We start from the raw sequence: 112,882 nt of genomic DNA on the forward strand, positions 1-112,882 counted from the left end.
GAATCTGGCCGCGCTGCGCTTTCCCGCCCGGTTCGCGCGCGCCGTGCGCGAGGTCCGAGCGCTCATCCGCGAGCGCGGCGTCGACGTGGTGGTCGGCTTCGGCGGGTACGCGTCCGCGCCCGCCTATCGCGCCGGGGCGAAGGAGGGCGTGCCCGTCGTGATCCACGAGGCGAACGCGAAGCCGGGCATGGCGAACAAGCTCGGCGCGCGCAGCACCCCCTACGTGGGAGTGACCTTCGCAGACACGCCGATCCGCAATGCGCGGCTCACCGGGATGCCTCTGCGCCCCGAGATCACCGGGCTGGATCGGGCGGGCCTGCGCGCTCGCGCTCGCGCGCACTTCGGTCTCGACCCCTCGCGGCGCACCCTGCTCGTCACCGGGGGCTCGCTCGGCGCGCGCGCCATCAACCGCGGCATCTCCGCGGCGGCGCCGGAGGTCACCGCGGCCGGGATCCAGGTGCTCCACATCTGGGGCGGTCTCACCGAGCTCGAGGATCCCGAGGTCGACGGTTACGCGGTGATCCCGTACTGCGACCGCATGGACCTGGCCCTTGCGGCGTGCGACCTCGCGGTCTCGCGCGCCGGATCGACCACCGTGAGCGAGCTCGCCGGGCTCGGGATCCCCGCGGTGTTCGTGCCCTACAGCCACGGTAACGGCGAGCAGCGCTTCAACGCCGCCGGGGTGGTCGCCGCCGGCGGCGCGCTGCTGGTGGAGGACGAGGAGCTCACGCCCGAGTGGGTGCGCGGCACGCTGATCCCGCTCGTGGGCGACGACGAGCGCCTCGCGACGATGGCAGAGCGCGCTCGCGGCGCCGGAGCGCTCGACGGCACCGAGCGGCTGCTGGAGCTGGTGCGCGAGGCGCTCGCCGGCTGACCGCGCGCCCGGCGCTGGAGCGGATGCGGGGCGACGGGCGACGTCTCCCTGCCGGCACCCCGGTGCGGGAGCGATACCCTTGAGAGTCGATGAGGAGGACACATGATCTACCCCGATCTCGAGATGGAGATCCCCGAGGACCTCGGCCGCGTGCACTTCGCAGGCATCGGCGGATCGGGCATGAGCGGAATCGCGCGCATGATGCACCAGGCCGGCGTGCCGGTCACCGGATCCGACCGCAGCGCGAACTACTCGACGGCGGCGCTCGAGGAGATCGGGATCCCCGTCGCCATCGGTCATGATGCCGCGAATGTGGGGGACGCCGACACGCTCGTGGTGACCGGCGCCCTCTGGCAGGACAATCCGGAGTATCAGGCCGCGTTGCAGCGCGGCCTTCCGGTGCTGCACCGCTCGCAGGGTCTCGCCTGGTTGGCGCGCGGCAAGCGGGTCGTATCGGTGGCCGGCGCACACGGCAAGACCACCTCGACGGGCATGATCGTCACCGGGCTGCTCGGCCTCGGCGCCGACCCGTCGTTCGTCAACGGCGGGATCATCGAGTCGCTCGGCGTGAGCTCCGGCGCGGGCGACGACGACCTCTTCGTGATCGAGGCCGACGAGAGCGACAAGTCGTTCCTGCTCTACGACACCGCGGTCGCGCTCATCACGAACGTCGATCCGGAGCATCTCGACTTCTACGGCTCGCGCGAGGCGTTCATGCGGGCCTTCGTCGACTTCGCGGGCGGTGCGCGCGAGCGCATCGTGATCTCCGCGGATGATCCCGGCGCGCTCGAGGTGCTCGCCGCACTCCGGGAGCGGGGCGGATCGGCCCCGATCCGCACCTTCGGCGAGGCTGACGGCGCCGACGTGCGCATCGTGTCGATCGACGATTCCGGTCCGGTGCGCTTCACGGTCGAGCTGATGGGCGCCGATGGAGCACCGGAGCGTCACGAGGCGCAGCTCGCGGTCTACGGGCGCCACAATGCCGTCAACGCGGTGGGAGCGCTCGCCGTGCTCACCGGGCTCGGATTCGCGGCGGGCCCCGCTCTCGCCGCGATCGCCGAGTTCGCGGGCACGAAGCGCCGTTTCGAGTTCCACGCCGAGGTGGGCGGCGTGCGCGTCTACGACGACTACGCGCACCACCACACCGAGGTGGCGGCCCTGCTCGACTCGGCGCGCGCCGTGGTCGGGGAGGGGCGGCTCATCGCGATCCACCAGCCTCATCTCTACAGCCGCACGCGCCTGTTCCACCGCGAGTTCGCGGAGGTGCTCGAGGCGGGCGCCGATCACACGGTCGTGCTGGCGGTCGACGGTGCGCGCGAGGACCCGGTCGAGGGCGTCACCGGCGCCCTCGTCGCCGACGACTTCGCCGACCCGGACCGGGTCGCCTACGTGCCCGAGTGGCAGGACGCGGCCGACTACCTGGCGCGGATCGCCCGCCCGGGCGACGTGATGGTGACGATGAGCTGCGGCACGGTGTATCGCATCATCCCGCAGGTGATCGAGGCGCTGCGGGCCCGCTTCGATCGGGACGCCGGCGACGCGGCAGCGACCCGCTGACCGGGCCGCGGCGATGAAACGACCGAGCGGGTTCGATCGGGCGCCCGAGCCGGAGCGTCGGGCGCGCGAGCCGGAGCGTCGGGTGCCCGAGCCCGAGCGTCCGGTGCCCGCGGCGCCCGAGTCGATCGTCGAGCCGGTCGTGCCGCAGGCTCCGGATCCCGAACCGCACGCCGATGCGTCCCCGACGGTCGACCTCGGTGAGCTGCGCGAGGCCCGCTCCGAAGGGCTCACCGAGGCGGAGCCCCACGACGCACGATCCTCCCCGCTCGCGCGGCTGCGCGCCAGGCGCGGCACCGACCCGGTGCGGGCCGCCGAGCGGCGGGTGCGGGCGGCCGGGCGGCAGCACCGCGCGCGCCTCCGACGCGAACGCCGCCGCTTTGCGGCCGACGCCCGTCGCCGTCGGCGCAACGCGTGGATCGCCGTCGCCGCGGTGGTCGCCCTCGGCCTCTTCGTCGTGGTCGGTGCATTCACGCCCCTCATGGCGGTGCGCGAGGTGCAGGTGATCGGCGCGAGCGCGGTGAACCAGAGCGAGGTGGAGCAGGCGCTCGTGCCGTTCGACGGACGACCGCTCGCGCTGGTCGACGATGCGGACGTGCATCGTGCGCTCGAGCCGTTCCCGCTGATCCAGCGCTACGCGGTGGAGCGCGTGCCGCCGCACACGCTCGTCGTGCGCATCGAGGAGCGGGTGCCGGTGGTCTCCGTCTCGGGCGACGCGGGATACTCGTTCTACGACGCCGCGGGTGTGCTGCTGGGGCGGGGTGAAGAGCCGCCGGCGGGGGTGCCGGTCGCGAGCGGCTCGGTGGCCGATCTGTCGTCGGCCGCGTTCCAGTCCGCCGCGCGCACGCTGCGGGACATGCCGAGCGGGCTGCGAGAGCAGATCGTCGGAGTCGAGGCGACGAGCGCACAGGATGTCGCGTTCACTCTGGGGAGCGGGGTGCGCGTGCTGTGGGGCGATTCCGATCGCACGCAGTCGAAGGCCGCGGTGCTGCAGACGATGGTGACGGCGCTGGGTGACCGACCGCTGGAAGTGATCGACGTATCGTCTCCCGACGCGCCGGTCTTTCGCTGACCGTGCCTGGTGATCTGCCGAAGTTCTGCGGCGTGTCTGCGTCCCGAGTCTCGCGCCGGCCCGTACCGTTGTGCTCAGCAAACGTATACGGCAATACTAACTTTTAACTTCAGCTAGAGGTTGAAGGTTAGGGGCGGAGGATCCAGGTGTCAGGGAACCAGAACTACCTCGCGGTGATCAAGGTCGTCGGCGTGGGGGGCGGCGGAGTCAACGCCGTCAACCGGATGATCGAGCTCGGCCTGCGCGGCGTCGAGTTCATCGCGGTCAACACCGATGCCCAGGCTCTGCTGCTGAGCGATGCCGATGTGAAGCTCGACGTCGGTCGAGAGCTCACCCGGGGCCTCGGCGCCGGCGCGGATCCCGAGGTGGGTCGGCGTGCGGCAGAGGATCACGCGGAGGAGATCGAGGAGGCTCTCGCGGGCGCGGACATGGTGTTCGTCACGGCCGGCGAGGGCGGCGGCACCGGCACCGGCGCGGCCCCCGTCGTCGCACGCATCGCCAAGTCGATCGGTGCGCTGACCATCGGCGTCGTCACCCGGCCGTTCAGCTTCGAGGGGAAGCGCCGCGCTGCGCAGGCCGACGTCGGCGTGCACACGCTGCGCGAGGCCGTCGACACCCTGATCGTCGTGCCCAACGACCGCCTGCTCGACATCAGCGAGCCCGGTATCAGCATGATCGAGGCGTTCGCCGCCGCCGACCAGGTGCTGCTCGCCGGCGTCTCGGGCATCACCGACCTGATCACCACTCCCGGTCTCATCAACCTCGACTTCGCCGACGTGAAATCGGTGATGCAGGGCGCCGGTGCGGCGCTCATGGGCATCGGCTCGGCCCGGGGTGCGGATCGCGCGATCAAGGCGGCCGAGCTCGCGGTGGCTTCGCCGCTGCTCGAGGCCTCTGTGGAGGGCGCACACGGCGTGCTGCTGTCCATCCAGGGGTCGTCCAACCTCGCATTGAGCGAGATCTACGAGGCCTCGACGCTCGTGCAGGACGTCGTGCACCCCGAAGCCAACATCATCTTCGGCACCGTCATCGATGACACGCTCGGCGATGAGGTGCGTGTCACGGTGATCGCCGCGGGCTTCGACACCGAGCCGTCGCCGCAGAGCGCCGCTCCCGAGCGCGGTCGACGCGGCAGCCACGTGGAGGGTCTCGAGGAGGTGGCGGCTGCGCCCGCCGGCCGCGCCTCGTCGACGAGCGATGCGACCGGCCTCGGCTTTCCCGGCTTCTCCGCCGCTCAGGAGCGGGAACCCGAGACCCGCAATCCCGCGACGGGTCAGTTCGGCGAGGTGCTGAACCCCCCGGTGGAGGCGCAGCTCTCCGATCCCGCGTTCGACGGCGACGACGATGACGATCTCGACATCCCCGAGTTCCTGAGGTAGCAGCCGTGGAGTCTCCCGAGATCCGCGACTTCCCCGGTCTCGACGCGCGGCTCGCCGAAGTGCGATCGGGGATCGCAGATGCCTGCCGTGCCGCCGCGCGGGATCCTGAGGACGTCACGCTGATCGTCGTCACCAAGTTCCATCCCGCGGCTCTCGTCGCTGCGCTGGCAGCCCTCGGCGTGCGCGATGTCGGCGAGAATCGGCACCAGGAGGCGCAGGCCAAGGCCGAGGAGCTCGAGCACCTCGGTCTCGACTGGCACTTCATCGGCCAGCTGCAGACCAAGAAGGCGAGGCAGGCGGCACGCTACGCCAGTGCCATCCACTCGATCGATCGAGAGCGCCTCGTCGCCGCGCTCGCCGATGTCGATCGCGAGATCGACGCGTTCGTGCAGATCAACCTCACGGACGACCCCGGCCGTGGAGGCGTCTCGCCCGACGGCATCGAGGCGCTCGCCGAGCAGGTGCTCGCCGCGCCAGGGCTGCGGTTGCGCGGCGTGATGTCCGTGGCTCCGCTCGAGGAGGAGCCGGCCCGCGCCTTCGAGCGCCTCGCTGGATACTCGGAGCGCGTGCGCGCGCTCGATCCGGCCGCCTCGGCCATCTCGGCCGGCATGACCCACGACTATCGCGAGGCGATCGCCCACGGTGCGACACACCTGCGGATCGGCAGCGCAATAACGGGGAAACGCCCGGAGCACAGATAGTCTCGAAGCACCGCACCGTTGGGAGAGAAGATGAGCAATCCGCTGAAGAAGACCATGGTGTTCCTGGGTCTCGCAGAAGAGGACCTCGAGGAGCAGAACGCGGCGCAGCAGCAGCAGCCCGCCCAGCGCACGGCACCCGCGGCCCCGGCCGCGGCGACGAAGCCCGAACCCGCCCGCGCTGCGGCACCGCAGCGCGCCTCGGTGACCCCGCTGCGGCGGGTCACCCCGACGAAGCCGTCGGTGCAACAGCCTATGAATGAGATCCTCACAGTCCACCCGACCGAGTACAAGGACGCGAAGGTGATCGCCGAGAGCTTCCGCGAGGGCGTCCCGGTGATCATCAACCTCTCCCGCATGGAGGAGGAGGAGGCGAAGCGTCTCATCGACTTCGCCAGCGGGCTCACGATGGGGCTGCACGGCCGCATCGAGCGCGTCACGAGCAAGGTGTTCCTGCTGTCTCCCGAGCACATCGAGGTCGGCGGCGACGACTCGCGGCAGAACGACAGCGGCTCGTTCTTCGTGCCTCCGTCTGCCTAGCCCGTGGAGATCCTCCTCGTATTCACCAGCCTGGTGCGGGTGGTGCTGCGGATCTACATCGTTCTGCTGTGGGTGCGCCTCGTGATCGACTGGATTCTGGTGCTGAACAGACGGTTCCGGCCACGTGGCCTGGTCGCCGTGCTGGTGGAGTTCGTCTTCTCGATCACCGATCCGCCCATCAAGATGTTCCGAAAAGTGCTGCCGCCGATCCGCCTCGGCCAGATCATGCTCGACCTCGGCTGGATGCTGACGCTGATCACGTGCTGGATCCTGCTGGCGATCATCCCCGGATGGTGGTGAGCGGGGATCCGCGATCTGCGCGAACCCGGTTTTGTTTGCTAGCGTTGACCCACGACCACGTCAGTGGTCCCGAAGCGAAAGAGACGTAACGATGGCCCTGACTCCTGAAGATGTCGTGAATCAGAAGTTCACGATCACCAAGTTCCGCGACGGCTACGATCTCGACCAGGTCGACGACTTCCTGGACACGATCGTCGAGGAGCTGCGCCGGCAAGAGCAGGAGAAGGACGAGCTGCGTGCGCGGATCGCGGAGCTCGAGGCCGAGCTCGAGGCGGCGAAGAGCGAGCAGGGCGAACAGGCCTCGCAGTCCGCCTCGCAGGAGCAGGCCGCTTCCGAGCAGACCATCGTCGTCGACGCACCGGCGCCGGCAGCGGCTCCCGCTCCCGCGGCAGTGCCCGCAGAGACCGGCGCCCCGCAGGCCGACGCCGTCAAATCGAGCGCCATGCTGCAGCTCGCGCTCGAGCTGCACGACAAGCACGTGCACGAGGGCGAGACGACCCGTGACAAGCTCATCTCCGAGGCCGAGGCCAAGCGCGATCAGATGATCGAGGACGCCGAGCGGACCGCCAAGCAGCTCGTGGAGGATGCGCAGCAGCAGCGCGCCGAAGAGCTCCGCGTGCTCGGCGAAGAGCGCAGCGACCTGCAGTTCAAGATCAAGGATCTCCGGCAGTTCGAGAGCGAGTACCGCTCGACGCTCCGGTCGTACATCCAGTCGCAGCTGCGCAGCCTGGACGGCTCGCCCGAGCCCGCCGGCGCGCCCGACGGCCTGCAGTAGCCGGGAGCGTGAACGACGCCTCCGAGGCGGTCGACGCCTCCGTCACATCGCGACGCCGGCTGGTGCCGCTGCTCCTGATCGGCGTCGCGGCGGTCGTGTTCTCGGCCGACCAGCTGGTGAAGAACTGGGTGGTGGCCACGCTCCCCGAGGGGCGTACCGTGCCCGTGCTCGGAGAGTTCCTGCAGTGGCACTTCGTGCGCAATCCCGGCGCCGCGTTCTCGATGGCGAGCGGAGCGACCTGGATCTTCACGATCCTCGCAGCCGCGGTGGTCGTCGTGATCCTGTGGCAGATCCGACGCCTGCGCTCGGTCTCCTGGGCGCTGTTCCTCGGGCTGCTGCTCGGGGGTGTGCTCGGCAATCTCACCGACCGCCTGACTCGGGAACCGGGGTTTCCCGAGGGACACGTCATCGACTTCATCCTCACGCCGTGGATGTGGCTCGGGTTCACCCCCGCGATCTACAACATCGCCGACATGGGCATCGTCGTCGGCATGCTGCTGTTCATCGTCATCAGTCTGATCGGCCTTCCGATCGACGGGTCCCCCCGGGCCCGACGCGGTGACGTGGATGTCGACGGCGAGCCGACCCCGACCCCGACCCCGACCGGGGCCGCGGAGTCGGCGGAGGTCGAGGAGACGGCGGAGCCGTCGGAACGGAAGCAGGACAGGGATCGCGACGATGGAGCGGCGTAGCCTTCCCGTCCCCGACGGGCTCGCGGGGGAGCGGGTCGACTCCGCGCTCGCCAAGCTCCTGGGCTTCTCGCGCAGCTTTTCGGCCGAGGTCGCGCAGGCGGGCGGGGTGAGCGTCGACGGCCGCGTGCTCGGTAAATCGGATCGTCTCGCCGCCGGCGGCTGGCTGGAGGTTGAATGGCACGAGAAGCGGGGGCCCGAGGTGGTTCCCGTGCACCTGCCCGAACTCGGGATCGTGCACGACGACGACGACATCGTGGTGGTCGACAAGCCGGCGGGGGTCGCGGCACACCCCTCGCTCGGCTGGGAGGGCCCGACCGTGCTCGGAGCGCTCGCCGGGGCGGGCTACCGCATCGCCACTTCCGGTCCCGCCGAGCGCCAGGGCATCGTGCACCGCCTCGACGCGGGAACGAGCGGCCTGATGGTCGTCGCGAAGAGCGAGCGGGCCTACAGCGAGCTCAAGCGCGCCTTCAAGGAGCGCGAGGTCGACAAGATCTACCACGCCGTGGTGCAGGGGCATCCGGATCCGTTCTCGGGGACGATCGAGGGGCCGATCGGACGCCACCCGTCGCACGAGTGGAAGTTCGCGGTGACGCGCGACGGCAAGCCCTCGGTCACGCACTATCGGACGCTCGAGGCGTTCCCGTACGCCACCCTGCTCGAGATCGAGCTCGAGACCGGCCGCACCCATCAGATCCGCGTGCACATGTCTGCGCAGCGGCATCCCTGCGTCGGCGACGGCATGTACGGTGCCGACCCCACGCTCTCGGAGCGTCTCGGGCTCACACGGCAATGGCTGCACGCGATGCGACTGGGATTCAGGCACCCGGCCGGCGGTGCGTATGCGCAGTTCGAGAGCGTCTATCCCGCCGATCTGCAGCACGCGCTAGACGTGCTCGACGCCGAGTAGCGAGGGCCGGCGCTCCCGGTCGCGTGCGATCTGTCAGCGGCCGACGGTACCCTTGAGAGGTCGTCGAGAGGGGTCCATCGGTGTCTGACAAAGACGGTTTCGTCCATCTGCACGTGCACAGCGAGTACTCGATGCTCGACGGTGCGGCACGCGTCGGTCCCCTCATGGACGCGGCCGCCGCGCAGGGCATGCCCGCGATCGCGGTCACCGACCACGGCAACACGTTCGGCGCCTTCGACTTCTGGAAGCAGGCGAAGGATCGCGGCCTCAACCCGATCATCGGCATCGAGGCGTACGTCACGCCCGGCACGCATCGCGGAGACAAGACGCGCGTGCGCTGGGGCGACGGCGGCGGCGACGACGTGTCGGGCGCTGGGGCCTACACCCACATGACCATGCTCTCCGAGACCACGGCGGGAATGCACAACCTGTTCCGGCTCTCGAGCTACGCCTCTATGGAGGGCTACTACTTCAAGCCCAGGATGGACCGCGAGCTGCTGCAGACCTATGGCACGGGGCTCATCACCACCACGGGGTGCCCGTCGGGCGAGATCCAGACCCGCCTGCGCCTCGGCCAGTACGCCGAGGCGCGCCAGGCGGCCGCCGAGTTCCAGGACATCTTCGGCAAGGAGAACTTCTTCTGCGAGCTCATGGACCACGGTCTGGAGATCGAGCGCCGCGTGCAGAACGACCTCATCAAGATCGCGCGGGACCTGTCCATTCCGCTCGTCGCCACCAACGATCTGCACTACGTGCACGAGGCCGATGCCGAGGCGCACTCCGCGCTGCTGTGCGTGCAGTCGGGGTCCCGGCTCGACGATCCGAACCGTTTCAAGTTCGACGGCTCCGGCTACTACCTGAAGACCGCGGCCGAAATGCGGCACATCTTCCGCGATTTCCCCGAGGCGTGCGACAACACGCTCCTCATCGCCGAGCGCTGCAACGTCGAGTTCAACACCAGCGCCAACTACATGCCGGTCTATCCGGTGCCCGACGGCGAGACCGAGGACAGCTGGTTCATCAAGGAAGTCGAGAAGGGGCTCCACTACCGCTATCCGAACGGCATCTCGGACGAGGTGCGCAAGCAGGCGGAGTACGAGATCGGCGTCATCACGCAGATGGGGTTCCCCGGCTACTTCCTCGTCGTCGCCGACTTCATCAACTGGTCGAAGGACAACGGCATCCGCGTGGGTCCCGGCCGCGGTTCGGGCGCGGGTTCGATGGTGGCCTATGCCATGCGCATCACCGACCTCGACCCGCTGCAGCACGGGCTCATCTTCGAGCGCTTCCTCAACCCCGACCGCGTCTCGATGCCCGACTTCGACGTCGACTTCGATGATCGCCGTCGCGGCGAGGTCATCAAGTACGTGACCGAGAAGTACGGCGACGAGAGGGTGGCGCAGATCGTCACCTACGGCACCATCAAGTCGAAGCAGGCCCTCAAGGACGCATCGCGGGTGCTCGGCTTCCCCTTCGGCATGGGTGAGAAGCTCACAAAGGCGATGCCCCCCGCCGTGATGGCGAAGGACATCCCGCTCTCCGGCATCACCGATCCGGATCACCCCCGCTACAAGGAGGCGGCCGAGTTCCGTGCCGTACTGCAGGAGGACCCCGACGCCAAGCAGGTGTACGACACCGCCCTTGGCCTCGAGGGGCTGAAGCGGCAGTGGGGGGTGCACGCCGCGGGCGTGATCATGTCGAGCGATCCGCTCATCGACATCATCCCGCTGCAGAAGCGCGAGCAGGACGGCCAGATCGTCACGCAGTTCGACTACCCGACCTGCGAGGGCCTCGGCCTCATCAAGATGGACTTCCTGGGGCTGCGCAACCTCACCATCATCTCCGACGCGCTCGAGAACATCCGCCTCAACCGGGGTGAGGAGCTTGATCTCGAGCGTCTCGAGCTCGACGACGCACCCTCCTACGAACTGCTGGCGCGCGGCGACACGCTGGGGGTGTTCCAGCTCGACGGCGGGCCCATGCGCGGTCTGCTGCGGCTCATGAAGCCCGACAACTTCGAGGACATCTCGGCGGTGCTGGCGCTCTACCGGCCGGGCCCGATGGGCGCCGACTCGCACACCAATTACGCGCTGCGCAAGAACGGCCTGCAGGAGATCACACCGATCCATCCCGAGCTCGAGGAGCCGTTGAAAGACATCCTCGACACCACCTACGGACTCATCATCTACCAGGAGCAGGTGATGTCGATCGCGCAGCGCGTAGCCGGCTTCACCCTCGGTCAGGCCGACATCCTGCGCCGCGCCATGGGCAAGAAGAAGAAGTCCGAGCTCGACAAGCAGTACGCGGGCTTCTCCGGCGGCATGCAGGAGCGCGGGTTCTCCGAGGCCGCGATCAAGGCGCTCTGGGACATTCTGCTGCCCTTCTCGGACTACGCGTTCAACAAGGCGCACTCCGCCGCCTACGGCGTGGTGAGCTACTGGACCGCCTACCTCAAGGAGCACTACCCCGCAGAGTACATGGCCGCCTTGCTCACCAGCGTGGGCGACTCGAAGGACAAGCTCGCGATCTATCTCAACGAGTGTCGGCGCATGGGGATCAAGGTGCTGCCCCCGGCGGTCAACGACTCGTTCGCGAACTTCTCGGCGGTCGGCGACGACATCCGATTCGGTCTCGGGGCGATCCGCAACGTCGGCACCAACGTCGTCGAGGCGATCCGCGAGGCGCGCGAGCACAAGGGAGCCTTCGAGACCTTCCACGACTTCCTGAAGAAGGTTCCTCTGGTCGCACTCAACAAGCGCACTGTGGAGTCGCTCATCAAGGCCGGCGCCTTCGACGGCTTGGGCGGCACGCGCCGTGCGCTGGTGGAGATCCACGAGCCCGCCATCGAGAGCGCGGTGAAGGAGAAGCGCGACGCCGAGAACGGCAATGTCGGCTTCGACTTCGACAGCCTGTTCGCCGAGGCCGCCGAGGCCTCGGGGGATTCCGCCGAGGCGGTCTCGCAGATCCCGGATCGGCCGGAGTGGACGAAGAAGGACAAGCTGTCGTTCGAGCGCGAGATGCTCGGCCTCTACGTGTCGGACCACCCGCTGCGCGGTCTCGACGCGGCACTCGCGAAGGAGGCGAACATCACCGTCGCGCAGGCAACGAACCCGGAGACGGGCGCGGGGTTCGACGGCGAGATCGTCACGGTGGCCGGTCTGCTGACGAGCGTGCAGCACCGCACGGCGAAGTCGGGCAACCTCTACGGCATGGTGACCCTCGAGGACTTCACCGGCGAGATCCAGGCGCTCTTCATGGGCAAGTCGTATCAGGAGTTCGGCAGTCTGCTGCAGCCCGACAGCATCGTGGCGCTGCGCGGCAAGCTGAACTCGCGCGACGACGGCATGTCGATGCACGCCTACGGGGTGAAGCCCATCGATGCGGCGGTGCAGGAGGACGCGTCCACGCTCGAGCTGACGCTGACCGAGTCGCGGGCCACCGAGCCGCTGATGGAGGAGCTGAAGTCGACGCTGCGGCGGCACCCGGGCGAGAGCGAGGTGCGCCTCAGCCTCATCACCCCGACGGCCGTGCGCATCTTCGAGCTGCGGGAGCAGGTGCGCATCACCTCGGATCTGTTCGGGGAGCTGAAGGGCATGCTCGGGCCGAGGTGCCTGCTGCCGGTGGAGGACGTGCTGGGGTGACGTCCGCGCTCGGCGGGTGTAACCCGGGGGAAATCGCCCCGGAGTAGGGTGGAGCGCATGAGCGAGTTGCAGCAGCGGATCATCGGGGAGCTCGGCTCCGCCCCTGAAATCGATCCTGGGCAGGAGACGGAGCGACGCATCGCCTTCCTGGTGGAGTACGCGATGTCGATTCCGGCCTGCGCGGGCTTCGTGCTCGGCATCTCGGGCGGGCAGGACTCCTCGCTCGCCGGCCGGCTGAGCCAGATCGCGGTCGAGCGCATGCGCGCCCGCGGCCGGAATGCGGAGTTCATCGCCGTGCGTCTGCCCTACGGCGTGCAGCGGGACGAGGAGGACGCGCAGCTCGCCCTCTCGTTCATCCGCCCCGATCGTTCGATCGCCGTGAACATCGACGCGGGGGTCGACGGGATCGTTGCGGCGGTCGCCGAGGCCACCGGCGAGCCTGTGTCCGACCTCACCAAGGGCAATGCCAAGGCGCGGATGCGCATGATCGCGCAGTACGCCATCGGAGGGGATCGGGATCTGCTCGTGGTGGGCACCGACCACGGCGCAGAGGCGATCACCGGGTTCTTCACCAAGTTCGGCGACGGCGGGGCTGACGTTCTGCCGCTCTCGGGCCTGACGAAGAGCCAGGGCGCGCAGATGCTGCAGCACCTCGACGCGCCGAGCCGGCTCTGGCAGAAGGAGCCGACGGCGGATCTGCTCGACGGCGATCCTGGGCAGTCCGACGAGGACAACCTCGGCATCGACTACGGGAGGATCGATGCGTATCTGCGGGGTGAAGAGGTCGCCGCTGCGGACGCGGCTCATCTGGAGCGGCGCTACCGCACCACCGAGCACAAGCGCAGGCTTCCCGTGACCCCGTTCGACACGTGGTGGAGAGAGGACTGATCATGTCGGGTTCGACGACGACGTTCGTGCTTGCGGGAGGCTGCTTCTGGTGCCTCGACGCCGCCTACCGGCAGCTGCGAGGGGTCGCCGAGGTGCTCTCGTGCTATACCGGTGGGGAGACTCCTCAGCCGAACTACGAGCAGGTGTGCACCGGCGCGACGGGCCATGCGGAGGCGGTCGCGGTCACGTTCGACGAGAGCGTCATCCCGGCCGGCGTGATCCTCGACGCCTTCTTCACTATGCACGACCCCACGCAGCTGAACCGTCAGGGGAACGACGTCGGAACCCAGTACCGGTCGGCCATGTTCTTCGCGAGCGAGGAGCAGCGCGAGCTGTTCGAGGCGGCTCGCGATCGAGCCGCCGAGTACTGGGCGGGCTCGGGGGAGGTTGTCACGTCGATCGAGCCGCTCGGGGAGGTCTTCCCCGCAGAGGAGTATCACCAGGACTTCTTCGCGAAGAACCCGACGCAGGGCTACTGCCTTGCGGTCGCCGTGCCCAAGGTGAACAAGGTGCGCGCCTCCTTCGCCGAATACCTGCGCTGAGCGGCTCTACGCCGCGGCAGGAACGAAGCCGTCACCCGCGCGCGAATCCTCGTCGCGGGCATCTGGTGCAGTCTCGCCCGTCACGTCGCCCGTCACTCGCCACTCGCGCTGCTCGCCCGGCTCGAGCGCCCGGCTCGACGCATCGGATGCGACTTCCGTGTCGACACGGCCCTCCGCGGCACCGTTCGTGGCGGACGCGGCGGCCGAGCCGTGGCGCTTGGCGAACGTGGTGACTCCCCAGCGCAGGTCGTGCCCGAGCGCCTCGGCCTCGATCTCGACGGCGGTGCCCGACTTCTCGCCCGACTCCCAGCGGCGCATGCGCACTCTGCCGCTGACCACCACCCGATCGCCCTTCGCGAACGACTCGCTCGCGTGCTCGGCCAAACCGCGGAAGGCGTTGACGGTGAACCAGTTCGTCTCGCCGTCGACCCACTGCCCCTGTTCGCGGTCGTACCGACGCTCGTTGCTCGCGACTCTGAACGTGCAGAACGCGACGCCGGAGCGTGTGAGCGCGAGTTTGGGTGCGGTAGCAACGGTGCCGACGATGCAGATGGGAATGGTCATGGTGCTCTCCTTCGATGCGGCGCGGGAAGCCCGGGCGCCGGTGTACGGGGGCGAGCGGACGGGTCGTGCCGTGCGAGAGACGAACCGTCCGCTCACTCACAGCCTGACCGACGTCGGAGAGAGACCGGCGCAGATCGGACAATCTGTGGAGGAGTAGTGCGGAACACCTGGTGTCCCATGCCTGTGAGCGATAGTTGCGCGAGGCGTCCCCACCCCTCGCTCGCCGCTCAGGCTTCGCGGTGCCTCGACTGCGTACACTGGCCTGGTGCGTCCGAACCCGTCGAAACCTCGCCGATCCGCCGCTGCGCTGCTCGCGATCGGTGTCGCGATCCCGCTCCTCGCGGGATGCGCGCTGATCGAGGGGCCGACGCCCGATACCCCCGCCCGTGAGACGCCGGCCGCTCCGGAGACCCCGCCCGAGCTCGTGCCCGGCGGTACCGCTGAGCAGAACCTGCCCTACTTCACCGAGGTGCTGCGATCGTTCTCCGAAGGCCAGCAGCCGGTGCAGGGCGTTCCCGTCGTCGATGCGCTCGCAGAGGCGGGCTTCGACCGGTCTGCCATGCAGGTCACCTTCGATCAGAGCATGACCGGTCTCGAGGCCGACAGCATCTTCGCCTCCGTGCGCATCGGCGCAGACTGCCTCATCGGCCAGGTCGTGACCTCGGACCGCAGCTTCGTGGCGCAGAACGAACCCGCCGTCGGCCCGAACGGCGACATCTGCCTCATCGGGAGCACTCGCCCGATCGACTGGTAGAGAACGGGCGCTAGAGTGGTGGGGATCCGTTTCCCATCCTGTCCAAGCAAGGAGTTCGGGGCGCCAGCGCGCCCGAGAGTGCATATGGCTGAGTACATTTACCAGATGGTCCGCGCGCGCAAGGCGCACGGCGACAAGGTGATCCTCGACGACGTGACCATGGCATTCCTGCCCGGCGCGAAGATCGGTGTGGTCGGGCCGAACGGCGCCGGCAAGTCCACGATCCTCAAGATCATGGCCGGGCTCGACACGCCCTCGAACGGCGAGGCGATCCTCACCCCGGGGTACTCCGTCGGCATTCTCATGCAGGAGCCGGAGCTCGATGAGGAGAAGACCGTCCTCGAGAACGTGCAGCAGGGCGTCGCCGAGATCAAGAGCAAGCTCGACCGCTTCAACGAGATCTCGGCGGAGATGGCGAATCCCGACGCCGACTACGACACGCTGCTCCCCGAGATGGGCGAGCTGCAGGAGGCGATCGACCACGTCGACGGCTGGGACCTCGACAATCAGCTCGAGCAGGCGATGGATGCGCTGCGCTGCCCGCCGTCCGAGGCGATTGTGAAGCACCTCTCGGGCGGCGAGAAGCGCCGAGTGGCGCTCTGCAAGCTGCTGCTCGAGAAGCCCGACCTGCTGCTGCTCGACGAGCCCACCAACCACCTCGACGCCGAGAGCGTGCTGTGGCTCGAGCAGCACCTCGCCAAGTACCCGGGCGCCGTGATGGCCGTGACCCACGACCGGTACTTCCTCGACCACGTCGCCACCTGGATCTGCGAGGTCGACCGTGGCCGTCTCTACCCCTACGAGGGCAATTACTCGACCTATCTCGAGCAGAAGGCCGCCCGACTCGAGGTGCAGGGCAAGAAGGACCAGAAGCTCCAGAAGCGCCTCAAGGAGGAGCTCGAGTGGGTGCGGTCGAACGCGAAGGGCCGCCAGGCCAAGTCGAAGGCGCGCCTCGCCCGGTACGAGGAGATGGCCGCAGAGGCGGAGCGTACCCGCAAGCTCGATTTCGAAGAGATCCAGATCCCGGCCGGACCGCGCCTGGGCAACCTCGTGCTCGAAGCCAAGGACCTGCAGAAGGGCTTCGACGGCCGCACGCTGATCGACGGCCTGAGCTTCTCGCTGCCGCGCAACGGTATCGTCGGCATCATCGGTCCCAACGGTGTCGGCAAGACGACGCTCTTCAAGACGATCGTGGGCATCGAGCCGCTCGACGGCGGCGAGCTGAAGATCGGCGAGACTGTGCAGCTGAGCTACGTCGATCAGACCCGCGGCGGTATCGATCCGAAGAAGACCGTGTGGGAAGTCGTCTCCGAAGGGCTCGACTACATCCAGGTCGGCAAGACCGAGATCCCTTCGCGCGCCTACGTCTCGACCTTCGGCTTCAAGGGGCCGGATCAGCAGAAGCCCGCCGGTGTGCTCTCGGGCGGTGAGCGCAACCGTCTGAACCTCGCGCTCACGCTGAAGCAGGGCGGCAATCTGCTGCTGCTCGACGAGCCGACCAACGACCTCGACGTGGAGACCCTGACGAGCCTCGAGAACGCGCTGCTCGAGTTCCCCGGCTGCGCCGTCGTCATCACGCACGACCGGTGGTTCCTCGACCGCATCGCGACCCACATCCTCGCGTACGAGGGCACGGAGGAGAACCCGGCGAGCTGGTACTGGTTCGAGGGCAACTTCGAGGCGTACGAGGCGAACAAGATCGAGCGCCTCGGCCCCGACGCGGCAAAGCCATCGCGCGTGACCTACCGCAAGCTCACGCGCGGTTAGGCCAGAGGGGTCGCGCATGGCACGCGTGCACATCGACATGGAGCTCCGCTGGGGCGACCAGGACGCGTACGGCCACGTCAACAACGTGGCCTACGCCCGCTTCCTCGAAGAGGCGCGCGTGCGCACGTTCTGGCTCGGATCCGGTCGCGAGGAGACCGGCATGGAGCGCCACTTCCGCGGCGACGACCCCGCGGGCCCGAAGATGCTGGTCGCGAGCCAGCAGATCGAGTTCCTGCGGGTGCTCGAGTACGGCGAGCGCCCGATCACCGTGGAACTGTGGATCGGGCGCCTCGGCGGATCGAGTCTCGAGGTGCACTACGAGATCGTCGACGGCGCAGAGGCGGAGCGCTCGGTCGTCGCCAGAGCGATCTCGCACATCGTGATCGTCGACGGGACGACGATGCGGCCGATGCGCCTCTCCGACGCGGGACGCGCATCGGTCGAGCCCTGGACCGACGCGCCGCTGCAGCTGCGCCGCGGCTGATCCTCCCGGGCTCGACGACGGGGCTACCGACCCCGGGCTCGCGCTACTCGTGCTCGGGCAGCCGGATGGTCGTCTCCTGGGAGACGCTCGCGACGAGTGCGCCGTCGCGGTCGTAGAAGCGCCCGTGCGCGAGCCCGCGGCCGCCCTGCGCGGTGGGGGACTCGAGCTCGTACAGCAGCCACTCGTCGACCCGGAAGGGCCGATGGAACCACATCGCGTGGTCGAGGCTCGCGCCGCGCATCCCGGGCGTGGCCCAGGGCACCCCGTGCCGGCGCAGCACCGGCTCGAGCAGCAGGTAGTCGCTCGCGAAGGCGAGCGCCGCGGCATGGAGCAGCGGCGTCGTCTCGAAGGTGTCGCGGCTGCGCAGCCACACCCGCTGGCGGTTGCTCGGCTCGGCGACGTCGAGGATGATGTCGGACTCGACGTAGCGGAAGTCGAACGGCCGATTGAGCACCCACGATGCCCGCCCGCCGCCGCCCGGGCTCGCCAGATGGCCGTAGGTCTCCCACACGCTCGGCAGCGACTCCGGATCCGGAACCGCGCCGAGGTCCGCGGTCTCCTGGTGCTCGAGACCCTCGTCCTGTTCCTGGTACGACGAGATCATCGACATCAGCACCTGTCCGCTCTGATAGGCCTGCACCCGTCGGGTGGAGAACGAACGGCCGTCGTGCAGGCGATCCACCTCGAAGGTCATGCGGTCCTCGCTGTCGCCGGGGCGCAGGAAGTAGCCGTGCATCGAGTGGATGATGCGGTCCTCGGGCACCGTCGTCCCCGCGGCCGCGATCGCCTGTCCGAGCACCTGCCCGCCGAAGGAGCGCCCGTGCGGCGTGGGGAACGCGGGGCCCGTGAGGATGTCGTCCCGGGTGCGGGCGCCCGAGTCGAGCACGGAGAGCATCGCGAGGAGATCGGGGGAAGCGGTCATGGGTCCTCCTGGGTCGGCTCCACTGCATGGACGGTGCCCCCAGTCTACGACCGGGCGCCGTCGCTGCCGCGCGCCTCCCGTTCGCTAGGCTGGCGGACATGACTGCCACGGTGTCGCTCGCGGATCACGCGACCAGGGACGACCTGCGCATCTTCCTCGAGCGCCTTCAGCGTGCGGGGCAGGAGGACGTGCGCCTCGTCACCCGAGGGGCGGTGCTCGCCGTGTACGGCTGCACGCAGGCGCCGAGGGGTATCACGGACACGTCGCCCGTGGTGCTCGTGATGCGCGCGTTCGCCCTCGGAGTCGCGCCCGTCGATGCGGTCGACGAGACGGTTCCGTCGCGCTCCCTGCTCGACCGGATCGCACGGCTCGGCATCGTCGGCCTGGCGCTCGACATCCCGGACACGAGCGGACTCGCGGCCTGGGCGGGAGTACTGCCCCCGGTCTCCGGGTGGACCGCCGCGGGGCGCATCGACGCGCGGTCGCTCGCGACCGTCGCCGCCGAGGGCATCGAGCGGGTCTCCGCCGCGCTGCCCGAGAACCCCGGCGAGGCCGTGGTGCAGCGGGTGCGCGCCTCGGTGTGGGGCGCCGAGATCGCGCCGGGCGTGCCGGCGGCGGCGGCGTTCGCCGCGGAGACGATGGGACTGCTGCGCGACGAGGATCCCGTGAGCGTCGCGCGGTCCCTCACCTGGACCCGGCTGAGCACCGCTCGCGGGCACGTGCTGGTGCGCTCGCTGCTGGGGGAGGGCGCGCTCCCAGCGGGATCCGAGATCCTCGGCTAGGATGGTGTGGTCAACAAGAGGAGTGTGTACATGGCCAACCCCAACGGCATCATCGACCCGCCCATCGACGATCTGCTCGAGAAGGTCGATTCGAAGTACGCCCTGGTGATCTTCGCCTCGCAGCGCGCGCGTCAGATCAACGATTACTACACGGACCTGCACGACGGCAATCTGTTCGACAACGTCGGGCCGCTGGTCGACTCGTCGGTCGACGACAAGCCGCTGTCGATCGCGCTGCATGAGATCGTCGAGGGCAAGCTGACCATGAACCGGCGCGCCGAGGTCGCGGGCGACGTGGAGGACGCCGCTGCGGTCGGCGCGTAACGTTCTGCTGCACTCGCAGCGCTGTCGGTGGCGTCGGATACCCTGAATGGGATCCGGCGCCACCGGCGTTTTCCGCCATCAGCGTTCTTCGCCCGAGTCGCGCCCACACCGCCCGCCCGCCTCCCACTGCAAGGAGCACCCCGTGCCGCTGCGCCAGTTCACCTCGGAATCCGTCACCGAGGGCCACCCGGACAAGATCTGCGATCGCATCTCGGATTCGATCCTCGATGCCATGCTCGAGCAGGATCCCGGCGCGCGCGTCGCGGTCGAGACGCTCGTCACGACAGGCCTCGTGCATGTGGCCGGCGAGGTCTCCACGACCGGATACGTCGAGATCCCGCAGATCGTGCGCGACGCGGTGCGGGACATCGGGTACACGAGTTCCGAGATGGGCTTCGACGCCGCCTCGTGCGGGGTCTCGGTCTCGATCGGACAGCAGTCGCCCGATATCGCCGGGGGCGTGGACGCCTCGCTCGAGGTGCGCAGCGGCGAACTCCGGGCGCACGGGGACGACGACGGGCTGAGCCGCCAGGGCGCGGGCGACCAGGGCATCATGTTCGGCTATGCGACCGATGAGACCCCCGAGCTGCACCCGTTGCCGAGCTGGATCGCGCACCGTCTCGCCGAGCGCCTGACCGATGTGCGCAAGAGCGGGCTGCTGCCCGAGCTGCGACCCGACGGCAAGACCCAGGTCACCATCGGGTACGACGGCGATCGTGCGGCGAGTGTCGAGGCGGTCGTGGTCTCCACGCAGCATCGCGGCGATCTGTCGCAGCGGGCTCTGCGCGACGCCGTCGAGCGCGAGGTGATCCGGCCGGTGCTCGATCGCGTCGACCTGCACAGCGCCGATGCGCAGCTCTTCATCAACCCGGCCGGGCCGTTCGTGATCGGCGGCCCCATGGGCGATGCCGGCCTCACCGGCCGGAAGATCATCATCGACACCTACGGCGGCGCCAGCCGGCACGGGGGCGGGGCGTTCAGCGGAAAGGACCCGTCGAAGGTCGACCGCTCCGCCGCGTACGCGATGCGCTGGGTCGCGAAGCACGTCGTGCGCGCCGGTCTGGCGCGTCGCGCCGAGTTGCAGGTCGCCTACGCGATCGGTCGCGCCCACCCGGTCGGCCTCTACGTCGAGACCTTCGGCACCGAGACGGTGCCGCTCGACCGGATCGAGCGCGCCGTTCGCGAGGTCTTCGATCTGCGACCGCTCGCGATCATCCGCGATCTCGAACTGCTGCGGCCCGTCTACGCGCAGACGAGCGCCTACGGCCACTTCGGTCGCGAGCTGCCCGACTTCACCTGGGAGGCCACCCCGCGCACCGCCGAGTTGCGGTCCGCAGCCGGTCTGTAGGCACGCGGTGTCGACGGGCGGTGCGAGCGTCGGGGCGGGCCTCGACCCGTTCGCGCGGGCAGAGGCCGCGAACGGCCGGGCGGTGGCCCGCGTGCTCCTCGACTCCGCGCTTCCCCAGCTCGATCACCTCTTCGACTACGCGATTCCAGCCGAGCTCGCCGACGATGTGCGGGTCGGTCAGCGCGTTCGCGTGCCGTTCCGCTCGCAGGAGCGAAAGAGCTTCGGCTACATCATTGCGTTCGCCGATCGCAGCGATTTCGGGGGAGAGCTCTCGGCGATCGCCGATCTCGTCACCCGTGTTCCGCTGCTGTCGCCCGAGGTGTGGCGTCTCGCCAGAACCGTGGCCGACCGTGCCGGCGGATCCGCGGGAGACATCCTCCGGCTCGCGATCCCCACGCGGCAGGTCCGGGTCGAGAAGCAGCACCTCGCGGCCCGGGCAGAGGCGCGCGCGCTCGAGGCGGAGGCCGAGGCCGAGGCCGACGCGCCCGAGACGCCCGGAACCGAGGCCGGCCCAGAGCGCTTCCCGGAGGAGGCTGCGATCGCCGGGCAGCTGGTCTCGGGCGCGCGCCTCGCCCTCACGGCCTCGCACGGACCGGAGCGGCTGCACACCGGGGAGTGGGTCGGCGGCTGGGCGGCGCGCCTGGCGAGGCTCGCGATCGCGGTGCACGCGCTCGGACGCAGCGCGATCCTCATCGCTCCCGACTACCGGGATCTCGATCAGCTGCGCGACGCGCTGGCCGCGCTCGGGCATCCGGACATCGTGCGCGTCGACTCCCGGCAGTCGAACGCCGAGCGCTACGCCGGATTCCTGCGCGCGCTCGATGCCGAGCCGCGGATCGTGCTCGGCAACCGCTCGGCGGTCTACGCGCCGGCCCATCGGCTCGGCGCGATCATCATGTGGGACGACGGCGATCCGGTGCTCGCCGAACCTCGTTCGCCCTACGTGCACGCGCGCGACGCCGCACTCGTGCGGGCGGCGCTGAGCGCGGAGGCCGCGCCGGGGGAGTCCGCCGGTCTCTTCTTCGCCGGGCATGCGCGCAGCGCAGAGGTGCAGCGCCTCGTCGACATCGGTTACGTGGGCGCGCAGCAGCACCCGCCGAGGCGCGCCCGCATCATCCACGCCGACGCCGCCATGACGCCCGATGCGTTCGCCGGCCGGGTGCCCGAGTTCGCCGCCCGAACGATCCGCGAGGGCCTGCGGAGCGGTCCGGTGCTGGTGCAGGTGGCGACGCCCGGCTATGCGCCGGTGGCGGTGTGCACTGAGTGCGGCGACCTCGCTCGGTGCCGGGCCTGCAGTGGGCCGGTCGGGTTCCGCACCGTGGGGCGCGCCTCGTGCCGCTGGTGCGGGGAGTACGCGACGGAGTGGCGTTGCGGCACCTGCGAGGGCACCCGGCTCGAGGAGCGCGGAATGGGCTCGGCGCGCACCGTCGAGCAGTTCGAGCGCCAGTTCGAGGGCGCGCGAGTGATTCTGAGCGACGGCGAGCATCCGCGGGAGCGGGTCGATGCCCGCCCCGCTCTCGTGGTGGCCACTCGCGGTGCCGAACCGCTCGCCGCCGGCGGTTATCGCGCCGTCGTGCTGCTCGATGCCGAGCGCTTGCTCGGGCTCGAGACGCTGCGAGCCGGAGAGGACTGCCTGCGCTGGTGGGAGAACGCCGCCGCACTCAGCGCGCCCGACGGCGTCTGCCTGATGGCCTCTGGCGGAGGGCCTGTCGTGCGCTCCTTCGTGACCGGGCGCGAGGAGGAGTGGCTGCGCGGTGAGCTTCGGGATCGCCACGCCCTCCGCTATCCACCGGCGGTTCGGGTGGCGAGCGTGAGCGGCGGCCCCGACGAGGTGGCTCGTGCGCTGCGACAGCTCTCCGAACTGCCCGGCGTCGATCATCTGGGGCCGACTCCCGTTCCGCCGGGCGGCCCGGCGAAGACGCCGGCCGGCCTGGTGCGCGCGATCGTGCGCTTCGACTACGCCCAGGGCGATGAGGTCGCGAGTCGCCTGCGCGGCGCACTCGTGGCGGATGCCGCGGGGTCGTCGTCGCGCACCCGCGGCCGCGCCCCGGGCCGGGCGAGACCCGAGGCGCTCAGGCTCCGATTCGACGACCGCGGGGTCTTCGACGGCTAGGCGCCCGGGCTGCCGATCAGCCCTTCTGCAGGCGCTCCGCGACGAAGTCGACGTCCTTGTCGCCGCGGCCGGAGAGATTCGCGATCACGATCGCGTCCTCCGACAGCGTCGGCGCGAGCCGCACGACGTGCGCGATCGCGTGCGAGGATTCGAGCGCCGGAATGATCCCCTCGGTGCGGGTGAGCAGCTGGAACGCGCGCAGCGCCTCCTCGTCGGTGACCGAGACGTACTCGGCGCGCCCGATCTGCTCGAGGTGGGCGTGCTGCGGGCCGACGCCGGGGTAGTCGATTCCCGAGCCGATCGAGTGCACCGGCGCCGGCTCGCCGTCGGCCGTCAGCAGCACCTTGGTGCGCATGCCGTGGATCTCGCCGGTCACGCCGCGGGTCATGGTGGCCGCGTGCCGATCGGTGTCGAGGCCCTCGCCGGCGGGTTCCACGCCGATGATGCGCACCGACTCGTCCTCGAGGAACGCGTCGAAGAGGCCCATCGCGTTCGAACCGCCGCCCACGCACGCCACGAGCGCGTCGGGGAGGCGCCCCTCTGCTTCGAGGATCTGCGCACGGGCCTCGCGGCCGACGACGGATTGGAAGTCGCGCACCATCGTGGGGAAGGGATGCGGGCCGACCACCGAGCCGATCGCGAAGAGGTACTCGTCGGGGGCGCCCGCATACACCTCGAAGGCGGAGTCCACGGCCTCCTTGAGGGACCGCCCACCGCGCTCGACCGGCACGACCGTCGCACCGAGGAGCTCCATGCGCACGACGTTCGGGTGCTGCTTCTCGACGTCGATGGCGCCCATGTGGATCTCGCACTCGAGCCCGACGAGCGCGGCTGCCGTGGCGAGCGCGACGCCGTGCTGCCCGGCTCCCGTCTCGGCGATCACCTTGGTCTTGCCCATTCGCTTCGCGAGCAGCGCTTCGCCGAGCGTGTGATTGATCTTGTGGGCGCCCGTGTGATTGAGATCTTCGCGCTTCAGATAGACCTTCGCTCCTCCGAGCTCGCGGGTGAGGTTCTCGGCGGCATAGAGCAGCGAGGGGCGGCCCACGTACTTCGCGAGCAGCGTCTGCAGCTCGTCGGCGAATGCGGGATCCCGTCGCGCCTCCTCATAGGCGGCGGCGACCTCGGCCATCGGCTCGACGAGGAAGGGCGGCAGCACCGCGCCGCCGAACTCGCCGAAGTAGCCGCGCTCGTCGGCTCGGTAGATGGAGCCCGATCGGGCCTGGGCGTCGTTCATGGTGTGGTTCCTTTGCTTCATCGCGCCACTCGAAGACGAAAAGACACCGCCTGCGAGAGGCGGTGTCGGATATGCAAACGCTGACGGGCCGCCCTCAGGCGGTCCACCACGAATTCACGGAATGCATGCCGCGAGCATAGCAGGCGCCACGCGCTCCAGGCCGCCCGGGGCGCCTCCGCACCCGCGGGTGAGAGAATGGGACGATGCGGATCGTCTTTGCCGGAACCCCCGAGTTCGCCGTCCCCAGCCTGCGCGCCCTCGTCCGTGCGGGGCATGACGTCGTGGGGGTGATCACTCGAGCGGATGCGCCGCTCGGGCGCAAGCGCGTGCTCACTCCCTCTCCCGTCGCGAGCGCAGCCGAGGAGCTGGGGATCCCGGTGCACCGGGCCAACAGGCTCGACGACGCGGCGACCGAGTGGGTGCGTGCGCTCGCCCCCGAGCTCGGCGTCATCGTCGCTTACGGCGGGCTCGTGCGGGAGCCGCTGCTCGGCCTGCCCGAGCACGGATGGGTCAACCTCCACTTCTCCGAGCTGCCGCGGTGGCGCGGCGCTGCGCCCGTGCAGCGCGCGCTCCAGGCGGGCGAGCAGCGGCTGGGGGTCACGGTGTTCCGGTTGGTCGAGGCCCTCGACGCCGGCGACGTCCTCAGCCGGGATGCGCGCGACGTCCCCCCGGGCACCTCTGCCGGCGCGGCGCTGACGGACCTCGCGGCGTTCGGGACTGGCGCGCTGCTCGCAGCGATCGAAGCGCTCTGCGCCGACCCGGCGGCGGGGAAACCGCAGCAGGGCGAGGCGACCTACGCGCACAAGCTGTCCCGGGAGGACGGGCGGCTCGACCTCGACCGGTCGGCATCGGAGGTGCTCGCGCACTGGGCGGGCGTCACCCCCGAGCCCGGTGCGTTCGTGCTGCACGATGAACAGCCGCTGAAGCTGGGAGAGGTGCGGCCCGTGACGTCGCACGCGGTGTCGGACGAGGGGGGCGGGGATCGCGGAACCGTGATCCTGCACGGCGGCGCGGCGATCCTGCGGCTCGCCGGAGGAGCCCTCGAGCTCGTGCGCGTGCAGCCTGCCGGGAAGCCGGCGATGGACGGCGCCGCTTGGCTGCGCGGGCGCGGTGGGGAAGCGGTGCTGCGATGAGCGGCGGGGACCGGAACGACGGCCGCGGACGGCCCCGGCGCCGACCGGCGGAGCGGAGCGGGCGGGGTCCGCGCGCACCGCGGGTGGAGATCTCGCCCGCTCGACTCGTCGCCTACGACGTGCTGCGCGACGTCGAAGACCGCGATGCCTACGCCAATCTGGCGCTTCCCTCTCGGATCCGCGAGGCGCGTCTCGATGGCCGTGACGCGGGCCTCGCCACCGAGCTCGCCGCAGGAGCCCTGCGGGGTCGCGGCCGCTACGACCGCATCATCGAACTCGCGGCCGGGCGCAGCTCGGAGCAGATCGATTCCCGCACGCTGAACGTGCTGCGGCTCGGTGCCCACCAGCTGCTGGGGATGCGCACGGCGGCGCACGCGGCAGTGAACGAGAGCGTCGAACTGCAGCGTCGGGTGGCGAACGCGAATGCCGCCGGCTTCGTGAACGGGGTGCTGCGGGCGATCGGCCGCTCCTCGAACGAGGAGTGGGACCGGCGGATCGGCGAGGAGGCGCGCACGCCGGACGAGGCGCTCGCGGCGCGCTCCTCGCACCCGGCCTGGGTGCTGCGCGCCCTGCGGGACGCGCTGCGCTCCGAGGGGAGGGAGCACGAACTCGAGGCGCTGCTCGAGGCCGACAACGCGCCGCCGCGCGTGAGTCTCGCGGTGCTCCCCGGTGCGGGTGTCGACGCCGAGGGAGCCGCCGCGACGGCCCGCGAGGCGGGGCTCTCGGCCGACGGCGCGTCCCCGCTCGGCGTCGAGCTCGCGGGAGGGGATCCCGTGCGCGCGGTCGCGGCGATCGACGCGCGCGAGGGCCTGGTGCGCGTCCAGGATCAGGGTTCCCAGCTCGCCGCGCTCGCGCTGACTCGGAGCCGTCCCGTGGTGCCCGGGGAGCGGTGGCTCGACCTCTGCGCCGGCCCGGGCGGCAAGACCGCGGTGCTCGGCGCCGAGGCGCTGCTCGGGGGCGCCTCACTGCGCGCCAACGAGGTGTCCGAGCATCGTGCCGAGCTGGTGCGGCGTGCCGTCGCGGGCGTGGCCGGGGCGGTCGAGGTGGTCTCGCACGACGGCCGCGAGGCGTCCGCCTACGGCGACCGGAGCTCGGTGTACGACCGGATCCTGGTCGACGCACCGTGCTCGGGGCTCGGGGCGCTGCGCCGTCGGCCGGAGGCGCGCTGGCGCAAGCAGCCCTCCGACCTGCCGGTACTGACGGCGCTGCAGGGCGAGTTGCTCGACGCCGCGGTCGAGCGGCTCGCGCCGGGCGGAATGCTCGCCTATGTCACCTGCTCGCCGCACCTCGCCGAGACCCGCGTCGTCGTCGATCGACTGCTCCAGCGCCACTCCGGCCTGCGGGAGCTCGATGCGCGGCGCGTGCTCCGCGGCATCGCGCGCGCCGAGCTCGACCTGGCGGGGGATTCCCCGAGCGCGCAGCTCTGGCCGCACCGGCACGGCACCGATGCGATGTTCATCGCGCTCCTCGAGCGCGGCAGCTGAGCGACTGCCCCTGGCGCGAGGTCGGCAGTGCGCTCTACGATGCTCGCATGAGCACCGACGCGACGGGCGGCCCCGAGAACGGCGACGGGGCACCCCCACCCGCGCGTCCCGTTGCGCCCGACGGCGGTATGCGCACCTTCCTGCATGTGCTCGTGAACACGGCGGTCGCGAATCTGACGACCAACTTCCTGTGGTTCGCGGTCGTGTTCTGGGTGTACCTGGAGACGCGGAGCATTCTCGCGACCGGGGTGCTCGGCGGCGTCTACATGCTGCTGATCGCACTCAGCTCGATGTGGTTCGGGTCTCTCGTCGACCGGCTGCGCAAGCGGCAGGTGATGCTGATCTCGGCCTGGTCGTCGCTCGTCGCGTTCGTCATCGGCTGTCTGATGTTCTTCACGATCCCCGAGCAGACGCTGCTCGACATCGGCGCACCCGGATTCTGGATCTTCACGCTCGTGCTCCTCGCCGGCTGCGTCGTCGAGATCATGCGCAATCTCGCGCTGTCCACCACGGTGACGCTGCTGGTGCCCGTGGAGCGGCACGCGAACGCGAACGGCCTCGTGGGGACGGTGCAGGGGCTCGCGTTCATCGCGACGAGCGTGTTCAGCGGTCTCGCGGTCGGACTGCTCGGCATGGGGCCGACGATGCTCATCGCGACCGTCTTCGTCGCGATCCCGATCGTGCACCTGCACCTGTTGCGGATCCCCGAACCGGAGATCGTGCAGGATCCGGGACGCAGCGCGGTCGACTTCGCGGGCGGCATGGCGGCGATGCTGGCCGTTCCCGGCCTGCTCGCCCTCGTCATCTTCACGATGCTGAACAACCTCTCGAGCGGCGTCTTCATGGCCCTGCTCGATCCGTACGGGCTGAACATGTTCCCCGTCGAGATCTGGGGGCTCGTGTTCGGCCTCGCCTCGACGGGATTCATCGTGGGCGGCGCCGTCGTCGCGAAGTGGGGGCTCGGTGCCAATCCGATCCGCACGATGCTGCTGCTCGTCGGCCTGCTCGGCGTGTTCGGCGCGCTCTTCACCGTGAGGGAGTGGCCGTGGCTGTTCGTGACCGGCATCTGGTTGTTCATGGCGGTGATGCCCGCGGTCGAGGCCGCTGAGCAGACCGTGATCCAGCGCGTGGTGCCCTACGAGAAGCAGGGACGGGTCTTCGGGCTCGCCATGACCTTCGAGGCCGCCGCGGCGCCGATCACGTCGTTCCTGATCGCCCCGATCGCCGAGTTCTGGGTGGTGCCGTACATGGACCGGCCGCAGGGACAGGACACCTGGGGATGGCTGCTGGGATCGGGAGAGAGCCGCGGGATCGCGCTCATCTTCCTCTGGTCCGGCGTGGCGATGGTCCTGCTCGCCGCGGGCGCCATGTGCACACGGTCCTATCGTCGCCTCTCCCGCACATTCGCACGAAGCTCAGGGTCGGCGCCGGCGGCGTCAGCGGCTGCGGAGGCCTGAGCCCGAAGGAGCGGTGCCGCTCGCTACTCCCAGACGACTACGGGCTGCTCGTCGGCGAAGTCGACGTAGGGGCGTCGCAGGTCTCCGCCGAAGAGCAGTTCGCCGCTCAAACGCTCCCCGTTCAGGTCCGCCTCGATGCTGGTCGCGATGCGGATGAAGTCGTGCGTGCTGACGAGTGAGGGCGTGTCGTAGCTCGAGGTCGGCTCGAGAGTCTTGAGGGTCGCGTCCCCCTCGGCGGTCAGCGTGCGCTGCGCGGTGTCGGGCACCGGGACCGAGCCATCGCTCAGTTCCTCCGAGACGTCGAGCCCGCACGGCGTGGTGAGCGCCGTCATCGCGAGGCACTCTTCGAGCGACGCGCGCACGAGGGAGCGGAACGTCTCCGTGGCGTCTTCCGTGAGCGCGGGACGCAGCTCGTACATCGTCATGAGGTCGTCGTCGCTGGCGAGCACGAAGACGTCGTCGTCGCTGTCCAATCGGAACGCGTCCTCCCCGAGCTCGAGTCGGTAGGCGCCCGGGAAGATCGTGGCGTGGTCCTCGTCCGGGTCGACGCCGTTCACGGTCAGGCCGAGGCCGTCGAAGCCGGAGAGGGAGAGGTACATCAGCCCGTCGGAGAGCTCCCAGCCGTCCTCGTAGGTCTCCCACACCCGGAAGTCCCGCTGCACGGTCTGTTCGCCGACGTCGAACGTGGCGCTCACGAGCACATCGTAGTCGCCCCGGGGGTCGGCATCGGCGGTCACCTCGATGTTGGAGATCGGGGCGAGCGCGTTGGACTCGGCGAGCACCTCGGCGGAGAGCAGACGGTCGGACGAGGTGCCTCCGGCGAGTGCGCTCGCGGTCGCCGCGTCTCCGTCGGCGAGTGCGTGGAGGAACTCCTCGACGGCAGCCGACGGCGTCGCGGCGCCGCTGCCCGTCTGGGGCGATAGGGGTTCGCTCGCACCGCGGCTGATGAGCGAGCCGATCCCGAAGACGCCGCCCACGAGCAGCAGGAGCAGCACGACCGCTCCCGCGACGATGCCGATGATCGCGCCGGTCGGCAGGCCGCCCCTCCGCTGCGGCGCCTGCGGGCCGGGCGGCGCGTACCCCTGGGGCGGTGCTTCGTACCCCTGGGGCGGTGCGTCGTACCCCTGGGGCGGTGCTTCGTACCCCTGGGGTGGTGCTTGGTATCCCTGGGGCGGCGCGTAGCCCTGGGGTGGTGCGTAGCCCTGCGGCGGCGCGTAGCCCTGCGGCGGCGGGAGATCGGCCGGCGGCTGGATACCGGTGGGCGGTTCGAGGCCCGGCGACGGGGCGAGACCCGCGGGCGCCTCGGACGACGGCTCCGGCTCGACGAGCTGCGGCTCGGCCGGTTCCGAGAACGGCTCCGCGTTCGGATCCGCCGCGGGCCGCGGCGGTGCGCTCGGCGGGCTCCGGTCCGGGTCGGGCTGCTGCGAGTTCTCGGGCGCATCGCTCATGCCTCTAGCCTATGCGCTCCCGAGCCGCGCAGGAGCGGCTCGGGAGCAGCTGCGGAACCCCTAGGCTTGAGGGGTGACCGCGCAGCGCATCAACCCGAGCATCCTGTCCGCCGACTTCGTGAACCTGCAGGCCGAACTCGAGGCCATCGCCACGGCCGATCTCGTGCACGTCGACGTGATGGACAACCACTTCGTGCCCAACCTCACCATGGGCCCGCCCATCGTCGAGCGCATCCAAGCCGTCTCGCCGGTGCCGCTCGACGTGCACCTCATGATCTCCGACGCCGACCGATGGGCCCCCGGCTACGCCGAGCTGGGCGCATACTCGGTCACCTTCCACGCGGAGGCCGCGGCCGATCCCGTGGCACTCGCGCGTCGCCTGCGCGCGATCGGCGCCCGCGCCGGCATCGCGCTCAAGCCGGGAACCGACCCCGATCCCTACCTCGAGCTGCTTCCGGAGTTCGATCAGGTGCTCGTGATGACCGTCGAGCCGGGATTCGGCGGGCAGTCGTTCATGGCCGACATGATGCCGAAGCTGCGCCGCTTCGCCGAGGCGAAGGCGCGTCTGGGCCTCGACGTCTGGTTGCAGGTCGACGGGGGCATCTCGAAGGACACGATCGGGATCGCCGCCGAGGCCGGCGCCGACACCTTCGTCGCGGGATCCGCGGTCTACGGGGGCGTGCCCGAGCATCGGATCGCCGAACTCCGTGCGGCGGCAGCAGCGCACCGGCACTGAGCCGGGTCGAGAACGCGGTAGTGTAGTCACGTGAAATCGTTCGATGAGCTGTTCGCCGAGCTCGGTGAGAAGGCAGCGTCGCGCCCCGAGGGGAGCGACACGGTCGCGCGCCTCGACGCGGGTGTGCACGCGATCGGCAAGAAGATCGTCGAGGAGGCCGCCGAGGTGTGGATGGCCGCCGAGCACGAGAGCGATGAGGCGTGCGCCGAGGAGATCAGCCAGCTGCTCTACCACCTGCAGGTGCTCATGCTCGCGAAGGGCCTGTCGCTCCGAGACGTCTACGCGCATCTGTAGCGTCGGCCGGTGATCCGATCCCGGATCGCGCCCGCCGACGCTTCTTCGCTGACCGCATCACCCTGGCCGGCGCACCGTCGGCCGTCACGGAAGGATTCCCCCACCATCATGCTGCGCATCGCCGTTCCCAATAAGGGATCGCTCTCCGAAGTCGCCGCCGAGATGCTCGCGGAGGCGGGCTACTCGGGGCGTCGGGACAGCCGCAAGCTCGTGCACACCGACTCCCGCAACGGCGTCGAGTTCTTCTATCTCCGTCCTCGGGATATCGCGACCTACGTCGGCTCCGGTGCGCTCCACGTCGGGATCACGGGCCGGGACCTCCTGCTCGACTCGGGATCCGACGCCGTCGAGATCGCGGCACTCGACTTCGCCGACTCGACGTTCCGCTTCGCGGCGCCCGCCGGCGGAGACATCTCGGACATCGCCCATCTGGCGGGGAAGCGCGTCGCCACCAGCTATCCGAAGCTGGTCGACGACTTCCTCCGCGAGCGCGGGGTCGAGGCGACGCTCGTGAAGCTCGACGGCGCGGTGGAGTCTGCCGTGCAGCTCGGTGTGGCGGACGCGGTAGCCGACGTGGTCTCCACCGGTGCGACGCTGCGGGCCGCCGGTCTCGACATCTTCGGGCCGGTGATCCTCGACTCGACCGCGCTGCTCATCGGAGGGCCCACCGCCCACGCGGGAACGGATCGGCTTCTGCGCCGCCTGCGAGGCGTGCTCGTGGCGCGCAAGTACGCCATTCTCGAGTACGATCTGCCGATCGCCCGGCTCGAGGCCGCCACCGAGATCGCGAGCGGGATCGAGTCGCCCACGGTTTCCCCCCTCAAAGAGGACGGCTGGGTCGCCGTGCGGGTCATGGTGCTGCGCGACGACGCGAACGATGTGATGGACCGCCTGTACGACGTCGGCGCGAAGGGCATCTTCGTGACCCAGGTGCACGCGGCGCGCTTCTAGGGAGGCCGACATGGCAATCGCAACCCGTGTGATCCCGTGCCTCGACGTCGCTGCGGGGCGGGTGGTCAAGGGGGTCAACTTCCTCAACCTGCGCGACGCGGGGGATCCCGTCGAGCTCGCGGCCCGCTACGCCGAGCAGGGAGCGGATGAGCTGACGTTCCTCGACGTCACGGCGACCGTCGACGACCGGTCGACGACGTACGAGGTGGTGCAGCGCACCGCGGAGCAGGTGTTCATCCCGCTCACCGTCGGCGGCGGCGTGCGCGGCGTCGAGGACGTGGCCCGCTTGCTCGAGGTCGGCGCCGACAAGGTGGGGATCAACAGCGGCGCCATCGCGCGGCCGGAGGTGATCGGCGAGATCGCCGACCGCTTCGGTTCTCAAGTGCTGGTGCTCTCGCTCGACGTGAAGCGCTCGCCGCGCACGCCGTCGGGCTTCGTCGTTACCACCCACGGCGGCAAGCGCGAGACCGATCTCGACGCTCTCGAGTGGTGCCGCGAGGCGGTCGAGCGCGGCGCGGGGGAGCTGCTCGTCAATTCGATGGACGCCGACGGGACGCTCGCCGGCTTCGATCTCGAACTCACTCGTGCGGTGCGCGAGCTCGCCGACGTGCCGGTGATCGCCTCCGGCGGGGCCGGCCGACTGGAGCACTTCGCGCCCGCGGTGGAGGCCGGAGCCGATGCGGTGCTCGCCGCGTCCGTGTTCCACGACGGCACCTTCACGGTCGGGCAGGTGAAGCGCGCGCTCGCCGAGGCCGGCCACACCGTGCGTCTGGCACCCGCAGGTTGAGCGGCCTGCGAGCCGAAACCCGGTGCGCCGCGACCATCACGAAAGCGACGGAGAGGCCATGACGAACATCGATCCCGTGCCCGAGGAACTGGTCTTCGGCTCCGACGGCCTGCTGCCCGCCATCATCCAGGACGACGAGTCCGGCGAGGTGCTCATGCTCGCATGGATGGACCGCGAGGCGATCCGTCGCACGCTCACGTCAGGCCGGGTCACGTTCTGGTCTCGCTCGCGGCGCGAGTACTGGCGCAAGGGAGACACCTCCGGTCATCGGCAGTACGTGCGCTCGGTGGCGGCGGACTGCGATGCCGACACCCTGCTCGTGCGCGTCGTGCAGGTGGGGGCCGCCTGTCACACGGGTACCCGCACCTGTTTCACCGGTCGCGAGATCGCGGCACTCGTCGGGGATCCGAGCGCTCCGGAGGAGTAGGGCGCCGGGCGCCACCGATACACTGAGACGGTGACACTGACGACCTCGCGCGCCGCGTTCGACGCCGCGCGCGCCTCCCACGCCGTGCTCCCCGTCTGCCGCGAGATCTTCGCCGACGCGGACACCCCCGTCGGCATCTACCGCAAGGTCGCTGCGTCCCGTCCGGGGACCTTCCTGCTCGAGTCGGCCGAGCAGGGCGGCGTCTGGACCCGCTTCAGCTTCGTAGGAGCGGGGAGCTTCGGAGTGCTGGGCGAGCGCGACGGCCGGGCGCGGTGGACGCCGAGTGCGGCGGGCGCCGCCGTCACTGAGGAGCGACTGCTGCCGGGCGGGGTCGGCCCGCTCGCGCCGGTGGAGGCGCTGCGCGCCGTCTACGAGCGCTGGCGCGCCCCGCAGGTCGAGGGCCTGCCCCCGCTTGCGAGCGGCTTCGTCGGCTATCTCGGGTGGGAGACGGTGCGGCAGTTCGAGCGGCTCGAGAACGGTCCGGCGGATGGGCCGGGGCTGCCCACGCAGGGACTGAGCTTCGTTTCCGAGCTCGTGGTGATCGATCACCGCGAGGGCAGCGTCGTACTGCTCGCGAACGTGTTGAACGACGGGGTGCTGGAGGGCGGTGCGGCGTCCGACGCCGCCGACGCGCAGTGGGCCGATGCCCAGGCGAGACTCGATGCGCTGCAGGCGGCGCTCGCCTCGCCCTCGCCGTCGCCGCTCGGCGCGCTGGACCGCGAGGCGCTGCCCGATCCCGAACGGCTTACAAGCACACCCGAGTTCCTGGCGGCGGTCGAGCGCGCCAAGCGCCACATCGTCGACGGCGACATCTTCCAGGTCGTGCCGTCGCAGCGCTTCGACCAGCAGTGCTCGGCCGATCCGCTCGACGTCTATCGCGTGCTGCGCCACCTCAACCCCAGCCCCTACCTGTACCTCCTGCAGCTCGAGGATCACAACGGAGCACCCTTCGCGGTCGTGGGATCGAGCCCCGAGGCCCTCGTCACCGTGCAGGAGAACGGGCACGTGATGACGCACCCGATCGCGGGATCCCGGCCGCGCGGAGCGACCACCGAGGAGGACCAGCAGCACGAGCGCGATCTGCTCGCCGACGAGAAGGAGCGAGCCGAGCACCTCATGCTCGTCGATCTCGCGCGCAACGACCTGCTGCGGGTCTGCGAGCCGTCGTCGGTCGAGGTGACCGAGTTCATGCGGATCGAGCGCTTCAGCCACATCATGCACATCGTCTCGACGGTCGAGGGGCGAACTCGCGCGGGGCAGAACCCCATCGACGTGTTCCGGGCCACATTCCCCGCGGGCACCCTCTCCGGGGCGCCGAAGCCCCGGGCGCTCGAGATCATCGACGAACTCGAGACGGTGCAGCGCGGCGTCTACGGCGGGGTGGTGGGCTACTTCGGTCTGGGCGGGGCGGCTGACCTCGCGATCGCGATCCGCACCGCCACGATCGCGGGCGGCGTCGCGATGGTGCAGGCCGGTGCCGGGATCGTCGCGGACTCCGTACCGGAGGCCGAGGACGCGGAGTGCCGCAGCAAGGCGGCCGCACCCCTGCGGGCGATCGCCATCGCGAACACTCTGCATCGGCTCGGCGCAGATGCGGCGACTGCTGCGGTCGCGGTGCAGGGAGGCGGACATGCGCGCTAAGCCACTCGCCCTCGGCGGCGTCGCGCTCGCCGGGGCCGCGGCGTTGATCGCGGGATCCCAGACCTGGGTCTCGTTCATGCTCGACGGCACCCACAGCGTGGAGACCGTGACCGGCCACGCGGCGAATGCGGCGTTGACTCCCGTCGCCGTGGCGCTCATCGCCGCCGCGCTGGCGCTCACGATCGCCGGGCGGGTGTTCAGACGGGTGCTGGGGGCGCTCGTCGCCCTGCTCGGCGCAGGGCTCGTCGCGCTGTCGAGCGGGGTGATCGCCGACCCGCTCGGCGCAGCGGGGGCGCGGATCACCGAGCTCACCGGCATCGCAGGTGGAGCGGCAGGGTCGGAGGTGCTCTGGAGCGATGTCTCCGCCTGGGGGTGGGTGAGCGCGTTCGCCGGTGCGCTCGCCGTGCTCCTCGGTATGGTCGTCCTGCTGCTCAGCGGCCGCTGGGGAGCCGCAGGTCGCAAGTACGATGCTGCGCCGAAGGCTCGAGAGGCGTCGACCGGCGCCCCGGATCGGATCTCGGATTGGGACTCTCTGAGCGAGGGCACCGACCCCAGCGACGATTTCCGGTAGGCTTGAGCCGTTCAAATCTGTTCAGAGGAGATTCATGAGTACCCAGCACGGAGACCCCGGTCACGGTGATTCGCCCGCCGCATGGACGGCGGTCGTGGTGATGCTGCTCGGCATCGCAGCCGGCACCGTCTTCTTCTTCCTGCACAACGCGACGATGGTGTGGGTGTGCGCCGGCATCGTCGCCGTCGGTGCCCTGCTGGGGTGGATCCTCGCGAAGGCCGGCTTCGGCGTGAACGGCCCGAAGTTCAGCCCCAAGTCGCACGACTGACGTGCTCGAGCAACTGCTTGCGGGCTCCCTCGAAGACGCGGCGGAGCGCAGGGAGCTCATGCCCTACGCGCGGCTCGAGGCGGAGGCGCTCAGCCGTCCCGCCGCCCTTGACGCGCTCGCGGCCCTGGCGCCCGCCGATCACATGAAGGTGATCGCCGAGGTCAAGCGCGCGAGTCCGTCCCGCGGTGATCTGGCCGACATCCCCGAGCCGCAGGCGCTTGCGGCCCAGTACGAAGCCGGCGGGGCGAGCGCGGTGAGCGTGCTCACCGAGCAGCGCCGCTTCAAGGGTTCGCTCGCCGACCTCGAAGCGGTGCGCAAGGCCGTCAGCATTCCGGTGCTGCGCAAGGACTTCATCGGGGACGAGTATCAGGTGCTCGAGGCCCGCGCGGCGGGCGCCGATCTCGTACTGCTGATCGTGGCCGCGCTGCCGCAGCCCCGCCTCGAGCGGCTCCACACCATGATCCGCGAACTCGGAATGACCCCGCTCGTCGAGGCCCACACGGCCGACGAGGTGGCCCGCGCCGTCGACCTCGGCGCGCAGCTGATCGGCGTCAACGCGCGCGACCTGCGCACCTTCGAACTCGATCGCGAGCTCTTCGGCCGCGTGGCGGATCAGATTCCGGCCGGAGTCGTCCGCGTGGCCGAGTCCGCCGTGCTCGACGTCGCGGATGTGCAGCGCTATCGCGAGGCCGGGGCCGACGCGGTGCTGGTGGGGGAGGCGCTCGTCACCAACGATCCCATCGCGACGCTCTCGGCATACCTGAGCGTCTGAATCCGGCCCTCAGCGCATTCGGCGCCGCGATCCCGAGCCGTGAGCCGATCCGCACGGCACCCGAACCACGTTAGGCAGAGATGACAGACTCGCTCCGCGACCAGCACGGCCCGTTCTTCGGGGACTACGGCGGCCGGTACATGCCCGAATCGCTCATCGCAGCAATCGACGAGTTGACGGCCGCCTACGACGCGGCGCAGGCCGATCCCGCATTCCGCGCCGAACTCGTCGAACTGCTCGGCTCGTACGCCGGACGGCCGTCGCCGATCACCGAGGTGCCTCGCTTCGCCGAGCACGCGGGAGGGGCGCGGATCTTCCTGAAGCGCGAGGACCTCAACCACACGGGATCCCACAAGATCAACAACGTGCTCGGACAGGCGCTGCTCACGCGGCGGCTCGGCAAGCACCGCGTGATCGCCGAGACCGGCGCCGGTCAGCACGGCGTGGCGACGGCGACCGCCGCGGCGCTCTTCGGCCTCGAGTGCACCATCTACATGGGCGAGGTCGATACCGAACGGCAGGCACTCAACGTCGCACGCATGCGCCTGCTCGGTGCCGAGGTGGTGCCGGTGACCACCGGCTCGCGCACGCTGAAGGACGCGATCAACGAGGCGTATCGCGACTGGGTCGCGACCGTCGAGCACACCAACTACATCTTCGGAACGGCTGCGGGGCCGCACCCGTTCCCGGCGATGGTGCGCGACTTCCAGAAGGTCATCTCCGAGGAGGCGCGCGCCCAGCTGCTGGAGCGCACGGGGCGTCTGCCCGACGCGGTCGTCGCCTGCGTGGGCGGCGGATCCAACGCGATCGGCATGTTCGACGCCTTCCTCGATGATCCCGGCGTGCGCCTCTACGGCGTCGAGGCGGCCGGCGACGGCGTCGACACCCTGCGGCAGGCGGCGTCGATCGAGCGGGGCCGCCCCGGCATCCTGCACGGGTCGAAGACCTACGTGCTGCAGGACGAGGACGGGCAGACCATCGAATCGCACTCGATCTCGGCGGGACTCGACTACCCGGGCGTCGGTCCCGAGCACGCGTGGCTGTCCGACATCGGACGCGCCGAGTACATTCCGGCGACCGACGACGAGGCCATGCAGGCCCTCAGACTGCTCAGCCGCACGGAGGGCATCATCCCCGCGATCGAGTCGGCGCACGCCCTGGCGGGCGCGCTCCGGATCGGTCGCGAGCTCGGCCCGGAGGGCCTCATCGCCGTGAACCTCTCGGGGCGCGGGGACAAGGACATGGCGACGGCGGGCCGATACTTCGGTCTGCTCGACGAGCGGGAAGCGGGGGCCGGCGAATGAGCGGGCAGGAGTCTCGGGTCGCAGCGGCGATCCGCGCGGCGAAGCAGCACCGGCGCGGTGCGCTCGTGGGCTATCTGCCCGTGGGTTTCCCCGACCTCGACACGAGCATCGAGGCGGCCATCGCGATGGCGCGCAGCGGCGTCGACGTGCTGGAGCTCGGGCTGCCCTACTCCGATCCGGTCATGGACGGCGAGGTGATCCAGGAGGCGACTCAGACGGCGCTCGCGGGGGGCTTCCGTGTGTCCCAGGTGTTCGAGGCGGTGCGCCGCGTGCGGGAGGCCGTCGACGTGCCCGTGCTCATCATGACCTACTGGAATCCCGTGCTGCAGTACGGCGTGGAGCGCTTCGCGCACCGACTCGCAGAGGCGGGCGGGGCCGGTCTGATCACCCCGGACATCACCCCGGACGCGGCTGCGGACTGGATCGAGGTGAGCGAGCGCGCCGGCCTCGACCGCATCTTCCTCGCCGCACCCAGTTCGAGCGACGAACGACTGCGGCTCGTCGCCGAGTCGACGACCGGGTTCGTCTACACGGTCTCGACCATGGGCATCACGGGGGAGCGGGCCCAGCTCGACGCCGCGGCGCGCGGGCTCACGCGCCGATTGCGGGAGCAGGGCGCCGACCTGGCGTGCGTGGGCATCGGGATCTCGACCGCCGAACAGGTCGCGGCGGCACTCGAGTACGCCGATGGGGCGATCGTGGGCACCGCATTCGTCCGCGCCCTGCGCGACGGCGGCGTCTCGCGCCTCGCCGAGGTCGTGCGTGCGATCGCGGCCGGCACCCGGCGAGCCGACGGCGCAGCCGCCGTCGGTGCCGCGCTGTAGGATTGACCCGATCGCGGGCCCGCCCCGCGCCACACCCGAGTACGCACCCCGCGGCAGAGCGTCGCAGGCGAAAGAGGAGTGAATGATTCTCCCGTTGAGCATCCCGAGCCCCGATCTGCAGTTCCTCCAGATCGGGCCGCTGCGCATCTACTTCTACGCGCTCTGCATCATCACCGGCATCATCATCGCCGCCATCTGGACGGGCCGGCGGCTGTCGCGGCGCGGAGGCGAGCGCGGGGCCGTGTTCGACTTCGTGGTCTGGGCGCTCGTGCTCGGCATCCTGGGGGCGCGTCTCTACCACGTGGTGACGCACTGGGGCGACTACTTCGGGCCGGGCACGAACCCGCTCGACATCTTCGCGTTCTGGAAGGGCGGCATCGCCATCTTCGGCGCGCTGCTGGGCGGTGCGATCGGCGTGCTGATCGCCTCGCGGATCACCGGCATCCGGTTCTGGTCCTTCGCCGACGCCCTGGTACCGGGCCTCCTGATCGCGCAGGCGGTCGGTCGCCTCGGCAACTGGTTCAACCACGAACTCTTCGGCGGCCCCACCGCGCTTCCATGGGGCCTCGAGATCGAATCGAGCAATCCCGCCTTCCCGATCGGCCTTCCCGAGGGCACGCTCTTCCACCCCACCTTCCTCTACGAGGCGCTCTGGAACATCCTCGGCGTGATCGTGCTCCTCGCGATCGAGCGCAGGTGGCGTCCGCGCTGGGGCACGTTCTTCGCGATGTACCTGGTCTGGTACGGCGTCGGTCGCACCTTCACGGAATCGCTGCGCGTCGATCCGAGCCTGCTCTTCCTCGGGATCCGCACCAATGTGCTCGCGGCCTTCCTCGCGGTGATCGCGGGCGTCGTGATCTTCATCGTGCAGCGCCGTCGCCACGTCGGGATCGAGACCTCCGTGTATCTGCCCGGTCGGCACAACCCGAACGACGCCGTGCTCGTCGAGACCGCCGATCCCGAGCGGTACTTCCACGTGATCGACCGGGGCGGCTCGGGCGGCGACGAGGCGGAGCGGGCCGAGCAGGCCGCACCCGATCGCGCCGGATCCGCTCCGGCCAACTAGCCGAACGAAGGAGCCGACACCGATATGCGCCACGCCAAGATCGTCGCAACGTGGGGGCCCGCGGTCTCCAGCTACGACCACACCCTCGACCTCATCCGCGCCGGCGTGAACGTGGCCCGGCTCAACATGTCCCACGGCACCTACAACGTGCACGAGGGCATCTATCGCAACATCCGCCGTGCAGAGGCGGAGGTGGGGCGGCCCATCGCGGTGCTCGCCGATCTGCAGGGCCCGAAGATCCGTCTCGGCAAGTTCGAGGGCGGCCCCTACGAGCTCGAGGTGGGTGATGAGTTCGCGATCACGACGCGCGACGTGATGGGCGATCGGCATCTCGCGGGCACCACGCACCGGGGGCTGCCGGGGGACGTGAACCCCGGGGATCCGCTGCTCATCGATGACGGCAAGGTCGCGCTGCGCGCGGTGCGCGTCACCGAGGACACCGTGCACGCCGTGGTGGAGGTGCCCGGGGCCGTCTCCAACAACAAGGGCATCAACCTGCCGGGCGTGGCGGTGAACGTGCCCGCGCTGTCGGAGAAGGACGAGCAGGATCTGCGCTGGGCGCTGCAGCTGGGCGTCGACTACATCGCGCTGTCGTTCGTGCGCGACGCCGCCGACATCACGCGCGTGCACGAGATCATGGACGAGGAGGGGATCCGCCTTCCGGTCATCGCCAAGATCGAGAAGCCGCAGGCGGTCGACCACCTCGAGGAGATCGTCGCGGCATTCGACGGGATCATGGTCGCACGCGGAGATCTCGGCGTCGAGCTGCCGCTCGAGCGGGTGCCGCTCGTGCAGACCGAGGCCATCGCGATCGCGCGTCAGAACGCGAAGCCGGTCATCGTGGCGACGCAGGTGTTCGAGTCGATGATCGAGAACCCGCGCCCCACGCGCGCCGAAGCCTCCGACTGCGCGAACGCCGTGCTCGACGGCGCCGACGCGGTCATGCTCTCGGGTGAGACCAGCGTCGGGGCCTACCCGGTCGAGGCCGTCACCACCATGGCGCGCATCATCGAGGCGACGGAGGAGCACGCGCTCGATCGCATCGAGCCCCTGGGCACGGCGCCGCGCACTCAGGGCGGCGCGCTCACCCTCGCAGCGTCCGAGGTCGCCGACTTCATCGGCGCCAGGTACATCTGCGTGTTCACAGAGTCGGGCGATACGGTGCGGCGCATGTCCCGTCTGCGGCGCCCCATCCCGATCATCGGCTTCACACCCGACGCCGACACGCGTCGGCGCATGGAGCTCACCTGGGGCGCCCGCAGCTACGAGGTGTCGCGCGTCGGATCGACCGACGAGATGTTCGCGCAGGTCGACGAGGTGCTGCTCGACCACTCGCGCGTCGAGATCGGCGACAAAGTGCTCATCATCGCCGGGTCCCCTCCGGGCGTCGTCGGAACGACCAACACGCTGCGGATCCACCGCATCGGCGAGGCCACGGGGCAGCTTCCCGAAGCCGGTCCCCGCAAGCACACCGTCGGGCGCGGCAAGGTCTTCGTCTGATCGCCCTCGATGCCGAGTGAGGTGACGAGGAGTCCGCGCCGCACCGTTCGCAGCATTCAGTTCCTGCGTGCGCTGGCGGCGCTCGGCGTCGTGTACTACCACGCGGTAGATGCCGGGGGCGTGTTCGCGCTCCCCAGCACGGGGGCGTGGGGCGTCGACGTGTTCTTCGTCATCAGCGGCTTCATCATCGGCACGGTCACTGTGCAGAACAGCGCGCACTTCTTCAGACGACGGGTGTTCCGCGTGGTGCCCCTCTACTGGATCGCGACGCTCGCGTGGGCAGCCGCGGTGCTGCTCGTCCCGTGGCGGGAGGGCTCCACCGAGGTCGACCTGCCCGGTCTGCTGAAGTCGTTCTTCTTCATCCCCTATCAGATGCCGTTGCGCGAGGGGCCGATCCTGCAACTCGGGTGGACGCTCAACTACGAGATGTTCTTCTACCTCGTGGTCGCCGTGATGCTGGTGCTGCTTCGGACCGCTCGACCCGCGCTGTGGGGTGCGGTCCTGCTGCTCGGGGCGCTCGTGGTCAGCGGCTTCATCTGGCCCGCGTCCGAGCCCTCGCTCGCCTTCTATCAGAGCACCCTGCTGCTCGAGTTCCTCTCGGGTGTGCTGCTCTCCTTCGTCTACCGGAGGTTCGGGCAGGCCGGACGGCAGAGTGCCGGTGCCGCGGTCCGCGCGATCGGCTCCGGCGCCGGAGCCGCTGCAGCGCTCGCCGCTCTCGTCGTGCTGGTGCTGCAGGACCTGGGGGTGATCCCGCGTCTCGGGGAGCTGCGCGCCGTGTACTACGGGCTGCCCGCGGTGGTGCTGGTCGCCGCGGCGCTGTGGCTCGAGCCCCTCATCCGCGACGGCCGTCTCACCCGCGCGCTGCTCGCGATCGGCGACGCCAGTTACGCGATGTACCTCTTCCATCCGTTCGTCACGGTGGCCCTGTCCCAGGTGATCCTCGGAGGCGTGATCGCGACGGCGGGCGTGCCGCTGCGCATCGTGCTGTTGATCATGACGCTGGCCGCCGTGATCCTGAGCAGCATCGCGATCGACCGCTGGGTGGATCGTCCCATTCAGCGCGGGCTGAAACGCGGGTTCCTCCCGCAGCGGCGGCGTGATGAGCCGATCGGCCGGCGCGACTACGAATCGTCATCGTCCTCGATGTAGACCTCGGTGGATCCATCGAGGATCGGATGATCGAGCCTGTCGCCCCAGGGCACTCGTCGCACCGTGCCGTGCCCGTTGGCCGCCTCCGAGTCGCTCGCGTCGTGAATCGTGTGCGAGTTGTGCTGGGTGTTCGGCATCGTCGCCTCCTCGCGTCGCTGGCTTCCATTCTACCCCTGGATCTGGTATATGGAACCCACGATGCTGTCGGTGCCGGATGCGGGACTCGAACCCGCACACCTTTCGGCAGCGCATTTTGAGTGCGCCGTGTCTGCCAATTCCACCAATCCGGCGTGTGCTGCGCGACGACCTCCGGTGAGGAGGACAGAGAACAGACTAGCGCAGCTTCGACCCGCTCCCGTGTCGGAGCGCAGGCGATTCTGAGTCGTCGTGCGGCACGGATGTCGTAAGCTGGTGGAGTGAATGACCAGAGCACTGCACCGAGCGCCCCGCGACGCGTCGTCGTCGCGGAAGACGAGTCCCTGATCCGCCTCGACATCGTAGAGACCCTGCGCGACAGCGGCTACGACGTGGTGGGCGAAGCCGGTGACGGCGAGGAGGCGGTGCGCCTCGTGGAGGAGCTGCGCCCCGATCTCGTCGTGATGGACGTCAAGATGCCGAAGCTCGACGGGATCTCCGCGGCGGAGCGCATCAACAAGGACCACATCGCACCCGTGGTCCTGCTCACCGCCTTCAGCCAGCGCGAGCTCGTCGAGCGAGCGAGCGAGGCCGGCGCCCTCGCCTACGTCGTCAAGCCGTTCACCCCGGCGGACCTGATCCCCGCGATCGAGATCGCGCTGTCGCGCTTCCAGCAGATCGTCGCGCTCGAGAGCGAGGTCGCCGATCTCGCCGAGCGGTTCGAGACCCGCAAGCTCGTCGACCGCGCGAAGGGGATCCTCAACGACAAGATGGGGCTCAGCGAGCCCGAGGCGTTCCGTTGGATCCAGAAGGCGTCGATGGATCGTCGCCTCACCATGCAGGACGTGGCGAAGACGATCATCGATCAGCTCGGCCCGAAGAAGTCGTAGCCGCCTCGGCAGAATGCACGAGTGCCCCCGGCCGATGGCCGGGGGCACTCGTGCATTCACGAGATGCGCTTGTAGAAGTTCGTGATGCGCACCGTCGAGCAGCGGCGGCCCTGCTCGTCGCTGACGATGATCTCGTGGACCGCGACCGATCTCCCCAGTTTGATCGGGGTGCACACCCCGGTCACGATGCCCGATGTGGCGGAGCCCGTGTGCGTCGCGTTGATGTCGACGCCCACCCCGACGTGCCCTTCAGGGGCGACGAAGTTGGCGTGCATCGATCCGAGCGTCTCACCGAGCACCACGTAGGCGCCGCCGTGCAGCAGGCCGATCGGCTGGGTGTTGCCTTCGACCGGCATCATGGCGACCGCGCGCTCTCGCGTGAACTCGGTCATCTCGATCCCCATCCGGTCGGCGAGTGCGCCGAGGCCGCGCTCGCGGACGTACGCCAGTCCGGGGTCGGTCGGGTCGGTGTGCGGAGGGGTGGGGGCCGTCATGTCGTCTGCTGGTTCCTTGTCCGGGGCGGCTTGTAGGCTGGGCATGTGTCGAATCCTCAGCCTACCCTCATGATCATCGACGGCCACTCGCTGGCCTTCCGGGCGTTCTACGCGTTGCCCGTCGACAGCTTCCAGACCCAGAGTGGCCAGCACACGAACGCGATCCACGGCTTCATCGCCATGCTCATCAACCTGCTGGGCAATGAGCGCCCGGATGCGCTGGCCGTCGCCTTCGACATCTCCCGCCATTCCTTCCGCACGGAGGAGTACCCCGAGTACAAGGGCACTCGCGGCGAGACGCCGCCCGAGTTCAAGGGCCAGGTGCCGCTGCTGCAGGAGGCGCTGCACGCGATGGGGATCCGCACGCTCGAGAAGGAGAACTTCGAGGCCGACGATATCCTCGCCACGCTCGCGACCCGCGGCGCCGACGCCGGATATCGGGTGCTCGTGGTCAGCGGCGACCGCGACACGATCCAGCTGGTCGACGACCGGATCACGCTGCTCTATCCGTCGAAGCAGGGGGTGAGCGAGCTCACTCGATACGATGCCGAGAAGGTGATGGAGCGCTACGGGATCCGGCCGGAGCAGTACCCCGAGATCGCCGCGCTCGTGGGGGAGACGAGCGACAATCTGCCGGGCATTCCCCGCGTGGGCGAGAAGACCGCCGTCAAGTGGATCACCCAGTTCGGATCGCTGGAGGAGATTCTCCGCCGGCAGGACGAGATCGGCGGCAAGGTGGGGGAGAGCCTGCGCGAGCACGCGCACCTTGCGGAGCGCAACCGCCGGCTCAACCGGCTCGTGCGCGATGTCGAGCTCGACGTGACGCTCGACGAGCTGAAGCGGGGCGAGATCGACATGGGCGCGGTGCAGCAGGTCTTCGCCAGGCTCGAGTTCCGCACACTGCTGCAGCGCGTCGGCAAGCTCGCCGGCGCTGAGGTGCCGGCTGGCGGTGCGGCCTCGGCGACGGCGTCGCTCGTGCCGCAACGGCCAGAGGCGAAGAACCTGATCGACGAGGAGCTGGGCGACTGGCTCGACAAGGCGGATCACCCCGCCGTGCTGATCCGCGAGGCCGACTCGGGTTACGAAGTGGGGATCGCGACGCCCGATTCCTCCGTGCTGTTCCACTGGATTCCGGGCGGGCGGGACTACGCGCTCTTCGAGCAGTGGCTGGCCTCGGACGCCTCGAAGCTGTTCTTCGATGCGAAGCAGCAGATCGCGACCGCGCGTCGCGCGGGCGCGCAGATCGGAGGCATCGGGGGAGACCTGCTGCTCGCCGCCTGGCTGCTGCGCCCTGCGACGGCGGAGAAGAGCATCGCTGAGGCGGTGTTCCGCTTCCTCGGCGAGCAGGTGCCCGAGGGCGACCCGAATCAGCTCGTGCCCGACGAGGGCAGCGTGGCCGACGCCGCCGCGCTCGCCTGGTACGTGGCGCGCGCGCACGCCGCCGCCACCGAGCGCTTCCAGTCGCGCACGATCGAGATCTACCGCGATATCGAGTTGCCGCTCGTGCCGGTGCTCGCGGCGCTCGAGGAGCGCGGCGTCGAAATCGACCTGCCGCTCTTCGAAGCCCACCACGCCGAGCTCACGGCGCGGGTCGCGGACCTCGCGCAGCAGGCGTTCGCGGCGATCGGGCGCGAGGTCAACCTGTCGTCGCCGAAGCAGCTGCAGGAAGTGCTCTTCGACGAGCTCGACATGCCGAAGACGCGCAAGACGAAGAGCGGGTACACGACCGACGCGGCCGCGCTGGCAGAGCTGCAGGCGAAGAAGCCGCACCCCTTCCTCGATGCGCTGCTCGCGCACCGCGATGCGAACAAGCTGCGTCAGATGGTCGAGACGCTCATCAAGGCGGTGCAGCAGGACGGCCGGATCCACACGACGTTCGTGCAGACGGGAGCCAGCACCGGTCGACTGGCATCGACCGACCCGAATCTGCAGAACATCCCGGTGCGCTCGGAGGAGGGGCGCCGCATCCGCGAAGGGTTCATCCATGCACCCGACTACGAGACGCTCATGACTGCGGACTACTCGCAGATCGAGATGCGCATCATGGCTCACCTGTCGGGCGATGCGGGGCTCATCGAGGCCTTCAACGAGGGGGAAGATCTCCACCGCTTCGTCGGAGCGCGTATCTTCGGGGTCACCCCTGAGGAGGTGACGAGCGAGATGCGCTCGAAGGTCAAGGCGATGTCGTACGGGCTCGCGTACGGCTTGTCGGCCTTCGGCCTCTCCAAGCAGCTCGGTATCAGCGGTGCCGAGGCGAAGCAGCTCATGGTCGACTACTTCGAGCGTTTCGGGGGCGTCCGCGACTACCTGCGCTCCGTTGTCGACCAGGCCAAGCGCGACACCTTCACCGAGACGATCTTCGGCCGCCGCCGCCCGTTCCCCGATCTGGCGAGCCCGAACCGAGTCCTGCGGGAGAACGCCGAGCGGGCGGCCCTCAACTCGCCGATTCAGGGATCGGCGGCCGACATCATCAAGCGCGCCATGATCCAGGTCGAGCGCCGCATGCGCGAGGCCGATCTGCGCTCGCGCATGCTGCTGCAGATCCACGACGAGCTCATGTTCGAGGTCGCCGAGGGGGAGTGGGACGCGCTCGAGGCGATCGTGCGCGAGGAGATGGCGGGCGCCGCCGAGCTCTCCGTGCCGCTCGAGGTGCAGGTGGGGCACGGGAGCAACTGGAACGCCGCCGCGCACTGACGCTCGCGCTCCTTCAGGCAGGAGGGCGACTTCGCGTTTCCCGACCTCCTGGGGATCGGTCGCCTGCGTCGAGCGGCTCGCCCGGCTGCGGTGCCGCGGATGCGTCGGTGATCGACGAGGACGGAGCGGCAGGCGAGGCGGCGGTCCGCCCCGGGCGTGTCGTCACTTGTCGGGGCGTCCGTCTCGCGGTACGCTTGAGTGTCACATCTGTGGCGACTCAACCATGTCCAAATGTGGGTGAGCCTCGCGGATCATCGCATCCGCCCGGTCGCTCGGGCGCTCTCCCACCTGATTCCTGTCCATTCTGGAGACCAATTTCATGACGAACGCAACGACCGAGAGCAAGCAGGTCGCGATCAACGACATCGGCTCGGCCGACGACTTCCTTGCAGCGGTCGAATCGACCCTGAAGTTCTTCAACGACGGAGACCTCATCGAGGGCACCGTGGTGAAGATCGACCGCGACGAGGTGCTCCTCGACGTCGGGTACAAGACCGAGGGCGTCATTCCCTCGCGCGAGCTGTCCATCAAGCACGACGTGAACCCCGATGAGGTTGTTCAGGTCGGCGATCCCGTCGAGGCGCTCGTGCTCCAGAAGGAGGACAAGGAAGGTCGCCTCATCCTGTCCAAGAAGCGCGCTCAGTACGAGCGGGCCTGGGGCGATGTGGAGCGCATCAAGGAGAACGAGGGCGTCGTCACCGGAACGGTGATCGAGGTCGTCAAGGGCGGCCTGATCGTCGACATCGGGCTTCGCGGCTTCCTCCCCGCCTCGCTCATCGAGCTGCGCCGCGTGCGCGACCTGACCCCGTACCTGGGTCAGGAGATCGAGGCGAAGATCCTCGAGCTCGACAAGAACCGCAACAACGTCGTGCTGTCGCGCCGCGCGCTCCTCGAGGAGACGCAGTCGGCGACCCGCTCCTCGTTCCTCGCCGAGCTCAAGCCGGGCCAGGTGCGCAAGGGCGTCATCTCGTCGATCGTCAACTTCGGCGCGTTCGTCGATCTGGGCGGCGTGGACGGCCTCGTGCACGTCTCCGAGCTGTCGTGGAAGCACATCGAGCACGCCTCCGACGTCGTCGAGGTCGGCCAGGAGGTCACGGTCGAGGTGCTCTCGGTCGAGCTCGATCGTGAGCGCGTCTCGCTCTCGCTCAAGGCGACCCAGGAGGACCCGTGGCAGGTCTTCGCCCGCACCCACGCGATCGGCGAGATCGCTCCGGGCGTCGTCACCAAGCTCGTTCCGTTCGGCGCGTTCGTGCGCGTGGCGGACGGCATCGAGGGCCTCGTGCACATCTCAGAGCTGTCGGGTCAGCACGTCGAGCTCGCCGAGCAGGTCGTGCAGGCCGGCCAGGAGGTCTTCGTCAAGATCATCGACATCGATCTGGATCGCCGCCGCATCTCGCTCAGCCTCAAGCAGGCCAACGAGGGCGTCGATCCCGAGGGCACCGAGTTCGATCCCGCGCTCTACGGCATGACCACCGAGTACGACGAGAACGGCGAGTACAAGTACCCCGAGGGCTTCGATCCTGAGACTCAGGAGTGGAAGGAAGGCTTCGAGGCCCAGCGCGAGAAGTGGGAGCAGGAGTACGCTGCCGCCCAGGATCGCTGGGAGGCGCACAAGAAGCAGGTCGCCGCTTCGCTCACCGAGGTCGTTGCCGCTCCCGCCGCTGACAACGCCTCGCCGAGCTTCTCGAGCGACTCGGCTTCGACCGGTGCGCTCGCCGACGACGCCGCGCTTGCGGCGCTGAAGGCGCAGCTCGAGGGCAACTGAGCCCCTCCGCCCGTCCGTCGGGCGGGTGATCGACCGGAGGCCCGGAACCGCTGCCGCGGGGCCGGGCCTTCGGCGTACCGAAGCCCGGCATCGACGCGTCGATCACCGATCCCGTGTCAGCCGGCGAGACCGCCGGCGCGTCGGGCGGCGCGCTCGGCGAGCGCTCGGCGCAGCCGCCGGATGAGCACGACGAGCACCGCGACGAGCAGCGCGAGCGCGAGCACCGGGACCACGATCGCGAGCACGGTCAGGACGAGTGCGCCCAGGTCTTCGAGGGTGCTCGACACTGCGGCACCGGCCCCCGCCGTGAGGGTGTTGATCACCGGTCGCGCCACGGCCTTCAGCACGTGCGGTACGAGTGCGATGAGCACGCCGATCAGGAACGGCCAGACGTCGGCCGAGGCGATGAACTCGGCGGGGTCGGTGACGGCGAAGGTATCGCTGGACGATCCGGCGGAGAACACGATGCCGCCCGAGGCCGGGCGCACCACCGTCTGGAGCACGTCGTTGACGCTGTCGAGTGCGGGGAATTTGTCGACCAGCACCTCTACGAGCAGCAGCACGCCGAGCACGCCGAGCGCCCACTCGTTCTCGAGCCATGCCCACGCCGCCGGGAGCTGGACGAGCTCGGTGAAGCGCGACAGGAGGCCGAGGCCGAGCAGCGGGATGTAGGCGTTGAGGCCCGCCGATGCCGCGAGCGTCATACCGGTGATGAATTCGAGCACGAGCGCCTCCTGCCACAAGCCTATGACGCCTGGGTAGGGTATCTCCTATGGATTCGGCCGGAAGCCACGGTTCGTGGTGCGGCAGGTACGGGGAGGACGGGACTGGTGAAACTGATCGGGTTGACGGGGGGCATCGCGTCGGGGAAGTCGACCATCGGTCGGCGACTCGAGCAGCTCGGAGCCGTACGCATCGACGCGGATGAGCTGGCGAGAGAAGCCGTGGCGCCCGGAACTCCCGGTCTGGCGCGGGTGCTCGCGCGGTTCGGGGGCGAGCTCAGGCGCGCTGACGGGACGCTCGATCGAGCCGGACTCGGGGCGATCGTGTTCGCCGATGCAGAGGCGCTCGCCGCGCTGAACGCGATCGTGCACCCGGAGGTGCGACGTCTGTTCGACGCGCGGGCCGAAGCGGCGAGAGCTCAGGATCCCGACGCGGTGCTCGTCTACGAGGTACCGCTGCTGGTGGAGGCGGCGAGAGATCAGGGCTGGGATCTCGTGGTCACGGCCGAAGCACCCCCGGAGCAGCGGATCGAACGGATGGTCGAGCTGCGTGGTATGGCCGAGGCCGAGGCGCGCCGCAGGATCGGGAATCAGGCGAACAGCGCGGAGCGCACGTCCGTCGCGGACGCGGTGATCGACACCTCGGGTACGCGGGCCGAGACGCTGGCGCAGGTGGATGAGCTCTGGCGCAGGATCACATCCGGCTGAACTCGGAGAGCCAGTCGAGCTGGAGCTGGGCGACGAACGCAATCACGAGGTAGCAGATCAGGACGATCACCCAGGTCCACGAGAGGAGCGTCTGGAACACGGCGCGCGCGGAGTCGCTCAGCGGAATGTCGCCGTTGGCGTACGGGCGGAAGAACGAGACCCACCAGAGCGGGATCATGACGCTCCAGACCACCATGCACCACGGGCACAGCGTGCCGAGCACGAACACGCTCTGCGAGAACAGCCACCAGATGAATACGAAGCCGCCCAGAAGGCCGAGCTGATAGAGCGTCCAGAACCAGCGGGAGAACCGGGCTCCCGCGAGCAGGGCAACGCCGACCGCGATCGGTGCCACGAACGCGGAGACGCCGATGATGGTGTTGCTGAAGCCGAACAGGGAGCCCTGCCACGACCCCATGTTGGGGCCGCAGGTGACGAGGATGCTGACGTTGCAGTTCGGCACGTAGTCGCTCGCGGCGAGCGTCTTGATGTACTCCGTGAGCAGCTCGAACGAGGCGAACCAGCCGATCGATCCCGCGAGGATGGAGAAGACGGCGAAGGCGGTCGGTCGCCGGGTCGAACGAGGTGCAGAAGTCATGGCCCGATCCTACTCACGGCGTCTTCGAGCAACCCGTGACATAATGAAGTGCGGCGCGAGCGGCCGAGAGGGCATCTCACGCGCACAGTCTTTTGGCGGCCGGAAGGGCGCCACCGGTCGAGGACCGACCGAGCGCGGATGATCGCATCCGCGGAGAACAGGATTCGCGGATCATTCCGCATACATACGAGGCTCCCCGGCCGAACTCGCTTCGCTCGGGGCAAGAGGAGACACCAGGAATGGTGAAGAGCACAACAGAAGACCATCACGAAGACGCAGCCGGCGCGGTCGACGCCGTCGGCGCAGAGCAGGCCGTCGCCACGGCACCCGCCGGCGATGTCCGTGACGAATCACCCGAGTCGGGGGCGGCTGCGGAGTCGCCCGCAGCCGTCCCCTTCGCGGAGATGAGCCCGGAGGAGCGCTTCCGAGCGACCACCCGCTTGATCTTCCTCGCGCCCGACGTGCCGCCGGTGCAGCCTCGGCCCCGCCGCGGCGACTGGCGGTTCGGCGACGGCCGCCCGGGCGATGCGCGCCAGGGTGATCCCCGCCAGGCCGAGCCGCGGCGCGACGCGCGAGGCGGCGAGCTGCGTCACCTCGACGATCTGCTCGACCAGCAGTTCGCGCGCGACGAGGACACGGGCGAACGCGATTCGGGATCGCGGCGCACCCGGCGCCGCTCGGGCGGTGGTGAGGGATCCTCCGAGGACGACGCCCCGCGCCGGCAGCAGCGCCAGGCGCCCGTGATCACCGAGCCGCAGAAGGTGAAGGGTTCGACCCGGCTGGAGGCCAAGAAGCAGCGGCGCCGCGACGGCCGCGACTCGGGCCGCCGCCGCATGGTGATCACGGAGTCCGAGTTCCTGGCACGCCGTGAGGCGGTCGACCGCGAGATGATCGTGCGGACGACGGCGGATCGCGTGCAGATCGGCGTGCTCGAGGACAAGGTGCTCGTCGAGCACTACGTGGCACGATCGAGCGAATCGTCGCTCATCGGCAACGTCTATCTCGGGCGCGTGCAGAACGTGCTGCCCAGCATGGAGGCGGCGTTCGTGGACATCGGGCGCGGTCGCAACGCCGTGCTCTACTCGGGCGAAGTCGACTGGTCCGAGTTCGAGGGCGGCAATGCCGCGCGCAAGATCGAGAACGCGTTGAAACCGGGCGACCAGGTGCTGGTGCAGGTGACCAAGGATCCGGTCGGCCACAAGGGTGCCCGTCTCACGAGTCAGATCTCTCTTCCGGGGCGATTCCTCGTGTACGTGCCGGGGGGCGCGATGAACGGCATCTCCCGCAAGCTCCCCGATACCGAGCGCGCGCGCTTGAAGAAGATCCTCAAGGAGGTGCTGCCGAGCGGCGCCGGAGTGATCGTGCGCACCGCCGCGGAAGGCGCGAGCGAGGAGCAGCTCACCCACGATGTGCAGCGGCTGACCCGGCAGTGGGAGTCGATCCAGAAGCGGGTGGCGAAGGGCGGCGGTCCCGTCCTGCTGCACTCGGAGCCCGACATGCTCATCAAGATCGTGCGGGACGTCTTCAATGAGGACTTCCACCGTCTGCTGATCTCGGGTGACGACACCTACGCGACGATCGAGAACTACCTCTCGCAGGTGGCGCCCGACCTGCTGCAGCGGGTGGAGCGCCACGAAGGTGAGCGCGACGTCTTCGACGAGTACCGCATCACCGAGCAGATCGCCAAGGCGTTGGATCGCAAGGTGTGGCTGCCCTCCGGCGGCTCCCTGGTCATCGATCGGACCGAGGCGATGACCGTGATCGACGTGAACACGGGCAAGTTCGTCGGATCCGGTGGCAACCTCGAGGAGACCGTCACCAAGAACAACCTCGAGGCGGCCGAGGAGATCGTGCGCCAGCTGCGCCTGCGCGACATCGGCGGCATCATCGTGGTCGACTTCATCGACATGGTGCTCGAGTCGAACCGCGACCTGGTGCTGCGCCGGCTGGTCGAGTGCCTCAGCCGCGACCGCACGAAGCATCAGGTGGCCGAGGTCACCTCTCTCGGCCTCGTGCAGATGACTCGCAAGAAGCTCGGTCTGGGGCTGCTCGAGTCGTTCAGCGAGCCGTGCGAGGTGTGCGCGGGGCGCGGGATCATCGTGCACCACGAACCGGTGACGAAGCACCGGAGCGAGGGGTCGTCGCGCAGCTCGAAGCGAGGCAAAGGCGCACCGGCGCAGCAGGAGTCCAAGGCTCAGACGCACTCCATCACCGACGGAGCGAAGAACATGCTTGCGCAGGTGGCGGCCTCGACGATCCAGAGCGCGAAGGGCGCTGATGGGGGCGGGGCATCCGGAGCCGGCGGAGCGAGAGCGTCCTACGGGGATGACGAGGCCGCCCGCACGGGAGCACCGGTCAGCGGTAGGGTGCGGTCGCGCGGATCGGACGAGCGAGCGGAGACCCCCGAGTCGACTCAGGCCGTATCGGGATCGCTGCTCGAGTCGGTGCTCGAAGCCCTGCCGGAGGCGCCCGCGACGGGCGCGGGCCGCAGCCGCAGTCGCCGGGTCTCCACCGCCCCGATCCGCGGCGGCGAAGATCAGCCGCACCGCGGGTCGGCACGCGCCGCTGACGGCGGCGCAGGTGACGACGGAGCGGCTGAGGGCGAAGCGGCCGAGGGCGGCGCGGCGGATGCGGCGCAGCAGGCTCAGCTCGCACTCGCGCAGGCGCTCGAGGAGACGGTGCGCCGTCGCGAGGCGGAGCGGGAGTGACACGCGGGAGCGCCTATTTGACCATATTCGGTGGTTCACGATATTATTGAGCGTTGGTGCCGCTCTTGGGTGGCGAACACCTCAGACTTCGAAGGCGGCGGGGCTGCGCTTCGACACGGAAGACGATCCTCAAGAAAAGGGTGACAAGTGGTTTACGCAGTAGTGCGCGCAAGCGGCCGGCAGGAGAAGGTCGAGGTCGGTTCGATCCTCACCGTCAATCGTGTGGCGGGTGACGCCTCGGGCAAGCTCGAGCTTCCCGCTGTGCTCCTCGTCGACGGAGATCAGGTGACCACCGACGCCGCGGCCCTCGCCAAGGTGAAGGTGACCGCCGAGGTGCTCGACGATCTCCGCGGCCCGAAGATCGTGATCCAGCGCTACAAGAACAAGACCGGGTACAAGAGCCGCCAGGGTCACCGTCAGGACCTGACCCGCATCAAGGTCACCGGCATCAAGTAACCTTTTCGGATCACTGAAGGAGTAGAGACTCATGGCACATAAGAAGGGCGCCAGCTCCACCCGCAACGGTCGCGACTCGAACGCGCAGCGCCTCGGCGTGAAGCGCTTCGGCGGCCAGCAGGTCAACGCAGGCGAGATCATCGTGCGTCAGCGCGGAACCCACTTCCACCCCGGCGCCAATGTCGGCCGCGGCGGCGACGACACGCTGTTCGCGCTGTCGGCGGGTGCGGTCGAGTTCGGCGTGAAGGGCGGCCGCAAGGTCGTCAACATCGTAGCTGCCGCGTAACACGCGGCATCACCGGCGAGGCGGGCTTCGGCTCGCCTTTTGCCGTATTCGGACGAACACTTCGAGGAGACGCACCGCATGGTGACATTCGTGGATCAGGTGCAGGTGCATCTGCAGGCGGGGCGGGGCGGCAACGGCTGCGTCTCGATCCGGCGCGAGAAGTTCAAGCCGCTCGCGGGCCCCGACGGCGGTGCCGGCGGACACGGCGGCGATATCGTGATCCTCGCCGATCCGCAGGTCACCACCCTGCTCGAGTTCCACCGGCGCCCGCACCGCAGCGCTGAGAACGGCGGCTACGGCGCCGGAGACTACCGCGCCGGCACCCACGGCGCCGAACTGGTGCTCTCGGTGCCCGTCGGCACGGTCGTGAAAGACGCCGCGGGGGAGACCCTGATCGATCTCACCGAAGCCGGAACGCGCTTCCTCGCCGCAAAGGGCGGCCTCGGCGGGCTGGGCAACCATGCGCTCGCGAGCTCCAAGCGCAAGGCCCCGGGTTTCGCCCTGCTCGGCACCGAGGGATGGAGCGGCACGCTCACCCTCGAGCTGAAGACCATCGCCGACGTGGCGCTCGTCGGCTATCCGTCTGCGGGCAAGTCCAGCCTCATCGCGGCGATGAGCGCCGCGAAGCCCAAGATCGCCGACTATCCGTTCACCACGCTGCATCCCAATCTCGGGGTGGTGCAGGTGGCGGATCACCGCTTCACCGTCGCCGATGTCCCCGGGCTCATCGAGGGTGCGAGTGAGGGCAAGGGCCTCGGCCTCGACTTCCTGCGGCACGTCGAGCGATGCAGCGCGCTGCTGCACGTGCTCGACTGCGCCACGCTTGAGCCCGGGCGGGATCCGCTCTCCGATCTCGAGGTGATCCGCGGCGAGCTCGCCGCCTACCCCGTCCCGGACGGCCAGACCCCGCTGCTCGAACGGCCGCAGCTCGTCGCGCTCAACAAGATCGATGTTCCCGAGGCTCGTGAGCTCGCCGACTTCGTGCGCCCCGAGCTCGAGGCGCAGGGGTACCGGGTGTTCGAGATCTCGACCGTGTCGCACGAGGGCCTGCGCGAGCTCGGCTTCGCGCTCGCCGAGCTGGTGGAACAGGCCAGGGCCCGCGAACTCGCTGCGACGGTCGATCAGCCGCGCATCGTGCTGCAGCCCAGGGCGGTCGACGACAGCGGCTTCCGCGTGGTGCCCGAGGGCGGCAGCTACGGCACCCTCTACCGCGTGCTCGGCGCGAAGCCCGAGCGATGGGTGGAGCAGACGGACTTCACGAACGACGAAGCGGTGGGATATCTGGCCGATCGTCTGCAGAAGCTCGGCATCGAGGACGCGCTCGTGAAGGCGGGGGCGACGGCAGGATCCACCGTGGTGATCGGCCCCGGCTCGGGCGTCGTCTTCGACTGGGAACCGACGGTGACGAGCGCGGCCGAGGTGCAGATGGGCGCGCGCGGCACCGACCTGCGGGTCGAGCAGAACGAGCGCCGCACGAACAAGGAGCGGCGCTCCGAGTATCACGAGCGGATGGACGCCAAGGCCGAGGCTCGGGCCGAACTGGAGCGCGAGCGGAAGGCGGGGCTCTGGGAGGAGCGGTCGTGAACGCTCCCGGTGCCGGCGTCGGGGCAGAGCTGCTCGGCTCGCGCCGCATCGTCGTGAAGGTGGGCTCGTCGTCGGTGAGCGGCGACAACGCGGGGCAGATCCCGACGCTGGTCTCGTGTCTCGCCCGTTTCGTGGAGGCGGGCTCCGAGGTGATCCTCGTCTCGAGCGGCGCGATCGCGACCGGCGTGCCCTTCCTGCGTCTCGACGAGCGGCCCGAGGATCTCGCGACCCAGCAGGCGGCTGCTGCCGTGGGGCAGAACATCCTGGTCAACCGCTACCAGCGTGCACTGAGCAGCCACGAGATCATCGCGGGGCAGGTGCTGCTCACCGCGCACGACATCGAGAACCCGACGCACCGCGGCAACGCGCGGCGAGCGATCGAGCGGCTGCTGCAGCTCGGGATCCTGCCGATCATCAATGAGAACGACACGGTGGCGACCCACGAGATCCGGTTCGGCGACAACGATCGGCTCGCCGCGCTCGTCGCGCGCCTGATCGGAGCCGATCGCCTGGTGCTGCTCTCGGACGTGGACGCGCTGTACACGGCTCCGCCGATGATCGCGGGCGCCGAGCGCATCGCGCATGTGCCCTACGGCGACCCGCTCGATGGCATCGAGATCGGCGAGGCGCAGTCCGGCTGGGGCACCGGCGGTGCCGCGACGAAGGTGCAGGCGGCCCGATTGGCCGCCGACGCGGGCGCGGCGGTGCTGCTGACCGAGACGCGGCTGCTCCCGGCGGTGCTCGACGGGGCCGATCACGGCACCCGCTTCGATGCGCGCTCCGGCGAATCGGTAGGCTAGGGATCATGTCGCAGCTCGATCCCTTCCTCTCCCGTCTCGACCGTGCGCGGCGCGCATCCAAGCGCCTCGCGACCGTCACCACCACCCAGAAGAACGCTGCGCTCGAGGCCATCGCGTCGGCCCTGGAGCACGGCGTCGACGAGGTCGTCGAGGCCAATGCGAAGGATCTGGCCCGCGGTGCCGAGAACGCCATCGGCGAGGGGCTGCTGGATCGCCTGAGGCTCGATGCGGATCGGCTGCGCGGGCTCGCGGCCGCAGTGCGCGAGGTCATCGCGCTGCCCGACCCGGTGGGTCAGGTGGTGCGCGGCTCGACGCTCGCCAACGGGATCTCGATCAGCCAGGTGCGGGTGCCCTTCGGCGTGGTCGGGGCGATATACGAGGCGCGGCCGAACGTGACCGTCGACATCGCGGCGCTGGCGCTCAAGAGCGGCAACGGCGCGGTGCTGCGCGGCGGCAGCGCGGCCGAGCACTCGAATCGGGTGCTGGTGTCGTTGATTCAGCGTGCGATCACCAGCACCGGACTCGACGGCGATGCGGTTCAGACCATCGACGAGTTCGGGCGGGAGGGTGCTTCGCGCCTGATGCGCGCCCGCGGGTACATCGACGTGCTCATCCCGCGCGGCAGCGCCGGCCTCATCTCCACCGTCGTTCAAGAGTCCACGGTTCCCGTGATCGAGACGGGATCGGGGATCGTGCACGTCTTCGTCGACGCATCCGCCGACGAGGAGATGGCGGTCTCGGTGGTGAAGAACGCCAAGACCCATCGCCCGAGCGTGTGCAACGCGGCCGAGACGCTGCTGGTGCACCGGGATGCCGCCGAGCGGATGCTGCCGCGCCTGGCGGGCGAGCTCATCGGCGCCGGCGTCGAACTGAGCGGAGACGATGCGACACGGTCGGCCGTCGAGGGTGTGATCTCGGCCGACGAGCAGACGTGGGCGACCGAGCACCACGCGCTGGAGATGGGCGTGCGTGTGGTCGACTCGCTCGACGAGGCGCTTGCGCACATCGAGCGGTACTCGACGCGTCACACCGACGCGATCGTCACGCAGGACTATGCCAACGCCGAGCGATTCCTCGCCGAGGTGGACTCCGCGGTCGTGATGGTGAACGCCTCCACGCGATTCACCGATGGCGGTGAGTTCGGCTTCGGCGCCGAGGTGGGCATCTCGACGCAGAAGCTGCACGCCCGCGGACCCATGGGCCTGCCCGAGCTCACCAGCACCAAGTGGCTCGTGCGCGGGGCTGGACAGATCCGCTGACCAGACCCAGTACACTGGTACTGTCTTTTCATCCGTCACGAACGCAGGGGATTTTATGTCACTTCTCGCAACGATCGCCGTCGCCGCCGAAGAAGGGCATCACGTCGTCAACGAGCTGCCCTTCCCGGCGCCGCTCTTCGGCGTGATCACCTTCGTCGCCTTCACGGCGCTCGCGATCGTCACCTTCTCGTTCCGCGACGTCTCCAATCGCCATGCGGCGAAGGCAGAGGCCTACGCTCGCGAGCACGGCGCCGACGCGCGCCACTAGGATCCGACCGGACGGTGACAGCACAGCGTCGCATCGGGGTGATGGGCGGCACCTTCGATCCCATCCATCATGGCCACCTGGTGGCGGCGAGCGAGGTCGCGCAGAGCTTCGGCCTCGATGAGGTGGTCTTCGTGCCCACCGGAAGGCCGTGGCAGAAGCAGAACGTCTCACGGAGCGAGCATCGCTATCTCATGACGGTCATCGCGACCGCGTCGAATCCTCGGTTCACGGTGAGCCGGGTCGACGTGGACCGTGAGGGGCCGACCTACACGGTCGATACGCTCCGAGACCTGCACGAGCAGATGCCGGAGGCGGAGCTCTTCTTCATCTCCGGTGCGGATGCGGTGGAGCAGATCGTGAGCTGGAAGGACGCTGATCGGCTCTGGGAATTCGCCCACTTCATCGCTGTGACCCGCCCCGGGCATGAGCTGTCGCTTTCTGGATTATCTGACGAACACGTAAGCTTATTGGAAGTTCCCGCCCTGGCGATCTCGTCGACGGACTGTCGTGAGCGGGTGGCCCGTGGGTATCCGGTGTGGTATCTCGTGCCTGACGGTGTGGTGCAGTACATTGCGAAGCACGGGTTGTACACCGAGGAAGCGACAGAGTAGATGAGTGAGCAGGACGAACAACGACCGCTGACCCGGCGCGAGCGCCGGCTGCGGGAGATGGCCGAGACCGGCGCGCTGGATCTCTCGGAGGCAACGGAGCCGCCGGTCGATCCGGATCCCGAGTCACGGCCGGTGGAGGGGGAGATCGAGATCTCTCCCGTCAACGAGGACGGTACCCCGCGTAGTCGCCGGGAGATGCGGCAGTTGCGCGAACAGGCGCTGGCCGAGCGCGCGGCGCAGGCCGGCCCGCCAACCGAACCCGAGCCGCACACCGAGGTCGAGCGTGAGGCTGAGGTTGAAACGCCGGCTGAGGCTGAGGTTGAGGCAGAGACGCCGGCTGAGGCTGAGGCTGAGGTTGAGGCTGAGACGCCGGCTGAAGCTGAGGCTGAGGCTGAATCGCCGGTTGAGGTTGAGGTTGAGGTTGAAACGCCGGCTGAGGCTGAGGCTCAGGCTGAGGCTGAGGTTCCCACTGAGCCCGAGCCTGAGGTCGAGGTTCCAGCAGAGGCCGAAGCTCCGGACGAGGCCGAGCATGATGCGCCGACAGATGGAGCGGCCGAGCCCGAACTCGACTTCGACTCGCTCATCACCCCTCCGACCGAACCGTTCTCGGTTGAGGAGCTGCGCGAGGCCGAGCAGCCGAGCGCGGAAGCCCAGTCCTCGGGTGCGGACGCCGAACTCGATGCGGACGAATCGGAAGAGACCTCATCGAAGCCGAAGCGCCGTTTTTGGCAGCGCAACAAGGGGGCCGCGCCCGCAGAATCCGCTCCGGCAGGCGTCTCGCCCGCAGCCGAGCAGCAACTCGACCCGAGCGCGGAAGCGGGCCCGACACCGTCGCCTGAGGTGAACGACGGGGTGCACGATGACGCTGATGAGCCGGCGACGGCGGTCGTCGACCCCGCGGTGTCCGACGAGGATCAGGTCGACGACGCGCAACCGCCGGCAACGGCGGTGCTCTCCGAGGTCTCCGAAGCCGCGCAGAGTCCCGAGCCTTCGGCGCAGAGCCCGGAGCCTTCGGCGCAGAGCCCGGATCAGAAGACGAGCTACTCGTTCCCGGATATCGCTCCTCCCGAGGAGTGGCGCTCGGTGTTCGACGATCCCAGCGCCCGCATCGTCCCTGACCAGGGCGCGGGCAACGCCAACGCCAACGGCGACGGCGATTTTGACGACCTCATCTCGCGAGCCGTCGCGCAGGAGGGCTCCACCGGCAGCACGGGCGGCGCCGCGCTGATCCTCCCGTCCATGCCGGAAGACACCGGCGGGCTCACCGGGCCGCTCGGCGGCACTGGCGATCTCTACGTGACGGGGTCGCTCAAGCTGCCCAAGTCGCTCGGCGAGACCGGCGGACACGCCGCCATGCACGACTCCATCGAGGTCGACCCGATCACCGGAGCCGAGCCCGACGAGGCCCAGACCACCGGGCAGGGGCCGGCACCCGTGTCCGCGCGGCACGCGGTGAGCGCGCGCGCCGCGTCGGGGATGCCGGTGGTCGCGAAGCCGGCCAAGGAGCGCAGCAAGCTGCCGCTGGTGCTTTCACTCACGGGCGGCGGATTGCTCATCGCGGTGATCGCGCTCGGCGCCTGGGGCGCGAGCAACGGTCTGTTCGGATAGCGCCCGCGCGGTACCCGCACCAACGAGGGCCTCGGCCCGATGAACGGAAGAACGGAACTGGAACACGAAGTGACTCAGAATCGCGATGTGCTGGCGGACCTCGGGATCGCGGTGCGCGCGGCCGAGGAGAAGGGTGCGACCGCTCCGGTCGCGCTGCAGGTGTCGGCGCAGTTCGGCCTCGCCGACGTGTTCCTCATCGTCAGCGGCAGCGTCGAACGCAACGTCCAGGCGATCTCCGACGGGATCGAGGATGCGCTCAACGCCGAGGGGGTGCGCACCGTACGGCGAGAGGGACGCGAGAGCGGTCGGTGGGTGCTGCTCGACTTCGGCGACCTCATCGTGCACGTCTTCCACCACGAGGAGCGCGACTTCTACCAGCTCGAGAAGCTGTGGCAGGACTGCCCGCTCATCGACGTGGCTCCGCTCCTCGCCGCCGACGGGGAGGCCCCGGCGGCGTCAGCGCTCGGCTGAGCCCCGGCCTGGCGACGCTCCGGCCCCGCGTCTCGCGCCCCGGCGCCGAGCGGGCGTAGGCTGAGCCCCATGGATGCAGCAGCCGGATCGCCCTCGCTCGAACCGCTCGACGACGCCGGATTCCGGCGCGTACTCGTCGTGGTCGCCCACCCCGACGACCCCGAGTACGGCACCTCCGCAGCCGTGGCGGAGTGGACAGGCCGCGGCGTCGAGGTGGGCTACCTGCTGCTCACCTCGGGGGAGGCGGGGATGCAGCGCCCGCCGGAGGAGGCGGCTCCGTTGCGGGCCGAGGAGCAGCGGCGCGCGTGCGACGAGGTGGGGGTGCAGCGGCTCACGATCCTCGATTTTCCCGACGGCATGCTCGAGTACGGTCTCGAGCTGCGTCGCGCCATCGCGCGCGAGATTCGGCGCTTCCGTCCGGACGTCGTGGTCACCGGCTCCGGCGAGCTTCTGGTGCCGTGGGGCATCGACCACGCCGACCACCGCGCGGCGGGCCTCGCAACCATCGACGCGGTGCGCGATGCCGACAACCGCTGGGTGTTTCCCGAGCTGCTCCGCGACGAGGATCTGGGCCCGTGGGGCGCGACGTGGATGCTGCTGACCGGTGCCCGGCCCACGAGCTACGTCGAGATCGGCGACGACGCCGAACGCCGCGCGATCGCCTCGCTCGCGGCGCACGAGGCCTACCTCGCCGACCTGCCGTGGCATCCCGCTCCCGCCGATGCGATACCCGAGATGCTGCGCGCTCAAGGCGGGGCGGCGGGGGTGCCGCGAGCGGTGGGATTCTCCGCTCATCGCCTGCGCGGCGCGGAGTGAGGCCGCTCGCGGGGTGCCGCACCTAGTCCCAAGCGTGGGCCGTGGGCACCAGGGCGAGCTCGTCGATGGCGACGTCGGCGGGCTGCTGCAGCAGGAACGAGACGAGCTGCGCGAGGTCTTCGGGGTCGAAGGATGCTCGGGGGAGTGGCGCGGCTTCGGCCGCGATACCTGATCTCCAGTGCCCCGCTGCGAGGTGCACGGTGCGGATCCCCCGGGGCCCGAGTTCGGCGCGCAGCTGCGCGGTGCACGCCCGTGCCGCTGCCGCCCACGCCGCCGTCGCGCGGGCGCCGGACACGAGCGTGCTCGGCTCCTCGTGCGGCGCCGCGCCGAGCACGATCACATCGGCGACTCCGGACGCGGACACCTCGCGCAGCAGCGCGGGCACCAGGCCGCGGACGAGCCCGAACACGGGATCGGCGGCCCGCCCGAGTTCGCCCGTTGTGATGATGCCCGAGATCCGGGGGTGATCGGCGAGCAGACGCGCGATGATGCGTTCCGCGGCCCCGGCATCGGCGGGGTCCGCGCGCACCAGGGTCGCTCGGCGATCGGGCAGGTCATCGGGTATCGCCGCGCGGTCGACGAGCACGAGTTCGGCGCCCAGATCGAGGAGCCGGCGCGCCGCAGCGAGTCCGAGACCCACGGCACCCCCGAGTACCACGTAGGTGCTCCCGATGAGCATCAGACCGTCTCCTCGATGCGCGACGGCGACTCGACGGCGTCCGAGACCCGGCCATCGCTCCGTGCCCGGCCGGATCGTGCGGACTGCGGCGCCGTCCGCTCGAGTTCGGCGATGATCGCGGCCGCGTCGAGCGGCCCGGTGTAAACGAGCCCGTTCACGAAGAAGGTCGGCCGTCGGTCGAGGCCGAGGGTCTCCGCGTCGAGATAGTCCTCCGCGGCCCGGCTGCGCCAGGCACGGCGGCGCAGATCCTCCTCGACGCGCGAGAGGTTCGCTCCGACGTTGATCGCGGCACGCAGGATCTGGCGCTCGTCGAGGGCCAGGTGCTCGCTCATCCGGTTCAACTCGCTCCGCAGGCTCCAGAACAGCCCGGGGGACTGTGCCGCGACCGCTTCGAGCGCCTCCGGGGTGTGCTCCGGAGCGCCCTCGCCCTCGGGGCGGAGGTGGCGGAATACGAAGACGAGACTCTCCTCGTAGTGCTGGCGCACCTGGGTGACCACGTCTTCGGCGGCGAGGTCGTCGAACGCTCCGAAGGTCCCGTACTCCACGAGGCAGTGCCGGGCGCCCGGCGATCCGAGCAGATGATCGCGTCTCGGATCGACGGGACGGGACAGCTCGATCCGAGCGGGGGCGTGCGCCCGATCGTATCGGGCGGCGAGCAGCAGGGCCCCCGAGCCCAGCAGGGCGGCGAGGAGCGAGGCGGAGATCACCCCGATCCTCGCGTCCGACTGCGCGACGGGATCGTCGATCGCCAGATCGACGATGAAGAGCGAGATCGTGAAGCCGATCCCGGTGAGCAGGGCTCCCGCCGCGATGTGCCGGGTCTTCAGGCTCGTGTTCGCATCGCCCAGTCGCAGGAGGCGGCAGATGGACGGCGCGAGCATCACGCCGAAGAACTTGCCCGCGAGCAGGCTGACGATGATCCCCCAGGTGAGTGAGGAGGTGAACGCGTGATGCAGGGACGCTCCCGTGATGACCACGCCCGCGTTGGCCAGCGCGAAGACCGGAACCACCCCGAAGGTGACGACGCGTGCGAGCGAGAGCTGGAAGCGATCGTTCACCGAGATGGAGCGGAGGATGCCCGCGGCGGCGGCCTTCCCCTTCGCGGCGTTCGGAGCGCGGCGGAAGCGCTGGGCGAGCGCCTCGGTGCGGCTCACGCTCTCCCTGCGGGGAGGGAATACGGGCAGGAGCAGCGCGAGCACCACGCCGGCGATCGTCGCGTGCACGCCCGACTGGAGCACGGCGATCCAGAGCAGGATCCCGAGCGCGACGTAGACGCCGCTGCGCCAGACGTTGCCGCGCCGCGCGGCGAACACGATCGTGCCGATCCCGAGCGCGATGGCGGTCCAGGTGAGATCGAGCGAGTCCGTGTAGACGAAGGCGATCACGAGCAGCGCACCGATGTCGTCGACCACGGCGAGCGCGAGGAGGAACGCTCGGAGCTGCGCCGGAACCCGGGAGCCGAAGACGGCGACGAGACCGACGACGAACGCCGTATCGGTGGAGATGACGACGCCCCATGCGCCGACGTGGTCGCCGCCGAGCGTGATGAGCGCGAAGAGCACCGCCGGCAGCACCAGTCCGAGTGCGGCCGCGATGAGCGGCAGACTCGCCTGGCGCCAGTGGCGCAGCTCCCCGAGCGCGACGTCCTTGCGCACCTCGAGCGTCACGAGGAAGAAGAAGAGAGTCATGAGGCCGTCGTTGACCCAGTGCTGCAGCGTCATGCCGAACCGCAGCTCGCCGGCCTCGACCCCGATCTCGGTGTGCCAGAACGCGGCATAGCCCTTTTGCGCCAGGTTCGCCCAGACGAGCGCCGCTCCGGTCGCGAGCAGCAGTGCGATCGCTCCCGACGAGGGGGCCGCCAGAAAGCGCCGCAGGCGATCGCCGAACTCCTGCATCGCTCAGCCGTCCCCGATGCGGAGGACCGCCTCGGCCAGGTTGGCGCGATGCGGCAGGGAGATCGCGAAGCGCACGAGCTCGGCAGTGCGCTGGGGTCCCGGCGAGCGGCGATCCCAGACCCGCGGCTCGGATGACGCGGGCTCGGACGAAGCGGGCTCGGCGCGCTCGCGGGACGAGGGGGAGTCCGACTCGATGAACTGGGGCGCCAGGTGGTGCACGCGCACCCCGCGCGGCCCCAGTTCGGTGCGCAGGTGGCGCGACAGCTGTTCGATCGCCGCCGCCAGCGAGGAGAACACGGCGTAGGTCTGCGACCGCTGACGTGCGTGTGCCGCGCCGATCAGCACGAGATCTGCGGGTCGCGCGGAGGCGGCTGCGGAGACGAGGCCCTCGGTGAAGGTCTGCACCGTGTGGAGGGCGCCCTGCAGATTCGTGCGGATCATCGCGTTCCAATCCGCCGGGGCGGCCGCGCGGAACGGTGCGGTCCGCAGGATTCCTGCCGCGACGACGAGCAGATCCGGATCGCTGCCGAAGCGGTCGCGGATCGCATCCCGGCTCTCGAGGAGGTCGAAGGGCTCCGCGACGTCTGCGCGGAGGCGCAGCGTGAGATGCGGGGCGTCGAGCGAGTGCTCGAGTCGCTCGAGGTGCCGGGCGTTGCGGGCGATCAGCGCGGTGCGGATTCCGTCGGCCACGAGGCCGCGAACGATGGCGGAGCCGATCACCCCGGTCGCCCCGGTGACGAGCGCCGTCCGCTCCGCGGTGATCGTCTGGGACATCGCCTCTCCCGCCCTCGTCGCATCGACTCGTGGGGTTCAGTGTAGAAGCGCGGTGTTACGGCGGGACGTCACCGTCGTTTCCGCATCGCGGCGAGGGGACTCCTGCAGACGAGCACGGCACCACCCATCGGGCGCGGCTCAGTACCCAACTGCTGCCGAAAGCGCCTCCCACGACAGTGGACCCGCCCAGACTGGGAGAGCAACCTCCTGATGTGCCTGAGTCGCTTTCGGTCGCGCGGTCCGCGCGTCGGCGTGCCACGTCTTCGCGGGTACGGCCATTGCGGCGTACCCATCGAACGTATCCGATCCTCGCACGCGTTGAATTTCTCAGGCAAAAACAGTCATGAATCCGAGAATATACATGATGCTATGAATCTCTAAGCAGTGTTTTTGTGTGCATTCTATTTATATATGCTGTGGATGAGGTCGCGAATAAAAGGAGATGGTGTGGGCGAAGAGGTTTCTGCCGGGTCGGTGCTTTCATTCGCGGCGGGGTTCGAGCGCCCTGGACGAAGAACTCTGCCGTGCGCAATTGCGCGGCCCCGTTTGAACTTGCTGATGCGTGTGAAAGCGGAGGTGTTGATGTCGCTCGACCGATGGCGATCGGTGCCGTTCGAGCATCTTCCTGAGCAACTGAGTGCTGAGCCCGGGCATTCCAGCCGCCTCATGTACCGGTTGGTGACCATGGCAGCGTCTCCCGAGAAGTGTTAGAACTCCAGGGCAGAGCCGTCGTGCCCGTGCTGATGATGAGGGGGCTGGAGTATTCGATCTCTGGCATTCGAGGCGCGTACCCTGCTGCCGATGTGACTTCCGCGCGAGCCCGCGACCGCGTGCGAGGTGCAACGGCTCTTCGTGGCGAGCTTCGTCGTGGCTCGGCGGAGCATGACGCGGCGAAGGCACTGTGAACCGCAACGCGCGCAACGGGCAGGCCTTGCTGCGGATTGCCGCAGCCGGCGCTTCCGGGATTCTGCTGGCCTGGTCATATGGGCTGCACCCCTGGTGGGGTGCGGCTTGGTTGGCACCGATCCCGTTGCTCGTCGCTGTAGCACCTGTCAGGTGGTGGGTCGCAGTAGTGCTGGGAGCACTTGCGGGTGCCATCGGGTCGGTATCACTGCTCAGATATCTCATCGAGCTCGGTGGCGTGCTCGATGCGCTCTCGATGTCGATGGTCCGATCCGCGCAGTGGGCAGGAATGGCTTTGGTCGCTCGGCTCGCTATGACACGACTGCCGGCGTGGCTCGGCATCTTCGTCATGCCTGCAATGATCGCGGGGTTCGAGGTTGTGGCCGCCCTGCTCTCGCCGCACGGTTCGGGGGGCTCGCTCGCGTACAGTCAGATGGACGCGCTTCCCGTGATCCAGGTTGCCTCGATCGGCGGCACAGCAGCGGTCGCGTTCCTGCCAATGCTGTTCGCGAACACCGTTGCGTCGGTTATCTTACGGCGCGCGTGGGTGTGGCGAGCCGCTATCGCTCCAGCGCTGGTGCTTCTCCTCGCCCTCGGGTTCGGGGGGTGGCGAACGAGCGTTCCGGTGGCCGGGGAGGATGCCCGCGTCGCGCTCATCGCGATCGACCGGTTCAAGGGGATTCCCCGTGGATGGGAGGAAACCTGGGCGGTCTACGGGCCCGAGATCGCCGATGCCGTCGAATCCGGTGCGAAGATCGTCGTGCTTCCCGAGAAGCTCTTCACTATCACGACTGAGGAGCGAGACGCGTTCTTGGATGAGGCGCATGCGCTGGCGCGCAAGCACGGAATTGATCTCGTGATCGGCGTCGATGAGCGTGGTGAATCAGCCCGGAACCGTGCGTACCTGATATCGCACACCGGGGTGGCGAGGCACTATGACAAACGGCATCTGGTTCCCGGCTTCGAGTCCCACTTTGCTCCCGGTTCAGGCTCCCTCGTCGCTCAAAGCGCAGGTTTGGGTGTTGGGGTGGCAATCTGCAAGGACATGGACTTCCCCGGCACGATCCGTGGTCATGATGTGGCCGTGATGCTCGTGCCCGCCTGGGACTTCGGCGAGGACGCCTGGTTCCACTCCCGGATCGCGATGCTCCGGGGTGTCGAGAACGGCGTGGTCGTCGCACGGAGCGCGCGAGACGGACTGCTTACCGTGAGCGACGCAAATGGCCGAGTGCTCGCAGAGACTTCGTCGGCCGCAGAGCCGCGCACGATCGTCGAGGGACTCCCTAACCGTCCGGGAGAGGCAACCCTCTATTCCACCATCGGGGAAGCGTTCGGCTGGGCATGTTTCGTGTTCGCGTTCGGCGCAGTCGGAGTGCCGGTGATCCGGCGACGTCCTTCACCTCCAGCGTCATCCGACGACATGGTGCTGTAGATTCAAGGGAATGGCGAGACACCGTGACACGCGGCTCGTTTCACCTATCATCGCCGCCTTATGTCGTCTCGTTCGTGTCCACAAGGCGAGGAGGTCGCACGGCCGCGACCTTGTGGGCGTTCGCGATTCGCGCTGCGCTTCTTGAGCGTAACATCGGAGAGAACCAGGTACCTGCCGACTGCACTGGGAATTAGACGTTGTCCTCTGGGTTCGACTGTGCCGACGGCGAGTGCCTCCACTCAGTGCTCGTTGAGCCGTTCGCCATCATCTTCTGCGAAGCACACGATACCGGCTGCGAAGGGAAAAGACGAAACGGGAACACTCCACATCTCACAATGTCGCCTGTTCCCGTAACGATACTTGGGTGGATCTGAGGGGACTCGAACCCCTGACCCCCTGCATGCCATGCAGGTGCGCTACCAGCTGCGCCACAGACCCGTGGAAGTCGGACAAATGCTCACCCGACAACTCTTCTACTTTACACCACGGGCCGGTGACGAATGCAAATCAGCGCATCTCGGGCGTGCCGGTGCTCTGCGGCCGACGGCGGGGACAGCGGACTGCGGGGGAGTAGAGTGGTCGCGCGCGCAGTCCCGGGGAGGTGGCATGAGAGTTCCAGCGGTGCTCCCGGATCTGGGGATCGTCGCCGTGGGCGGAGCGGCGGGCTCGCTCGCTCGGGCCCTCATCGCGCTGGCGGTGGGCGATACGGGCGACGTCCCCCTCGCGACCTTCGGGACCAACGTGCTGGGCGCGTTCCTGCTCGGGGCGCTGGTCGAGTCGCTCACCCGGCTCGGCAGCGACGACGGCCGCTGGCGCACGGTCCGATTGCTGCTGGGGACCGGGGTGCTCGGGGGCTTCACGACGTACAGCCTGCTGGCGGTGGACGCCGCGCAGCTGCTGCTCGAGGGGCGGGTGTGGATCGCACTCGGCTACGGGGCCGCAACCCTCGTGCTCGGCGGCGCGGCCAGCTGGCTCGGGGTGCTGAGCGGTCGAGCGCTCGTGCCCGGCGCCGACCGAGGGGGCGCGCGGTGAACGGGGTGTGGGTGGCGCTCGGGATCGCCGCGGCAGGGGGCGTGGGGGCCGCCGCGCGGCATCTCGTCGACAACAGCCTCCCGGACCGGGTGCGCGAGCGCTTCCCGTGGGGGATCATGGTCATCAACCTGACCGGGTCGTTCGTGCTCGGGATCCTGGTCGGTCTGTCCCTCGAGCATCCGATCGCGAGTGTGCTCTCGGGCGGCCTGCTCGGCGGCTACACGACGTTCAGCACCGCGAGTCTCGACACCGTCCGTCTCCTCGCAGCACGGCGTCCGGTCGCCGCGCTGTTCAACGGGCCCGGGATGCTGGTCTTGGCGATCGCGCTCGCGGGGGCGGGGATCCTGCTCGCGCGCGCCTGAGGGCGGCGCTCAGCGCACGCGTCGCGCTTCGAACCGCAGATCCGGGTGCGCGTAGTCCTCCTGCGCCTCGACCAGCCGCAGCTCGCGCGAACCCGACGCGACGGTGCGTTCGAGCAGCGAGAAGACGCTCGCGGCCGTGCGGGCGAGCGCCGCGGCCGCGTCGCCGGTGCGCCGGAAGTGGGCGGTGAACAGGGCGGCGGTGACGTCGCCCGAGCCGTTGACGGTGGCCGGCAGGTGCGGCGTCGCGATGAGCCACGCGCCGGTGCCGGTCACGGCGAGCATCTCGATGGTGCCCGTCGGGCGATCAGGGCGCTCGACGCTCGTGACGAGCACCGTTGACGGTCCTGTTCGGCGCACCCGGTCGACCGCGTCGAGCGTCGAGGCGAGCGTGTCGGGCGAGGTGCCGGTGAGGAAGCCGAGCTCGAACTGATTGGGCGTGATGAGGTCGGCGTGCGGCACGACGCGATCCCGGATCAGCTCCTGCACCTCCGGCGAGACGCGGCACCCCGAGGTCGCGTTCCCGAGCACCGGATCGCAGGCGTAGATGGCGTCGGGGCTGTGGTGCTTCACGCGCGCGACGGCATCGAGGATCGCGTCGCCGATGCTGTCGCCGCCCTGGTAGCCGGAGAGCACGGCGTCCACGCCGGCGAGGCCGCCGCGCTCCTCGATGCCCGTGACGATCTCGCGCACATCGTCGCCAGACAGCATGGGCCCTCGCCACGCGCCGTATCCGGTGTGGTTCGAGAAGCACACGGTGGCGACGGGCATGACCTCCACTCCGATGCGCTGCAGGGGGAACACTGCGGCCGAGTTGCCGACGTGACCATAGGAGACGGAGGACTGGATCGAGAGGAACCGCATGCTCACGATCCTGCCAGTGGTCCGCGGGGTGGACCACTCGTCTCTCATCCGCGTAGACCACGTGTGCCGGGCCCTGACGGCCGGCCCGGCCGGCCCGGCTCGTTCTGACCGTCCTGCCCGCTCCGCCTGCTCCGCCGGGACCGCCCGCTCTCCCCGCCGACGCTCAGATCGCGCGGCCGGGGGTGAGGATCCCGCGCGGATCCAGCGCGTCCTTGATGGCCTGCTGCACCGCCAGCGCCGTATCGTCGAGCTGCCACGGGAGTTCGTGCCGCTTCACGGAACCGATGCCGTGCTCGCCCGAGATCGTGCCGTCGAGGGAGAGCGCGAGACGAGTGATGTCGTCGATGACGGCGTCGGCCGCGCGGATGCCCGGGGCGTCATCGGGGGACTCGACGGTGCTGTGCAGATTGCCATCTCCGGCGTGCGCCACGGTCGAGACGCGGAGACCGTGCCTGGCGGAGATCTCCGCGACGCCGTGGAACATCTCGGCGAGCCGGGCGACCGGCACCCCCACATCGCAGGAGATCTTGAGCCCCCGCGCGTTGAGCGCCGGATTGGAGAGGCGCCGCGCCTCGAGGAGCGCGTCGGACTCCGAGATCTCGGTGTCGGTCGCCCCGTGCGCAGCGCAGATGGCGGTGACGATCCCGGCTGCCGTCTCGGCGTCGGCGCCGACCGTCTGACCGACCAGCATCGCGCCCGCGGGCACCACGAGCCCGCTCGGACGGAACGACTCGATGATCTCGACGCTGAGCGCGTCCATGAGTTCGAGCACCTCGACCTGTGCGGGGCCGCCCACGATCGCGGTGACGGCGCGGCCCGCATCCTCGAGGCGATCGAAGCTCGCCCGGAAGGTGCGGGGGAGCCCCTCGCGAACCGGCTTCAGGCGCACCGTCGCTTCGGTGACGACCCCGAGCGTGCCTTCCGAGCCCACGAAGAGGCTGGTGAGATCGTACCCGACCGCGTTCTTCCGGGTGCGCGCGCCGGTGCGCATCACCCGGCCGTCGGCCAGCACGACCTCGAGACCCGCGACCGAGTCGGAGGTCACGCCGTGAGCGACGCAGCGCAGCCCGCCCGCGTTCGTCGCGATGTTGCCGCCCACGGTGCACAGACGCGCGCTCGCGGGATCGGGCGGGAAGAAGAGGCCCTGCTCTCGGCAGGCGTCGTCGAGTTCGCCGGTGATGACCCCCGGCTGCACCACGGCGATGCGATTCGCGGAGTCGATCTCGAGGATCCGACTCATGCGCTCGAGCGAGACGATGATGCCGCCCGCATAGGCCATGGCGCCGCCGGTGAGACCCGTGCCAGCGCCGCGCACGCTGACGGGCACGCGCGCGGCGTGCGCCCAGGCGAGCGCCGCCGAGACGTCGGCGGTCGTCTCGGCGAGCACCAGGGCGCGCGGCGCTCCATCGGCCACCGCTCGCGAGCTATCGCGCGCATAGGGCGCTATCAACTCGGGATCGATCACGAGTCGTTCGCCCAGCGCGTCGCGCAACGCGCCGAGTCCGTCCGCACCGAGTCCGTCCGCGCCGCCGTCCATGCCGCCTCCTTCGCGCCCGGTCAGCCGGGTTCTTCTCAGGCTATCGTGCGGCCCCGGGCCGCGCCGGGTTCGCGGGCGCCCCGGGCACGCGGGCGCTCAGGCGTGCGGAGCCCCGTGAGAGGATGGCCGAGTGCACGCGGGGAGAGACGAGCAGGGCGACGCGCCGGGGAGTGCCCGTGCCGTCGCCCGCGAGACGCGCGCAGCGGGCGGGGCGGGGCGCTACGCCCCGAGCCCCTCGGGAGACCTCCACCTCGGCAATCTGCGCACGGCGCTCTTGGCCTGGCTCTTCGCGCGCGCGAGCGACCGACGCTTCCTCATGCGGATCGAGGATCTCGACCGCGCGCGCGACGCGGGCGCCGCCGCACGACAACTGCGCGATCTCGAACGCATCGGGCTCGACTGGGACGGGGACCCCGTGCTGCAGAGCGAGCGCGGCGCGGCGCACGACGCCGCCATCGCCGCACTGGACGCCGCAGGGCTCGTGTACGAGTGCACCTGCACCCGCCGCGACATCCTCTCGGCGCCGAGCGCCCCGCACGCGCCGCCCGGCGCCTATCCCGGAACCTGCCGCGACCTGAGCGCCGCCGAGCGCAGTGCCGCCCGGGCGAGGATCGCGCCGCGCCTGCCGGCGCTGCGCCTGCGCACCGACGTTTCCGAGCTGGTTTTCGACGACCTGCTCCTCGGGCCGACGCGCGGCGACATCGACGACTTCGTGCTGCGCCGGGGCGACGGAACGGCGGCCTACAACCTCGCGGTCGTGGTGGACGACGCGGCCATGGGGGTCGATCAGATCGTGCGCGGCGACGATCTCGCGTCGTCGACGCCGCGCCAGATCCTCCTGCAGCACCTGCTGCGTCTTCCCGCGCCCCCGGCTGTCGAGTACGCGCACGTGCCGCTGGTCCTGGGGCCGAGCGGCGCTCGACTCGCGAAGCGCGACGGCGCGGTGACCCTGGCCGAGCTGCGCGAGCGCGGCGTCGAGCCCCAGCGGGTCCTCGCCGCGCTCGCCGCATCGCTCGGGCTCGCGTCGGCGGGGGAGCGCGTCACGAGCGCCCGACTGCTCGACCGCTTCGACCCGGCGGCCCTCCCGCGGCAACCGTGGGTGTGGTCGGGGCGCGTCTAACGCTTGAGCGCGCGGATCACCCGCGCGAGCGCGCGACCCGCGACGCACACGAAGGGCACGCCCACGACGAGCAGCGCGATCACGTTGGGCTCGAACCGGGTCACCCCGTCACGGGAGACGTAGGCGCCGACCGGCATGGCCATGCCGCCTCCGCCGCCTCCCGAGCCCTCGCCCTGGGCGTCTTCGACGCCTCCGCCGCCCTCTCCGGCGCCGAAGCCGTACGAGGCGCAGGCGACCGGGATGATGGTCGTGCCGTCGACCTCGATCGGGTCGCCGTAGGCCGTATGCACGCCGACCTGGGTGAGCGTGTCCGCGAGCTGCTTCGTGAGATGTGCCATGCCCTCACCCTACTCGCTCAGGGGCCGACGCGGCAGCCCCCTACCAGCCCTCTCCGACGCCGTCGCGGCCGCGGCGCGCCGGCTCGGCGAGCGGCCGCTTCGCCACGACGTCGTCGCCGGAGGAGACGTGCTTGATCCGCCGGATCACCCACGGCACGAGGTGCTCGCGCGCCCACACGACATCCTCCTTGCGCGCGCGCCGCCAGTTCTGCACGGGCACGGGCGGGGGATCGAGCGGCGCGAGGTCGTGCGGCACGTTCAGCGCGTCGAGCGCGGCGCGCGCGATCGTGTGGTGGCCGAGCGCGTTGAGGTGCAGGCGATCGCCGGCCCAGAAGCGGCTGTCCTGCAGCTCTTCGAGCGCCCACTGGTCCACCACCACGCAATCGTGTCTGAGCGCGACCTTGCGGACGTTCTCATTGAAGATCGCGACCTTGCCCCGGATCGTGCGGAACACCGGCTGGAACGCGGTGTCGACGCCGGTGAAGACCAGGACCGTCGCCCCGCCGGCCCCGAGTCGCTCGACGACCCGGTCGAGCTTCGCGGCCACCTCGTCGGGGTCGCTCCCGGGACGGATCACGTCGTTGCCGCCCGCGCAGATGCTGACGAGGTCCGGGCGCAGATCCAGCGCCGCATCGACCTGCTCGTCGGCGATCTGCTGGATCAGCTTGCCCCGCACCGCGAGGTTCGCGTACGCGAACTCCTCGTCGCGGTCGCTCAGCACCTCGGCGAAACGATCCGCCCAGCCGCGCAACCCGCCCGGGCTGTCGGCGTCCGGGTCGCCGACGCCCTCGGTGAAGGAATCGCCGATCGCGACGAACCGCGACCAGGGAAGTTCGATCCGATCCTCTGCCACTTCTTCATCCCCATTTCCGGGCGGAGCGCCCGCGTCGAGCATGTGAGCATTCGTTACCGATTATCCTAGAGCGCTGTGACAGATGCGGATCCCGAACTTCACCTTCCGGGGACCAGTGCAGCTGAGCACCTGCCTCCCGCTTATCCCGAGCGCGCCGCGCACGGCACCGCCGGCACGCTGCGCGCCTGGCAGGAGGAGGCGATCCGGCTGTACCTCGAGAAGGAGCCCCGAGACTTCCTGGCCTCGGCGACCCCCGGCGCCGGAAAGACCACGTTCGCGCTGCGGCTCGCCGCGATCCTGCGCTCCAACCACACCGTGAGCCAGATCGTGGTCGTCGCCCCGACGGAGCACCTGAAGTCGCAGTGGGCCGACGCCGCGGCGCGCGCGGGCATCCGGCTCAACCCCAGGTACACGAACAACGACGGACTGGGCTACGGTCGGCACTTCCACGGCGTCGCGGTGACGTACGCCCAGGTGGCGATGAAGCCGGTGCAGCACCGGCTGCTCACCGAGAGCGCCGACACGCTCGTGATCATGGACGAGGTGCACCACGGGGGCGACGCCCTCAGCTGGGGCGACGCGATCCGCGAGGCCTACGGATCGGCGAAGCGCCGCCTCTCGCTCACCGGCACCCCCTTCCGCTCGGACGACGCCCCGATCCCGTTCGTCGGCTACGCCCCGCAGGGCGACGGGTCCAGGATCTCGCTCACCGACTACGACTACGGGTACGGGCGCGCGCTCGCCGACGGGATCGTTCGGCCCGTGATCTTCATGGTCTACGCGGGCAAGATGCGCTGGCAGACCTCCGCGGGCGAGGAGATGGAGGCCTCGCTCGGCGAGGGGAACACGAAGGACATCACGTCGCAGGCCTGGCGCACCGCGCTCGATCCGAACGGCGACTGGATCGCGAAGGTGCTGAGCGCCGCCGATCGCAGGCTGACCGAGGTGCGGCAGCAGATCCACGACGCGGGCGGGCTCGTCATCGCCACGGATCACGCCTCGGCCAAGGCCTATGCGCGGCAACTGCAGCAGATCACGGGCGAGGAGGTCGCCCTCATCCTCTCGGACGACGACGGCGCCTCCGAGAAGATCGACGAGTTCTCGATGGGCAAGAACAAGATGCAGCGCTGGATGGTGGCGGTGCGCATGGTGTCCGAGGGCGTCGATGTGCCGCGTCTCGCCGTGGGCGTGTACGCCACGAGCTCGTCGACGCCGCTCTTCTTCGCCCAGGCGATCGGCCGCTTCGTGCGATCCCGGCGCCGCGGCGAGGTCGCCTCGGTGTTCATCCCCAACGTGCCCGCGCTCATGCAGCTCGCCGCCGAGCTCGAGAAGGAGCGCAACCACGTGCTCGAGGGGCCGAAGAGCGCCGAGGAGATGTGGGACGCGGAGGCGGCGCTCATGGCCGAAGCCGAGCGGGAGGACCGCGCCTCCTCGGAGCTCGAGGAAGCGGAGTTCGCGTACCAGGCGCTCGGATCCGACGCGTACTTCGACCGTGCGGTCTTCGACGGCGCCGAGTTCGGCGGCTACGCCGAGGTGGAGAGCGACGAGGAGCTCGACTTCCTCGGCTTCCCGGGACTGCTCGAGCCGCAGGAGGTGCGTGCGCTCCTGCAGCAGCGCCAGGCGAAGCAGGCGCGGCGCTCGGCGACGCGGCAGGGGCTGCTCGAACATCCGCCCGAGCGCGCCGAGGCGCCCGAGGCGCTGCACCGCACCCTGGGCGAGCAGCGCAAGCTGCTCAACTCGCTCGTGGGGATGTACTCGAAGGTGTCGGGCGAACCGCACAAGGACATCCACAACGAGCTGCGCCGCGTGTGCGGCGGTCCGCCCGTGGCGCAGTCGTCCGTGACGCAGCTGCAGAAGCGCATCGAGCTGCTGCGCCGGCGACTGCGCCCGTAGGGGTGCTGCGCGCCCGCGAGCGGCGCGCCCGCCTGCTGCGCGTGCGCCTGCTGCGCGTGCGGTCGCATCACGTAGCATGTGGCGGGTGGCGAAGCAGAAGCGATCGAGTGAGGGTGCGGGAGCTGGAGCCGGCGCTGGAGCCGGCGCGACCCCGGCGACGGTGGCGCTCGTGCGCGCCGGGATCCCGTTCGAGGTGCGCGGATACGCGCACGCCGCCGCCGTGACCGACTTCGGGGGCGAGGCCGCCGCCGCGCTGGGGGTCGCTCCGGAGCGCGTGTTCAAGACGCTGCTCGCCGAGGTGGACGGCGTGCTCGCGGTCGGGATCGTGCCCGTCTCCGGCACGCTCGATCTCAAGGCGCTCGCCGCCGCCCTCGGGGGCAAACGGGCCGCGATGGCGGATCCCGCGCTGGCCGAGCGCAGGACGGGCTACGTGGTCGGCGGGATCAGCCCCATCGGGCAGCGCACGTCCCTGCGCACCGTGCTCGACGTCTCGGCCCGCGAGCACGGCACGGTGCTGGTCTCGGGAGGCCGCCGCGGCCTCGATCTCGAGCTGCGCCCCGACGATCTCGCGCGCGCCACCGCCGCGATCTGGGCGCGGATCGGCCGCGCGTCGTAGTCCGCTTCCGGGAGCGGGCGCTGCGACGCGCCCGGCGAGACGAGCCGGATTCGTGCCGGGGGAGCATCCGTGCTAAGTTATTCTCTGTTCGGCCGATGACGGTCCGGATCGTTCGCGCGGGTGGCGGAATTGGCAGACGCGCTAGCTTGAGGTGCTAGTGCCCGTATTAGGGCGTGGGGGTTCAAGTCCCCCCTCGCGCACGCGAATGAAATGGCCCCTGACCTGGGATTTAGTTCTCCGGGTTGGGGGTCTTTCGCGTCGGAAGTGCTAGAAAAAGTGCTAAGCCTTGCCGAGGTGGGCGGCGAAGCGGGTCACGGCCGCCCGCTGCATGGTCGGGGTGACGTGGGAGTAGATGTTCATTGTCGTGGTGATCGTTGAGTGACCCAAACGCTCTTGCACGACCTTGGGGTGCTCGCCGAGTTCGAGCAGGAGGGTCGCGTGGGTGTGACGCAGCCCCTTGATCGTGACCCGGTGCATGGTGTCGTTCTTCTGGGTGAGCCACTTCATGCGGCGATCCCATCGGCTCGTCATCGCGTCGGGTGAGCGCAGCTTCCCGTCGTCGTCGCCGAAGATGTAGGCGTCGGCCTTAGCAAGCACGAATGCCAGTTCCGCGCGGGCGACCTTGTAGGAGGCGAGCACTTTGAGGGTGTCCTCGTCCACGTCGATCACGCGCGCGTTGCCGGTTTTCGGGGGCTTGGTCTTTGTCCAGTCGTCGGTATCGACCGCGCGGCGGATGCTGACGCGCATCGCCTTGGTGTTGAGGTCGTTCCACTTCAGGGCGAGGGCTTCGCTGCGTCTCATGCCGGTGTAGGCGATGAGCCGCCATAGCGGGAACAGTTCGTCTTCCAGCTCGTCGCGGTTCCAGGTGAGGAACGTCTGCAACTGCTCCGCTGTCCAGGTGACGATTTCGGGTTTCTGCGCCCGTACCTCGCTCGTGGTCGGTGGCTTGACGGTGCGCTTCTTCTTCGACGGGTTCACGGTCAAGTGCCCATCGTCTATCGCGGCGTCGAGGATCGCGCCCAGGACGACATGCACCTTGTGGACGCTGTTGGCAGAGAGCGGCTTGCCCTTGCCGTAGGTGTCCTTGCGACCCGATTTCTCCAAGTCGCGGTAGTGGCGGGCGATTCTCGTGGCGGTGAGCTTGTCGAGCCGGATCATGCCGAGCTGGGGCCGGATATGGTTGCGGATGATCTTCTTGTACCCCGTGATCGTGGAGGCCGCGAGCTTCAACCCTGCCGCCCACTCGTCGGCGTAGACGCCGAGGGTGGGTACCTTGTTGCCGAACTTCTCGTTCTGCTTGCGCTGCTTCAAGGCCTCCTGCAAGGCGTCGTTGGCCTCGTCGGTGCTGGTGAACCCGGAGCGGGTGAGCCTGCGCGATCCCATCTCGGGGTACTCGGGGTCTTTCAGGACGTAGATCTGAAACCGCCACCGCCTGCCCTTACCGGTGTCGTAGGCCTGGATCGAGCCGGGCTGCCGGGAGCGTGAGCGCCGCTGCTGCTTCTCACCCCCGCCGCCCGCCTCGGCGGGCTGCTTGGTCGTGGTCAGGACAGGGTGCTCCTTGCGGTGGTCTGTCCGGGCTGGTGGGTGTCGGCGTAGTTCTCGGTGTAGTCCTTGGCGTTGAACACGCGCCCGGTCGGGTCGATCTGCACGCCCCGCTCGCGGATGACCTGCTCGCGCGCTCTGGCGGTCTGTAGTCGCTCGGTATAGGCGGCGATGGTCTTGGGGTTCGCTCGCGGCTTCTCGGGGTCGTCCGGGTCGGGGGCGGTCATGCCCGCGAGCGTGGTTTCGAGGTAGTGGATGCGGTCGGTGCAGATCACCCATTCCTGCTGCCAGTAGTTGAACAGCCCCTCATCGGTGAGCACGAGTTCCCCGCGCATCCACCTGTCGATCTCTTCCGGCTCGTACCCCTCGGGCACGCCCGTGAGCGTCGTCTGCTCGCCTGGGGGCGTCAGGAGCGCGGCCGGGGTCGTGCGCAGCAGGTAGGCGATCACGGTCAGGTCGTCCACGTCCACGCGACGATCCCCGGCCTCCAACTTGCTGATGCCCGAGGTGGAGAGCTTGCGCCCGGCCGCTTTCAGACCCTCGGACATGGTGCGCAACTCCATGCCGATCGCTTGGCGTGCCGCGCGGATGTTCTGCGCGACGTGCGTGTTCGTGATTCCTGCGGGGTTGCCCCGCACCCTCTCTGTTTCCATAGTAGAAATCTACAACGCTATACTTGACAACGCAAGTGCGATTCTCTACGGTGGAGGAATCACTCTCACGCGCGCGACGGGAACGGATGGTGTGACGATGCGGCAGAGCACCCTCGACATAGACGACCTCCGCAAGCGGCGCAGCCTGGTCATCACCCGCAAGGAAGCCGCCGAAGCACTCGGCGTCGATCCCCGCACGATCACCACGAGCATCAACGAGGGCACGATCCCGCATGTCAAGCTCGGGCGGCGCATCGTGATCCCACGCGAAAAGTTCCTCGCCCTCTTCGCCAACATCCCGAACGACAACAGCGAGTCCTGACGCCGACCGTCGTGCCGAATCGGCACCCTCGTGCCCGGCCTCCATGTGAATGTCGGCCAAGCGCCGTAAACTAGCCCAAGAACGCCGACCACAAGGAGGCACCCCGCATGGCTACGAAGACTCGCGTATCCGAGGCGCACGTTCAGCGCGTCCTCGCGGAAGTGCAGGCCGGGCAGCAGACCGCAGGCGAGGAAATGACCCCCGAGGGCCTGGAACTTCTGGCCCGCCAGGTGCGGGGCGAAATCAGCGTAGACGAAGCCGTCGAAGTGATCGCCGCTCGCACCCGCGCACGCCTGGCCGCTCGCACGGCCTGAACCGTTCGGCGTCGCGATGCCTGATCGGTACACCTATCCGGGCAGCGACGTTCTCATCAACAAGTTCGGCGTCACCGACTACGACGACTGGAAAGACGCCGAGGCCGACTTCATCGGCGCCCGCATGGGTGCCTTGCGGGAGCATCCCATCGTCGGTGCCTACGATCTTGCGCACCTGCAAGCGATCCACGCCTATCTGACCCAAGACATGTACTCCTGGGGCGGTGAGATACGCGAAACCGACACCCATCCCGGTGGTACCGGGATCGCGCACTGCCGTCCGCCGTTCATCGTGCCCGAGGCCGAGCGCGTCTTCGGCATCCTTGCTGAGCGTGACTACCTGCGCTGTTTGGATGCGGACGAGTTCTCTGAGGGGCTGGCGTGGGTGTGGGGCGAGACGACCGCGATCCATCCATTCCGCGACGTGAACACGAGAAGCCAGCATGTTTTCTTCACCCAGCTCGCCCGCGATGCCGGATGGGTGATCGACTGGTCGCAGATTCCCGGCGACGTGTTCGCCCACGCCCGCACCCTCGCCATCGTGGAAGACCACTCCGGCCTTGACGCGCTGATCCGCCCGAACCTCGTCGCCGTCGAGGACGCCGAACAACACGACCGGCTGATGGGTCTGCTGCACGAGCACACCGAGGGCTTCGCCACGCGCAAGGTCACCCGCGATCCTGCCGTGCTCGACCGAGAGCTGGACGCGGCACGAGAACACCGTCGCACCCTGCCTCCGCTGGATGCGTTCGGACACCACGACCCGCCCAGCGGTGAGCGCGGCGGCCCGAGCCTCGGACGGTAGCCGAGGGCAAGGGCGCGACGCGTCCGCGGCAGCCCGACCGTGCCGCGTCACAGTTCGCGAGCCGGGCCGTCGTGCCGGGGTGCGCTTCGGTGGTGCTGCTCGTAGTCGTGTGACAGGGCGCACTCTCGCTCGGCTCGTTGGGCCTCGCGTGCAGCCTGCGCTGCGCGGGTCTGCTCGATCCTCTCTACGGCCTCGGCGGGGGTGAGCGACCGCAGCAAGGCGGCTTCCTCTCGCGCCTGCTTCGCGGTCTTCGCGGCTCGTGCGGCCTGATGTACGGGGTTGGCGGTGAGGTACGCCTGCTGATTGCGGACCACGGTTTCCGGGCCGAACGCTCGGGCGAACGCGGCGAGTCGTGCGGTCTGTGCTCGCTCGGGCCGGTGCAGCAGCGCGTCGCGTGCTGCCTGGTGTTCCTGCTCGGCGTCGATCACGCGCGGGTCGCCGTCGATCCGGGGCCGGGTGACTCGCTCCAACCACGCATCGGCGCGTTCGTTCCATCTCGGCGGCTCACCCCACTTGCTCGTCAACTGTTGGTGCACTTCGGAGGCGTGCGATTGGGCGTTCTCGTGCTCGTCGCGGGCGCGGCGCTTCCCGAACCACGACACCGCCCGCACCTGCTCGCCCGCCGCGTGCTCGGCGGCGTTGGCCTGCTCCCACTCGGTGAGTGCCGTTCTCGCGGCCGAGACGACGGGAGCGGCGACCTCGGCACGCACCTGCTCGGCCCGCTGTCGCGCAGTCTGCTCGGTAGCGCGTGCGTTCTCGCGTAGCGCCGTCTCACGGTCGCCAATGGCAGCAAGGGCGGCGCTGACCTGTTGCCAGCGTGCCGCCTGCGCCTCGGCCGTTTCCGCACGCTGCACGAGGGCCGCTATCTCGTCGCTCACGAATCGCACGGGGCCGTGCTCGGTCAGCCCGGTGACTTGCTCGACTGCACGCTGGGTGGCGGCGGCAAGGCCTCGGTCGGCGCGGTCGCGTTCCATCGCCTCGATGAACTGCGCCCTGGCCTCGGCCAGGTTTCCGGCGACGATGTGCAGCAGGTTCTCGTTCCGGCCTCGCGTCATGCCGACGTACACGCTGGCGGCGCTGGTCGTGTTGGTGAGGATCGTGTGCGACCCGGCGACGGTCGCGCCCTGCACCCCGTAGGCGGTCGCCGCGTACGACAGGTGCGTATATTCGGCCACATAGTCGGCGGGGAGGCGCACTGTGCGCTGGCGCTTCCGCCCGCTGTCTGCCTCGCGCACGGAGAGCGCGCCGTCGTCTTCGACGCGCTGCACGACCCATTGCTGCCGGTTCGCCACGCCTACATCGGCGTTGTTCTTTCGCGTCTGAATCACATCCCCGGCCCCGATCGGGAGACCGTCGTTTCCGTATACGCTCGCCGTGTCGTCGACGAGGCCTTGCGAGACTCGTTCCTCGCGGATGCGGGCGTTGACGGTGCGGGCCTCGTCGTTCGTGCTGACGGTGACGGCTTCACCCTCGCGTGCGGATTGTGCGATGTGCTCGCGCGCATCCTCGCCGCTCGCGTGCAGGCGCACCAGCCCCAACGCTGTGAGCCGGTCGAACACCTGACCGGGGTTTCTGCCGTCGCGCATTTGTATCGTGACTTCGGCGTAGGTGAGGTCGGTGAAGCGATGCACCTCGGCCATGTCGAACGTGCCGCCTCGAATGTGCGCGGCCATGTCGAGCACTCCACCGCGACCGACTGCGGCGAGTTGCGCACGATCCCCGACAAGCGCGACCGTCGCGCCCGCCTCATCGCATACGGTCAGGAGGGCGATTGCGGTGTCTTGGTCGAGCATTCCGGCCTCGTCAACGATCACCCGCTCACCCGGCACGAGTCGCACGTCCTCGGTCGGGCCGCGATAGGTGCGCCCGGTCTCGGGGTCGGTGTTGCCGGGTGCGAGGCGCGTCCATACGCCGTCACTGTTCCAGCGCCAGCCGTGCGCGTGCACCAGCGCCGCAACACTGGTCGCGGGCACGCCAAGTTCCTGCTGTGCGACCTGCGCGGCGCGCAACGTCGGCGCAACCACCCGCGATGCCCGCCCGTGCTGCGCTGCGACCTCGATTGCGACGCCGAGCATGGTGGTCTTGCCCGCGCCCGCTGCGCCCTCCACGATCACGAGTGGATCGGCGGAGGCGACTGCAGCGGCGGCGCGCTCCTGCCCCGCATCCAGGCCCTGCCCCCTTGCCGCGCCGTGCACGTCGGGGTGCTTCGGTACTCGTGCGGTCAGGAGGTCGCGCAGTTCCGTCTCGGCCTGCACGACGCGCAGGCTCGTGAGGTGCGCCACATGCTCCGGGGTGGGAGCGCCGGGCGGGAGGATCGAGAAGCAGTCCTCCATTGCCAGGGCGGTGGCGATGCTGACGAACTCGCGTATCTCGGCGGGTGCTGATTGCACTCCGTACTCGGTCATGATCCGGGTCGCGTGCTCCTGCACCGTGTGGCGCGTCCACGCCGAACCGCTTGCAGCGCAGCGATCCAGCGCGCGGCTTGCGACGGTCTGCACGGAGAGGTCATCCAGCGACGCCGGCGCACGACGCGCAGGCCGGCGCAACGTCGCGGGGTCGTAGCCGGCGTCGCGTAGCTCGGTCACCCAGGCGTGTTCTTCGCGCAGGGTGGTGGGCTTCTTCGCTGGCCGTTCATACGCCCACGCTTTCGCCGCGAGTCGGGCGGAGACGACCGGCCCCATCGCCTCGCCCGGATGCGCCGCCTCCCACTCGGCTTCGAGCCGTTCGAGATGCGTGCGTACTTGTTCGCCGCGCTTGCTCATCACACCGTTGAACCGCTCGAGCTCCACCACCTCACCCGATACCGGATCGAGAGTCAGGCCGTGCCGATCCAGCACCTCGGCAAGCTCCGGGTGCGCGGCGATGACGGCGGTGCCAAGGGCGCGGATTGCGCCCTGCTGCCGGAACAACGCCGCCGTATCCAAGGCTCGCCAGTTCCCGGCCGCCCACACGCGGGTGCCGATCTGAGAATGGATATGGCGATGCGGGTCACCCGCGCGTGACGTGCGGTGCGACACCGCCACGGTCTGCAACTGCTGGACGGGCATTACCTCCTGCTTGCCGCGCGGCCCGACGCGGGTTACGGAGTGCTCGGCGAGCCACTGCTGAATCTCCGCCACGGCGTCCTGCTGCGCCCGGTCGAGAGCGTCGGAGACTTCCGGGTGGAGAGCTGCCGCGATGGAGAGCGACTTCGGGGCGTTCACGACCATCTCCGCGAACCGGGGCGCTCCTCGCCGCCCCTCACCCGGCAGACGCGGCCTGCCCATCGACTCGCCCGTGAGCGGGTTCACCCAATCTACCCACGCCGCATACGCCTCCGGGTCGAGCCCCAGCGCAGCGGTCACGTTTCCCTCACCGTCGAGGGCGGTGAACGCCGCCACGGACGCATCCGCGCCGAGGTAGTAGTCGTCCGCGCGGGAACGGTCGGCCTCGACATAACGGCGTGCATCGGCTCCGGTTCCTCGGAACAGGATCACACCGCCATGCATGTCATCACCGTCTGATGTTTCTTGTATAGAAACTGATGTACCTACCACGGTAGCATACGTCCATTCGGAAGGGAAGGTGTCAGAAGAATCGGGCGAAAAGTCGCGTTCTCCGGCGGTCTATGCGGTTGATCCGCTTGCTCTAGGAAGTCGGCGTTCCGGGTTAGGAGAGCACGAGGATGGAGGCGAGGGCGGGGCCGATCGCGCCGCCGAGCAGGTAGAGCAGCGTGAACAGGCCGATAGCGACGGGCTTCTGCGTCTCGGGCACCGCCGAGGTTGCGACGGCGACCTGCGTTGCGTTCGCTGAGATTGCCGCGAAAAGCGCGAGAAAGATGCCGATGAGCAGCAGCACCGGAGAGCTGGCGAAGAACGCAGCAAGCAGCGCGAGCGCTCCGGCCGTGACAAGTACGATCCGCACTTGCGTGCGAGAGAACTTCGCGGCGACGGCTGTGAAGCCGAGTGTTGCAAGCGAAGCGACAACCATCGCGACGAGCTGCCCGGTCGCGGCGGTGTCCTTTGTCCAGTCGGCGCGGGTGATGAGTAGCTGCGGGATGACGAAGAGCAGTGTGAAGTAGCTGGCTGAGAGTGTGAGGGTGAGGCCCGCCGAGTTCAGGAAAACGCGCGAGCGGATCGTTTCGACTGGCACATATCCGTCTGGGCGTCGGCGGATATGAAACATGAGAAGCAGGATCGCGATCATGGCCGCGAGAGCTGCGGTCAGCGGGTTCGCGGTGAACAGCACGACGGCACCGGAGAGCACGACGACCAGCAGCGCGCCCCAGGCATCGAAGCGGGCGTTGCTGACCGCTCCGCGAGCGACATAGCGGTGCACGAAGGGCACGGCGATGAGCGCGAGCGCGAGCAGCACGAGCACGAGACGCCACGAGACGGCGGTGCTGAGCTGGGTTCCGAGCAGAGGGCCGACTGCGCCGAGCAGGCCCATGCCGGTACTGATCGCCCCGACGCGGCGGGCACTGCCCGCGAGGCCGATGGCGAGCACGTTCAGCCCGGCCCCGCCTGCGGCTTGGATCGCACGCCCTGCAACGATGAGAGGGAGCCACGGCGCGAGCAGCACGACGAGACTGCCGAGCGTGACCAGTGCCGCACTCGTCCACAGCACCGCGAGCTGCCCCCGATGCCGCATGAGAGCAGCTTGCAGCGGAGTCGCCACGGCGAGCACGAGCGCGAACGCGGTAGCAGCCCACGACGCTGAGGCAGCCGACGTGCCGAACGCGGCCCCTACGTCGTCGAGGATGAGCACCGTGGCGTTGTTCGCGGCCGCAACAGGCGCGGCCATGAGCACGAGCCACCACACCGGCACGAGATGCCCGGCGGCCGTGGAGCGGGTGGGAGTTGCGTCGTTCATCGTGTTCCTCAGCGGGGAGAGACGACGGAGGGTCAGAGCCGATAATGCGACTCTGACCCTCCGGGGCAGCGGGCTACCAGGGGAGGGTTTCTTCGTCCTGGTAGAAACCGGCCGTGCCCGCGTCGGCGGGGAGGTTCACGACGTGCTTGATCGACGCAGCGCCCTCGGGCACGGGGCGGCCGCCCTCGCCACCGAGGTCGGTAGCCGTCCAGCCCGGCGATGCCGCGTGCACAGTGATACCCGCCTCTGCGACCTCGGCCGCGAGAGCGGCGGTGAGCGAGTTCAGTGCCGCCTTCGCCGCGCTGTATGCCGCCGTGTACGCGCCGGTGCGGGCGATGGAACCCGCCTCGCTCGACACGTTCACGATGCGACCGTTCTCCGACTTCTTCACCAGCGGCAGGATGCCCTGAGTGGTGCGCCACGCGCTGAACAGATTGATGTCGAGGGAGTCCTGCACCTTGCCGAGATCGACGGTCGAGGGCTGCTGCTCGTAGTCGAAGACGCCGCCCACGTTGTTCACTAGTACATCGACGCGGCCGAAGTCGGCCCCGATCTGCTGCGCGGCCGCCGCGATGCTCGCCGCATCCGAGGTGTCAAGCTGGATGGGGTGAATGTCGCCGCCAATCTCGGCGGCGGCCTTCGCTGCGGCGTCAGCGTTACGGGCGCTGAGCAGAACGGTGTCGCCCTCGGCTGCGAGCTGCGCGGCCAGCTCACGGCCAAGACCGCGATTCGCGCCAGTGATCAGAACAATGCGTGCCATATCGGTGTATCTCTTCCTGTTGTGTGTTGAGGCTGATGGAGCCGACCGCGCTCACGCTGCGGCCACCGTGCTCCCAACGTCATCGTGCTCTCGCATGTTCACAGTGTCAAATCATTTCAGTTAAAATGATGCTACAGTTCAATATTATGGAAACAGTGATGAAAAACGGGCGGGTGATCCAGTCGGTGCAGCGGGCGTTCGAGCTGCTCGAACGCATCGCCGCGAGCACCGATGGGTCACGGCTGAGCGAGCTGGCCGATGGAGCCGGTCTGAACCGCAGCACGGCTCACAACCTGCTCGCCTCGCTCGAAGAGCTGGGCTACATCACCCAGGACAAGAAAGGCGCGGCCTACAGGCTCACGGGCAAGCTCAACCAGCTGCTGAGGCTCGACGCCGAGGCCGAACACGCACTACGCGCCCGTCTCCGCCCAGTACTCAAGGCCGTCAGTCAGGCGTCGGGAGAGTCGACCTTCCTCGGCCTGGCGACCGGCACCGACTATCTCTGCTCTGATGCGGTGCTCTCCGAGAAGCCGCTGCACCTGGCCGTGCGGCCGGGCGAGCGGAAGCCGTTGATCGTGGAGGCCATCGGTCACGCCATGCTCGCGGCTGATCCTGAGCTTGCGCGGGCGGTGCAGGCCCATGACCCGAGCGAATGGGAAGCGCACGCGGCCGAAATAGCCGACGCTGAACGGCGCGGAGTCGCGCTCGACCTCGACAGTCAGAACGCAGGAATCTCGTGCGTCGCCGTCGCAGTCACACCGCGCGCAGCTATCGCCGTCGCTGGCCCTACGAACCGGTTGCCGAAGGCCCTGCTGCTGACTATCGGGCAACACATTCGAGACGAGTTGGCGAAGGTGCGGCCCGTCAATCAAGAGTGGCTGTAGCCCTCGATCACAGACCACGGGATCGGTCGCCTGAGGCGGCGCTCCCGATGATGAGAAGAAGGAGATAACCCATGCGTGGAGTCATCATGCACAAGGCCGGAGACGTGCGGGTCGAAGACCGCGACGACCCGGTAATCCTCGAGCCGACCGACGCGATTGTCAAGCTCACCGCTTCCTGCATCTGCGGCTCTGACCTCTGGCCCTACCGAGGCATCGAACCAGCTGACCATCAGGTGATGGGGCACGAGTACATCGGCGTCGTAGAGGAAATCGGCGCAGACGTGAAGACCGTGAAGCCAGGCGATTTCGTCGTCGGTTCGTTCGTGATTTCAGACAACACCTGCGAGATCTGCCAGGCCGGCTTCCAGTCGAAGTGCGTGCACGCCGAGTTCGTCGCTCAGACGGTCGGCACGCAAGCCGAGAAAGCGCGCATTCCGCACGCTGACGGCACCCTCGTCAAGACGCCCGAGACGCCCGGCCCCGAGCTGTACCCGGCGCTGCTCGCCGCGTCCGACGTACTTGGTACCGGCTGGTATGCAGCCGTGGCCGCTGATGCTGGCCCCGGCAAGACCGTAGCCGTCGTCGGTGACGGCGCAGTGGGCCTCATGGCGATTCTGGCGGCCAAACAGCTTGGCGCTGATCGCATCATCGCCATGTCGCGCCACCCAGAGCGGCAGAAGCTCGCCCGCTACTACGGCGCAACCGACATTGTCGAAGAGCGCGGCGACGAGGGCGTGGTGAGAATCAAGGAGCTGACGGGCGGCCTTGGCGCGCACTCTGTCGTCGAGGCAGTCGGCACGCAAGAGTCGTTCATGCAAGCAGTCGGCGCGACGCGCGGCGGCGGGCACCTGGGCTATGTCGGTGTGAACTACGACGTGCAGATTCCCGGCATTGAACTATTCTTCGCGGGCATCCACACGCTCGGCGGCCCGGCCCCGGTACGCCGGTTTTTGCCCGACCTCATCGACCGTATCTGGCAGGGCGAGATCGACCCCGGCAAGGTGTTCGACCTCACCCTGCCACTCGAAGAAGCACCCGAGGGCTACAAGGCGATGGACGAGCGCCGCGCCACGAAGGTCATGCTGACCCTGTAATCAGCTTGACCACATCAAGACTGGTAGGCGATCCAACGGCCTGATACGGGTGTCGGGTCACCTCATCCGGTGTTGCGAAAAGTGCTAACGAAAGTGCTAAGCAACCTGTAGGTCGGGGTATCGCGGTGGAGTTATCCACAGGACACATGCCGTAGATCGTTGATTTCATGCGGCAGAACGCCCTGCCGAGTTTCGCGGCGCGAGAGGGTCGAGGTCAGTTCAAGTCCCCCCTCGCGCACGCGAACGAAATGGCCCCTGACCTGGGATTTCATCTCTCGGGTTGGGGGTCGTTTGCGTCGGACTCGACGCCGCTGCACTCGACTATCGAACGCTGATCGTCACATCGTGGCCCTGCAGCGCCGTGATCTCCTCGATGTTCTCAGTCGTGCCGATGCGCACGAGATCGTCCGAGAAGCCGAGCGATCCGGTATCGAAGAAGAAGCCGAAGTTGCCCCAGGGCACGTAGACGAAGAGGTCGCCGACCTGCGGAGCCATGCCCTGCCCGCCTGTCGTGTCGATGGCTCTGGGCGGATAGGCGATCGATTCCATTGCGTGGAAGTCTTCGAAGCGCACCGTCATCGGCAGCATCGAGAGAAAGTCCCGGGCCACGGGACTCTCCGGTTCCATCACCGCCTCGACCACGGTCGATCCTGCTGCGAACTGGACGATGATATCGCTCACGCGCTCCTCCTGGTCGGTCGTGATGCCGGGGGTCTTGTCGGGTACCGTCTCTGATTGCATCGGTCGTTCGCTCCTTGCCGCGCTCTCGACGCTGCTGCACGCGATGAGCAGCAACGGGAGCACCAGCAGGGAGAGCTTCGCGTAACGCTTCATACCGTTCATAGCGCTCGTTCCGCTCGAATGCCGCCCGACAGGCGGTTCACGCGTTCTTCTCGATGATGTTCTTCAGCACCGCGGTCGCCCCCATGCCGTTCGGCCAGCCGGCGTAGAACGCGAGCTGCAGAAGCGCCTCCGTGAGCTCGTCATCGGTGACACCGTTGCGGCGGGCGAAGTCGAGGTGGAACTGGAGCTGATCCATCTTGCCGAGCGCGGTGAGCGCGGCGACGGTCACGAGACTGCGGTCGCGCTTCGACAGCCCATCGCGCTCCCAGACCTCGTCGAAGAGTACCTTGTCGGTGTAGTGCACCATGCCCGGGGCGAAGTCGCCGAACGCATTCCGCCCTCCGGTCCAGCCGTGCTGCTCACTCATGTCGTTGCTTCCTTTCGTGCGTGATCGTGCGTCTGCTCGAGAATCCGCCCGAGCCCGAGCCCGAGCTCGAGCCCGAGCTTCCGAGGCCGCCGGCCGCAGACCGCGTCGGGACTGCCGAGATCGTTCCATCGCCTGCGGCGTCGTCGAACACTCGCTCTTGCCCGCAACGCTAGTGCCGCGCTCGACGATCCGGGAGGCCCTGCCAGTACCCCCGACCGGGCGTCGTGCCCGCCTCGTCTCCCGGACAGGGGTACTGGCAGGGCCTGGCACCGCAGGAGCGGGCCAGCGAGACTCGAGAGCGACGTCGGAGTCCGGTCGGGGATGTCCGACGGAGCGCTCTCGATGCGGCCTCGCACCGAGCGGCAGTCCGCGGGCATCGCGCCTCGGGGCTCCGGGGCACTGGGCGCGTGAGCGCCGCCGGGGTCGACGCCGACGGACTCCGACCGCACCCGCGCCGCGCCGTGCACAACCCAGAACGTGAGAGACAGGTGGAACCGTGAAGAACGTCATCGTCATCGGAGCCAACGGCCGAACGGCGCGGGAGGCCATCATCCGCCTGGCACGACAGGGGGATGTCGCGCTCACCCTGTTCCTGCGCCGCCCCGAGCGGGTCGCCGACCTCGCCACGGAGGACATGACCGTGATCGCCGGCGACGCGCACAACCGCGAGGCGCTGCGAGCCGCGCTCGCGGGGCAGGACATCGTGATCGTCGCCCTCGGCGGCACCGACCTCGATGAGACCACCGCGAACACGGTACGCGCCGCAGAGGACGCCGGTGCGCGCCGCATCATCGCGGTGAACGCCGGCGGCATCTACGACGAACTGCCCGAGCCGTTCAACACCTGGGACGCCGCGCAGGTCGGCTTCACACGACCGGCGAACCGGCGGGCGGCCGACGTCGTCGAGCAGTCCTCGCTCGACTCCACGATCCTCCGCCCGGTCTGGCTGACCGATGACGACGCGACTGACATCGAACTGACCCGGAGGGGTGAGACCTACCGGGGCACCGAGACCTCACGTGCGAGCCTCGGCGAGTTCATCGCCGGTCTCGTCGCGCACCCTGAATCTCACATCGGCGAGAACCTGGGGATCTCCCGGCCCGGCACCGATGGCGATCGGCCGGCGGCGTACCGCTGAAACAACGACCAGAAAGAGAAAGAGGCAATCGTGAACGAGAATCTTCAGCTCGTCTCCGAGTGGGACAAGACGTTTCCGCAGAGCGACGCGGTGGATCACCGGAAGGTGACCTTCCACAATCGCTACGGTGTCACGCTCGCGGCAGACCTGTACACGCCCAAGGGCGCCGACGGAAAGCTGCCCGCCATCGCGGTAAGCGGCCCGTTCGGCGCGGTCAAAGAGCAATCGTCCGGTCTGTACGCGCAGACGCTGGCCGAACGCGGATTTCTGACGCTCGCATTCGATCCGTCGTTCACGGGTGAGAGCGGCGGCAGCCCGCGCGCCGTCGCCTCGCCCGACATCAACACCGAGGACTTCCAGGCCGCCGTCGACTCCCTCTCGGTGCTCGATCAGGCCGACGCCGAACGCATCGGTGTGCTGGGGATCTGCGGGTGGGGCGGCATGGCGCTGAGCGCCGCCGCGATCGACCCGCGCATCAAGGCGACCGTCACCTCGACCATGTACGACATGACGCAGGTGAACGCCGAGGGCTACTTCCGGTCCGAGAACACCGAAGAGGCCCGTCACGGGAAGCGCAAGGCGCTGAGCGCGCAGCGCATCGAGGACTACCGGAACGGTTCCTCTGCGCGCGCCGGGGGCGTCCCTGCGGAGCTGCCTGATGACGCGCCCCAGTTCGTGAAGGACTATCACGCCTATTACAAGACGAATCGCGGATATCACGCGCGTTCCCTGAACTCCAACGAGGGCTGGAACGTGACGAGCGCGCTGTCGTTCCTGAACATGCCGCTGCTCGCCTACGCCGACGAGATCCGCACCCCGGTGCTGCTCGTCCACGGCGACCAGGCCCACTCCTCGTACTTCAGCGAGGATGCCCGCGCAAAACTCACCGGTGAGAACAAGGAACTGCTCACCGTCGCAGGAGCGAGCCACACCGACCTCTACGACCGGAGCGAGATCATCCCGTTCGATCGGATCGCGGAGTTCTTCGCGGCGCACCTGTAGCACGGCTCCGCCGCAGCGGCGGCCACCGGGAGGGCCCGCGCTCTGGCATGCTGAGAGGCATGAAACGAGTGCGCGCGGCCCTCTCCGCATACCCGCTGGTCTTCGCGACGCTGGCCGCCGCGGCCGCCGGGCTGGTCCTCCTGGCCACCCCCGCCCGGGCCGCCGCGCCCTGGGTCGTCGGCGGATACGCGCTGGCGATCGCCGCGTGGGAGGCGGTCGGCATGATCCGGCAGCTGCTCAGGGGGCACGCCGGCCTCGACATCCTCGCGGTGACCGCGATCACCGCGGCGGTGCTCGTCGGCGAGCCGTGGGCCGCCCTCGTGGTGGTGCTCATGCTCACGGGCGGCGCCGCGCTCGAGGACTACGCCGAGCACCGCTCGAAGCGCGAGCTCACGGCCCTGCTCCGCAAGGCTCCGCAGCGCGCGACGCGGGTGCTCGAGCACGGCGCAGCAGCGGCGGCGGGCTCGGCGGCCGAGACCGCCACCGAGGAGGTGCCGGTCGACGCAATCGCGGTGGGCGAGCTGCTGCTCGTGCGGCCCGGCGCGCTCGTGCCCGTGGACGCGATCCTCGTCTCCGACCACGCCGTCTTCGACGAGTCCTCGCTCACCGGTGAGAGCCTGCCCGTCGATCGCGCGGCCGGGGAACGGGTCTCGAGCGGCGCGGTCAACGGGGCGAGCGCGGTCGTGATGCGGGCTGCCGCTGTGGCGTCCGACAGCGAGTACCAGCAGATCGTGCGGCTCGTGGAGCAGGCGGCCGGGAGCAAGGCCACGGTGGTGCGCCTGGCCGATCGCTACGCGGTGCCGTTCACCGCGCTCTCGCTGCTCATCGCCGGCATCGCCTGGGCGGTCAGCGGCGACCCCGTCAGATTCGCCGAGGTGCTCGTGGTGGCGACGCCCTGCCCGCTGCTGATCGCGGCGCCGGTCGCGTTCCTCGGCGGCATGAGCCGGGCCGCGCGATTCGGACTGATCGTGAAGGGCGGCGGCACCCTCGAACAGCTCTCGCGGGTGCGCTCGGCGGCGTTCGACAAGACCGGCACCGTCACCACGGGTCGCCCGGTGCTCGAGCGGGTGCTGCCCCAGAGCGGCTTCAGCGAGGACGAGGTGCTGCAGTTCGCGGCCTCCGCCGAGGTCTATTCCTCGCACGTGCTCGCGGGCTCGGTCGTCGCGGCCGCGAAGCAGCGCGGCCGCGCGCTGCTCGAGGCGCAACACGCCGAGGAGACCGCGACCAACGGGGTGACGGCCGTGCTCGCGAGCGGCCCGGAAGGCGCAGCCGTCACGGTGCGCGTGGGCAAGCCGGCGTGGGTGCGCGAGCACGCACCCGCGCTGGCACCGGCCGCCGTGCAGCCGGGGGAACTCGCGATCTACGTGGCCGTCGACGAGCGCTACGCGGGCGCGATCATCATGCGCGACCGGGTGCGCGAGGAGGCCGCCGATGTGTTCGCAGCGCTGCAGCGGCTCGGGGTCGAGCGCACGCTCATGGTGACGGGCGACGTGGCCGCCACGGCGGAACCGATCGCCGCGCGCCTCGGCATCGGAGAGGTGCACGCCGAGTGCCGCCCCTCCGACAAGGTGCGGATCGTGAGCGAGGTGCAGCCGCGGCCGCTCATCATGGTCGGCGACGGCCTCAACGACGCCCCCGTCCTGGCCGCGGCCGACATCGGGTTCGCGATGGGCGCCCGCGGCGCCACCGCGGCGAGCGAGTCCGCCGACATCGTGAACCGATACGACAGTCTCTCCGCGCTCCCCCGCGCCGTGCGCATCGGCAAGGACACCGTTCGGATCGCGCTGCAGAGCATCTGGCTCGGGATCCTCATCAGCGTCGCGCTCATGCTCGTCGCCGCGTTCGGCTTTCTCCCCGCGCTCGCGGGAGCCTGGTTGCAGGAGCTGGTGGATCTCGTCGCGATCCTCGGCGCGCTGCGCGCCATCGGGCCGCGCGCCGAACGCGCGCGCTCGGGCGATCGCAGCGCTTCGCCGTCCTCCCCCACGCCATCCGCCCCGGCGCCGGCCGCCTGAGCCGACCTCGGCCCGGCCCTGGGGTCAGGCTGTCCGGGCCGCCGCTCGGAACACCGCTGCGCGGGCCTCGTAGTCGGCGAACTCGTCGAAGCTGGGGGCTCCCGGGGAGAGCAGGATCACGTCTCCGGGCCGCGCCCCGGCTCGCGCTCGCACGAGCGCGTCGGCGAAACCGTCCGCCCGCTCCATGCGCGGCACGCGCCCCTCGCTCTCGGCGACGAGGCGCGCCCCCGCGGGACCGGTGGCGACCACGCGCACGGGGAAGGCGTCTCCGCGCGCGGCGAGGGCGTCGATGAGCGGATCGAACGGCAGCCCGCGCTCCGCACCGCCCGCGATCAGCGTGATCCGCGCGTCCGCGTAGGCGGTGAGCGCCGCGACCACGGCCTGAGGCGCGGTGGCGAGACTGTCGTCCACCCAGGTGAGCCCGTCGTCGGAGTCGATCACCTCGAGTCGGTGCCGCAGCGGCTGGAAGCCGCGCATCGCGGCGAGCGCACGCGCGCGATCCTCGTCGGCCATGCCGGTGAACGCGTGCACCGCCGCCAGGGCGAGCGCGGCGTTCACGAGGTTGTGGGCGCCGCGCAGCCCGAGATCGGCCGCGGTGCACTCGCCGACGCCCTCCCAGACGAGGCGATCCTCGTGGGCCAGGATCCCGAGCTCGGCCGGAACGAGGATGCGCGTGCGCTCCCCCGCCCGTTCGGAGGCGAGCGCGAAGAGCTCGTGATCGCGCGATGGCACCACGACCGTCTCCGTGCCGTGCGCCACGAGGTTCAGCTTGTCGGCGACGTAGCGCTCGTAGCCGCCGTGCCACGGCAGGTGCTCGGGGTACAGCGACGTGAGCACGGCCACTCGCGGCGACACGGTGAGGTCGGAGGCCTGGTAGCTCGATACCTCCGTCACGGCGGCCTGCACCCGCGGATCGAGGTCGCCGGCCACGGCCACCCCGACGTTGCCTGCGAGCACCGCCCGGTAGCCGAGGGCGTCGAGGATGTGGCGCACGAGCGTCGAGGTGGTGCTCTTGCCCTTCGTGCCCGTGACGGCGAGGACGCGCTCGGCGTTCTCCGAGAGCCAGAGGTCCATCAGCGAGGTGAGGCGCCCGGCCCCCGCGGCGACCCGCGCGAAATCCGGCGAGGTGCGCGGAATGCCGGGCGACTTGACCACGACCTCCGCCTCCAGCAGCCTGGCGAGCGCCGTCTCACCCTCCACGGCGGCGCTTCGCAGGTCCTCGGGGGCCGAACCGTCTCCGGTCACCGCGATCGTCGCGACCACGCCGCGGCGCGCGAGCTCCGCGTGCGCCGCACGCCCCTCGCGCCCCGCGCCCCAGATCACGACGTCTCGCCCCGTGAGCTCCTCAAATCGCACGCGCCACGGCCTCCAGCTCGGGCGACAGGAAGTGCTCGCCGGTGTGCCAGGCGAAGACCGCTTCGCGCTCGGCCGCGGTGGCCGACACGCCGGCGATCTCGGGACGTCCGAGGAACGGGTGCCCGCTCCAGTCGTGGCGCTCGCGCAGCAGGGACAGCGCCACCCGGCACTCGTCGGGCTCGCCCACGCACTCGAAGGGCTTGACGAGCCCATCGGCGCCGAGCAGCTCGAGGAAGCCCGTCAGCTGCTCCTCGTCGGCGAACAGGTCGCGGCCGCCGAAGATCTCGAGCAGCCGCTCGCGCTCCAGGAACGGCGCGAGCATCAGGAAGATGAAGCGGCACTTGGGGCAGTCGCCGCACCAGGTCGCGGAGGCCCCGTGAATGCGGAAAGCGCGGTTGCAGCTCGTGAAGACCGGGTGGTAGGCGGTGAGCGTCGCGAAGCGGCGCGCGATCCGGATCTCGTTGATGGGCCGCAGCAGCGACACGTAGTCCGGGGCCCCGTCGGGCAGCGTCTCGCGCAGCAGGCGCTCGAACTCGATGCCCTTCGACCACTGGTGGTTGATGACGCGGCCGGCCCACTCGAAGTTGCCGTACGAGGATCCCGCCTCGTTGCTGAACACGACTCCGTCGTAGCCGAGGGCGAGCGCGGTGAGCACCGCGATGAGCGAGTTGACCGCGGTCACGGGGATGTGCCCGTTGGGCGCTCCGGCGGCGTTGAGCGCGAAGAGTTCGGGATCGAGCCTGCGGCGCACCTCGTGCAGCGGCAGCCGCGCAGTCTCGGCCGTGCGCGCCATGGGCGGCTGCGTGTTGACCGCGAACAGGCCCACCTCGACGCCGGCGCCGCGCAACGACTCGATCGAGACGATCGAGTCCTTGCCGCCGCCGACCGCGACGAGCAGGCGCCGAGGCTCGCCGGGCGCGGTCTCCGCCGTGGGCCGCACCCTCGGAGCGGGCGACGGCAGCCCGGGCGCCTCGACCACCGTCGACAGCACCTCGGGCATCCGATTGACGAACGCGAACTCGCCGAGGCCGCCCGCGATCAGGGCGGTGACGAAAGCGCGCTCCTCTTCGGTGAGCCCGCCCGGCACGGCGAGCACCGCCGGCGCGAACGCCTTGAAGTAGCTCAGCGATCCCGCGAGCGACAGCAGGCGGAGTACGCCGGCGACGACCGGCCCTGGTGCCCGGTCCAGCGGGGCCGGCAGCTCGATGACCTCCGTGAACTCGCCGACCACCACGCCGTCCGCGCGCGCCGCGTACCGCAGTTGCACGGTGGACCCCTCGAGATGCGGTGCGAGGCACTCGAAGCGCGTCACGTGCGCGGTCGGAGCGGGCGGACTGGCCGGGGCCTGCGGGGAGGGTGACGCTGATGCCATGATCCAGCAGTCTACCGCGCGGCCGCTCCCGCGGCCTGAGCGGCTACCAGCCCTCGGAGAGCACGCGGTCGAGCGCTGCGATCACCACGTCGGCGCTCTCCTCCGTGAGCGTCAGCGGCGGCTTGACCTTCAGCACGTTCGAGCGCTCGGACGTGGTGAGCACGATGACGCCGAGCTCCTTCAGACGCTCGCAGATCGCCGCTGCCTCCTGCTTCGCGGGTTCGAGCGTCGCGCGATCCCGCACCAGCTCCACCCCGAGATACAGCCCCTCGCCGTGCACCGGTCCGATGATGCTGTGCTTCTCGGCGAGCGCGCGAAAGCCCGTCGCGAGGCGCTCCCCCACGGCGCGGGCGTTCGCCTGCAGCCCCTCGGCCTCCATCGCGTCGAGCACCGCGAGGCCGACGCGGCAGCTCAGCGGATTGCCGCCCGCCGACGAGAAGAACTGGCCCTGCGCGGCGAGCGCGTCGGCCACCCGCTTCGAGGTGATGACCCCGCCGATCGGGAAGCCGTTGCCCATCGGCTTCGCGATCGTGATGAGATCGGGCACCGCGCCCGACTGCTCGAAGCCCCAGAAGCTCGACCCCATGCGGCCGAAGCCCACCTGCACCTCGTCGGCGATGCAGAGCCCGCCCGCCGCGCGCACGCGCGCATACGCGTCGGCCAGGTATCCGTTGGGCAGCAGCACCCCGCCGGCGTTGCCGAGCACCGACTCGCAGATGAAGGCGGCCGCGTCGCGCCCCGCCCCGGCGAGCCGATCGAGGTCGGCGCCGAGGTCGGCCGCGTAGCGCTCCCCCACGGAGACGTCGTCTGCCTCGCCGCGATAGGTGCCGCGGAAGCGATTGGGCACGTCGGCGACGTGCACCCACTCGGGCCGGTTCTCGAGGGCGAACGGGTTGTCGTAGGCGCTCGTGGTGACCGCGTCGCTCGCCATCGTCCAGCCGTGATAGGCCTCCCGCAGCGCGACGACGGTCTTGCGCCCCGTGGCCGCCTGCGCCAGACGCAGCGCGAGATCCACGGCCTCGGATCCCGAGTTCACGAGCAGCACGGTGTCGAGACCGCTCCCCTCGGGCAGCAGGGCCAGCAGGCGCTCGCTGTACTCGGCGAGCTCGCGGTAGAGGAAGCGGGAGTTCGTGTTGAGGATCCTGATCTGCCGGTTCACCGCGTCGGCCACGCCCGGGTGTCCGTGACCGAGCCCGGTGACATTGTTCACCATGTCGATGTAGGCGCGGCCGGTCGTGTCGACGAGGTGGTGCCGCCAGCCGCGCTCGATCTGCATGGGCCGCTCGTAGTACCGCTCCTGGGCGCTGGCGAAGATGCCCTCGCGACGCCGCTGCTCATCGGCGGCCTCATCGCGCTGGGCGAGCGGGGCGAGGCCCAGCATCGCCGCGGGATCCCGGGTGAATCTCCGCCACGCGGGCACCCGATCGGGCGCCACGAGCTGCGCGCGGCCGGGAGCGGGCACCTCGATGGAGAGGATCGGCGGCGCGACGCCGTCGATCGCGTCGACGCGGCACAGGGCGACCGCGATCGGACGGGCATCATCGCCCGCCTCGAGCACCGCGATCCGCGCGCCCGCCTCGACGCCGTCGCCGACCGAGCACTCCGCGCGCACTCCGTCGACCGAGAGGAACCAGCCGTCGCCCAGGTCGAGCAGCACGCCCCGCTCGGTGGCCGCGACAACGGTGCCCGCGACCGGCGCCGTTACCCTCTGTTCCGCGCCGGGCGCGACGACCGCCTCGGTGCCGAACGGCCACGTCTCGGCCGCGTCGGCGGCGTCGATGGCCGCGCGGGTGAGGCGGTAGACGCCGTAGGGCAGCACCGCCGCAGCCGCGCCGTCGCGCAGCGCCGCGGAGACGAGGCGCTCCTCCGCGTCGTCTGCGAGCCACGTTCCGGCGTCGAGCGCCTCGCTCTCCACACCGGGATCGACCGTCGCGACCTCGCCGTCGAGGCCGGGCAGCAGTGAGCGCAGGGGGAGATCCTGCGACTCCTGCGACCCCGGTCGCTCCACGCAGGGTGACGGATGCGGAGCGGGTGCCGCCGGCAGCAGCGACCCGCTGCCGTCGGCGCCGCCGCGCATACCGAGCCGCGCGAGCACGTGCTCGGTCATCTCCGTGAGGGGCAGCGCGACGGCGGCGTCGAAGATCCGCTGCTCGCCGGCGATGCGATCCCGCGCGTAGTCGTTGCCGCCGTCGATCTCGAGCTGCCGCCAACCGCTGGCCACGAGGATCGCGCCGCGCAGCACCACGAGCGGCCACACCGCCCGGGCTTCGGCCTCCGAGAGCGGCGCGTCGCGGTGGAACGCCGCCACCGTGTCGAGCACGCGCAGCGGCCGCCGCGCGTCGTGATGCAGCATGGAGGCCGCCGTCACCGCGAGTTCGGAGACGCGCCAGCCGTAGGCGAGATCGCCGAGATCGAGCACGATACTCGGGTGCAGGCGGGCATCCTCCCCCCGTCGACCCATGACGTTGTCGTCGGTGAGATCGCCGTGGATCGCCTGCTGCGGCAGCACGTCGGTCACCTCGTCCAATGCCGCCCGGGCCTCGTCGGCCGCATCGAGCACCCGCTCCCGCAGCGTCTCGTCGGCGATGGACGGCGCGAGCAGCAGGGTCTGCTCGTGCGCGACGTCCATGATCCACATGTGGTCCCGGTCGAGGCCCGGGTGGCGGAGCCCGACGAGCGCATTCGCGGAGGCCGCGGCGAGCGCCCCGAACTCCTCCAGCACCACCGGCGCGAGGTAGCCGATGTCCACCATCGGCTCCCCGTCGGCGAACTCGCTGCGCCGCACCGCGAAGCCCTGCTCGCTGCGCTGCGTGAGCGCGCCGTCGAGTCCGGGGAGCACCGCCGGCGCCGGGACGCCGGCGGTGCGGTAGGCCTCGAGCGCCGCGTGCTGGGCATCGCGCGCCTCGTCGCCGAAGGCCGGGTTGTCCACCCGCAGCACGCTGCGCGTGCCGTCGGGCTGTTCGAGCACGAAGTTGCGGTCCTGGTTGCTGCCGAGCTCCCGCACCGAGACCTCGATGCCGTAGCATGCGCGCGCGATCGCGCGCGCATCGTTCTCCGAGACGTCCGGGCGCACGAGGCCGCCAGACTGCTGTTCCGTCATCGTCAGTTCTCCATCTCTGGATCGAAATGATGTCACGCGTGTGTTGGGTGCCCCAGTTCGCTGTCGCGGGGCACTCGGGCTCGGGAGCAGGGTCCGCACAAGCCGACGTCGACGGGGCCGCCCGAGCGATTCGGGCGGCAGGGATCAGACGAGGTCTCGGATGGCCGGCGCGAGCGCGCTGAACGCCCGCGTGCGATGCGAGAGCCGATCCTTCTCGGCGGCGGTGAGCTCCGCCGCCGAACGCTGCTCGCCCTCGGGGCGGAAGACCGGATCGTAGCCGAACCCGTGCGCGCCGACCGGTTCGCGCAGCACGCTCCCCTGCCACACGCCCAGCTCGCACAGCTCCTGCCCGCGCTCGTCGCGCTCCGGGGGCACCACGAGCGCGGCGGCGCACACGAAGCCCGCGCCGCGATGGTCGTCGGCGATGTCGGTCAGCTGCCACAGCAGCAGATCGACGTTCGCACGATCGCTGCGCTCGGGCCCGCCCCACCGTGCGGAGAAGATGCCCGGGGATCCGCCGAGCACGTCGACCGCGATGCCGGAATCGTCGGCGATCGCCGGAAGCCCGGTGTGCGCGGCGGCGGCCCGCGCCTTGAGCAGCGCGTTCTCCTCGAAACTGAGGCCGCTCTCGACCGGTTCGGGGCCGTCATAGCCGACGAGCTCGATGCCCGGGATCAGCGGGCCGAGGATCCTGCGCAATTCCTCGAGCTTGTGGGAGTTGTGCGAGGCGAGCACCAGCGTCCGGGTCATCGTCGCTTCCCCCTACTCGCCCTCGTGCAGCACGGCCCGCTGCAGTTCGGCGAGCTCAGCCGCGCTCACGAGCGCGAGGTCGAGCAGCGCGTCGAGCTCGGCGCGCGCGAACGGCGCGCCCTCGGCGGTGCCCTGCACCTCGACGAAGTCGCCGGCTCCGGTCACCACCACGTTCATGTCGGTCTCGGCGCGCGAATCCTCCACGTAGGCCAGGTCGCTCATCGGCACGCCGTCGACGATGCCCACCGAGACGGCGGCGACGCTGTCGATGAGCGGTCGGGCCTTCTGCGCGATGTGGCCCCGGGCCCGGGCCCACGCGACCGCCTCGGCGAGCGCGACGTAGGCGCCCGTGATCGACGCGGTCCGCGTGCCCCCGTCGGCCTGCAGCACGTCGCAGTCGATGACGATCGTGTTCTCCCCGAGCGCCTTCGTGTCGATCACGGCGCGCAGGCTGCGGCCGATGAGTCGCGAGATCTCGTGCGTGCGGCCGCCGATCCGGCCCTTGACCGATTCGCGCTGCATGCGCTCATTCGTCGACCGCGGCAGCATCGAGTACTCGGCGGTGACCCACCCCGTGCCCTTCCCCGCCAGCCAGCGCGGCACGCCGGGCGTGAACGAGGCGGTGCACAGCACCCGAGTCGCCCCGAAGGAGATGAGCGCGCTGCCCTCGGCCTGGGCACTCCAGCCGCGCTCGATGGTCACTGGGCGCATCTGCGCCGGGGAGCGCCCGTCGGCGCGTGCGTCTGCTGTCGAATTCACCCGTCCAGACTATCGCGCGGCGCTCGCGCGTCCGGCTTGATCCAGGTGCGTCGGTGCAGCTCGGTGAGGCCGTGCCGGGCGATGCCGTCGTAGTGGGCGCGGGATCCGTAGCCCTTGTTCGACGCCCACGCGTACTCCGGGTGCGCGTCGTGCGCCTCGCGCATCACGGCATCGCGCAGCACCTTGGCGCGCACGGACGCCGCGGCGACGCTCGCGCAGCTGCGATCCGCCCCCACCCGAGTGCGCACGTCGAGGGGCGTCCTCAGCGCCGGCGACAGCCAGTCGTGCGCACCGTCGAGCAGGATCACGGCGCGGTCCACCGGCACGCCGGACGCGTGCAGCTCGAGCAGTGCGCGCCGAGCGGCTTCGCCCAGCATCGGTCCGATGCCGCGCTCGTCGATCTCCGGGGCGCTGCCGAAGCCGACGGCGCCCGGGCCCCACTCGGCGACGAGCGGCGCCATGGCCTCGCGTCGCTTCTCGCTCAGCAGCTTCGAGTCGCGCAGGCCCGCGGGGAACGCGTCGATGCCCGCGCGCACCGCGTGCGCGCCGACCGCCACCGGGCCGGCGACCGCGCCGCGCCCCACCTCGTCGATCCCGATGACGAGCTCGGCGCCGGCCGCGAAGCACTCCCACTCGAGCTGGAGCGTCGGATCCTTCGCCGGCGCATCGTCTGCGGCCCCGGTCACTGCCGCGCTTCCTCCACGCCCGTGAACGTGCCCTCTGGCGTCCCCAGCCAGGTGAAGCGGTTCAGCGGCCAATTGAGCACGAACGCCCGGCCGACGATCTCGCTCTCGGGGACGAAGCCCTTGCCGGGCTGCTCCTGGTTGTAGCGCGAATCCTTGCTCTGGTAGCGGTTGTCGCCCATGACCCAGACGGAGTCCTCGGGCACGGTGACGTCGAAGTCGATCTTCGACGCGCGCTCCTCGCCGGGCGGAATCACGATGTAGGGCTCGTCGAGCGGGATCCCGTTCACCGTCACGCGTCCCTCGGCGTCGCAGCACTGCACGCGGTCGCCGCCGATGCCGATCACGCGCTTCACGACGTACTCGTGGCTCGTGTCGGCGGCCAGGCCGACGGCCTGCAGCACCTTCTCGAAGCCCTGCGGCGGCTCGGCGCTGCGCGGCAGCAGCCAGCCGCCCGGATCCTTGAATACCACGACGTCCCCGCGCTGCACCGGCACGAGCTGCGGCACCAGCTGATTCACCAGGATGCGATCGTTGACCTTGAGGGTCTGCTCCATCGAGACCGACGGGATGTAGAAGCTGCGCACCAGGAAGGTCTTCAAGAGGAAGGAGACCAGGAACGCGACCAGCAGGATGACGATGAGGTCGCGCAGGAATCCGAGGAGCCCGCTGCGACGAGACCGCCGTGGAGCCCCCGGCGTATCGGATTCACTCATGAGCACTTCCCCAGCATCGATGTCGGAAGGGCGCACCGGGCGACCGCTCCACGGTTCCATAGAGACACCTCAGGCTCCCACCCATTGCAGGAGGGAGCCTGAGAGGCGCACAGGCTCATCATGATAAGCCCGTGCGGAGGCGGGACGCTCAGGCGTCGCGCTTCTCCTTGATCTTCGCCTTCTTGCCGGTGAGGCCGCGCAAGTAGTAGAGCTTGGCGCGGCGCACATCACCGCGGGTGACGACCTCGATCTTGTCGATCGCGGGCGAGTGCACGGGGAACTTGCGCTCGACGCCCACCTGGAAGCTGATCTTGCGCACGGTGAAGGTCTCGCGGATCCCCTCACCGTGGCGGGAGATGACGACGCCCTGGAACACCTGGACGCGCGAGCGGTTGCCCTCGACGATGTTCACGTGCACCTTGACGGTGTCGCCGGCGCGGAACTCGGGGATGTCGCTCTTGAGCGACGCGGCATCGACGTGGTCGAGCTTCTGCATGGTGGTCTACTCTCTGCGCCCGCCGCAAGTCGGGAACGCGGATATCGAAAAAGTACTGAGGTTCGGCTCACGGTTCGTGCGGACCCTCGCGGCAGTGCCGCACCGTGGCACAAGGATCAATTATGCCATACTTCCGGGCGCCTCTCCGCATCCGGCGAGGCATTCGCGCGCCAGGAGATGTCGCCAAAACTGCCTCGAGGCATCAACTTCTGGCGCGCGTAGGGGCGGGCGCGTGGGGGCGGGAGGAACCGCGAGCCCCGCCAACGAAAAGAACCCCCTGGTCTCCAGGGGGTTCTTCACTCATTCGTGCGCGAGGGGGGACTTGAACTGATCTCGACCCCCTCGCGCCGAGAATCTCGACCGAGCGTTCTGCCGCATAAGATCAACGATCTAGGGCATGTGACCTGTGGATAACTCCACCGCGATACGCCGCGATACAGATTGCTTAGCACTTTTGTTAGCACTTCTGGGACGACGGTCCCAAGGGTGAATGCAGTGGCCGAGTACTTCTCGACCGCTTGTGGTGTCAACCACTCCGGTGGTGTGGCCGAGAGACGAGCGGTCTGGACCGGGCCAGGGACCCGTGGTCTCCTGACGTTCGGGGGAGGGCAATTCGGGGAGGTGGTTCCTACACTGAAGACATGGCTGAGAGTTCACACCGTCGGGGACGTCCCCCGCATCCCGACGTGCTCACGCCGGCTGAGTGGCGGATTGCCCACGCAGTGCGCCACGGCATGCCCAATCGCATGATTGCCCGGCGCCAGGGAGTGAGCCTCGACGCCGTGAAGTTCCACATCGGCAACATTCTCGACAAGCTCGGCTTGGACAGCCGAGCGGAACTCCGATCGTGGGAGGGCATTCCGATCGACAGTCCACTCAGAACCGCACCTCAGGAAAAGGAGGAGGCCATGACCGACGCCGTACTGAGATCCATCGGGCAGGTGTCGCGCCGCGTGAGCAGCGTCGAAGCGGCCGTCGCGTGGTATCGCGACGTCCTCCAGCTCCCGCACCTCTATACCTATGGCGACATCGCGTTCTTCGACGTCCAGGGCACGAGGCTCTTCCTCAGCGCGATCGATGAGGGCGCGGGCGAGCAGGGCGAGTCCGTCCTCTACTTTCGTGTCGATGACATCCACGCCGCCTGCGCCACGCTCACCGGTCGAGGACTCGGGCGTCGAGGAATGGATGGCGTTCTTCAGCGATCCCGACGGGCACACACTTGCGCTCATGAGTCAGACTGGACCAACAGGCGATCCGGCGACCCCCTGAGCGGTTAGCACAGTCGTGGGATGCGGCATGGTCCGCAGCCCGCGTTCCAGCATGGACGCCTGATCCTCGTGAACGTGTCATGTCTGGGTGTAGAGGTGTGACCCGAAGGTAGGCTTGAGGCATGTCGATCGTTCAGGCGCGTACCGAGATCCCCCAGGCTCGCCCCCGGCTCCGCGCCTCGGGCGGTGCAGATGGCGAGCCCGGTCTGAACCCCGCAGACTACCGATAGGTGCCGCGTCTCGTGCGGGATTGACGGATGGTGAACGCAGATGTCGTCCTTGGCAGAACCTGGCGCACCCGAGGTGCCCAGCGCGCACGTCGAAGCGGTGCAGCGTCTTGAGGATGCGCTCTCGGACTTCGTGGCGGGAGTGCGCGGCATGTACGCCAATGCGGCTGGGCAGGTCGACCCTGACCTGCCTCCCTCGGCGTACAGGGTGCTGCTGACGATCTCACGGATCGGCCCGGTGAGTTTGTCGACTCTGGTCGAGAGGTTCGCCTCCGACAAAGGTCAGATGAGCCGGCAGATCAAGGAGCTGGAAGCCCTCGGCCTGGTGGAGCGCACCGTCGACCCGAACGATGGCAGGATCCGGTTGATCGGGATGACTCCCGAGGGCGTGAACCGTATGACCGTGGCTCGGCGTCCCTATCGGGAGCAGCTCACCGCAGTACTCTCGGATCGTTCGCCAGAGTCGATCGCCGGGCTCACCGAGCTGCTGCGGACGGTCGCGACACGAGGGATCGTCCCGCCCCGTTGAACCGGCGATGCCGCGTCCCTCACCGCGCACCGCGCGGGAACGGCTCGCGGCAGGGGCGCTGGCCGAGCGCGCAGCGCGAGGACGGGCATCCGAGCCCGGCCCGCACCGTTCGTCCCGCCCAGGGCCAGAGCACGGTGAGCGTGTCCGTGCTCGGCCGACAGATAAGTGGAGGTGAACCTCCACTTGTTGCGGTATCGTGTCCCCATGCTGACGACAGAAGCGGTTCCGGCGGCGCCGGAGAAGGCGCTGCGGGTGGACGCGGAGCGCCGCCGACAGGCCCTGTTGTGCGCGGCGGCGTCGGTGTTCCTCACCGATGGGCTGGATGCGCCGTTGGAGGATGTCGCCCGTGCGGCGGGTGTGGGGATCGGGACGCTGTATCGGCGGTTCCCGACTCGCGACGCGCTGGTCGAGGCGGTCTTCGAGGCGAAGATGGCCGACTATGCGAACCGCGCCGAGGCTGCCGTCATCCAGGCGGTCGAGGATCCATGGGCGGCCTTCGCCGGATATGTGCACGACATCATCGGCATGCAGGTCGCGGACCCCGCGTTCGGTGCCGTGCTCCTGCGCCCCATGCAGGGTTCCGAGCTGTTCTCCGGCGCGCACGCGCGGGCGCTGCGCGCCACCCGGCGGCTCATCTCCCGGGCCCGCAAGGCCGGCGCTGTTCGTCAGGACCTTCGGGAGACCGACCTCTACCTGCTGGTCGCCGCGACCGCGGCGCTTGTCGCAGAGCCCGGCCCGATCCGGGCAGATGCGGCGGCGCGTCGGATGGCGCAGCTGTTCCTCGATGCTGTGAGGGGATCCTCCGTATGAGCGGCGCCGTGCCCCATATCGCGATCGTGGTGGGCAGCGCCCGCGCTGCGCGCTTCGCCGACTATCCGCTCGCGTGGCTGCGGGAGCGTGTCGGCGCTCGCGACGACCTGCGGCTGTCCGTGATCGACGTGCGTGACGTCGGCCTGCCCTCCTACAACCTGCCGAAGCCGCCGGCGCTCGCTCCGCGGGAGTATTCGAGTCGGCAGCAGCGCGCCCTCGGGCAGCGGCTCGATGAGGTCGACGGGTTCCTGTTCCTCGTCAACGAGTACAACCACGGTTACGGCGCCGCGCTGAAGAACATGCTCGACCATTACTTCGCCGAGTTCGAGCACAAGCCGGCCGCGTTCTTCGGCTACGGCAACGTGGGGGGCTCGCGGGCGATCGAGCAGCTGCGGCAGGTCGTCGCCGAGTTGAACATGGTCTCGGTGCGCGAGAGCGTCCACATCTTCGGAATGCAGTTCCCGGCCGTGCGCGAAGGCGGGCCGGCCGCCGCCGAGGTCTTCGATGCGCTGGAGCCACGACTGACGGTGATGACCGACCACCTGCTCTGGTGGGCACGCGCCCTGAACGCCGCACGGTCGGCCTGAAGCGAGCAGGAACGATGAAAGGATCGGGCGAATGACGTTCGAACTCGGCGCCTACAGCTTCGGCGTGGCGGGCAAGAACCTCGACGGCGACGTGGTGAGCACGGCCCAGGCGGTGCGGAACATGCTCGAGCAGATCCGGCTCGCCGAGCAGGTCGGGCTCGACTTCTACGGGGTCGGCGAGCATCACACCGCGACGATGCCGGTCAGCTCTCCGGCATCGGTCATCAACGCGGCCGCGGCGATGACGAACCGGATCACGCTGTCGACGGCGGTGAGCGTGCTCTCCACCGACGACCCGATCCGCCTGTATCAGCAGATGGCCACCGCGCAGATCGTCTCGAACGGCCGCGTGGAGATCATCGCCGGCCGCGGCTCCTCCACGGACTCCTTCCCGCTGTTCGGGTACGAGCTCGACGACTACGACCGGCTCTACGCCGACAAGCTCGGCCTGCTGCTCGCGATCGGCGAGCACGAGCGGGTCAGCTGGGAGTCCCCGTTCCGGCCGCCGCTAGAGGATGCGCTCGTCGTGCCCCGGCCGGATCAGCCGATCCCGATCTGGCTCGGCACAGGCGGCAACCCGGGATCGACCGTGCGGGCCGCGAAGGCGGGGCTCCCGATCTCCTACGGCATCCTCTCCGGCACCCCGCAGCGGTGGGGGCAGATGGGCGCCCTCTACCGTCAAGCCGCCGAAGAGTCCGGCGTGGATCCCTCGCAACTTGCCATCTCGGTCGCCGGGCACGGCTTCATCGCCGCCGACGGGCAGGCCGCGAAGCAGACCTTCTTCCGCCACGAGTCCGCAGCCTACGCCGCGCACGGACGCTTCGCCGCACTCTCCTGGGAGGACGCGAAGGCGAACTACTCTCCGGGCGGCATGGTGTTCGCGGGCGACCCGTCCGAGATCGCGGACCGCATCATCGACCTGCACCGCCACCTCGGCCACATGCGGCACTTCTTCCAGATGGACATCGGCGGCATGCCGCACTCCGAGGTGCTCGCCTCCATCGAACTGCTCGGCACCGAGGTTGCACCCCGCGTACGCGCCGAGATCGGCTCGGACGGGGCCGCTCCTTCGAGCTGACACCGAGGGCGGCTCGAGCACCGACGCGGCGAACTGCTGCGCACGGCCGCGACACGAGGGATCATCCCGTCCCAGTTGACCGCCGACCTCGGCCTCGTCGTCGCGCCGCGCGGGTGGCGCACCCCCGCTGCTCTCGCGAGGGGTGCGCCAGACCGTTCAGCGGGTTTCCGGGGGTGCGGTCGCAGCCTCGGTATCCGATTCCTCCAAGAGGTTCTCGTCCACGAGCAGTTGGCCTTCGGCGAGGGATTCCGGCATGATCTCGGCGTTGATCTCGGTCGCGAGCGGCTTCTCCTTGACGAAGCACAGCAACACGGCGGTGATGACCGCGAGGGGCACCATGTAGATGAAGATCGGGATCAGCGCCTCGTTGTAGGACTCGACGATGAGGTTGCGGATCGGTTCCGGCAGCGACTTGATCAGCTCCGGCGTCAGCGAGTTCGCGCCGTCGGAGGGGCCCGCCCCGCCGCTCGGCAGCTTCTCGGTGATCAGCGAGGTGAGCCGGCTGGCGAAGATCGATCCGACCACGGCGGAGCCGAGGCTGCTGCCGACCTGCCGGAAGTAGTTGTTCGCCGCGGTCGCGGTGCCGACCATCTTGTGCGGGAACGAGTTCTGCACGACGAGGGTGAGGATCTGCATGCTCGTGCCGAGCCCGACGCCCATCACGGCCATGTAGATGCAGATCAGGTAGACCGGGGTGTCGACCTGCACGGTCGCGAGGAGGCCGACGCCGAGGGCGACGATGGCGGTGCCGACGATCGGGAGCAGCTTGTACTTGCCGGTCTTCGAGATCACCGCGCCGGTGACGATGGAGGTCAGCAGCAGCGCCGCCATCATCGGGATCATGAGCAGGCCCGCAGCTGTCGCGCTCGCCCCGACCGCCATCTGGAAGTAGGTGGGGAGGTAGCCGACGGCGCCGAACATCGCGACCGCGATGAGCAGCCCCGCGATCGTGGTCACGTTGAAGTTGCGGTCCTTGAACAGGCTGAGCGGCATGACCGGCTCGGAGGCGCGGGATTCGACCAGCACGAACAGGGCGCCGACGACAACGGTGGCGATGATCAGGCCGATGATCTGCGGCGACCCCCACTCGTACATCGATCCGCCCCAGGTGCCCACCAGCACCAGCGTGGAGGTGGCGATGGCGAGCAGCATCATGCCGAGGTAGTCGATCTTCGGCCGCTCGGTGCGGTTCAGCTTCGGCAGGCGCAGCAGCACGATGGTCGCGACGACGGCGAGGATGCCCAGGGGAACGTTCATCCAGAACGCCCACCGCCAGCCGGGGCCCTCGGTGAGCCAGCCGCCGAGCAGCGGGCCGGCGACCGAGGAGACGGCGAACACGCCACCCATGATGCCCATGTACTTGCCGCGCTCACGGGCGGGCACGACATCGGCGATCGCAGCCTGGGAGAGGATCATGAGCCCGCCACCGCCGAGGCCCTGCACGAGCCGTCCGACGATCAGGGAGTTCATGTCCTGCGCGAGGCCGCCGACCACGGAGCCCGCCACGAACAGCACGATCGCGGCGATCAGCATCGGCTTACGGCCAACGAGATCGCTGATCTTGCCGTAGACCGGCATCGTGATCGTGGAGGCGAGCATGTACGCGGTGATCACCCAGGTCATGTGCTCGACACCGTGCATCTCGCCGACGATCGTCGGCAGGGCACTGGAGAGCACCATCTGGCTCAGCGATGCCAGCAGCATCACGATCATCAAGGTGGAAAAGAGCAGGAGGATGTTGCGTTTCGCCGTCGCGGCTGCGGCCGACGGCGGGGTCGTGACGTCTGTCATGATGGGCTCTGGATGACCTCTCGGAATAGGGCGGTGGCGGATGCCAGCGACTCGGTGGTAGTAGCCGACCAAGCGGCGGGGTTCTTGACGAAAGCGAAACGGACGACCGTGGCCGCGAGCATGCGGAGCGCAGTTGCCGCATCGCGGATGTCCTGCGCCTGCACCGATTCTTCGATCAAAGCTCGCCGGGTGAGCTCCTCGATCAGGATCGGCTCGATGAGTTCGCCCGCCGTCGTCGAGAAGTGCTTGAGGCGCGCCCGCAGCTCCGGCAGGGTGCGGATGAGCTCGGATCGCCGCTCCCCGAGGCCGTCGTCGGGAACGGCGGTGCGGATGACCGCCATCGTGAGTCTCACCGCGCGCTCGAACAGGTCTCCGTCGCCGTCGAAGAACGACTCGCTCGCCGGCGCCGGAACGTGCAGCGGTCGCAACCCGAGCGCAGCGTCCTCCTTGCTCGGGAAGTAGTTGAAGAACGTCCTACTGGACACGCCAGCCTGCGCCGCGATCATGTCGACGGTGGTGGCCGTCCACCCGTGTTCGAGGAGGAGGTCGGCGGCCGCATCATGGATGGCCGCCGCGACCTCGAGGCGCTGTCGCTCACGCAGACTCAGAGCAGAATCATTCACTCATGCATTCTATGCGCCTCCGCAGTATTTGCACAACTGCAAACTAAGGTTTCGGTGCTGCCGCAGCCGCTCGCCATCTCTTCCGGGGAATCGGGTGACGACCAGCTGCACCTGGGGTTAGGCCTGTGCGGCGTGCATCGCGTCCCCGCTGGCGCTCGGCAGGTCCGAACTCGTCGTGACATCCTGCTGCTTCTTCGCCCTGCGGCGCTCCCGGCCGTCCTCGAAGAGCAGATACAGCACGGGCACGAGCACCAGGGTCAGCAGTGTCGACGAGATGAGTCCGCCGATCACGACGATCGCAAGGTCCTGGCTGATGAAGCCGCTGGACCCGGTCACGCCGAGCGCCATGGGGATCAGGGCGAAGATCGTGGCGAGCGCGGTCATCAGGATCGGGCGCAGGCGCTGGCGGGCGCCGTTGAACACGGCGTCGCGCACGCTCTGGCCCTGCTTGCGGTACTGGTTCACGAGGTCGATGAGCACGATCGCGTTCGTGACCACGATGCCGATGAGCATCAGCATGCCGATCAGGGCCGAGATGCCCAGCGGTTTGCCGGTGATCAGCAGCAGCACGATCGCGCCGGTCGCGGCGAACGGGATCGACACGAGCAGGATGAGCGGCTGCGCGAGCGACCGGAAGGTCGCCACGAGCAGCAGGAACACGATCGCGATCGCGATCAGCATCGCGAGCCCGAGCTGCTGGAACGACTCCTGCTGCGTTTCCGCCAGCCCGCCGAGTGTCGCGGTCGTGCCGGTAGGCAGGTCCAGGCCGTCGAGTCGCTCCTGCACCTCGGTGGTGACCGCGCCCAGTTCGCCCTCGGCTGGGGTGAGCGAGATCGTCGCGACGAGATCGCCGTCCTGCCGGGTCACCGAGGTCGCCACGGTGACCTTCTTCACCGATGCGAGCTCGGTCAGCGGCACCATGCCGGTGGCGGTGGGGATCTGCAGATCCTGGAGCTCGGCGATGGTCGCGGGCGGCGGGGTCGCGTCGAGGAAGATGCGGTACTCCTCGTTGTCGATGGTGACCTTGCCGATGCTCTGCGGGGAGAGGATGCTGCCGACCATGCCGAGCAGCTGGATCTCGGTGAAGCCGTGCTCGAGGGCGACCGTGCGGTCGACCGTGATCTGGGTGATCGGCTGCGCCGGTGCCAGGTCGCTCGACACCTCGGTGGTGTTCGGCGTGTCTTCGAGCGCCGCGTACACGGCCTCTGCCGCCCTCGCGAGATCCTCATCGTTGGTACCGGTGACGAGCACGTCGACGGAGCCGCCGAAACCGCCCATCGACGCGGCGTCCGCGAGGCTCACCTCGCCGGGGCCGTCGAGCTTCGCGAGCCGGTCGCGCACCGTGTCCTGCAGCGCGGACTGATCGGCCTTCGCGTCGGTGTTCACGATGAAGGTGGCCGTGCCGCCGCCCCCGCCGAGCATCGCGGAGAAGTCGCCCGACCCGCCGCCGCTGGAGCCGGCCATGAGCATGACGTCCTCGACGCCGTCGATGTCGAGGAGGGCGTCCTCCACGTCGCGGGCGCCGTCGGAGACCGTGTCCAGATCCGACCCGGCGGGGAAGGTCTGGGTGACCATGATCATGTTCTGCCCGGTGTTGCCCAGGAAGTCGACCTTCAACAGCGGGACCAGGGACACCGTGATGACGAGCAGCAGCACGGAGGAGATGATGGTGATGATCGGGTGCTTCTGCGTGCCGCGCAGGATCGGCTTGTAGCCGCGCTGCAACCAGCTCTTGTGCTCCTTCTCCTCGGCGGCCAAGCGCACCGCCTCAACGTCCGTGACGTTCTTCGGAGCACGCAGGAACCAGTACGAGAGCACGGGCACGATCGTGAGCGCGACCAGCAGCGAGGAGAGCATCGCGATCGTCACCGTCAACGCGAACGGGGCGAACAGCTCCCCCACCATGCCGCCCACGAGCGCGATCGGCAGGAACACCGCCACCGTGGTGAGCGTCGACGACGTGATCGCGCCGGCGACCTCGCGCACGGCGGTGAGGATGGCGTGCACCTTCTCCTCGCCGTAGGAGAGATGCCGTTTGATGTTCTCGATGACGACGATCGAGTCGTCGACCACGCGGCCGATCGCGATCGTCAGCGCGCCGAGGGTAAGCATGTTCAGCGAGTGGCCGCCGAGGTTCAGGCCGATGAAGGTGACCAGCACCGACAGCGGGATCGAGATCGCGGTCACGATCGTCGAGCGCAGCGACAGCAGGAAGACCAGGATCACGACGATCGCGAACAGTAGACCGAGCAGCCCCTCGATCGCGAGATGCTGGATCGACTCCTCGATGAACGGCGCCTGATCGAACACGATCGTCAACGACAGGCCGGGCACCTCGTCTTCGAGCTCGGCGATGGCGTCGCCGACGGCGTGGGAGATCGCGACGATGTCGGCGTCCTGGTTCGCAGTGATCGAGATCGACAGCGCCTCCTCACCGTCCATGCGGGTGAGGGAGGTCTGCGGCTCGGTGACGAGCTCGACCTTGGCGACGTCGCCGATGGTCACGACGGTGCCGGGCTGGGTCTGGCTCGCAAGCGGCAAGCCCTTGATGGCGTCGAGGGATGCGACTGCCGTGCCGCCCTGGACCGGCAGAGACGCTCCGTCGTCGGTGACGCTGCCCAGCGGCAGCGTCATGCCGTTCGCCTCGAGCGCCTGGCTCAGCGCCTGCGGGTTCAGCCCGTTCGCCGCGAGAGCCGCCTGATCCGGGGTGATCACGACCCGCTCGACCGCTCCTCCCGACACCGCAGCCGACCGCACACCCGAGATCGACTCGAGCTTGGGCACGACCGTGTCCGTGAGCGTGTTCGACAGGGCGGTGATGTCCTCGTCGGAGCCGGACGCGGTCATGAAGATGACCGGGATGTCAGAGGTGCTCCCCGAGATGAGCTGAGGGTCCGCATCGCTCGGCAGGCTGCCCGAGATCGAGTTCAGGGCCTGCTCCACCGAGGCGCGGAAATCATCGGCGTCGACGCCATAGGTGTACGCGATCGACACCATCGACATGCTCGACGACGACGTCGCCACGACCTGCTCCACATTGTCGAGGTCGGCGATCGCCCGCGAGATCGGCACGCTCACCTGCTCGTCCATCACCTCAGGGCTCGCACCCGGAACCGCGGTCACGACCGTGGTCTGCGGCAACGAGAGCGACGGGATCAGCTCCTGTTTGAGCTGCGTCATCGAGAACACGCCGAAACCGGCGATCAGGATCGTGATGAGCGCGACCAACGTCCGGTTGGCCAGGCTGAAGCGGGCGAGTCGGAACAAAAAACACCACCGAACAGTAGAGGGACTCGGGCAGGCGACGCTCCCGAATATGGTTAGCGCCACGCAAAGCTTAGTATAGGACTAAGCAACTCGATCTGAGTTGCACCTGGGAACGAAAGGTACGTTTGAGGCGTGAAGAGAGATGAAGAGACGGAGCGCAAGACGCTCCTCGCTGAGTTGCTCAGCCTGCAGGCCAGCCTGGAATCCTCATTCGTGCCGGAGCACCTCGAGCCGGTGCTGTCGCTGCGCCTGACGATGCAGCAGCTCAAGGTGCTGATGATCCTCGTCACCCACTCCGACGGCAGCACGATGCAGGCGCTCGCCAAGACCGTGGGGGTGTCGCTGGCGACCATGTCGGGGATCGTCGATCGCCTCGAGACGCAGGGCATGGCCGAGCGCAGCCTCGACCCGAACGATCAGCGCGTGCGCCGAGCCAGCGCCTCCGAGCTGGGACGCCAGACCGTGCAGCGTCTGATGGCCGCAAGACCGGAACTCAGCAGCACCCCGCTCGGCCTGCTCGCGATCGACGACCTCCGCGCACTCGCCCAGGGCATCCGCGCCCTGGTCCGCGCCGTCGAGAGCAGCCAGAACACCACCGACCACACGACGATGAGCGACTGACGCTCCGGCCGGCGACCCCTGCCGCACTCGCCGGCCGATCTCCACAAGGGAGGCCTGCCGATGAGCAGCAAGAGACCACGACACGCCCGCCCAGAACCGGGCGATGACGACCGGATCGCGAGACTCGGAAGCTTCCGCGCCAGTCTCGCCCGCTTCATGCTGAGCTACCAGTTCGGCATCAACGAAATCATGACCAAGGTCAACATCCTCCGAACCGAGTTCGAGCACCTCCACGACCACAGCCCGATCGAACACGTCTCGTCCCGCCTCAAAAGCCCCGAGAGCATCCTCGAGAAAGTACAGCGCCACGAGCTGCCGCTGTCGATCGAAACCATCCAGGAGCAGATTCACGACATCGCAGGCATCCGAATCGTGTGCAGCTTCATCGCGGACGTCTACCTCATCGCCGAGATGCTCGCCGCCCAACCCGACATCACCGTCATCGAGACCAAGGACTACATCGAGCACCCGAAACCGAACGGCTACAAGAGCCTCCACCTCATCGTGCAAGTGCCGGTGTTTCTCTCCTCCTCGGTCACCGAAGCGCGTGTCGAGATCCAGATCCGCACCATCGCCATGGACTTCTGGGCCAGCCTCGAGCACAAGATCGACTACAAGTTCGACCAAGAGATCCCCGCCGAGCTCCTCAACGAACTCACCGAAGCCGCGGAGCTCGCGAACAACCTCGACCTGAAAATGGAACGCATCCACCGAGAAGTCCGCGCGCTCCGCCCCCCGAACCCACGCCTGAGGACCCAAACCGACGAAGTCATCCACCCAGAGGCGCTCCTCCTCGGAGCACTGTTCCCGAATGGCCGAGAGCCAGGGCACGGCGACACGACGGACGAGCCCTCCCGCTAGCACGGGCGCCCGCTGACGGGCCGGATACTCGTACGACTATTCTCCCGTCGACGGTGCCAGCTGCGAGGGACAACCCGACCTGCACGACCTGTTTAGTCTCGAACAGTCAACAGGAGTCGTCACAACGTGAGGCTCCCGTGCTGACGTGGAACAGACCTGACCCGTCGCCCGGTGACCAGTGCGCATGCTTGGCGACCCCAGCCAGGGGCTGCGTCGGTCGCATCGAGCCGGTGTCCCGTCTCACACGGAACCTTCTCGTCGTAGTGC

General features: G+C 69.3%; 106 protein-coding genes and 3 tRNA genes (1 of these 109 running past the window's edge). 74 read left to right on the forward strand and 35 right to left on the reverse strand.

From position 1 onward, the window contains the following. From EVS81_RS14710 to msrA, 13 genes are all read left to right on the forward strand, one after another. A protein-coding gene (locus EVS81_RS14710) for a UDP-N-acetylglucosamine--N-acetylmuramyl-(pentapeptide) pyrophosphoryl-undecaprenol N-acetylglucosamine transferase (RefSeq protein WP_130111039.1) crosses the window boundary here: on the forward strand, positions 1–874 show its 3' portion. Its footprint begins 200 nt before the window's first position; only the last 874 of its 1,074 coding nucleotides appear in the window; its start codon lies beyond the left edge, outside the window; its stop codon occupies positions 872–874. Positions 875–976: 102 nt separating this feature from the next. Beyond that, the gene (murC, locus tag EVS81_RS14715) at positions 977–2,431 is read left to right on the forward strand and encodes a UDP-N-acetylmuramate--L-alanine ligase (RefSeq protein WP_130111040.1); all 1,455 of its coding nucleotides are present in this window, start codon (positions 977–979) and stop codon (positions 2,429–2,431) included. A gap of 13 nt (positions 2,432–2,444) precedes the next feature. Next, a complete protein-coding gene (locus EVS81_RS14720) occupies positions 2,445–3,500 on the forward strand; it encodes a cell division protein FtsQ/DivIB (protein ID WP_130111041.1) in 1,056 nt (351 codons plus the stop codon). A 146-nt stretch (positions 3,501–3,646) separates the two neighbouring features. After that, entirely contained in the window at positions 3,647–4,879 is a 1,233-nt protein-coding gene (gene ftsZ, locus EVS81_RS14725) for a cell division protein FtsZ (protein ID WP_130111042.1), read from the forward strand. 5 nt (positions 4,880–4,884) lie between these two features. Continuing rightward, positions 4,885–5,580, forward strand: coding sequence for a YggS family pyridoxal phosphate-dependent enzyme (locus EVS81_RS14730; protein ID WP_240739878.1), 696 nt, complete (start codon positions 4,885–4,887; stop codon positions 5,578–5,580). Between the two features lie 30 nt (positions 5,581–5,610). Continuing rightward, complete coding sequence (locus EVS81_RS14735; RefSeq protein ID WP_130111043.1) at positions 5,611–6,117, forward strand: cell division protein SepF; 507 nt, start codon at positions 5,611–5,613, stop codon at positions 6,115–6,117. A gap of 39 nt (positions 6,118–6,156) precedes the next feature. Further along, complete coding sequence (locus tag EVS81_RS14740; protein ID WP_240739879.1) at positions 6,157–6,417, forward strand: YggT family protein; 261 nt, start codon at positions 6,157–6,159, stop codon at positions 6,415–6,417. A 91-nt stretch (positions 6,418–6,508) separates the two neighbouring features. Next, the gene (locus EVS81_RS14745) at positions 6,509–7,192 is read left to right on the forward strand and encodes a DivIVA domain-containing protein (RefSeq protein WP_130111045.1); all 684 of its coding nucleotides are present in this window, start codon (positions 6,509–6,511) and stop codon (positions 7,190–7,192) included. Between the two features lie 8 nt (positions 7,193–7,200). Further along, positions 7,201–7,884 (forward strand): signal peptidase II, encoded by a 684-nt coding sequence (gene lspA / locus EVS81_RS14750; protein WP_240739880.1) that lies wholly within the window; start codon positions 7,201–7,203, stop codon positions 7,882–7,884. After that, positions 7,871–8,791 carry an RluA family pseudouridine synthase gene (locus EVS81_RS14755; protein WP_130111046.1) on the forward strand — a complete coding sequence of 307 codons (921 nt, stop codon included), beginning with the start codon at positions 7,871–7,873 and terminating at the stop codon, positions 8,789–8,791. Before lspA ends, EVS81_RS14755 begins: the two co-directional genes overlap by 14 nt. A gap of 131 nt (positions 8,792–8,922) precedes the next feature. After that, positions 8,923–12,432 carry a DNA polymerase III subunit alpha gene (gene dnaE, locus EVS81_RS14760; RefSeq protein WP_240740084.1) on the forward strand — a complete coding sequence of 1,170 codons (3,510 nt, stop codon included), beginning with the start codon at positions 8,923–8,925 and terminating at the stop codon, positions 12,430–12,432. A 57-nt stretch (positions 12,433–12,489) separates the two neighbouring features. After that, positions 12,490–13,320, forward strand: coding sequence for an ammonia-dependent NAD(+) synthetase (gene nadE / locus EVS81_RS14765; protein WP_130111048.1), 831 nt, complete (start codon positions 12,490–12,492; stop codon positions 13,318–13,320). A gap of 2 nt (positions 13,321–13,322) precedes the next feature. Next, the gene (gene msrA / locus EVS81_RS14770) at positions 13,323–13,862 is read left to right on the forward strand and encodes a peptide-methionine (S)-S-oxide reductase MsrA (protein ID WP_130111049.1); all 540 of its coding nucleotides are present in this window, start codon (positions 13,323–13,325) and stop codon (positions 13,860–13,862) included. A 6-nt stretch (positions 13,863–13,868) separates the two neighbouring features. Here the strand turns inward: msrA and EVS81_RS14775 are convergent, their stop codons facing one another. After that, positions 13,869–14,426: a single-stranded DNA-binding protein gene (locus EVS81_RS14775; RefSeq protein ID WP_130111050.1), complete on the reverse strand. Its 558-nt coding sequence runs from the start codon at positions 14,424–14,426 to the stop codon at positions 13,869–13,871. A 265-nt stretch (positions 14,427–14,691) separates the two neighbouring features. Here EVS81_RS14775 and EVS81_RS14780 point away from each other — a divergent pair, with 265 nt between their 5' ends. From EVS81_RS14780 to EVS81_RS14790, 3 genes are all read left to right on the forward strand, one after another. After that, positions 14,692–15,180 carry a DUF6993 domain-containing protein gene (locus EVS81_RS14780; protein WP_130111051.1) on the forward strand — a complete coding sequence of 163 codons (489 nt, stop codon included), beginning with the start codon at positions 14,692–14,694 and terminating at the stop codon, positions 15,178–15,180. A gap of 84 nt (positions 15,181–15,264) precedes the next feature. After that, the gene (gene ettA / locus EVS81_RS14785) at positions 15,265–16,947 is read left to right on the forward strand and encodes an energy-dependent translational throttle protein EttA (RefSeq protein ID WP_130111052.1); all 1,683 of its coding nucleotides are present in this window, start codon (positions 15,265–15,267) and stop codon (positions 16,945–16,947) included. A gap of 16 nt (positions 16,948–16,963) precedes the next feature. Then, on the forward strand, positions 16,964–17,431 hold the full coding sequence (locus EVS81_RS14790) for an acyl-CoA thioesterase (protein WP_130111053.1): 468 nt from the start codon (positions 16,964–16,966) through the stop codon (positions 17,429–17,431). 43 nt (positions 17,432–17,474) lie between these two features. Here the strand turns inward: EVS81_RS14790 and EVS81_RS14795 are convergent, their stop codons facing one another. Beyond that, positions 17,475–18,353: an acyl-CoA thioesterase gene (locus tag EVS81_RS14795; protein WP_130111054.1), complete on the reverse strand. Its 879-nt coding sequence runs from the start codon at positions 18,351–18,353 to the stop codon at positions 17,475–17,477. A 98-nt stretch (positions 18,354–18,451) separates the two neighbouring features. Between EVS81_RS14795 and EVS81_RS14800 the strand changes: the two genes are divergently transcribed. The 4 genes from EVS81_RS14800 to EVS81_RS14815 all read left to right on the forward strand — a co-directional run bounded on the left by EVS81_RS14800 (position 18,452) and on the right by EVS81_RS14815 (position 22,920). Beyond that, entirely contained in the window at positions 18,452–19,135 is a 684-nt protein-coding gene (locus tag EVS81_RS14800) for a DUF8185 domain-containing protein (protein ID WP_130111055.1), read from the forward strand. 30 nt (positions 19,136–19,165) lie between these two features. Then, positions 19,166–19,459 carry a DNA-directed RNA polymerase subunit omega gene (rpoZ, locus tag EVS81_RS14805; RefSeq protein ID WP_130111056.1) on the forward strand — a complete coding sequence of 98 codons (294 nt, stop codon included), beginning with the start codon at positions 19,166–19,168 and terminating at the stop codon, positions 19,457–19,459. A gap of 142 nt (positions 19,460–19,601) precedes the next feature. After that, positions 19,602–20,807, forward strand: a complete 1,206-nt coding sequence (gene metK / locus EVS81_RS14810) for a methionine adenosyltransferase (protein WP_130111057.1) — start codon at positions 19,602–19,604, stop codon at positions 20,805–20,807. Between the two features lie 7 nt (positions 20,808–20,814). Next, positions 20,815–22,920, forward strand: coding sequence for a primosomal protein N' family DNA-binding protein (locus EVS81_RS14815; RefSeq protein ID WP_165384281.1), 2,106 nt, complete (start codon positions 20,815–20,817; stop codon positions 22,918–22,920). Positions 22,921–22,936: 16 nt separating this feature from the next. Here the strand turns inward: EVS81_RS14815 and trpB (EVS81_RS14820) are convergent, their stop codons facing one another. Beyond that, entirely contained in the window at positions 22,937–24,154 is a 1,218-nt protein-coding gene (gene trpB / locus EVS81_RS14820) for a tryptophan synthase subunit beta (RefSeq protein ID WP_130111058.1), read from the reverse strand. A 203-nt stretch (positions 24,155–24,357) separates the two neighbouring features. Between trpB (EVS81_RS14820) and EVS81_RS14825 the strand changes: the two genes are divergently transcribed. The 3 genes from EVS81_RS14825 (at position 24,358) to EVS81_RS14835 (ending at position 28,228) form a co-directional block, all read left to right on the forward strand. Further along, entirely contained in the window at positions 24,358–25,287 is a 930-nt protein-coding gene (locus tag EVS81_RS14825; protein ID WP_130111059.1) for a methionyl-tRNA formyltransferase, read from the forward strand. Further along, on the forward strand, positions 25,284–26,771 hold the full coding sequence (locus EVS81_RS14830; protein ID WP_130111060.1) for an RsmB/NOP family class I SAM-dependent RNA methyltransferase: 1,488 nt from the start codon (positions 25,284–25,286) through the stop codon (positions 26,769–26,771). Before EVS81_RS14825 ends, EVS81_RS14830 begins: the two co-directional genes overlap by 4 nt. A 128-nt stretch (positions 26,772–26,899) precedes the next feature. Beyond that, a complete protein-coding gene (locus EVS81_RS14835) occupies positions 26,900–28,228 on the forward strand; it encodes an MFS transporter (protein ID WP_130111565.1) in 1,329 nt (442 codons plus the stop codon). A 23-nt stretch (positions 28,229–28,251) separates the two neighbouring features. Here the strand turns inward: EVS81_RS14835 and EVS81_RS14840 are convergent, their stop codons facing one another. Beyond that, positions 28,252–29,676, reverse strand: a complete 1,425-nt coding sequence (locus EVS81_RS14840) for a hypothetical protein (RefSeq protein ID WP_130111061.1) — start codon at positions 29,674–29,676, stop codon at positions 28,252–28,254. A 73-nt stretch (positions 29,677–29,749) separates the two neighbouring features. On the opposite strand from EVS81_RS14840, the gene rpe reads away from it, so the two are divergent. From rpe to EVS81_RS14910, 14 genes are all read left to right on the forward strand, one after another. Further along, a complete protein-coding gene (gene rpe / locus EVS81_RS14845; protein ID WP_130111062.1) occupies positions 29,750–30,412 on the forward strand; it encodes a ribulose-phosphate 3-epimerase in 663 nt (220 codons plus the stop codon). A 30-nt stretch (positions 30,413–30,442) separates the two neighbouring features. Then, on the forward strand, positions 30,443–30,706 hold the full coding sequence (locus tag EVS81_RS14850) for a phosphoribosyl-ATP diphosphatase (RefSeq protein WP_130111063.1): 264 nt from the start codon (positions 30,443–30,445) through the stop codon (positions 30,704–30,706). 108 nt (positions 30,707–30,814) lie between these two features. Next, positions 30,815–31,657, forward strand: a complete 843-nt coding sequence (gene hisG, locus EVS81_RS14855) for an ATP phosphoribosyltransferase (protein ID WP_130111064.1) — start codon at positions 30,815–30,817, stop codon at positions 31,655–31,657. A gap of 10 nt (positions 31,658–31,667) precedes the next feature. After that, positions 31,668–32,444 carry an imidazole glycerol phosphate synthase subunit HisF gene (hisF, locus tag EVS81_RS14860; RefSeq protein WP_130111065.1) on the forward strand — a complete coding sequence of 259 codons (777 nt, stop codon included), beginning with the start codon at positions 31,668–31,670 and terminating at the stop codon, positions 32,442–32,444. A 58-nt stretch (positions 32,445–32,502) separates the two neighbouring features. Next, the gene (gene hisI, locus EVS81_RS14865; RefSeq protein ID WP_130111066.1) at positions 32,503–32,871 is read left to right on the forward strand and encodes a phosphoribosyl-AMP cyclohydrolase; all 369 of its coding nucleotides are present in this window, start codon (positions 32,503–32,505) and stop codon (positions 32,869–32,871) included. Between the two features lie 30 nt (positions 32,872–32,901). Continuing rightward, positions 32,902–34,512 carry an anthranilate synthase component I gene (locus tag EVS81_RS14870; protein ID WP_130111067.1) on the forward strand — a complete coding sequence of 537 codons (1,611 nt, stop codon included), beginning with the start codon at positions 32,902–32,904 and terminating at the stop codon, positions 34,510–34,512. Then, on the forward strand, positions 34,502–35,083 hold the full coding sequence (locus EVS81_RS14875; RefSeq protein ID WP_130111068.1) for a Trp biosynthesis-associated membrane protein: 582 nt from the start codon (positions 34,502–34,504) through the stop codon (positions 35,081–35,083). Before EVS81_RS14870 ends, EVS81_RS14875 begins: the two co-directional genes overlap by 11 nt. Positions 35,084–35,117: 34 nt before the next feature. Continuing rightward, the gene (locus EVS81_RS14880) at positions 35,118–35,351 is read left to right on the forward strand and encodes a DUF6704 family protein (RefSeq protein WP_130111069.1); all 234 of its coding nucleotides are present in this window, start codon (positions 35,118–35,120) and stop codon (positions 35,349–35,351) included. Between the two features lies 1 nt (position 35,352). After that, positions 35,353–36,123 carry an indole-3-glycerol phosphate synthase TrpC gene (gene trpC, locus EVS81_RS14885; RefSeq protein ID WP_130111070.1) on the forward strand — a complete coding sequence of 257 codons (771 nt, stop codon included), beginning with the start codon at positions 35,353–35,355 and terminating at the stop codon, positions 36,121–36,123. Positions 36,124–36,203: 80 nt separating this feature from the next. Further along, positions 36,204–37,427 (forward strand): tryptophan synthase subunit beta, encoded by a 1,224-nt coding sequence (gene trpB / locus EVS81_RS14890; protein WP_130111071.1) that lies wholly within the window; start codon positions 36,204–36,206, stop codon positions 37,425–37,427. Continuing rightward, positions 37,424–38,251 carry a tryptophan synthase subunit alpha gene (gene trpA / locus EVS81_RS14895; protein ID WP_130111072.1) on the forward strand — a complete coding sequence of 276 codons (828 nt, stop codon included), beginning with the start codon at positions 37,424–37,426 and terminating at the stop codon, positions 38,249–38,251. Before trpB (EVS81_RS14890) ends, trpA begins: the two co-directional genes overlap by 4 nt. Before the next feature lie 82 nt (positions 38,252–38,333). Further along, positions 38,334–39,317 (forward strand): prolipoprotein diacylglyceryl transferase, encoded by a 984-nt coding sequence (gene lgt / locus EVS81_RS14900; protein WP_130111073.1) that lies wholly within the window; start codon positions 38,334–38,336, stop codon positions 39,315–39,317. A 24-nt stretch (positions 39,318–39,341) separates the two neighbouring features. Next, on the forward strand, positions 39,342–40,817 hold the full coding sequence (gene pyk / locus EVS81_RS14905) for a pyruvate kinase (protein WP_130111074.1): 1,476 nt from the start codon (positions 39,342–39,344) through the stop codon (positions 40,815–40,817). A gap of 9 nt (positions 40,818–40,826) precedes the next feature. Then, the gene (locus tag EVS81_RS14910) at positions 40,827–41,966 is read left to right on the forward strand and encodes an acyltransferase family protein (RefSeq protein ID WP_130111075.1); all 1,140 of its coding nucleotides are present in this window, start codon (positions 40,827–40,829) and stop codon (positions 41,964–41,966) included. Here the strand turns inward: EVS81_RS14910 and EVS81_RS15850 are convergent. Beyond that, positions 41,939–42,103 carry a hypothetical protein gene (locus EVS81_RS15850; protein WP_165384282.1) on the reverse strand — a complete coding sequence of 55 codons (165 nt, stop codon included), beginning with the start codon at positions 42,101–42,103 and terminating at the stop codon, positions 41,939–41,941. The two genes, EVS81_RS14910 and EVS81_RS15850, sit on opposite strands and share 28 nt — an antisense overlap. Positions 42,104–42,174: 71 nt before the next feature. After that, a tRNA-Leu gene (locus EVS81_RS14915) sits at positions 42,175–42,256 on the reverse strand. A 126-nt stretch (positions 42,257–42,382) separates the two neighbouring features. Between EVS81_RS14915 and EVS81_RS14920 the strand changes: the two genes are divergently transcribed. Further along, a complete protein-coding gene (locus EVS81_RS14920) occupies positions 42,383–42,991 on the forward strand; it encodes an ANTAR domain-containing response regulator (protein WP_130111076.1) in 609 nt (202 codons plus the stop codon). Positions 42,992–43,047: 56 nt separating this feature from the next. On the opposite strand, the gene EVS81_RS14925 is transcribed toward EVS81_RS14920, so the two are convergent. Further along, a complete protein-coding gene (locus EVS81_RS14925; RefSeq protein WP_130111566.1) occupies positions 43,048–43,485 on the reverse strand; it encodes a hotdog fold thioesterase in 438 nt (145 codons plus the stop codon). A 69-nt stretch (positions 43,486–43,554) separates the two neighbouring features. On the opposite strand from EVS81_RS14925, the gene polA reads away from it, so the two are divergent. Both polA and rpsA read left to right on the forward strand, forming a co-directional pair. After that, complete coding sequence (polA, locus tag EVS81_RS14930; protein WP_130111567.1) at positions 43,555–46,179, forward strand: DNA polymerase I; 2,625 nt, start codon at positions 43,555–43,557, stop codon at positions 46,177–46,179. Between the two features lie 319 nt (positions 46,180–46,498). Beyond that, the gene (gene rpsA, locus EVS81_RS14935) at positions 46,499–47,944 is read left to right on the forward strand and encodes a 30S ribosomal protein S1 (protein WP_130111077.1); all 1,446 of its coding nucleotides are present in this window, start codon (positions 46,499–46,501) and stop codon (positions 47,942–47,944) included. 116 nt (positions 47,945–48,060) lie between these two features. Here rpsA and EVS81_RS14940 read toward each other — a convergent pair whose 3' ends face one another. Beyond that, positions 48,061–48,669, reverse strand: coding sequence for a DUF4126 domain-containing protein (locus EVS81_RS14940; protein WP_205879349.1), 609 nt, complete (start codon positions 48,667–48,669; stop codon positions 48,061–48,063). A 105-nt stretch (positions 48,670–48,774) separates the two neighbouring features. Between EVS81_RS14940 and coaE the strand changes: the two genes are divergently transcribed. Continuing rightward, entirely contained in the window at positions 48,775–49,374 is a 600-nt protein-coding gene (coaE, locus tag EVS81_RS14945; RefSeq protein ID WP_130111078.1) for a dephospho-CoA kinase, read from the forward strand. Here the strand turns inward: coaE and EVS81_RS14950 are convergent. Next, positions 49,361–49,972, reverse strand: a complete 612-nt coding sequence (locus EVS81_RS14950) for a vitamin K epoxide reductase family protein (RefSeq protein WP_130111079.1) — start codon at positions 49,970–49,972, stop codon at positions 49,361–49,363. The two genes, coaE and EVS81_RS14950, sit on opposite strands and share 14 nt — an antisense overlap. Before the next feature lie 239 nt (positions 49,973–50,211). Here EVS81_RS14950 and EVS81_RS14955 point away from each other — a divergent pair, with 239 nt between their 5' ends. From EVS81_RS14955 to EVS81_RS15005, 11 genes are all read left to right on the forward strand, one after another. Continuing rightward, positions 50,212–52,680, forward strand: a complete 2,469-nt coding sequence (locus tag EVS81_RS14955) for an Rne/Rng family ribonuclease (protein ID WP_130111080.1) — start codon at positions 50,212–50,214, stop codon at positions 52,678–52,680. 147 nt (positions 52,681–52,827) lie between these two features. Further along, positions 52,828–53,136, forward strand: coding sequence for a 50S ribosomal protein L21 (gene rplU / locus EVS81_RS14960; protein ID WP_130111081.1), 309 nt, complete (start codon positions 52,828–52,830; stop codon positions 53,134–53,136). A gap of 31 nt (positions 53,137–53,167) precedes the next feature. Continuing rightward, positions 53,168–53,422 carry a 50S ribosomal protein L27 gene (gene rpmA, locus EVS81_RS14965; RefSeq protein ID WP_053383772.1) on the forward strand — a complete coding sequence of 85 codons (255 nt, stop codon included), beginning with the start codon at positions 53,168–53,170 and terminating at the stop codon, positions 53,420–53,422. Positions 53,423–53,500: 78 nt separating this feature from the next. Next, entirely contained in the window at positions 53,501–55,006 is a 1,506-nt protein-coding gene (gene obgE, locus EVS81_RS14970) for a GTPase ObgE (protein WP_130111082.1), read from the forward strand. Then, positions 55,003–55,806: a glutamate 5-kinase gene (proB, locus tag EVS81_RS14975; protein WP_240739882.1), complete on the forward strand. Its 804-nt coding sequence runs from the start codon at positions 55,003–55,005 to the stop codon at positions 55,804–55,806. The genes obgE and proB overlap by 4 nt, the downstream gene beginning before the upstream one ends. 5 nt (positions 55,807–55,811) lie before the next feature. After that, positions 55,812–57,065, forward strand: a complete 1,254-nt coding sequence (locus tag EVS81_RS14980) for a glutamate-5-semialdehyde dehydrogenase (protein ID WP_130111083.1) — start codon at positions 55,812–55,814, stop codon at positions 57,063–57,065. 55 nt (positions 57,066–57,120) lie between these two features. Continuing rightward, positions 57,121–57,333 carry a hypothetical protein gene (locus tag EVS81_RS14985; protein WP_130111084.1) on the forward strand — a complete coding sequence of 71 codons (213 nt, stop codon included), beginning with the start codon at positions 57,121–57,123 and terminating at the stop codon, positions 57,331–57,333. A gap of 41 nt (positions 57,334–57,374) precedes the next feature. Then, the gene (gene nadD / locus EVS81_RS14990; protein WP_240740085.1) at positions 57,375–57,944 is read left to right on the forward strand and encodes a nicotinate-nucleotide adenylyltransferase; all 570 of its coding nucleotides are present in this window, start codon (positions 57,375–57,377) and stop codon (positions 57,942–57,944) included. Next, positions 57,945–59,552 carry a hypothetical protein gene (locus EVS81_RS14995; protein ID WP_130111085.1) on the forward strand — a complete coding sequence of 536 codons (1,608 nt, stop codon included), beginning with the start codon at positions 57,945–57,947 and terminating at the stop codon, positions 59,550–59,552. A 39-nt stretch (positions 59,553–59,591) separates the two neighbouring features. Further along, entirely contained in the window at positions 59,592–60,023 is a 432-nt protein-coding gene (rsfS, locus tag EVS81_RS15000) for a ribosome silencing factor (protein WP_130111086.1), read from the forward strand. A 69-nt stretch (positions 60,024–60,092) separates the two neighbouring features. After that, on the forward strand, positions 60,093–60,839 hold the full coding sequence (locus tag EVS81_RS15005) for a PIG-L deacetylase family protein (RefSeq protein WP_130111087.1): 747 nt from the start codon (positions 60,093–60,095) through the stop codon (positions 60,837–60,839). Between the two features lie 22 nt (positions 60,840–60,861). On the opposite strand, the gene EVS81_RS15010 is transcribed toward EVS81_RS15005, so the two are convergent. The 3 genes from EVS81_RS15010 to EVS81_RS15020 are packed head-to-tail and all read right to left on the reverse strand — an operon-like array spanning position 60,862 to position 64,187. Beyond that, the gene (locus tag EVS81_RS15010; RefSeq protein ID WP_130111088.1) at positions 60,862–61,518 is read right to left on the reverse strand and encodes an SDR family oxidoreductase; all 657 of its coding nucleotides are present in this window, start codon (positions 61,516–61,518) and stop codon (positions 60,862–60,864) included. Then, positions 61,518–63,413: a Na+/H+ antiporter NhaA gene (gene nhaA / locus EVS81_RS15015; RefSeq protein ID WP_130111089.1), complete on the reverse strand. Its 1,896-nt coding sequence runs from the start codon at positions 63,411–63,413 to the stop codon at positions 61,518–61,520. The genes EVS81_RS15010 and nhaA overlap by 1 nt, the downstream gene beginning before the upstream one ends. A gap of 3 nt (positions 63,414–63,416) precedes the next feature. Further along, a complete protein-coding gene (locus EVS81_RS15020) occupies positions 63,417–64,187 on the reverse strand; it encodes an SDR family oxidoreductase (RefSeq protein ID WP_130111090.1) in 771 nt (256 codons plus the stop codon). Between the two features lie 901 nt (positions 64,188–65,088). On the opposite strand from EVS81_RS15020, the gene EVS81_RS15025 reads away from it, so the two are divergent. Beyond that, a complete protein-coding gene (locus EVS81_RS15025) occupies positions 65,089–66,522 on the forward strand; it encodes a nitrilase-related carbon-nitrogen hydrolase (protein ID WP_130111091.1) in 1,434 nt (477 codons plus the stop codon). Positions 66,523–66,887: 365 nt separating this feature from the next. Here the strand turns inward: EVS81_RS15025 and EVS81_RS15030 are convergent. After that, positions 66,888–66,960, reverse strand: a tRNA-Ala gene (locus tag EVS81_RS15030). A gap of 168 nt (positions 66,961–67,128) precedes the next feature. On the opposite strand from EVS81_RS15030, the gene EVS81_RS15035 reads away from it, so the two are divergent. After that, entirely contained in the window at positions 67,129–67,554 is a 426-nt protein-coding gene (locus tag EVS81_RS15035; protein ID WP_165384283.1) for a fluoride efflux transporter FluC, read from the forward strand. Continuing rightward, entirely contained in the window at positions 67,551–67,916 is a 366-nt protein-coding gene (locus tag EVS81_RS15040; RefSeq protein WP_130111093.1) for a fluoride efflux transporter FluC, read from the forward strand. The genes EVS81_RS15035 and EVS81_RS15040 overlap by 4 nt, the downstream gene beginning before the upstream one ends. A gap of 9 nt (positions 67,917–67,925) precedes the next feature. On the opposite strand, the gene pdxY is transcribed toward EVS81_RS15040, so the two are convergent. Next, positions 67,926–68,777 (reverse strand): pyridoxal kinase PdxY, encoded by an 852-nt coding sequence (pdxY, locus tag EVS81_RS15045; RefSeq protein WP_130111094.1) that lies wholly within the window; start codon positions 68,775–68,777, stop codon positions 67,926–67,928. 163 nt (positions 68,778–68,940) lie between these two features. After that, positions 68,941–70,314 carry an FAD-binding oxidoreductase gene (locus EVS81_RS15050; RefSeq protein ID WP_130111095.1) on the reverse strand — a complete coding sequence of 458 codons (1,374 nt, stop codon included), beginning with the start codon at positions 70,312–70,314 and terminating at the stop codon, positions 68,941–68,943. 130 nt (positions 70,315–70,444) lie between these two features. Between EVS81_RS15050 and gluQRS the strand changes: the two genes are divergently transcribed. Further along, complete coding sequence (gluQRS, locus tag EVS81_RS15055) at positions 70,445–71,434, forward strand: tRNA glutamyl-Q(34) synthetase GluQRS (protein ID WP_130111096.1); 990 nt, start codon at positions 70,445–70,447, stop codon at positions 71,432–71,434. Here gluQRS and EVS81_RS15060 read toward each other — a convergent pair. Next, entirely contained in the window at positions 71,431–71,772 is a 342-nt protein-coding gene (locus EVS81_RS15060) for a spore germination protein GerW family protein (protein WP_130111097.1), read from the reverse strand. The genes gluQRS and EVS81_RS15060 overlap by 4 nt on opposite strands. A 40-nt stretch (positions 71,773–71,812) precedes the next feature. Continuing rightward, positions 71,813–72,625 carry an SGNH/GDSL hydrolase family protein gene (locus EVS81_RS15065; RefSeq protein ID WP_130111098.1) on the reverse strand — a complete coding sequence of 271 codons (813 nt, stop codon included), beginning with the start codon at positions 72,623–72,625 and terminating at the stop codon, positions 71,813–71,815. Positions 72,626–72,700: 75 nt separating this feature from the next. Between EVS81_RS15065 and EVS81_RS15070 the strand changes: the two genes are divergently transcribed. The 3 genes from EVS81_RS15070 (at position 72,701) to EVS81_RS15080 (ending at position 75,334) form a co-directional block, all read left to right on the forward strand. Further along, positions 72,701–74,518 (forward strand): DEAD/DEAH box helicase, encoded by a 1,818-nt coding sequence (locus EVS81_RS15070; RefSeq protein WP_130111099.1) that lies wholly within the window; start codon positions 72,701–72,703, stop codon positions 74,516–74,518. Positions 74,519–74,678: 160 nt separating this feature from the next. Continuing rightward, on the forward strand, positions 74,679–75,134 hold the full coding sequence (gene ybaK, locus EVS81_RS15075; RefSeq protein WP_240740087.1) for a Cys-tRNA(Pro) deacylase: 456 nt from the start codon (positions 74,679–74,681) through the stop codon (positions 75,132–75,134). A 114-nt stretch (positions 75,135–75,248) separates the two neighbouring features. Then, positions 75,249–75,334: transfer RNA gene (locus EVS81_RS15080), tRNA-Leu, on the forward strand. A 79-nt stretch (positions 75,335–75,413) separates the two neighbouring features. Here EVS81_RS15080 and EVS81_RS15085 read toward each other — a convergent pair. Together EVS81_RS15085 and EVS81_RS15855 are read right to left on the reverse strand one after the other, a co-directional pair. Continuing rightward, positions 75,414–76,517, reverse strand: a complete 1,104-nt coding sequence (locus tag EVS81_RS15085) for a tyrosine-type recombinase/integrase (RefSeq protein WP_165384284.1) — start codon at positions 76,515–76,517, stop codon at positions 75,414–75,416. Between the two features lie 158 nt (positions 76,518–76,675). Further along, positions 76,676–77,329: a helix-turn-helix domain-containing protein gene (locus EVS81_RS15855; protein ID WP_165384285.1), complete on the reverse strand. Its 654-nt coding sequence runs from the start codon at positions 77,327–77,329 to the stop codon at positions 76,676–76,678. 97 nt (positions 77,330–77,426) lie between these two features. Here EVS81_RS15855 and EVS81_RS15090 point away from each other — a divergent pair, with 97 nt between their 5' ends. The 3 genes from EVS81_RS15090 to EVS81_RS15100 all read left to right on the forward strand — a co-directional run bounded on the left by EVS81_RS15090 (position 77,427) and on the right by EVS81_RS15100 (position 78,770). After that, positions 77,427–77,651 carry a helix-turn-helix domain-containing protein gene (locus EVS81_RS15090; RefSeq protein ID WP_130111571.1) on the forward strand — a complete coding sequence of 75 codons (225 nt, stop codon included), beginning with the start codon at positions 77,427–77,429 and terminating at the stop codon, positions 77,649–77,651. A 107-nt stretch (positions 77,652–77,758) separates the two neighbouring features. Then, positions 77,759–77,965 (forward strand): hypothetical protein, encoded by a 207-nt coding sequence (locus EVS81_RS15095; RefSeq protein ID WP_130111102.1) that lies wholly within the window; start codon positions 77,759–77,761, stop codon positions 77,963–77,965. Between the two features lie 16 nt (positions 77,966–77,981). Beyond that, on the forward strand, positions 77,982–78,770 hold the full coding sequence (locus EVS81_RS15100) for a Fic/DOC family protein (RefSeq protein WP_130111103.1): 789 nt from the start codon (positions 77,982–77,984) through the stop codon (positions 78,768–78,770). A gap of 47 nt (positions 78,771–78,817) precedes the next feature. On the opposite strand, the gene mobF is transcribed toward EVS81_RS15100, so the two are convergent. The 3 genes from mobF to EVS81_RS15115 all read right to left on the reverse strand — a co-directional run bounded on the left by mobF (position 78,818) and on the right by EVS81_RS15115 (position 84,381). After that, positions 78,818–82,246, reverse strand: coding sequence for a MobF family relaxase (gene mobF / locus EVS81_RS15105; RefSeq protein WP_240739883.1), 3,429 nt, complete (start codon positions 82,244–82,246; stop codon positions 78,818–78,820). A 172-nt stretch (positions 82,247–82,418) separates the two neighbouring features. Continuing rightward, on the reverse strand, positions 82,419–83,621 hold the full coding sequence (locus tag EVS81_RS15110; RefSeq protein WP_130111105.1) for an MFS transporter: 1,203 nt from the start codon (positions 83,619–83,621) through the stop codon (positions 82,419–82,421). Between the two features lie 73 nt (positions 83,622–83,694). Continuing rightward, entirely contained in the window at positions 83,695–84,381 is a 687-nt protein-coding gene (locus tag EVS81_RS15115) for an SDR family NAD(P)-dependent oxidoreductase (RefSeq protein WP_130111106.1), read from the reverse strand. 146 nt (positions 84,382–84,527) lie between these two features. Between EVS81_RS15115 and EVS81_RS15120 the strand changes: the two genes are divergently transcribed. Next, positions 84,528–85,265: an IclR family transcriptional regulator gene (locus tag EVS81_RS15120; protein WP_165384286.1), complete on the forward strand. Its 738-nt coding sequence runs from the start codon at positions 84,528–84,530 to the stop codon at positions 85,263–85,265. A gap of 71 nt (positions 85,266–85,336) precedes the next feature. Then, positions 85,337–86,359 (forward strand): zinc-dependent alcohol dehydrogenase family protein, encoded by a 1,023-nt coding sequence (locus tag EVS81_RS15125; protein ID WP_165384287.1) that lies wholly within the window; start codon positions 85,337–85,339, stop codon positions 86,357–86,359. Between the two features lie 321 nt (positions 86,360–86,680). Here EVS81_RS15125 and EVS81_RS15130 read toward each other — a convergent pair whose 3' ends face one another. Both EVS81_RS15130 and EVS81_RS15135 read right to left on the reverse strand, forming a co-directional pair. Then, entirely contained in the window at positions 86,681–87,202 is a 522-nt protein-coding gene (locus tag EVS81_RS15130) for a cyclophilin-like fold protein (protein WP_130111108.1), read from the reverse strand. A 37-nt stretch (positions 87,203–87,239) separates the two neighbouring features. After that, positions 87,240–87,569: a carboxymuconolactone decarboxylase family protein gene (locus EVS81_RS15135; RefSeq protein WP_130111109.1), complete on the reverse strand. Its 330-nt coding sequence runs from the start codon at positions 87,567–87,569 to the stop codon at positions 87,240–87,242. Positions 87,570–88,065: 496 nt separating this feature from the next. On the opposite strand from EVS81_RS15135, the gene EVS81_RS15140 reads away from it, so the two are divergent. The 3 genes from EVS81_RS15140 to EVS81_RS15150 are packed head-to-tail and all read left to right on the forward strand — an operon-like array spanning position 88,066 to position 91,721. Next, positions 88,066–88,707, forward strand: coding sequence for an NAD(P)H-binding protein (locus EVS81_RS15140; protein ID WP_130111110.1), 642 nt, complete (start codon positions 88,066–88,068; stop codon positions 88,705–88,707). A 30-nt stretch (positions 88,708–88,737) separates the two neighbouring features. After that, positions 88,738–89,709 carry an alpha/beta hydrolase gene (locus tag EVS81_RS15145; protein WP_205879350.1) on the forward strand — a complete coding sequence of 324 codons (972 nt, stop codon included), beginning with the start codon at positions 88,738–88,740 and terminating at the stop codon, positions 89,707–89,709. 59 nt (positions 89,710–89,768) lie between these two features. Then, entirely contained in the window at positions 89,769–91,721 is a 1,953-nt protein-coding gene (locus tag EVS81_RS15150) for a heavy metal translocating P-type ATPase (protein WP_130111112.1), read from the forward strand. 24 nt (positions 91,722–91,745) lie between these two features. Here EVS81_RS15150 and murD read toward each other — a convergent pair whose 3' ends face one another. From murD to rplS, 8 genes are all read right to left on the reverse strand, one after another. Further along, a complete protein-coding gene (murD, locus tag EVS81_RS15155) occupies positions 91,746–93,077 on the reverse strand; it encodes a UDP-N-acetylmuramoyl-L-alanine--D-glutamate ligase (RefSeq protein ID WP_165384288.1) in 1,332 nt (443 codons plus the stop codon). Then, on the reverse strand, positions 93,067–94,449 hold the full coding sequence (locus EVS81_RS15860; RefSeq protein ID WP_165384289.1) for a MurL-like N-terminal domain-containing: 1,383 nt from the start codon (positions 94,447–94,449) through the stop codon (positions 93,067–93,069). Before EVS81_RS15860 ends, murD begins: the two co-directional genes overlap by 11 nt. 43 nt (positions 94,450–94,492) lie before the next feature. Next, positions 94,493–97,549 (reverse strand): aminotransferase, encoded by a 3,057-nt coding sequence (locus tag EVS81_RS15160; protein ID WP_130111114.1) that lies wholly within the window; start codon positions 97,547–97,549, stop codon positions 94,493–94,495. Positions 97,550–97,693: 144 nt separating this feature from the next. Beyond that, positions 97,694–98,299, reverse strand: a complete 606-nt coding sequence (gene rdgB / locus EVS81_RS15165) for an RdgB/HAM1 family non-canonical purine NTP pyrophosphatase (RefSeq protein WP_130111115.1) — start codon at positions 98,297–98,299, stop codon at positions 97,694–97,696. Positions 98,300–98,311: 12 nt separating this feature from the next. Continuing rightward, on the reverse strand, positions 98,312–99,010 hold the full coding sequence (rph, locus tag EVS81_RS15170) for a ribonuclease PH (protein ID WP_130111573.1): 699 nt from the start codon (positions 99,008–99,010) through the stop codon (positions 98,312–98,314). A gap of 44 nt (positions 99,011–99,054) precedes the next feature. Next, complete coding sequence (locus EVS81_RS15175) at positions 99,055–99,744, reverse strand: ribonuclease HII (protein WP_130111116.1); 690 nt, start codon at positions 99,742–99,744, stop codon at positions 99,055–99,057. Continuing rightward, positions 99,741–100,457: a signal peptidase I gene (gene lepB, locus EVS81_RS15180; protein WP_130111117.1), complete on the reverse strand. Its 717-nt coding sequence runs from the start codon at positions 100,455–100,457 to the stop codon at positions 99,741–99,743. Before lepB ends, EVS81_RS15175 begins: the two co-directional genes overlap by 4 nt. A gap of 148 nt (positions 100,458–100,605) precedes the next feature. Beyond that, complete coding sequence (gene rplS, locus EVS81_RS15185) at positions 100,606–100,953, reverse strand: 50S ribosomal protein L19 (protein WP_130111118.1); 348 nt, start codon at positions 100,951–100,953, stop codon at positions 100,606–100,608. A gap of 641 nt (positions 100,954–101,594) precedes the next feature. Between rplS and EVS81_RS15190 the strand changes: the two genes are divergently transcribed. The 5 genes from EVS81_RS15190 (at position 101,595) to EVS81_RS15210 (ending at position 105,452) form a co-directional block, all read left to right on the forward strand. Beyond that, positions 101,595–102,230 (forward strand): LuxR C-terminal-related transcriptional regulator, encoded by a 636-nt coding sequence (locus EVS81_RS15190; RefSeq protein ID WP_130110024.1) that lies wholly within the window; start codon positions 101,595–101,597, stop codon positions 102,228–102,230. 261 nt (positions 102,231–102,491) lie between these two features. Further along, the gene (locus tag EVS81_RS15195) at positions 102,492–102,977 is read left to right on the forward strand and encodes a MarR family winged helix-turn-helix transcriptional regulator (protein ID WP_130110025.1); all 486 of its coding nucleotides are present in this window, start codon (positions 102,492–102,494) and stop codon (positions 102,975–102,977) included. A 204-nt stretch (positions 102,978–103,181) separates the two neighbouring features. After that, positions 103,182–103,787, forward strand: a complete 606-nt coding sequence (locus EVS81_RS15200; RefSeq protein ID WP_130110026.1) for a TetR/AcrR family transcriptional regulator — start codon at positions 103,182–103,184, stop codon at positions 103,785–103,787. Beyond that, positions 103,784–104,374, forward strand: a complete 591-nt coding sequence (locus EVS81_RS15865) for an NADPH-dependent FMN reductase (protein ID WP_165384222.1) — start codon at positions 103,784–103,786, stop codon at positions 104,372–104,374. Before EVS81_RS15200 ends, EVS81_RS15865 begins: the two co-directional genes overlap by 4 nt. Positions 104,375–104,405: 31 nt before the next feature. Beyond that, positions 104,406–105,452, forward strand: coding sequence for an LLM class flavin-dependent oxidoreductase (locus tag EVS81_RS15210; protein ID WP_130110028.1), 1,047 nt, complete (start codon positions 104,406–104,408; stop codon positions 105,450–105,452). Between the two features lie 156 nt (positions 105,453–105,608). Here EVS81_RS15210 and EVS81_RS15215 read toward each other — a convergent pair whose 3' ends face one another. The 3 genes from EVS81_RS15215 to EVS81_RS15225 all read right to left on the reverse strand — a co-directional run bounded on the left by EVS81_RS15215 (position 105,609) and on the right by EVS81_RS15225 (position 111,133). Further along, positions 105,609–107,243: an MDR family MFS transporter gene (locus tag EVS81_RS15215; RefSeq protein WP_130110029.1), complete on the reverse strand. Its 1,635-nt coding sequence runs from the start codon at positions 107,241–107,243 to the stop codon at positions 105,609–105,611. Then, positions 107,240–107,866, reverse strand: coding sequence for a TetR family transcriptional regulator (locus tag EVS81_RS15220; protein ID WP_130110030.1), 627 nt, complete (start codon positions 107,864–107,866; stop codon positions 107,240–107,242). Before EVS81_RS15220 ends, EVS81_RS15215 begins: the two co-directional genes overlap by 4 nt. A 117-nt stretch (positions 107,867–107,983) precedes the next feature. Then, complete coding sequence (locus tag EVS81_RS15225) at positions 107,984–111,133, reverse strand: efflux RND transporter permease subunit (protein ID WP_165384223.1); 3,150 nt, start codon at positions 111,131–111,133, stop codon at positions 107,984–107,986. A 132-nt stretch (positions 111,134–111,265) separates the two neighbouring features. On the opposite strand from EVS81_RS15225, the gene EVS81_RS15230 reads away from it, so the two are divergent. Both EVS81_RS15230 and EVS81_RS15235 read left to right on the forward strand, forming a co-directional pair. After that, on the forward strand, positions 111,266–111,754 hold the full coding sequence (locus EVS81_RS15230; RefSeq protein ID WP_130110032.1) for a MarR family winged helix-turn-helix transcriptional regulator: 489 nt from the start codon (positions 111,266–111,268) through the stop codon (positions 111,752–111,754). 156 nt (positions 111,755–111,910) lie between these two features. Next, positions 111,911–112,615 carry a GTP pyrophosphokinase gene (locus EVS81_RS15235; protein WP_240739787.1) on the forward strand — a complete coding sequence of 235 codons (705 nt, stop codon included), beginning with the start codon at positions 111,911–111,913 and terminating at the stop codon, positions 112,613–112,615. Positions 112,616–112,882: the final 267 nt, after the last annotated feature.

It is taken from the genome of Leucobacter triazinivorans (genome assembly GCF_004208635.1).
GTDB lineage: Bacteria > Actinomycetota > Actinomycetes > Actinomycetales > Microbacteriaceae > Leucobacter > Leucobacter triazinivorans.

What these genes read in the sequence shown, in the direction of transcription:
- EVS81_RS15235 (WP_240739787.1), top strand. Translation starts at nt 111,911, where the DNA reads ATGCTGAGCTACCAGTTCGGCATCAACGAAATCATGACCAAGGTCAAC.
- EVS81_RS15115 (WP_130111106.1), bottom strand. Translation starts at nt 84,381, where the DNA reads ATGGCACGCATTGTTCTGATCACTGGCGCGAATCGCGGTCTTGGCCGT.
- polA (WP_130111567.1), top strand. Translation starts at nt 43,555, where the DNA reads ATGATCATCGACGGCCACTCGCTGGCCTTCCGGGCGTTCTACGCGTTG.
- EVS81_RS14790 (WP_130111053.1), top strand. Translation starts at nt 16,964, where the DNA reads ATGGCACGCGTGCACATCGACATGGAGCTCCGCTGGGGCGACCAGGAC.
- EVS81_RS15095 (WP_130111102.1), top strand. Translation starts at nt 77,759, where the DNA reads ATGGCTACGAAGACTCGCGTATCCGAGGCGCACGTTCAGCGCGTCCTC.
- EVS81_RS14755 (WP_130111046.1), top strand. Translation starts at nt 7,871, where the DNA reads ATGGAGCGGCGTAGCCTTCCCGTCCCCGACGGGCTCGCGGGGGAGCGG.
- EVS81_RS14735 (WP_130111043.1), top strand. Translation starts at nt 5,611, where the DNA reads ATGAGCAATCCGCTGAAGAAGACCATGGTGTTCCTGGGTCTCGCAGAA.
- EVS81_RS14985 (WP_130111084.1), top strand. Translation starts at nt 57,121, where the DNA reads ATGTCACTTCTCGCAACGATCGCCGTCGCCGCCGAAGAAGGGCATCAC.
- rplS (WP_130111118.1), bottom strand. Translation starts at nt 100,953, where the DNA reads ATGCAGAAGCTCGACCACGTCGATGCCGCGTCGCTCAAGAGCGACATC.
- hisI (WP_130111066.1), top strand. Translation starts at nt 32,503, where the DNA reads ATGACGAACATCGATCCCGTGCCCGAGGAACTGGTCTTCGGCTCCGAC.
- obgE (WP_130111082.1), top strand. Translation starts at nt 53,501, where the DNA reads ATGGTGACATTCGTGGATCAGGTGCAGGTGCATCTGCAGGCGGGGCGG.
- lgt (WP_130111073.1), top strand. Translation starts at nt 38,334, where the DNA reads ATGATTCTCCCGTTGAGCATCCCGAGCCCCGATCTGCAGTTCCTCCAG.
- EVS81_RS15120 (WP_165384286.1), top strand. Translation starts at nt 84,528, where the DNA reads ATGGAAACAGTGATGAAAAACGGGCGGGTGATCCAGTCGGTGCAGCGG.
- EVS81_RS15125 (WP_165384287.1), top strand. Translation starts at nt 85,337, where the DNA reads ATGCGTGGAGTCATCATGCACAAGGCCGGAGACGTGCGGGTCGAAGAC.
- EVS81_RS14980 (WP_130111083.1), top strand. Translation starts at nt 55,812, where the DNA reads ATGTCGCAGCTCGATCCCTTCCTCTCCCGTCTCGACCGTGCGCGGCGC.
- EVS81_RS15855 (WP_165384285.1), bottom strand. Translation starts at nt 77,329, where the DNA reads ATGGAAACAGAGAGGGTGCGGGGCAACCCCGCAGGAATCACGAACACG.
- EVS81_RS14745 (WP_130111045.1), top strand. Translation starts at nt 6,509, where the DNA reads ATGGCCCTGACTCCTGAAGATGTCGTGAATCAGAAGTTCACGATCACC.
- msrA (WP_130111049.1), top strand. Translation starts at nt 13,323, where the DNA reads ATGTCGGGTTCGACGACGACGTTCGTGCTTGCGGGAGGCTGCTTCTGG.
- EVS81_RS14825 (WP_130111059.1), top strand. Translation starts at nt 24,358, where the DNA reads ATGCGGATCGTCTTTGCCGGAACCCCCGAGTTCGCCGTCCCCAGCCTG.
- nhaA (WP_130111089.1), bottom strand. Translation starts at nt 63,413, where the DNA reads ATGCAGGAGTTCGGCGATCGCCTGCGGCGCTTTCTGGCGGCCCCCTCG.
- nadE (WP_130111048.1), top strand. Translation starts at nt 12,490, where the DNA reads ATGAGCGAGTTGCAGCAGCGGATCATCGGGGAGCTCGGCTCCGCCCCT.
- EVS81_RS15200 (WP_130110026.1), top strand. Translation starts at nt 103,182, where the DNA reads ATGCTGACGACAGAAGCGGTTCCGGCGGCGCCGGAGAAGGCGCTGCGG.
- nadD (WP_240740085.1), top strand. Translation starts at nt 57,375, where the DNA reads ATGGGCGGCACCTTCGATCCCATCCATCATGGCCACCTGGTGGCGGCG.
- EVS81_RS14950 (WP_130111079.1), bottom strand. Translation starts at nt 49,972, where the DNA reads ATGACTTCTGCACCTCGTTCGACCCGGCGACCGACCGCCTTCGCCGTC.
- ettA (WP_130111052.1), top strand. Translation starts at nt 15,265, where the DNA reads ATGGCTGAGTACATTTACCAGATGGTCCGCGCGCGCAAGGCGCACGGC.
- EVS81_RS15130 (WP_130111108.1), bottom strand. Translation starts at nt 87,202, where the DNA reads ATGAACGGTATGAAGCGTTACGCGAAGCTCTCCCTGCTGGTGCTCCCG.
- EVS81_RS14775 (WP_130111050.1), bottom strand. Translation starts at nt 14,426, where the DNA reads ATGACCATTCCCATCTGCATCGTCGGCACCGTTGCTACCGCACCCAAA.
- rpoZ (WP_130111056.1), top strand. Translation starts at nt 19,166, where the DNA reads ATGGCCAACCCCAACGGCATCATCGACCCGCCCATCGACGATCTGCTC.
- rph (WP_130111573.1), bottom strand. Translation starts at nt 99,010, where the DNA reads ATGCGCCCAGTGACCATCGAGCGCGGCTGGAGTGCCCAGGCCGAGGGC.
- rpsA (WP_130111077.1), top strand. Translation starts at nt 46,499, where the DNA reads ATGACGAACGCAACGACCGAGAGCAAGCAGGTCGCGATCAACGACATC.
- EVS81_RS14925 (WP_130111566.1), bottom strand. Translation starts at nt 43,485, where the DNA reads ATGACGGCCCCCACCCCTCCGCACACCGACCCGACCGACCCCGGACTG.
- EVS81_RS15160 (WP_130111114.1), bottom strand. Translation starts at nt 97,549, where the DNA reads ATGACGGAACAGCAGTCTGGCGGCCTCGTGCGCCCGGACGTCTCGGAG.
- EVS81_RS14995 (WP_130111085.1), top strand. Translation starts at nt 57,945, where the DNA reads ATGAGTGAGCAGGACGAACAACGACCGCTGACCCGGCGCGAGCGCCGG.
- EVS81_RS15850 (WP_165384282.1), bottom strand. Translation starts at nt 42,103, where the DNA reads ATGCCGAACACCCAGCACAACTCGCACACGATTCACGACGCGAGCGAC.
- EVS81_RS15005 (WP_130111087.1), top strand. Translation starts at nt 60,093, where the DNA reads ATGGATGCAGCAGCCGGATCGCCCTCGCTCGAACCGCTCGACGACGCC.
- EVS81_RS15085 (WP_165384284.1), bottom strand. Translation starts at nt 76,517, where the DNA reads ATGGGATCGCGCAGGCTCACCCGCTCCGGGTTCACCAGCACCGACGAG.
- pyk (WP_130111074.1), top strand. Translation starts at nt 39,342, where the DNA reads ATGCGCCACGCCAAGATCGTCGCAACGTGGGGGCCCGCGGTCTCCAGC.
- EVS81_RS14800 (WP_130111055.1), top strand. Translation starts at nt 18,452, where the DNA reads ATGACTGCCACGGTGTCGCTCGCGGATCACGCGACCAGGGACGACCTG.
- EVS81_RS14880 (WP_130111069.1), top strand. Translation starts at nt 35,118, where the DNA reads ATGAGTACCCAGCACGGAGACCCCGGTCACGGTGATTCGCCCGCCGCA.
- EVS81_RS15190 (WP_130110024.1), top strand. Translation starts at nt 101,595, where the DNA reads ATGGCTGAGAGTTCACACCGTCGGGGACGTCCCCCGCATCCCGACGTG.
- EVS81_RS14955 (WP_130111080.1), top strand. Translation starts at nt 50,212, where the DNA reads ATGGTGAAGAGCACAACAGAAGACCATCACGAAGACGCAGCCGGCGCG.
- EVS81_RS15210 (WP_130110028.1), top strand. Translation starts at nt 104,406, where the DNA reads ATGACGTTCGAACTCGGCGCCTACAGCTTCGGCGTGGCGGGCAAGAAC.
- EVS81_RS14840 (WP_130111061.1), bottom strand. Translation starts at nt 29,676, where the DNA reads ATGAGCGATGCGCCCGAGAACTCGCAGCAGCCCGACCCGGACCGGAGC.
- EVS81_RS15215 (WP_130110029.1), bottom strand. Translation starts at nt 107,243, where the DNA reads ATGACAGACGTCACGACCCCGCCGTCGGCCGCAGCCGCGACGGCGAAA.
- trpB (WP_130111058.1), bottom strand. Translation starts at nt 24,154, where the DNA reads ATGAACGACGCCCAGGCCCGATCGGGCTCCATCTACCGAGCCGACGAG.
- hisF (WP_130111065.1), top strand. Translation starts at nt 31,668, where the DNA reads ATGGCAATCGCAACCCGTGTGATCCCGTGCCTCGACGTCGCTGCGGGG.
- rdgB (WP_130111115.1), bottom strand. Translation starts at nt 98,299, where the DNA reads ATGACCCGGACGCTGGTGCTCGCCTCGCACAACTCCCACAAGCTCGAG.
- EVS81_RS14795 (WP_130111054.1), bottom strand. Translation starts at nt 18,353, where the DNA reads ATGACCGCTTCCCCCGATCTCCTCGCGATGCTCTCCGTGCTCGACTCG.
- lepB (WP_130111117.1), bottom strand. Translation starts at nt 100,457, where the DNA reads ATGAGTGAATCCGATACGCCGGGGGCTCCACGGCGGTCTCGTCGCAGC.
- EVS81_RS15110 (WP_130111105.1), bottom strand. Translation starts at nt 83,621, where the DNA reads ATGAACGACGCAACTCCCACCCGCTCCACGGCCGCCGGGCATCTCGTG.
- EVS81_RS15195 (WP_130110025.1), top strand. Translation starts at nt 102,492, where the DNA reads ATGTCGTCCTTGGCAGAACCTGGCGCACCCGAGGTGCCCAGCGCGCAC.
- rsfS (WP_130111086.1), top strand. Translation starts at nt 59,592, where the DNA reads ATGAACGGAAGAACGGAACTGGAACACGAAGTGACTCAGAATCGCGAT.
- dnaE (WP_240740084.1), top strand. Translation starts at nt 8,923, where the DNA reads ATGCTCGACGGTGCGGCACGCGTCGGTCCCCTCATGGACGCGGCCGCC.
- EVS81_RS15100 (WP_130111103.1), top strand. Translation starts at nt 77,982, where the DNA reads ATGCCTGATCGGTACACCTATCCGGGCAGCGACGTTCTCATCAACAAG.
- EVS81_RS14830 (WP_130111060.1), top strand. Translation starts at nt 25,284, where the DNA reads ATGAGCGGCGGGGACCGGAACGACGGCCGCGGACGGCCCCGGCGCCGA.
- EVS81_RS14835 (WP_130111565.1), top strand. Translation starts at nt 26,900, where the DNA reads ATGCGCACCTTCCTGCATGTGCTCGTGAACACGGCGGTCGCGAATCTG.
- EVS81_RS15860 (WP_165384289.1), bottom strand. Translation starts at nt 94,449, where the DNA reads ATGGCATCAGCGTCACCCTCCCCGCAGGCCCCGGCCAGTCCGCCCGCT.
- pdxY (WP_130111094.1), bottom strand. Translation starts at nt 68,777, where the DNA reads ATGCGGTTCCTCTCGATCCAGTCCTCCGTCTCCTATGGTCACGTCGGC.
- murC (WP_130111040.1), top strand. Translation starts at nt 977, where the DNA reads ATGATCTACCCCGATCTCGAGATGGAGATCCCCGAGGACCTCGGCCGC.
- EVS81_RS15035 (WP_165384283.1), top strand. Translation starts at nt 67,129, where the DNA reads ATGAGAGTTCCAGCGGTGCTCCCGGATCTGGGGATCGTCGCCGTGGGC.
- trpB (WP_130111071.1), top strand. Translation starts at nt 36,204, where the DNA reads ATGACAGACTCGCTCCGCGACCAGCACGGCCCGTTCTTCGGGGACTAC.
- EVS81_RS15150 (WP_130111112.1), top strand. Translation starts at nt 89,769, where the DNA reads ATGAAACGAGTGCGCGCGGCCCTCTCCGCATACCCGCTGGTCTTCGCG.
- EVS81_RS15010 (WP_130111088.1), bottom strand. Translation starts at nt 61,518, where the DNA reads ATGCTCATCGGGAGCACCTACGTGGTACTCGGGGGTGCCGTGGGTCTC.
- EVS81_RS15865 (WP_165384222.1), top strand. Translation starts at nt 103,784, where the DNA reads ATGAGCGGCGCCGTGCCCCATATCGCGATCGTGGTGGGCAGCGCCCGC.
- EVS81_RS15060 (WP_130111097.1), bottom strand. Translation starts at nt 71,772, where the DNA reads ATGGCACATCTCACGAAGCAGCTCGCGGACACGCTCACCCAGGTCGGC.
- EVS81_RS15135 (WP_130111109.1), bottom strand. Translation starts at nt 87,569, where the DNA reads ATGAGTGAGCAGCACGGCTGGACCGGAGGGCGGAATGCGTTCGGCGAC.
- trpA (WP_130111072.1), top strand. Translation starts at nt 37,424, where the DNA reads ATGAGCGGGCAGGAGTCTCGGGTCGCAGCGGCGATCCGCGCGGCGAAG.
- rpmA (WP_053383772.1), top strand. Translation starts at nt 53,168, where the DNA reads ATGGCACATAAGAAGGGCGCCAGCTCCACCCGCAACGGTCGCGACTCG.
- EVS81_RS14875 (WP_130111068.1), top strand. Translation starts at nt 34,502, where the DNA reads ATGCGCGCTAAGCCACTCGCCCTCGGCGGCGTCGCGCTCGCCGGGGCC.
- hisG (WP_130111064.1), top strand. Translation starts at nt 30,815, where the DNA reads ATGCTGCGCATCGCCGTTCCCAATAAGGGATCGCTCTCCGAAGTCGCC.
- EVS81_RS14910 (WP_130111075.1), top strand. Translation starts at nt 40,827, where the DNA reads ATGCCGAGTGAGGTGACGAGGAGTCCGCGCCGCACCGTTCGCAGCATT.
- EVS81_RS15050 (WP_130111095.1), bottom strand. Translation starts at nt 70,314, where the DNA reads ATGGACGGCGGCGCGGACGGACTCGGTGCGGACGGACTCGGCGCGTTG.
- EVS81_RS14720 (WP_130111041.1), top strand. Translation starts at nt 2,445, where the DNA reads ATGAAACGACCGAGCGGGTTCGATCGGGCGCCCGAGCCGGAGCGTCGG.
- EVS81_RS15020 (WP_130111090.1), bottom strand. Translation starts at nt 64,187, where the DNA reads ATGTCCCAGACGATCACCGCGGAGCGGACGGCGCTCGTCACCGGGGCG.
- EVS81_RS15090 (WP_130111571.1), top strand. Translation starts at nt 77,427, where the DNA reads ATGCGGCAGAGCACCCTCGACATAGACGACCTCCGCAAGCGGCGCAGC.